The organism is Pseudovibrio sp. Ad37 (assembly GCF_001623075.1).
Lineage (GTDB): Bacteria > Pseudomonadota > Alphaproteobacteria > Rhizobiales > Stappiaceae > Pseudovibrio.
The window spans coordinates 1-107,545 of record NZ_LMCF01000065.1; the positions used below are offsets into that span (position 1 = coordinate 1).

Below are 107,545 nucleotides of genomic sequence, written 5' to 3' on the forward strand. Positions count from 1 at the left end.
CCTTGGTTGGCACAAAGCCAGCAGACGAACCTGCTAGATGAGAGCTGTTCGCCTGCTGGATTTGTGCCAACCAAGGTGGGTCAATTTTAAATGATGATGCCGGATCAATTTTGAACGCTCATTGACACCGTTGGATATGGGGCGGAGGGCAAAGATGAATGAGTTACTGGCAGCGCTCGCTGCAAAAGGAGACCTTGCCCATGTGGCGCTTAGCGCCTGGGCAGGCACCTCCACATCACTGCTCTTGTGGGCACTTAAGCAAGTCATCCGGTTCAATCGCAGGTTCGAGGAGTTCATGAGTGAACTGGAAAAACTCAACCAGCTGCTGCGCATGGATCCATGAAAATCGCACACTCGAACTATTGAGATTATTTGAAAGGTTGAAGGTGAAGCCTTGACCCAAAATCACAAAACACAAGCCGTGCCCGTTGAGCAAAAACAACAGCCAACTCAGCGCGGCAATGAAGCCCCCGCACAGACCTTCGCCAACTTCACCAAGGCACTCGCCGGAGCATTGGTGGAACGACGCGCGGCAAAGTCGGAGGGAGCAAACTCCGGCAGAAAAAACAATTGAAAGCTCGCTAAGGGAGGCAATCAATTTGAACACAGATCACCCCATCGCCATTGAGGGCTACGCCAGCCGGTTTGAACTGAGCGATCAGGGCGGCGATGTGATGCGCAAAGGTGCATTTCAAAACACGCTGCAAAAGCAAAAACTCACGGATGTAAAAATGCTCTGGCAGCACGATCCATCCCACCCCATTGGCAAGTGGCTGCACATTCAGGAGGACAGCATCGGCCTCTTTGTAAAGGGCTTGCTCTATCCGGGCATCACACAAGGCCGACAAGCCATCGCCATGGTGCAAACGGGTATTCTGGATGGACTGTCCATCGGCTTCAAAACCCGCCGCGCCCAGCGCAACAACAAAACCGGCAGACGGGATGTGCTGGCGGTAGATCTCTGGGAGATCTCGCTGGTCACGTTCCCGTTGCTGCCATCAGCACGGCTGACTGTGGTCTCCTGAAGCTCCTGACTATTTGAAAGTACGATCTGTGGTTCCAATCGGCGCCGCAGTTTTTTTATATGCTTTACGAGGAAAATAATCCTATGAAAAACACATGCAATCCAGCATTAGAGACCAAAGACTTCGCAAGGGAAGCTGCAGGAAAATCAGCTCATCCCGCACTTTCTGGCCCGGCAACAGGGCAGTTTGTGTCTGGAATGGAGGCCTCTGGCAGCTTTAACCAGCTGAACCACGCTTATTCTGAGTACACCCAGACCAACGACATGCGTTTGGCTGAGCTGGAGCAAAAGTCCGGCTCGGATGTGCTCCTGGACGAAAAACTGGCCCGTCTGGACGAGATCATCGACGGTCAGCTGCGTCATCTGAACGAACTCCAACTCAAATCCCAGCGCTTGCCGCGCTCTACGCCAGAAACCACCGGCGGCCCATCAGCTGAGGTAGAGCACAAATCTGCGTTTGAGACCTACATGCGTGACGGGCAGGAGAACCGCCTTAAAACACTGGAGCAAAAGGCCATGTCCTCCGGCACTGCTGGCGATGGCGGATATCTGGTGCCGGAGCAGCTGGAAACGGACATCCTGCGTCGCATCACAGCTCTGTCCCCCATCCGCTCCATTGCGTCCAACCGCAAAATCTCAGGCGCATCCTACCGCCGTCCTGTTGTGACGGTGAACCCGGATGCGGACTGGGAAGGCGAAACCGATGCCCGCAGCACGCCCACAAACGCAATGAAATTTGAGATGCGGGAGGTGAAGATCTTCGAGCTTTCTGCTCTGCCAGCTGTCACCCAAACCCTGCTGGACGATGCAGCCGTCAACATCGGTGAAATTCTGGCAGAAGAAGTGGAAACCGTCTTTGCAGAAAAAGAATCCGCTGCCTTCCTCAATAGCAACGGCACCAGTCAGCCGCAAGGGCTGCTCAAAGGCACAATTCACGGCTCGCTGGATGATACGGGCCTTTCCATCGGGTCCATCAAGACAGGACAGGCAGGGGCGTTTCCTTCTTCCAACGGAAGCGATCTGTTGATTTCGCTGATTTACGGGGTCAAAACCGCCATCCGCCGCAACGCCCGCTTCCTCTTCAATCGCAGAACGCAAGCTGCCATCCGCAAGCTGAAGGACGGGCAGGGCTACTACATCTGGCAACCACCCGCAGCCGCAGGCGCAGACCCAAGCCTCATGGGCTTCCCGGTCACAGAAGCTGAACACATGCCGGACATGACCGCTGGCTCTGATCCATACGCCATCGCGTTTGGTGACTTCCACCGTGGCTACATGGTGGTGGACCGCGTCGGCATCTCTGTTCTGCGTGACCCGTACACCAGCAAACCAAACGTGCTGTTTTACATCACCAAACGCGTCGGTGGTGGCATCATGGATTTCGACGCCTACAAACTGCTGAACTTCAGCGCCTAATCATCTTCAACAACAATCGAGGAGGAGCCGCCGTGACGGCTATACTCACAGTGCCACCGGCTCTGGAGCCGGTTTCGCTTGCCCAGGCGCATGCGCAACTTAGGGTCTCCCACACCCACGAGGATGATCTGATCGAGCGTCTGATCAAAGCCGCGCGGGAACAGGTGGAGACCCTCACACGGCGGGCTCTTATAGAACAGGAATGGCGACTGCTTCTGGATGATCTTTCACCAGACCGCCTGATCCGCCTGCCTGTCGCGCCGGTCGCACAAATCCTGCAGGTCTACACCTATGACAGGGAAGGCAACCAACATCTGGTGCCGGCGTCGAACTATCAGGTGGATTTGGCCGGAAATCCCTCCCGCCTGCGCTTCAAGGCAGGTGCGGTTGGGCCATTGCGAGACCTCAACGGCATCGAGGTTGACTTCAAAGCTGGCTACGGCTCAGCAGCAACCTCGGTTCCCGCAGGCCTGCAAACCGCGATCCTGATGCTGGTCGGTTTCTGGTACGAGCGCCGTTCCATGCTGGAAGAAGACCGCCTCACGGGCCTCATGCCCCACGGCTTCGAGGCAGCGCTCTCGCCTTACAAGGTGCTCAGGATATGAGAGCAGCAGGCACACTCAACGAACCCCTGCTGTTACTCAATCCAGAGATCACCAATGGCACGGATGGCTCTGTCACAAGGAGTTACCAGCAAATCGCCATGGTCTGGGGGCTGGTAGAGGCATCCACTGGCTCACAGAGTACCGTGGCAGGCCGTATCGCCAGCACTTACCCGCTCACGCTCACCCTTCGCCGCCGCACAGATGTGGCAGAGGGCTGGCGGGTGGAGCGGGGTGGACAGAGCCTCAGGGTAAAAGCGGTTCTCCCGCACTCAGAGCAAGCGCCCTTCATGCAAATCCTTTGTGAACAGGAGGAGGGCGATGATGGGAGAGCTTGAATTCCGCAAAGCCCTGTTTCAGGCAATCCACGCCAAGGCATCGCTAAAACCCTATCTGGGAGATCCAATGCGGGTGTTTGACGGCGTGCCAAGGGGAGCAACCTTGCCCTATGCAACGCTGGAGGCTGTCACCACACAATTGCTGACAGGCCATCTGGACGACGGCAGCAGGCTCACAGGTTCCATAGGCATCTACTCCCGCCATGCAGACCGGGCTCAAACCCAGGAGATCCTCCAGATCTTCAACGAACTGCTGGAGACGGGTGTCACGTCACCTGCCGGACTTGAAACCTCAGGCCTGACCATGACTGAAACCAGCTGCCGCCGTCTGGGCGATGGTCGCACATGGTACGGACGCATCAAGTTCTCCGTCCTGCTGCAAAAGACGCTTTAATACCAACCTTTGAGAGGAAAACAGATGGTCGCTCAGGCCGGAAAAGACCTGCTGTTGAAACTGGACACAGTGGGAGATGGAACCTTTGAAAGCGTTGCAGGCCTGCGCTCAAGACGCCTCGCCCTCAACGCCACACCCATTGATATCACCGATGCCGAAAGCGCAGGCCGCTGGCGCGAGTTGCTGGCAGGAGCCTCCACACGCCACGCCTCGCTCTCTGGCAGTGGCTTGTTTCGCGACAAAGCCTCCGCAGAAAAAGTCCGCACCGCTTTCTTTGCTGGAGAGGTGCGTACATGGCAGGTCATCCTGCCCGGCTTTGGAACACTGGAAGGCCCGTTTCACCTGTCTGCATTGGAATACTCCGGCGACTACCGATCTGAAGTCACCTTTGAGATCTCGCTGGAATCCGCCGGTGCTCTCACGTTCACCCCGCTAACCTAAGGAGTACGGGATGCCACCTAAAACCTATGGCAGAGGTGTTAATCGCAGGCGCGGTGAAGTCCTCGCAGACCTTGGCGGTCAAAAGCACATTCTTGTGCTCACACTCGGGGCTCTGGCAGAGCTGGAAGACGCGCTCAGCTGCAGCACATTACAGCAGCTGACAGAGCGGTTTTCCTCTGGGAAGCTGAGTGCTGCCGACATCATCAAAGTGCTCGGTGCAGGCCTTCGCGGGGGTGGACTTGTCATTGAGAACGAAGAGGTCGCAGAACTCTCCCATGAAGGCGGCGTTGCAGCCCTTGCCAAGCTGGCAGGGGAACTCCTGGTCGCCACGTTCTCTCCACCTCAGCAGTCAAAATCGTGAAGCCCGGGCAATCTGAAAACCAAGCTGTGCCCTGGCATGACCTGATGCACAAAGCCTGCCGGGAGCTTGGTTGGTCACCGCACACCTTCTGGCATTCAACACTGGTTGAGCTGGAAATGGCTTTCACTCTACCGGGAACCCGCAGTGCCCGCACGATCACACGAGGCGTACTGGAGGACCTGCTGGCCCAGTTCCCAGACAAAGAGGATCAACAAACACCATGACCGATAGTTTTAATGAACCGCTGAACTTAGAAGATGCGCGTGAGTTGGAGACAACAATGCAAGAGGTCAACGCCCTTGCCAAAGAGTTCTCTTCAGAGCTTGGCAAAGGCCTGCAAAGCGCAGTCACCTCTGGCAAAGACCTGCAATCGATCCTCTCACAAGTCGCGCTCAACATGTCCAGCTCTGCACTCAACAGTGCCTTAAAGCCGCTTGAAAACCTGCTTTCTGCCGGAATCTCATCAGCCATTGGCAATGTGGCAGGCGTGACGCCCTTTGCAAAAGGTGGTGTCGTTTCCAGCCCAACCATGTTCGCGGCAGGCAACACGGGCTTGGGGGTGATGGGAGAGGCGGGGGCAGAGGCAATCCTGCCTTTGCAGCGCGGCAACGATGGTCGTTTGGGCGTTGCCATGAATGCGGGCAGCACGCAGCCCAACGTCACAATAAATGTGGCGACACAGGATGTGCGCAGCTTTGAAAGATCTCAGGGGCAGATTGCGATGATAATGGCCCGCGCCACCGGACGGGGGCGACGCGGGCTATGACGTCGGCATTGAAGAGGAGGGACTCAAGGACCGACGTGGCTTTGCTACCGGACGGTGGTAGCAAACTTTTTGGAAAAATCCGTTGCTTTGCAAAGAGGGAGGAGCATCGACAACGGGTCTACGCAAATCACGCAGATAACTTTTCCATGTCAAACCTATTAGATGCTTCGCGGGCACCCAGCCTTGAGCCAAGTCAAACAGGAGGGTGAAATGCAACCATGTTTTGTTGATGAATCATTCCCACTTGGAATTTCCCTAGGGGCTTCTGTCAGAGTAGAAAAACGCAGTCAGGTCACAAGGTTACTCAATGGTGCAGAAACCCGAAACGCCATCTGGAAGGGAACGCGACGGCATTTTGATGTGGGGACCGGATTGCGCAGCTCGGCAGACCTGCAACGGGTGCTCTCATTTTTCGAAAAAGTGGGTGGTCGCCTCTGCGGATTCCGGTTTCGTGACCCCATGGACCATAAATCCTGCGCCTTTGATGCAACTCCATCTGCAACCGATGTGTCGATCGGAACTGGCGACGGGACAACAAAGACGTTCCAGCTCATCAAGCAAGTGGGAGCGGCAAGCGTTGCCTGGCAACGCAAAATTACGAAACCAGTGGCAGGAACGGTCTCGGTTGCGGTCGCCGGTCAATTGAAAACCGTCGGCAGTGATGTGCTTCTCGATCCTCTGACAGGCAATCTTGAATTTCAGGCCGGTCACATTCCCTCAAATGATCAGGTGATCACGGCGGGCTTCCTTTTCGATACGCCCACGCGCTTTGAAAACGACCAGCTGGAAATCAATCTCCTGCACTTCGAGGCAGGGCAGGTGCCGTCCATCCCCCTCGTCGAACTTCTCATCTGAAACCAACTCTGCGAGTAAACCCATGTTCAATGCTGCTTTGAAAGAACACCTGACCGGTGAGGGCACAACTGTGGCCTACTGCTGGCGCTTAACCGCGCCATCCGGCCTCAGCCTCGGTTTTACCACCCACGACCACCCAATCTCACTGCTCGGTAAAACCTATGAACCCGGCATCGGATTGGATGGCACTCAGGCCATGGCTCAATCTGACTTTCAGGCCGGACAGGAAGAAGCGCTGGGCGTCCTCTCTTCCGACAGCTTAAGCGAGAAGGAGTTGAGTGCGGGTCTTTGGGACAATGCCGAAGTCGAGGTCTATCTGGTCAACTGGCAAAACCCGGAGGAGCACCAGTTGCTCCGGTGCGGCTCCCTTGGCGAAGTCACAAGAGATGCCGATGTATTCCGCGCCGAGTTCCGCTCATTGGCCACCAAACTCTCTGAGCCAAAAGGCAGGCAACTCTCCCACCAATGTCATGCTGATCTGGGAGATCCTAACTGCGGGATCAATCTGGACGTCGCTGCCTACTCAAGACAGGTGAGTATCACAGGCAAAGAAGATGGCAATCGGTTGGTCATCGAAGGTAACACCGATATCGGCACTGGCTGGTGGTCCTTCGGCAAGCTCACCTTTCAATCTGGCCCCTACGCCAATCACCCCTCGCGCATTACCAGTCACCTCATTGAGCACGGCAATCACAAACTCACGCTCTGGGCTCCCGTGATCCTGGAGCAAACCTATCCAGTAACCGCATCGGTTTCCGCAGGCTGCGATAAAAGCTGGAGCAGCTGCCAGACTAAGTTCCAGAACACCGAGAACTTCCGAGGCTTTCCTCATATGCCGGGCAATGACTTCATCCTTGCTGGACCTGAAAGCCAATCCGCTGCCAACAACGGCGAAAAGCTGGTGGGGTAATCATGCAGCAGTCTCACCACACCCTCCTGAAGGAAGCGCGCAGCTGGGTCGGAACGCCTTACCAGCATCAGGCCACAACCAAAGGTGCAGGCTGCGATTGTCTTGGCCTTATCCGCGGCCTCTATCGCTTTCTGCACCATACCGAGCCGCCCGTTCCCGCCAGCTACGCACCTGAATGGGCGGAGCTGAAAGGTGAGGACCAGTTGCTGATTGCTGCGCACCAGTATCTGAACGAGGTGCAAGGGTCTTTGCAAAAGCCAAAGCCAGCGGAAATCATTCTGTTTCGCTGGGCGCCGCAAGTTCCCTGCAAACACCTTGGATTTATGACCAGCAAAGACCGCTTCATCCATGCTTACGAGGCGGTGGGAGTGGTTGAAAGCCCGCTGGTGCCCATGTGGCGCAACAAGATTGCAGGGCGTTTTTCATTCTTCTCAAGTCAGTGATCCGGAAAGGACAGGACCATGGCAACAATGGTGCTATCAAGTGTTGGTGCAGCCGTTGGCGGCGCAGTCGGTGGCCCTTTCGGCGCTATCATAGGACAAACACTGGGGGCTATTGGCGGGGCGTGGATCGATCAGCAGATCTTCGGTGAAAACCGGGAACTCTCCGTCGGCAAGTTAGGTGACCTGCAATTACAGACTGCTGCTGAAGGGGTGTCACTGCCCTTTGTCTATGGCCGCGTGCGTGTCACCGGCAACATCATCTGGGCCACACGGCTGGAAGAGGTCGTCTCCGAAGAAAAGCAGGGCGGAAAAGCCACTGGCTCTTCGACCACAATCACCAGCCACAGCTACTTCGCCAACTTCGCTGTCGCCTTGTGCGAAGGTCCCATCACAGCGGTGCGCCGTGTCTGGGCCAACGGTAAGGAGCTTGACTCCAGCGCAATCAATATGAGGGTGTATCTGGGGGCGGAAGATCAACAACCCGACCCACTGATCGAAGCTAAGCAAGGCACCGCGCCAGCCTATAAAGGCACCGCGTATGTGGTGTTCGAACGCCTCCCTCTGGCAGAGTTCGGTAACCGGATCCCCCAGCTCGCCTTCGAAGTGCTCCGCTCCATTGAACCACTGGAACAGCAGATCAAGGCGGTCACGCTTATCCCCGGAGCAGGAGAGTTTGCCTATCACCCGCAGGAAGTCATCGAGGAGCACGCTCCCGGCAACTCCCGGAGCGTCAACCGCCATGGTAAGGGAGAGGAAACCGATCTGGTCCGCTCTTTGGATGAACTTCAGGCCCTCTGCCCAAACCTGAAAAGCGTCGCACTTGTCGTCGCCTGGTTTGGCGATGACTTACGTGCTTCCCAGTGCACCATTCAGCCCAAAGTGACCTACCAGACCACAAAGCATCTACCTGAAAACTGGAGCGTTGCAGGCCTGACCCGCGCTGAAGCGCAAGAGGTCTCCTGCATCAATGACAGACCTGCCTATGGTGGTACGCCCTCAGATGCTTCCGTCACAGAAGCCATCAAGGAACTGAAGCGACGTGGCCTTGCCGTCATGTTCTACCCGTTCGTGATGATGGACATCCTCGATGACAATCAGCTGCCCGACCCCTATGGCGCAACCAAGCAGTCCAGCTTCCCCTGGCGCGGACGCATCACCTCTGACATAGCAGCAGGACAACCCGGAACGCAGCAGGGAACCAGCGTAGTTACGCCTCAGGTAGACGCTTTTGTCGGCTTAGGCAGTGACTGGCGGTTCCGCCGTTTCATCCTGCACTATGCCAATTTGGTAAAAGAGGCCGGTGGTGTGGAAGCGTTTCTCATCGGCTCAGAAATGCGCGGTCTCACCCAATGTTGGGCAGGCGGCAACGCGTTTCCTTTCGTTGATCACCTGAAAACACTGGTCTCAGAGGTCCGTCAGATTGTCGGCAGTCAGACCAAACTTTCTTACGCAGCCGACTGGAGTGAATATGCGGGCCACAGCCCTCAATCCGGTGACCTGCGCTTTCCTCTGGACCCACTCTGGGCGCATGCTGACATCAATTTTGTCGGCATTGATAACTACCTGCCACTATCGGACTTGCGTCAGAACGATGACCCGCAAACAGCCTACAACCTCAAGAACCTTCGGGAGGGAGTAGCCTCCGGTGAATATTACGACTGGTATTATGCCAATGACACAGACCGAGCTGAGAAAACCCGCAGCCCGATTACAGACGGAGCCTACAACAAGCCATGGGTGTTCCGGCAAAAAGACCTTAAGAACTGGTGGCAAAATCTGCATTTCGAACGTGATGCAAGTGCTGAGCAAAACACGCCAACCCCCTGGGTGCCGCAATCCAAACCCATCTGGTTCACCGAACTCGGCTTTCCTGCTGTAGACAAAGGAACGAACCAGCCCAATGTCTTCGTGGACCCCAAGTCTGCTGAAAGCGCATTACCGCACTTCTCCAGCGGGCAACAGGATGACCTTGTCCAGCGTCGCGCGCTGGAAGCAAGCCTTAGTTATTGGGGAACAGACCATCCGGACTGGCCACAGGGCGACAATCCAACCTCAAGCACCTACGCAGGTACGATGGTCTATGCAGATAACTCCTTCCTCTGGACATGGGACGCCCGCCCGTTCCCCGAATTTCCAACATATTCTGATGTCTGGGCAGACGGTCAAAATTGGCAGCTCGGTCACTGGCTGACAGGCCGTCTAGGCGCAACCTCTCTCTCAGGTCTTATCCGTGCCATGCGCGATGATTTCGGACATACGCAAGAGCTAACGGAGATCGCTGAACTGGGTGAAACCCTCGAAGGTCTGATCGTGACAGGCCCAACGTCCTTACGCTCTGCGCTCTCTCCCATCCTGCAACTCGCCGGAGGCATCGCCGTTGATCGCGGAACCCATCTTGCCATCCTCCCCAAATACGCCAAGGCCACCCCCAATGGGAAACTGAGCCTTGCTGACCTGTTGGAAGCTGAAGAGGAGGAAGGCTACATCTCCATCAGCCGCAATGATGGCAGCGACCTGCCAGCTGAACTCCGACTGCGAGGTATGGACCCCAATAACAATTATGAGCCTCTCGTCGTCTCCTCCCGCCGTCTGGAAGGCATGGACAGGCACACCTCCAACATCCAGCTCCCTATCACAGCTTCGCCCCCCTCTGCTAAAAAGCTGGTTCAAAAAATGCACCAGAGTGTGTGGCTGGATCGGGAGACTCTTCAGTTCAAACTTGCTCTGAGTAAAATCGATCTGCGACCGGGGGATGTACTGGAACTTCCTGGCGAGCTGCTGGACGACGACATTGCTTCGTTGCAGTGCCGCATTGATCAGGTTTCATCTGGTGCTCATCTGGACGTTCAAGCAATACGGCTCAACGAATATCCTGTTACAGCCGCAACAGCAGTCTCGGAGGGATCATCACAACGATCTTTCAACGACACCACCTCAGGTCCGCCAATTGTTAGCATCTTGGATTTGCCAAGGTTCCACAGTGAGGGAGCGGATGATGGAAGCCCGGTGGTCGCTATCTACAATGCGAACTGGCCGAGTGCCTATCAGCTGTACAGTTCCAGCTCAGGTGAAGAATTCACATCGCTAGTGCAGGTGACTGAACCAGCCACCATGGGCATTTTGCAAGAACCTCTCACCTCTGGCCCACTTTGGCGCTGGGATCTGGCCTCCCATATCACCGTAAAATTCTACGGAGGCCAGTTACAAAGCCGAATGCTACTCGATGTGCTGTCAGGCGCAAATGCCTGTGCCATTCGCAAAAATGATGAGTGGGAAGTGATACAGTTCTGTAAAGCAGAACTGATCGCCCCCATGACCTACAAACTCACGCAGTTGCTCAGAGGACAATTGGGTACGGAGCATCTGGTTGCTTCGTCGAGCGCTGAGAACGCTGATTTCATCCTGTTAGATCAATCCCTGCTGAAACTGCCATGGACCAGTGACAAAGCCGATGTTGCCCTCTCATATCGTGTCGTTCCAGCTGGCAAGCCTCTGGGCTTTAAATGGGCAGTGAACACAAGCCATGCTGGAAAACAAAGCTCACTTAAACCATTCGCACCTGTTCATCTGAGTGCAAGCCAAACAGATAATGGTGATTTGGAACTTAAATGGATTCGCAGAGCCAGATGGGAGGCGGACAGCTGGGCAACGCCAGATATTCCGCTCCAAGAGGATAAACTTCAGTTTTCGGTCACGCTTTATCGTCAGGATGGGGGCGAAAATGAACGAACTGTTCTGCGTGAATATGAGGTGACACAGGAAAGCCTGACAATCCCACAAACCGAGCTGCAATCGTTATTTGGAGAAGGTCGGCATCTCTTAGCCTGTGAAGTTGCTCAAAAATCAACGAAATTCGGTTTGGGGACAACTTCAGATTGCTTGGCGAGCGTAACACTTTAACAATTGCTTTTACCGGATTATTTGCAAACCAAGCCAAGAAACATCACAGACCCCAGAGAATCTGCTAGGTCTTTGTTTTGAAATATATAACACCTCGTTCATGTGAGGTTCAGCCAGTGCCGGTTAGAAGACGCCCTATGAGACACCAATTCCACAACCTCTTTTTTCGCTCATTGATGGCACTGGCTTTGGCGGTAACGGTTTTTACATGGTCTGCACCTGCGCAGGCCGCGTGTTTGTCCTCCAGTCAGACAAGGCAGGCTGTCGCCAGCGGTCAGGCGCGGCCTCTGGGTTCGCTGCGGGTCAATGGGCAGATACTTTCAGCCAAACTCTGTGAGCGAGGAGGGGGATTGGTCTATGTGCTGTCCGTACTCAACAACGGCAACGTCTCGCAAGTGACGCTGGATGCACGAACAGGGCGCCGGTTGTAACCGAGCTGAGAAGAACTCTGGATAGAGATTTTTTTGCCTGAATTTGAACGAATTTTGAAAGCGATATTAGGCGATACTGCACATTCCTATCTGAAAACCGGTATCCACTTTTCAGATAGGAATGTGCAACTGAAAAATTAGAGCAGTCTGAACTGCTTTATGAGCCTGAGCGCTTGTGTGGGGTAGATCTTATGCGAATGTTGATCGTTGAAGATGATCGGGATTTGAACAGACAACTGTCTGAAGCGTTGGAAGACGCCGGTTACGTTGTCGACAAAGCATATGATGGCGAGGAAGGCCATTTCCTCGGTGACACCGAACCATATGACGCTGTCATTCTGGATCTTGGCCTCCCGCAGATGGATGGTCTCAGTGTGCTGGAACGCTGGCGCAGAGACGGCCATTCCATGCCAGTCCTTATCCTGACGGCTCGTGATCGTTGGAGCGATAAAGTCGCCGGCATTGATGCAGGCGCAGATGATTACGTTGCAAAGCCCTTTCACATGGAAGAAGTGCTGGCACGGGTGCGGGCACTGGTGCGCCGCGCCGCTGGTCTGGCCTCCAACGAGATTTCCATTGGCGACATTGTTCTGGATACCAAAGCAAGCAAAGTGACGAAAAACGGCATGTCCGTAAAACTCACCTCTCACGAGTTCCGCCTGCTGTCTTATCTCATGCACCACAAAGGCCGTGTGATTTCCAGAACCGAATTGGTTGAACATTTGTACGATCAGGACTTTGACCGCGACTCCAACACCATTGAGGTGTTCGTAGGCCGATTGCGCAAGAAGTTTGGTAGTTCACTGATCGAGACCGTACGTGGATTGGGCTACAGGCTACAGGAAGAAAATGCCTGATAAGAACAGCGCAGACACCAACGACTTGCAGGGGCCGCTCAACTGGAATCCCATCAGGTTCATTCGCAAGAAGCAACAGGCGTCATTGGCATGGCGTCTGATTTTTGTTGCGGGCCTATGGGCTGTTGTCAGTCTTGTGGTTGCGGGTGCTATTCTTGTCGCTCTGTTTCGTGAAGCGGGTGAGAAAGCACTGGATGAACGCCTTGAAGTCCACATGACAGCAATTGTCAGTGCGCTTGCTGCGGAAGGCGACCAGCAAAACCCTGCATTACGACGTATCGGTGATCCACGGTTCAACATGCCGCTGTCGGGTTGGTATTGGACCGTGCAACGCGGTGGCAAAGTTCTGTTTGAAAGCGAATCTCTTTTTGGCGACACGCTACGCCTGCAAAACATGAAGGGCGAACTGGAACTCAAGCAAAACGTCACTGGTCCAGCTGGTCGGGATCTGCGTCTGCTGCAAAAACGCATCCAGTTCGGTGGACTTCAGCCGGTGACAATAGCAGTCGCAGGAAGCACCCGCGAGCTGGGCGAGAGTACGGCATCCTTTGCATGGCAAGCGGCGATCACACTTGGTGTTCTTGGGCTTGGCCTTGTCGCGGCCATCTTCTTGCAGGTGCGCTTTGGTTTACGTCCGCTAACTGAACTTCAGGAGAGTCTTGGTCGCGTTCGTCAGGGAAAAGAGGAAGAAGTTCAGGAAGATTTGCCCAAAGAGCTGAAACCGCTTGCTGTTGAACTCAATGCTCTCATCCACTCAAATAGAGAAGTAGTGGAGCATTCCAGAACTCAGGTGGGAAATCTTGCTCATGCCCTGAAAACGCCTCTGTCTGTCATTACCAACGAGGCCAGAAGTTCAGATGAACCGCTCGCTTTGAAGATTTCGGAGCAAGCGGATCTTATGAGAGGGCAAGTTCAGCACTATCTGGAAAAAGCACGAATGGCGGCTCAGCGCCGGGTGATCGGTGTGTCATGTGAGGCTGCTCCTGTCGTGTCGCGCATGGCGCGCGTTATGGAAAAAATCCATCGCGACAAAGAGCCAGAGATCACGGTTGATATGGATGAGACTCTGTTGTTCCGCGGGGAACAACAAGATCTGGAAGAAATCCTTGGGAACTTGTTGGATAACGCCTGCAAATGGTGTGATAAAAAAGTGTCAGTGACGCTGAAAAACAACAATTCCTCTGCGTCACTCATCGCTCTGATCGTAGAAGACGATGGTTCTGGACTGGGTGCTGAAGAGAAAAAACGTGCACTGCGCAGAGGGCAAAGATTGGATGAAACTGTCCCCGGAACGGGTTTAGGTTTATCCATAATTGTTGACATTGCAGGTATTTACGGCGGCTCATTTGAACTTGGCGATAGCGAGTTAGGTGGATTGAAGGCAACGGTGATCTTGCCGTCTCTGACAATCTGATCTGTTTTGGGGCAGAGGTTGCATCTGTTTCAAACAGTACTGATAGTAAGTGTAACTGTGTTTTAAGGGGTTGCTCCACGAAAGCGTTTTCAAGCTAATGGCGCTGCTTTGGTTTGAGGCCTTACTGGAAGACCTTGGAAGGGACAAAGAGCCTTTCCGGAAAACGGATAAGTCGCAAAAGCGACAAAGAGGATGCATGTTGGTGCGAAACTGGAAAAAACTGATGGTCTTACCTGTCGTTGTTGGCGGTTTAGCCAGCTGTGCGACATCTGATCATGCCACCAGAGCTCAAACCGATGCCTCTTCCTCGTCGATTTTTGGTTTCTGGTCTTCTGATAGTGAGCAGAATGCAGCAGCTCAGGCTGCAATCGACAGCGCCACAGAAGGCGAGTTGAAGCAACTGCTCAGAAGCGGTGACCTCGACACCGTCTATAAAGCACAGAGCAAAGCGTTGAATGCGTCTGATGCAGGCAACAAAGTTGTCTGGCGCAATCGATTCTCTGGCGCACAAGGCACAGTTAAGTCTGGTCCTGTCTATTACGTGAATGACCGCCGCTGCCGCGATTTCCAGCATACCATCGCGTATGATGAGAAAACGCAGCTGATCAAAGGTGCGGCTTGTAAGGACGGTGAGCGCTGGGCAGCGCTGAACTAGCCCGAAATCCCTCGCTATAAGCAGTTTTTGCGGAAGGAAACACACCTTTCGCATGCGGAAAAGGCTGCTTATCAAGATTTGATTAAGCAATTCCGCCGATAGTTTTGATCAACAAATACAATTTTAGCAGTTGTCGTCTGCTGCGAGTTGTGAGGGTTGAGCGTGTATAAGCTCAACCAGTGTAAAGCTGAGTACCAGAGAGATTTGGATGCACGAGGTCAACCATAAAGCATTGCAAATGGAGAAGGTGTTAGGAGCCTTGTCTCAATCTGCTTTGCGGATGTTGGAACGCTCTGTCGATGATACCGTGCAAAGCGGAACATCTGTACCAAATGCCGAACTCATGCTGCTCACTATTCGCAGGCTCCTTGGTGAAGCCTCTTACATTCCTGAGAATAAGCTGTCTCTGGATACGCCACTAAAGCGCGCAATTCTAAGCCCCCTTCAGCCATTCCTCATTCAAATGCCGCTTTGCACGCCACAACAAGGTCGGATCGATGCCGCAGTAATGGAGTCGCTCTGGACTTACATGCGCCAGGTGCTTCTTTCTAATGAGTTTACCGAAGCGATAGAGGCCTTGGAAGAGCTGTGTCAGCAACAAGATTTGCCTACAACCCATGAAACCATCCAGAAAGCACTCTTTGCATGCGCTGAGGGTCTCCGCTTGCGTTTGGTCGCTGCTGCACAAAGAGAGCTGGAAGCTGCAGATCAAGACATTCAGATAAAGACAAAGCTTCGCCGCAAGGTTGGAGGCCACGTCAATTTTGATTTCTTCTGTGACGTTCTGGTGATTTTGGAAAGAGCACCTGCATGGGAAAAGGTGATGGCAGACACTCCACCTTTTGCAGAAGACATCCTGTCCATGTCCTCCGGTAACAGTTTGCAAAACATGCGCGCCCATATGGAGCAGCACAGAGCTGAGGCCAATTATCTTGCAGCGCTGTCATTCCTCCGTTTGGACGAAGCGCCTGTTGAACTCATAAAACTGGCTCAAACCCTCGCAGCTGTTCCTGCTTTGAAAGATGTTACGGGCACGCCTTATGCGGCCTTCATAGAGTTTGCTTTGTCTTCTTTGGAGCAAAGTGTGGCTGTTGTTGAAGGCTGGCGTATGGAAGAGGAGGCCATTGTCGGGCTCCCGGAAGCAGCCAACGCCTGCCTGCTACATTTTGAGGAACTGGAAGAACTCGAAGGCTTCAGCGCTTGCGGTCAATGGAACCAGCGCGCTGTACAGCTCAAAAACCGTTTGTGTATTCTGCTACGCGATGAACTGTGTAACCTCCCAGCACAACTGGAGGAGGCAGTTGCTTCAGAAACAAAACCTGACTTTGCAGATTTGCAGGGTGGTTATCGGCTGGAGCAGATTCAGCGCGCCTATCACAAATGTTTGAGGGGATTAAAACTCGCCAAGTTGGCGTCGCAATATGCAGGTGTGCTTGGCTTGAACGAGCTGCAAATCTCAACCAGAGATCATGTCGAACGTTTCATTGATCGCAACTCCGAGAAGCTTTTGACAGCTCCCAAAGATGAGCAAAACAAGACTGAAAACCTTCCGAATTATGGCGAAATTTCGAGAAAATTGAGCCGTTTAATCTCGATGAGTGAGATCTCTCTGGAGCCGGAAGACACTGCGAACCTCATTCGTAGGCAGAAGACTTACCTGAAAGATGCCGCCTAACCCCCTAGTAGTGCCTGCGTCTTTTAGAAAATAAGTGCAACTTCATAGGTATTTTGTGGGTATATGGCTTGTGCGACTGCCCGTCGCAGGGGGGGTACTGTTGCCTTTCACATTTAGAACCTGTCTATTTAAGCCACTATGACATTCTGGTTAGTTCTCGCAATTTTGACGGCGGCGGTCGCATTGGCCGTACTCGTTCCATTGGCTCGCTCTCCCAAGGTTCACCCTGATGAGCGCAATGATGAAGCTGTGTTTCGTGCCCAGCTCGAAGAAATACAAAAAGATCTTGAGCGCGGTGTAATCGCGCCGGACATGGCAGAAGCCGCCAAAATTGAAGTGTCGCGTCGCTTGTTAGCCGCGCACAAGCAAAACCAGGGAGACCACCAGTCAGCTCCCTCTAAAATGCGCATGCGCATTGTGCAGCTGACAGCGGTTGTTTTGGTACCTCTGGCAGCGCTAGGTATGTATTTACAATATGGTTCTCCGGAAATCCCTGACCAGCCACGTGCTGAGCGTTTGGCTGAAACCGCAGGGCAGGCTGATCTTGAAGTGCTGATTGCCAGGACTGAGGATCACCTCAAAGAAAACCCGAACGACGGACAGGGTTGGGCTGTAATCGCGCCTGTTTACATGCGTACCAGCCAATTTGAAAAGGCCCGCCGCGCCTATGCGCAGGCGTTGAGCCAGTTCCCTGAAAACCTCGATTTTATGGTTGGTTGGGCTGAAGCAAGCATTTTCGCAAACAACGGACAAGTGTCCGAAGAAGTTGAAAAAGTTTTGCGCCGGATCAATCTCGCTAAGCCTGAAATGCTGCAACCCTACTACTATCTGGCAATGGCTATGGGCCAGAAGGGCCAGATAAACGAAGCGCTGGCTGCCTGGAATGCTCTGCTGAAGACTGCAGATCAAAATGCTCCTTGGGTGGACGCAGCAAAAGCACAGCGTGACGAACTGATCGCACGAGGCGCTGTTGTATCTGGTGAGGCTGAGGCGATCCCGGCACTTGGACAGCCAGCTGGACCTTCTGCTGAAGAAGTTGAAGCAGCAGCTGAGATGAGTGCAGAAGATCGCAATGAAATGATCAACCAGATGGTTGTGCAGTTGGATGAACGCCTTAATGAACAAGGTGGTTCTGTTTCTGAGTGGGGCCGCCTGATACAGGCCCGCATTATTCTCGGGGAGCAAGTGGAGGCCGCACAAGCAGTCGCCCGCGCCAAGCAAAACCTGAAGGACGATGCGGCAGCACTGGAACAGATCAACCAACTGGCCGCGAGCCTGAATTTGCGCCCTGCCGAATAAGGCAGGGGTTGCATATCTTTGATGAATGCCAAGCGATTTTCGGAAATAAGATATGTCTAGAACAAAGAGATAAAGCTTCCTTTGATGTTCTATTGAGCTGCAGAATACAAACGCCGTAAGGCATTAGTTGGCAACGTATCTACGGAACTGCGAGTATGACACGTAAACAAAAAAGACTCGGGCTTATTGGTCTTGCGGGATTGGTGCTGGGGTCAGCTGTCGGCTTGGTTCTTTATGGACTCTCCAGCAGCGTGACCTATTTCCAGAGCCCAAGCGACATCGCTGAACAGCAAGTTGAAGTTGGACAACGCATCCGTCTTGGCGGTCTGGTTGAAGATGACTCTCTCGATAAGAGCCGAGGCTCAGTGATCCTCTTCCGCGTGACCGATCAGGCAGAAGCTATCCCGGTTTCTTACAAGGGTATTTTGCCAGACCTGTTCCGTGAGGGGCAGGGCATCATCGCTGAAGGCCACATGAACGAGAAGGGTGTCTTTATTGCAGACACAGTTCTGGCCAAGCATGATGAAAGCTATATGCCAAAAGAGGTCTACGAGACCTTGAAGGAAGATGGCCATTGGATGGAAGAGGACCAGGCCGCCTCCGCAGAGCAAAGCATCAAAGTAAACTAAAAAGTAAAATCAATCGGCTCTGCCCAAAAGGGCCGGTTATCCAGCGCCAAATGGATACTAGGATATCGTAATGATAATTGAACTTGGCCACTATGCACTCATTCTGGCATTGGTAGTCGCGGCTGTTCAGTCGGTCTTTCCAGTGTGGGGTGCAGTGAATTCAGATCACCGTCTGATGGGGATGGCACCTGGCCTTGCCGTACTTATGTTCCTTTTGACTTGCGTTGCCTTCGCCGCATTGACCTGGGCATACTTGAACTCAGACTTCTCGCTTCTGAATACCTATCAGAACTCCCATAGTGACAAACCGCTGGTCTATAAGATCTCCGGTGTGTGGGGCAATCACGAAGGCTCTATCCTTCTCTGGGTGCTTATTCTGGTGCTGTTCGGTGCATTGGTTGCAGTGTTTTCACGCAACATTCCGCAGCGCCTCCGGGCTGCTACTCTTGGCGCTCAGGGCTGGGTTTCTTTTGCATTCCTGCTCTTCGTCATTGTTGCATCAAACCCGTTTACCCGTATCAGCCCTGCACCATTGCAAGGCTCGGGCCTCAACCCAATGCTGCAGGATGTCGGCTTGGCGATCCATCCGCCAATTCTTTACATTGGCTACGTTGGCTTCTCCATCGTGTTCGCGTTTGCTGCAGCTGCGCTCATTCTTGGTAAACTGGATGCCGCCTGGGCGCGTTGGGTACGTCCTTGGATCCTCGTAAGCTGGATCTTCCTGACCCTCGGCATCGCAATGGGCTCTTACTGGGCTTACTACGAGCTCGGCTGGGGTGGCTGGTGGTTCTGGGATCCGGTCGAAAACGCATCTTTTATGCCATGGCTCACTGGTACGGCTCTGCTGCACTCTGCAATCGTTATGGAACGTCGGGATGCTCTGAAGGTTTGGACTGTCTTCCTCGCACTGCTGACATTCTCCTTGTCGCTGCTGGGTACCTTCCTCGTCCGTTCTGGTGTTCTCACCTCCGTGCACGCATTCGCAGTTGATCCAGCACGTGGTCTCTTTATCCTTGCGATCCTGCTGATCTTTGTTGGTGGATCACTCACACTGTTTGCTTGGCGCGCACCATTGCTTCGTCAAGGTGGCCTGTTTGCACCAATCAGCCGCGAAGGTTCACTGGTACTGAACAACCTGTTCCTGACAACAGCTTGTGCTGCAGTGTTCGTTGGTACGCTTTACCCACTCGTTCTGGAAGCCTTCTCTGGCGACAAGATCTCCGTGGGTGCGCCATTCTTCAACCTGACATTCGGCCCAATCATGGTGCCAGTGTTGATCCTGATGCCATTTGGCCAGCTTTTGGCATGGAAGCGTGGTGATGCGTGGGGTGTCGCCCAACGATTGACCTCTGCTTTTGTGATCGCAATGCTCGCGACTGTCGGTCTGATCTGGTTCATGGGCGTTAGCACAACAAGCATTATGACAGCGCTCGGCTTCGGCTTGGCATTCTGGGCAATCTTTGGCTCCCTTTGGGAAATCATTGAACGTTCCCAGCTGTTCAAAATTGGCTTTGGTCGTTCCATGGCCCGTATCAAAGGCTTTGCACCAACCGTCTGGTCTACTGTGCTGGGCCATGCTGGTCTTGGGATTACCGTCCTGGGTATTGTGACGACAATGGCGTTTGAATCTGAACGCGTTGAAGTGATGCGTCCAGGCGATACCCTCGAACAGAACGGTTACAATGTGACCTATGAGAAGAGCTGGACTCAAAATGGTCCGAACTATCAGGAGATGGTCTCCCAGTATACTCTTCGCAAAGGTGGCAATGTTGTCGGTATCATGGAGCCATCTAAGCGCGCTTATAATGCCAGCGGAATGCCAATGAGTGAAACATCCATTGCGACCTTTGGCTTTTCGCAGGTGTACTTTGCAACGGGTGATTCTGACGAGAATGGTGGTATTGTTACCCGCATCTACTTCAAACCGCTGATCACACTGATCTGGATTGGTACTCTGCTTATGTCTTTGGGTGGCTGTATTGCACTCTTTGATCGTCGCCTGCGTGTTGGTGCTCCTGTTTCAGCCCGCAAGCGCAAAGGCGTAGCAGGCAGTGTTGCAACAGCAACCCCAACTCCGGCGGAGTAATGGCCATGAAGATGAAGTTCGTACTGGTATTGATCTCTTCTATTCTTCTGGGAGCTCCAGCTGCCTATGCAGTTAACCCGGATGAAGTTTTGAAAGATCCTGTTCTGGAAGAACGTGCACGCGAAATTTCCAAGGAAGTGCGCTGCGTGGTCTGTCAAAACCAGTCCATCGACGACTCCAACGCTAAACTGGCGAAGGATCTACGCCTGTTGGTACGGGAGCGACTGGTAGAAGGGGACAGTAACAAGGAAGTCATGGACTATCTTGTTGACCGCTATGGTGAGTTTGTCCTTCTCAAACCGCGCTTTGCGTTCCACACCCTGTTTTTATGGGGCGGGGGACCTCTTGCATTGCTGCTGGGCGGCTTTTTCCTGTGGCGTACATCGCGAAAGAAAAAGCATGCGCCGCTGAAGAGCAGTACAGCGGGTGTCAAACCGCTCTCGGATGAAGAGCAAGCCGAACTCGACAAGCTCATGTCTTCTAAATAAGACTGATTGTAGAGCCTCGCAGACATGGTTTGCGGGGCTCACGTTTAATCACATCTTCTTGCAACCAATTGAATTGTAAAGGCGCCTGTAAGCGCGCACTAGATACCTGTCTCTTAATATATATTCCGAATGTGCCAGCTGCGCAGGAAATGACAGGAACAGTTCAAATGGCAAACGATCCCATTAAGTTGGAATTTGAAGGCTCTCAGGGAGCGCATCTTGCAGCGCGTCTGGACACACCAGATGGTGAACCAAAGGCCTATGCCCTGTTCGCTCATTGTTTCACTTGTTCCAAGGATCTTTCTGCAGCACGACGCATTGCATCTGCTCTAACCAAAGACGGGATTGCTGTTCTGCGCTTTGATTTTACTGGTCTCGGCAACAGCGGTGGAGATTTTGCATCCACCAACTTTTCATCCAACCTTCAGGACCTTGTTCGCGCCGCTGATTACCTGCGTGAGCATTATGAAGCACCAAAGCTGCTTGTAGGGCATTCTTTGGGTGGCGCAGCGGTGCTTGCAGCAGCCTCAGAGGTCCCCGAGGTAAAAGCAGTTGCCACAATTGGTGCACCAGCCTCAGCGGATCATGTGATTCATAACTTCGGGGCTTCCCTCGATGAGATAAAAGAAAAGGGCGAAGCAACCGTCCAGCTAGGTGAACGACCGTTTAAGATTAAACGTCAGTTTATCGAAGATCTTGAAGCGCAGGACGTTCGGTCGCGCGTTGCTGTGCTGAAAAAGGCGGTGCTGGTTCTTCATTCTCCGATTGATGCCACGGTTGGCATCGAGAATGCTGCTCAAATCTTTGAAGCAGCGAAGCATCCGAAATCATTTGTGTCTTTGGATGATGCCGATCATCTGCTGTTTAAATACAAAGATGCAGATTATGCAGCACGTGTGATTGCAGCATGGGCAAGCCGCTACACGCAGGGCTAACAAAAGCGAGGTGGGAGCAACTACGAAGTTTTCCCATCATTACAGAAGATTAATGTGGCAGATAGGTGTTTGTAAGGTTCGCTCTGGCATAGTCATTCTCAACGAAATGCAAAAGCCCCGTTTCCCCAGTTGGGCTGAGATTGACTAAATGGAGTTGAGCCAAATGAAGTTGACCAAGAACGCAAGTTCCAACGTTGTTTCCCTGTCTGCTGCAAAACCCACTTCCAAACGTCGTTCCCGTCTTCTTAATGGCACCATGGCGCTGGCAATTGCAGGTGCAATGGTTGCTCCGCTGACACTTGTTCCAGCAACTGCTCAAGCCGAGCCTGTTCGCGTAAATGCGCCGGCAATGCCAAGCTTTGTTGGTTTGGTCGAAGCCGTTCAGCCAACAGTTGTTTCCGTTCGTGTTCGCTCTGAGGTTAAAGAGAATGATCGTCTGGCGGGCATTCCTCCAATGTTCCGCGATATGCCGGATGATCACCCACTGCAGAAATTCTTCCGCGAGTTTGGCGGTCCAGGTGGTGAGCAAAAAAAGAAAGCTCCACCACGCAAGCGCTTCGATCAATCTCAGGGGTCCGGCTTCTTCATCTCTGATGATGGCTATGTAGTGACCAACGAACATGTGGTTGAAGGTGGAACTGAGTTCACAATTGTAACCAGTGAAGGCGAAGAACTGGAAGCCTCATTGGTTGGTTCCGACAAGCGTTCTGATCTGGCTCTCCTGAAAGTGGAAAGTGAAGAAAAATTTGAATACGTCGCCTTCACGGATGATGCACCATTGGTTGGTGAATGGGTCGTCGCAGTTGGCAACCCGTTCGGTCTGGGTGGCACTGTAACGGCGGGTATCGTCTCCGCTCGAGGTCGTGACATCGGCGCAGGCATCTATGATGATTTCCTCCAGATTGATGCTTCTGTGAACCGTGGTAACTCCGGTGGTCCTGCATTCAACGTGAAGGGTGAAGTTGTCGGCGTGAACTCCGCAATCGTGTCTCCAAGCGGTGGCAACGTGGGCATCGCATTTGCCATCCCGGCACAGACTGCGAAAAAGATTATCTCTGACCTGAAAGAAGACGGCGCAGTAACCCGCGGCTGGCTTGGCGTTCAAATCCAGCCTGTTACCAAGGACATTGCTGAATCCCTCGGTCTCGAAAACGAAAACGGCACGCTGGTTGCCGAAGTTCAGGGTGATACCCCTGCAAAAGCTGCTGGCTTGCAGGCTGGTGACATCATCCTCAAGGTCGATGGTGAAGAAGTGAATGGCCCGCGTGAACTGGCAAAGGTCATCGCTGGGTACTCACCAAACACCGAAGTGGAAATTGAATATTGGCGCAATGGCGAAATCGACACTGCGACTGTAAAGCTTGGCACTATTCCTGAAGAGAAAAAACAAGCCTCAGCAAGCAAAAGCGAGGATGCGAATACCGCATTGGTAGACAGCCTAGGGCTGGAACTGGCAACTGCTGAACAGGCTGGTGTTGATGAAGAAGGCGTTGTTGTCACCAAAGTAGATCCAGATGGACCTGCTGCTGACAAAGGCCTCGCACCTGGTGCGATCATCACCGAAGTTGCTGGTGTTAAAGTTGAAACACCAACCGATGTTGCAGAACAGGTTGAAACAGCACGTGAACAAGGACGCAAGGCAGTTCTGCTGCGTGTCACCCGTGGTGAGAACACGCTCTTTGTAGCGATCCCGCTGGAAAAGGGTGAGGAATAAGTCACTTACAAGAATGCGGATCACGAGAAACGCCCCTCTCGTGATCCCTCGTCGAAACACCAAGGATACCCTCAAAGGTGTTTCGGTTGTTTGAGGGGCTGATAGCAAGGGTAGCCCTCTACTTGATGTCAGTCCTAAAAACCAATGCTGGAAGAAAAGGCAGGGACCTTATCATCTGCCAACTTCACCTATAAAACTTATGCAAGTGCTGACGGTTACCCCCAACAGCATTTGCTTTTTTTTATCGTTTCCCGTCAATGTGAGGAAACGAATAATGCCTTGCTCTGGGAAATGAAAAAATGAGAATCTTGATTATTGAAGATGATCGGGAAGCGGCAGACTATCTGCTCAAAGCACTGAAGGAAGCAGGGCATTCTCCTGATCACGCAGACAACGGCGAAGACGGACTTGAGCTGGCAATTTCCAACACATGGGATGTGCTCGTCGTTGATCGCATGCTGCCAAAACGAGATGGTCTCTCCATCATCGAAACACTGCGCGCCTCTGGTGATGAAACGCCAGTTCTGATCCTCTCGGCGCTCTCGCAAGTAGACGATCGCGTCACCGGCCTGCGCGCAGGTGGAGATGACTACCTCTCAAAACCCTACGCTTTTTCAGAGCTGCTCGCTCGCGTTGAAGTGCTGAGCCGTCGTAAAGCTGGTCCACAAGTGGAAACCAAGTTGCAGGTTGCTAACCTGGTGTTGGATCGCCTCGCTCACTCCGTTGTCCGAGCAGGGCAGGAGATCGTGTTGCAGCCCCGTGAGTTCCGCCTTCTTGAGTATCTCATGAAACACGCTGGACAAGTAGTGACCCGCACTATGTTGCTGGAAAATGTCTGGGACTATCATTTTGATCCGCAGACCAACGTGATTGACGTTCACATCTCAAGACTTCGGTCAAAGATCGACAAAGGGTTCGACTTCCCGTTGCTTCATACTGTTCGTGGCGCAGGGTATTCCATCCGTGACAGCTCTAACTAGGATCCTCTCAACCACAGCCTTCAAGCTGGCTGCAATCTACTTGACGTCGTTTACGGCGCTCTCTGTGTTTCTGTTCATCTTCATCTCGCAGAACACCGATGACCTGATGAACAAACAGGTGGTGCAGACGGTTGATGCAGAAATTCAGGGCCTTGCCGAACAATATGCCCAAAACGGCATCAACGGGCTTGTTGTCGGTGTAGAGCGTCGGGTCCGAAGTCCAAACTCAAACCTCTACCTCATTCTGGATTACTCCGGAAACGTCATTACAGGCAACATCGCGTACCTGCCTGAGAAAGTCCTGTCAGTCTCCGACGGTCGAATTCAGTTTGTTTCCTACACACCTCTAGGGTTTGCTGAAACAGACCAGAACAAAGCCAAAGCGATCGTCCGCATCTTCGAATTGCCCGGCAACTTCAAGCTGCTGGTCGGACGTGATCTGGAAGATCAGGTCCATCTGAAAAGCTTATTGGGTGACGCTTTGACCCTCTGGCTGGTCGGGATGGTTGTTCTGGCTGGCATCACATGGTTCTTCCTCAATCGCCGTATCCTGAAACGCATCGATAACTTGTCCATGAGCTCACGCCTGATTATGGAAGGTGATCTTGCCGGTCGCCTCGATGTGACTGGTAACGGAGATGAGTTCGATCGTCTGGCCAGCAACCTCAATGTGATGCTGGATCGTATTGAAGAGCTGATGAAGGGCCTCAAGGAAGTCTCCGACAATATTGCCCATGATCTCAAAACACCGCTCACACGTATGCGAGGGCGCGTGGAAGCTGCACTGCGGCAAAACTTGAGTGAAAATGAAGGCCGTGAATGTCTGGAAGAGACACTGGTTGAGACCGATGAGCTGATCAACACCTTCAACGCACTGCTGCGCATTGCACGTGTAGAAGCGGGTTCCACTGGAGCGGAGCTGCAATCAATCAAGCTGGGCAACATCGTCAAGGACGTGTGCGAACTTTATGAGCCCGTTGCCGAAGATGATGGTGTCGAGTTCTCTGTTTTACTGGATGATGAGCCTGTCATCGAAGGCGATCGGGAGTTACTGGCGCAAGCTCTCGCAAACTTGATAGAAAATGCTCTCAAATACGGTCGCCCAACCGAAGAGAATGTCAAACCCACAATCAAAGTCGTACTGTCTGGAAATGATGAGCAGGCTATACTCAGCATAGAAGATAATGGTGCTGGTATTGCTGCTGCTGATCGTGAGCGGGTGTGTAATCGCTTCGTTCGGCTTGATAGCTCTCGCCATGCACCGGGTTCTGGGCTTGGATTGTCACTTATCAAGGCGGTGGTAACTCTCCATCATGGAGAATTGCAGCTAACATCGGCTGGGACAGCAGATGATTCTGAAAGTGATAAGCAATCTGGCCTGCGGGCCCGGATTGTTCTGCCTTTAAACAAAGGGCAAAGAGGTGAGGGAGAGGGCAACGAAGCATGGGACAAGGCTCGGAAGAAGAACGCCACCAGCTAAAAAGCAGCATTCTGAAGCGCGAACATCGTGAAGGAGCTCTTGCTCCTTTATTTGAGCGCTTGGAACGCCAGCCCATCTGTGCAGATGATGATCTGGGTGATCGGCACCTGAAAGATCTTACTGAGAAGCTGGAACGTAAGGACCTCATTTCTGAGTTTGAACAGCTCTGTCAGGGCGCCCCCCATCTGCGCAGCTTTGTAAAAGGCTTCATGGTCAGTGCGCCGTTCCTGCGCGAGACCATGCTGCGCGATGTTCAACGCTTCCTGCGTATCTTGAACACGCCGCCAGAAGAGACCATTGCGATCCTTTTACAGGACTGCCTGAATGCCCGACCTGAAAGCGAAGCTGCACTTATGCAGTCGCTGCGTCTGGCAAAACAGGAAATGGCTCTCACGGTTGCGTTGGCGGATATTGCAGGTGCATGGCCGCTGGAAAATGTAACGGGTGCTCTCACCAAGTTTGCAGATGCATCATTGACCGCCTGCCTACGCTTCTGCCTTCGTGAGCTTGAAGTCAGAGGTAAATTTATTCCGGTTGATCATGATGAACCGGAAAAAGAGGCAGGTTTCTTCATTCTGGCCATGGGCAAGCATGGTGCAGGTGAACTTAACTACTCCTCAGACATCGATCTGATCGTTCTTTATGATCCTGAGCGTAGCCGCCTGATTGGTGGTGCAGAAGCGCCTGTTGAGTTTGTCCGTATCACCCGCCGTCTGGTGAAGCTCATGAATGAGCGTACCGGGGATGGATATGTTTTCAGAACTGACTTGCGCTTACGGCCAGATCCTGGAGCAACGCCACTGGCAATCTCTGTTCCTGCAGCGCTGGTCTATTATGAAAGCCTGGGCCAGAACTGGGAACGTGCAGCGCTCATCAAAGCACGCCCATGTGCAGGTGATATTGAAGCCGGTGAGATCTTCCTTGAAGAAATACGCCCATTCGTCTGGCGCAAATATTTGGATTATGCTGCCATTTCAGATGTGCACTCCATCAAACGCCAGATCCATGCCCACAAAGGCTTCAGCAAAATCACAGTTGCTGGCCACAACGTTAAGCTGGGACGAGGCGGCATTCGTGAAGTCGAATTTTTCGCCCAGACCCAGCAGTTGATCGCAGGTGGTCGCAACCCGCAACTGCGCGACCGACGGACACTGATCACACTGGAAAGACTGGCCGATTGCGGCTGGATCGACCAATCCGCTGCTGAAGATATGGAAGAAGCCTATCGCTATCTGCGTGAGGTTGAACATCGCATTCAGATGATCAACGATGAGCAGACCCACATCCTGCCTAAGGATGAAGAGGCATTGGCACGTGTCTATCACCTTATGGGCATTCGAGGCCGGACTGAGTTTGCTGATATGATCCGCTCTAAGTTTGAGTTGGTGCAAAAGCACTACTCAGGCTTGTTTGAGCATGAGCCAGATTTGGCAACCAATCTTGGCAATCTAGTCTTCACAGGAGATGATGAAGACCCCAATACGCTCGAAACTCTCAGCCAGCTTGGCTTCCAAAGGCCCGTTGATGCAATCCGCACCATCCGTCAGTGGCACTACGGCAGATATCCGGCGGTCCGTGCGCCAAAATCTCGTGAACGGTTGACCGAGTTCACCCCAATTCTGCTGGATGCATTGGCGCGTACTGAAAATGCAGATAAAGCACTGCTCACATTTGACTCCTTCCTCTCCAAACTGCCAATGGGAGTGCAACTCTTCGGATTGCTTAAGTCTAACCCGCACCTGTTCAACTTGCTGACGATGGTGATGGGCAACGCACCACGTATGGCCGAGATCGTCTCCAAACGCGTCCACGTTCTGGATGCACTTCTCGACCCGGCATTCTTTGGTGGGGCGCCGTCTGCAGAGCAGATTGAAACAGCGCTTGCCGTGACGCTCGATCAGGCTGGGTACTATGAAGAAGCGCTTGACCGGGCGCGTATCTTTGTACAGGAGCAACAATTCTTGCTCGGCCTGCGCTTGATCACAGGAACGATCACAGCAGCAGAGTTAGGGCAGGGGCTTTCAACACTTGCAGACGCAGTGCTCTGTCAACTGCTGCCACGTGTTCAGCAGGAACTGGAAGATGCTCACGGCAAAATTCCAGGAGCTGAACTTGCTCTTGTTGCCATGGGCAAACTGGGTGGACAGGAAATCACTTGTGCATCGGACCTTGACCTGATCCTGCTCTACGATTTCCCCGAGGATGTCGTGCAAAGTGACGGCAAACGCCCGTTGGCCCCAAGCCAGTACTACAGTCGCCTCACTCAGCGCCTTGTATCCGCCCTGACTGCGCCGACGGCAGAGGGCGTCCTCTACGAGGTTGACTTCCGTTTGCGGCCCTCAGGCAACTCTGGACCTCTTGCAACGCGTTTTGCATCCTTCAAAGACTATCAGTCCAACGATGCCTGGACGTGGGAGCATATGGCCCTGACACGTGCTCGTGTCATCACCAGCTCAAGCCCTGAGTTTGCTCAACAGATCGACTGTGCGGTCTCCCAGTTGTTGCAGGACAAGCGCGATATTGAAAAACTGGCCCGTGATGTCTGCGATATGCGTGCGCGCATCCAGAAGGAGAAGCCAGCAAAGAGCCCATGGCAGATCAAGGGTATTCCGGGTGGCTTGATCGATATTGAGTTCATCGCCCAGTTCTTGCAGTTGGCTCACGGTGTCGAGCATCCTGAAGTCCTGCAGGCTCGTACCGAAGATGCATTGCTTAAGGCACGTGATTTTGGAGTATTGCGTGAAGAGGATGCTGACACGCTTATTCCAGCCCTTCGAAACTATGAGGACCTGACACAGATCCTGAAGCTCGCTCAAACCGGACACTTTGATCCGAAAACAGCTCCGGGGGGCTTGCTCGATCTTCTTGTAAATGCAGGAGGTGAGCCAGACTTTGAACGTCTGACCATCTACATGCAGGAACAACAGATCATGGTCCGCAGAACCTTTGAACACCTCATTGGCAAAGTGGAAGAAGCTGAAAAGACCAGCTAAGACACTATACATCTAAGAAAACAAGAAAAGGCCGCTGATGAAGCGGCCTTTTCTTTTAAGATTGTCTTCTTGCTCTTAAGCTGCGTTCAAATTGCTGATGCCTGTCAGACGGCCTTTGTCGCGTCCCTTGGCTTTCAAGGGCAGCTTGATCGTAACCTCGGTGCCTGTACCAACTTCAGAAGCGATTTCCATGTAACCGCCGTGCAGCTCGCTGAGAGACCGTGCAATTGCCAGACCAAGGCCTGACCCTTTGTGCGTCTTGGTGAATTGGTTCTCCACCTGCACAAACGGCTTGGCAAGACGGTCGATATCCTTCTTGGAGATGCCGATACCATTGTCAGAGATCTTGAGTTCAGCAAAGGCACCAACCTTGCGGGCAGAGACCCGAACCTCACCATTGTCTGGTGTAAACTTGATGGAGTTTGCAAGCAGGTTGAGTAGGATCTGCTTAACAGCGCGGCGGTCAGCCTGCAGATGCATGTGAGGCAGATTTTCGCTAATAACCTTGATGTTCTTCTCAGCTGCTGTTGCAGAGATAATCCGGGCAGCATCCTGAACGATCTGCTGGATCTGAACATCCTCAACAGATAACTCAATCCGGCCAGCTTCAATCTTAGACATATCCAGAATGTCGTTGATCACATTCAGCAGATAGTTACCGGAGGAATGAATGTCCTTGCAGTATTCTTTGTACTTGTCGGAACCAAGGTCGCCAAACATGCCTTGATCCATGATCTCAGAGAAACCGATGATCGCGTTCAGCGGTGTTCTCAACTCGTGGGAGATGTTTGCAAGGAATTCGGACTTCGCTTGGTTTGCATCTTCCGCGCGGGTCTTCTCATCCGCATATTTCTCGGTCAGTTCCACCAGCTGTTGAGCCTGTAGTTCAAGTTTCTGGCGGGACTGGCGCAAGTCGGCAATGGTCGCCATATGACCGCGCTCAGACTCAAGCAATTTCTCTTCTTTACGCTTCAGCTCTGTAATGTCGGTGCCAACGGAAACGAAGCCACCATCTTTGGTCCGGCGCTCTGAGACCTGTAACCAACGACCACCTTCCATCTCAACCTTGTAGGAACTGCCCATATCGCTGTCGATGTGGTCGCCTTCCTCAGGCTCAGAAATAATCGGTTGGCTTGCCGAGGACATGACAGTCGCATAAGGCGTGCCCGACTGCACAACATGGTCTGGCAGCTGATGCAGCTTGCGGTAGTTGGAGTTACACATCACCAGATGGTTGTCAGCATCCCACAAGACAAAGGCCTCGGAGATGTTCTCAATCGCATCACGCAGGCGTAGATCAGCAGTACGGCTCTGTTCTGCCAAGCGCTTCTGCTCGGTCACATCCATACAGATGCCGATCAGGTGAGGCTCATTGGTGCCCGCATCAGTTTGAACTTCAGCACGAACCCGAAGCCAGACCCAGGAACCATCACTGTGACGCATGCGCCATTGACGATCCACGTTGCTCTTGCCGGTATCCAGCAGGCTCTTTGCAAGATCATAAAGATCAACGTCATCGGCATGGGTCAGGGATTGGATCTCAGCAAAGCCCATAATATCATTACGCGGATCCATGCCCAGCATCTCATAGAGCGAAGCGGACCAGAACACGCGGCCACGGGAAAGGTCCCAGTCAAACAGACCACAACGACCACGGTTGAGGGCAGCGTCTATGCGAGAGCGCGTCGCCGAGTAAATGCCATCTGCCTGTTGCGCTCGGGTTGCCTGCGCAAAATAGGCATAGATGATGACCAGCAGCACCATGGAGGTTGCAACAAAGATCGTGACATTGGCGGAAAGTTCAGCACGCCAGGAAGAGAAAATCGCGTCTTCTGGCTGCATGATAGCAACCATGCCGATTTTGTTTGGTAAATGATGAACTGTTGCTCGGGTCGCGTCTTTGGTGCCCTCATTGAGCGTCAGCACACCTGCGCGCTTTCCAAAGAACGTCATTGGCTGAGTGTCACCAAGGAAACTAGTAATTTTCAACCCTTCCATATCAGGGCGGGTCGGAGCACTGGCAACAATGGTACCGTTCGGGTCAGTCAACAGAATTTGGCGGCTTTGGCTGGTGGCCCGGGGGGGCAGGGCCTCAGAAAGTGCACGCTGCAAAGCAGAAGTCAGGCCGGCGGAGCCTTTTTCTTGCTCGGAAATTTCAATGCTGGCGGTCAGGGCAGTTGCAATAAGTGTGAGATCGTCCTGAGCCTTCTGGCTGACATTCTCATAATTGTAAGCAATCTCAAGTCCGCGGAAGATAGCGGTACACGCAATGAACACGATGCAAAGAGCAGGGATAATTCTGCGCATCATTGGTTCCGTTGTTAAGAGGCGTTGGTAGGCTGGTTGAGCGAGCAACTTGATATGTCCGGTCAGAGCGTCTTTTTTGCCTGTCCGTTTGGTCGAGTTCAAGAGTCGTCGAGCGGTCGCGCCCCCTGCAAAGGCTCGTGCCATGAATGCCCCCATGTGTCAGATTCCGCCGCAAATAACTCGGGTTGCAATTCACCCGAATCACATTCATTTGAATCTATCCGAATCAACTTGTCCAGAGTCTCGACACAAAAAAATGGTTAACGGCAGCGCTTTTTGCTGCCGTTAATTTTCATAGGACTCTCAGAGACTTCGCTGGGTGCAAAGTAGACTGTCTTAGTCTAGACACAGCTCAACTATTTCTTTGACATCAGTAGAGAGTTGCTGATCAGCTGCAAGAATTCGCCTCAAAGCGGCCTCTGCCTTTACTCTGCGTTCCGCATTCATATTCTTCCAAGAGCCAAAGCTTTTGACCATTCTGGAAGCAACCTGAGGGTTAATCTTGTCCAATTGCAACGTGATTTCAGCAAGATAATCATATCCTGAACCATCAGCCGCATGGAAACCTCTTGTATTGCCACCTAGGAAGCCACCAATGAGCGCGTAGATACGATTTGGATTATCCCAAGAAAATGCCGGATGTTCTGTAAGAGTACGTAGGGCGCCAATCGTGTCTTTGCTCGGCGCGCTTGCCGCGACACCCAGCCATTTATCCATGGCAAGAGCAGTGTCCTTGTGGCGTTCCTCAAAGGAAGCCATTGCTTCTTGCGCCCCTGCCAACTTGAACTTGACCAGGCAGTTCAAGGCGCTGATCCGGTCCGTCATGTTATCGGCAGCATCAAAATGTGCCTTAGCCAGAGTAGCGCTGCCTTCACTATTACTTGCCGCTAAGTAGGACAAACAACGCAGCTTCAGCGCACGTTTGCCAGCTGAAAGAGCATCCGGGCTAAACGTTGCTCGCATCTCCAAAGCATCATAGATACGCTTGAAGGTGTCATCGAGTGCAACGCCGATCTCTTTGGAGAACGCATCACGGGCATCACCGATCGCATCAGTATCGACGTCTTTGCCGATTTCAAGTGCGATTGCCTGCTCGCTAGGCAGCATCAGGCCAAAACCACGGAACGCATGGTCAAGGTTCTCATCCTCTGCCATGTGACCGAGCGCCTCAATGAAGGCGTCCTTGCCTGTCGGCTCTGCACCATTGGTCAGCTCAATAAGCAGATCGGTCATCAACGTCTGAGCAGCCTGCCAGCGATTGAACGGGTCGATGTCGTGGCGCATCAGGAAGATTTGATCTTCACGGGACAGACCTGTTTCCAACTTAACTGGAGCCGAGAATTCACGCAGAAGGGAAGGAACTGGCCTACTGCCAATACCATGGAAGACAACGGTTTGTTTGTTGTCGCTCAGACACAGCAAGTCGCCATCGACTTGAGCACCTTCGGCACTGGAATAGGCGAGATCATCTCCATTCGGGCCAACCAGGCCAAAGCGAATTGGAATGAAGAATGGTTTCTTTTGATCTTGTCCAGGTGTTGGAGCATTAATCTGTTCCAGCTCCAGAGTGAAAGTCTTTGCAGCTTCGTCGTAAGAACCTTTTGCTTTCACAACTGGTGTGCCGGACTGGTGGTACCACAGGCTGAAGTGAGACAAATCGATCTTGGTCGCATCTTCAAAGCACTTGATGAAGTCCTCAATGGTTGAGGCATCACCATCATGTCGCTCGAAGTAAAGATCCATCCCTTTTCTGAAGTTGTCTGCACCAAGAATAGTCTTGATCATGCGAACCAGCTCAGCGCCTTTGTCATAGACAGTCGCCGTATAGAAGTTGTTGATCTCTTTGTATTCTGTCGGGCGAACTGGATGCGAAAGAGGTCCCTGATCCTCAGAGAACTGACGGGATTTCAGGCGGATCACATCAGCAATACGCTTCACAGGGCGGGAACGTTCATCAGAAGAAAATTCCTGATCACGGAATACAGTAAGTCCCTCCTTCAGGCAAAGTTGGAACCATTCGCGGCAGGTGATACGGTTGCCAGTCCAGTTGTGGAAGTATTCATGGGCAACAACGGTCTCAATACCCTCGTAGTCTGTGTCTGTCGCTGTGTCACTATCCGCCAGAATGAACTTGTCATTGAAAATGTTGAGGCCCTTGTTCTCCATCGCACCCATGTTGAACGCAGAAACAGCAACAATATTGAACACTTCGAGGTCGTACTCGCGGCCAAATACTTTCTCGTCCCACTGCATGGACCGGACCAGACTGTCCATGGACCAGTCTGCGCGGTCCTCATTGCCTTTCTCGACAAAGATGTTCAGATCGACTGGTGCGCCGGAAGCTGTCGTATACTTTTCTGAAATGCAGGCAAGATCGCCAGCAACAAGCGCAAACAGATAAGCTGGCTTCGGGTGCGGATCATGCCACACTGCAAAGTGACGGTCAGTGCCTTCAATGTCACCTGCGTCCTGCGGATTACCATTACCAAGCAAAATCGGATTGGTCGCTTTGTCAGCCTCAATGCGTGTCGTGAATACTGAAAGCACATCCGGGCGGTCATAGTAGTAAGTGATCCGGCGGAAGCCCTCTGCCTCACACTGAGTGCAGTAGATGCCCTGAGAAAGGTAAAGCCCCTCCAGCTTGGTGTTGGTGGTTGGGTTCACCTTGGTGATAACTTCCAACTGGAAACGCTCAGCAGGTGGTGCATGAACTGTCAGCTTGTCTGCAGAGGCTTCGAAAACGTCTTCTGCCAATAGCACGCCATCAATAGCAGCTGAAATAAGTGTAAGCTCGTCACCATCCAACTCAAGTGGAGCGCCGTCTTCGGTGCCATCATGCTTGGAAATGGTAAGGGTGGAGATAACTTCGGTTGCTTCTGGTTGAAGTTTGAAGATAAGAGAAACACTCTCAATGACGTAGGGTGTCTCTGTGTAGTCTTGCAGTCTAATGAGCTGAGCTGTTTCAGATCGCATACCTGTTCTCCCAAGAAGTGTTAAAGCAGCTTGATCACCCCTTGGCGCAGCGCTTCCAAATTTTTATGTAGATGGCGGTACCGTTGAAAACGGTTCCGGTCAAATGCAGGGAATGAAAACCTCATCACTTTTGCACCCAAAAATCAAATTATCAAGCAAGGGAAGGACTGGAAGGAGATCATGACAGATCCTCGTAAGCACTATCCCGAAAAAACAGGTAGCACTGAGCTCCTGAAACAGATCGATACAAGAAGGTTGAGGTTGCTTCCGTGACGGCTCCCCTGGAAAACATAAAAGTATTGGAACTGGCGCGCATTTTGGCTGGACCATGGATCGGGCAAACTCTTGCCGATCTGGGGGCGGATGTCATCAAGGTGGAAAGCCCGCGCGGTGACGATACCCGGACCTGGGGACCTCCGTTTGTCGAGGAAGAGGGCGGAAGCAAAAGCGCAGCCTACTTCCATGCCTGCAATCGCGGCAAGCGCTCCATAATTGCTGACTTCTCAAAGCAGGAAGATCTTGAGTTGATTTATGATCTGGTACGTCAAAGTGATGTGCTGATCGAAAACTTCAAAGTTGGCGGGCTAGCCAAGTTTGGCCTCGACTATGATAGTCTCAAAAAGATCAATCCAAAGCTGATCTATTGTTCCGTGACTGGTTTTGGTCAGGATGGTCCCTATGCCCACCGCGCCGGATACGATTTCATGATCCAGGGCATGGGTGGCATTATGGATCTGACTGGCTCACAAGGCGGCGAGCCACAAAAGGTAGGCGTTGCTTTTGCTGATATCTTCACGGGTCTTTACGGTGTCATTGGTATTCAGGCAGCTCTGCGCCGCCGTGATCTGACCGGTGAAGGCGAATGGATCGATATGGCTTTGTTAGATGCTCAGGTCGGTGTTTTGGCCAATCAGGCGATGAATTACCTGAGCAGCGGCAGTGTCCCTAGCCGTATGGGCAATGCTCATCCAAACATCGTTCCATATCAGGTTTTTGAAGTGAAAGATGGTCATCTCATTGTGGCGGTTGGCAACGACACCCAATTTGCGAACTTCTGCAAGATTCTCGGGCAGGAAGAACTGTTTGAAGACGAGCGTTATGCCACCAACCCGTCTCGCGTGAAGCACCGCGAAGAATTAACAGAAAAGCTTCAGGCTCTCGTGCTGAACTTCAATCGGGATGAACTCCTGACAAAAATGGAAGAACGCGGCGTTCCGGCAGGTCCGATCAATACAGTTGCTGATGTTTTGCAGGATCCGCAAATTGAACACCGGCAAATGAAGGTCAAATTGCCAACAACTTCTAAGCATCAAGGTGAGCAAACCTATGTCCGTACGCCAATTCGGTTTACTAATTCTAAGCTGAAACTGGAGAAGGGTGCACCAGCTCTCGATGAGCATAGAAATGAGATATTGAGAGAATTAGGCAAATAAGCAGTAGAATAAAGACTAGCGACGCCATGTGCAGGAAGGCAGTTTGACCCTCGGTCCGGAGAGTGGTTTAACGGGCTGGCATTCCTCACACAGGTGGGTCACGGTTTGAAGTTTTGGAATAGGATCAGGCGTAAAGCAATCGGTATACGGCGATGCTATTACAAACTGTCACTCACGTGGCTGGTAAGTCTTACTTTTGTGACTGTGGTGACCTTGTGCGGCGGCATTGTGCTGTACATGTCTGTTCATACTAACCTGAAAAACACCCGAAGCTTGATCGAAAAAGCCTCGATCAAGTCCACGGAAGCAATCAACAACGCGCTGGGGGCTTACATGACGCCAGCGTTTTCTTCTGTCTATGCAATTAAGATATATGCAGAAGAGCAACCGAATACACAAAGTGCTATATTTCGGGCGCGCCAAACCTTTCGTGGCGTATTGTTTGGTGTAAAGAGCATTGACGGATTGGTACTCTCCCTTCCCAATGAAACGTCCTGGGGATTGCGCCATGGAGAAGATCGTGAGGATCTGGTCTCTTTTCACCCTGATCAGGCCCTTTTCAACTTCTCCCGGATGCAAAGCATCGACGAGCAAACTAATCAAGATCCTTTTTGGGGAGATTTTTACGCCTCTGGTGAAAATCCTTTTGCGACAGTCACAAGCGCTATTGAGTTTGACGGCAAGACGATTGGTTATGTCTCTGCAATCATCACGATGAAAGGGGTCGGCTCGATCCTAGTCCCAATGCATGAAGATGGTGTTGGCAATCAGATCGAAGATGAAGAAGATGTTACACGTTTCATATTGACCAGCGAAAATCGGGTGCTTGCCTATTCTTCGCCAACAAATGATTTGCAACAGCACAATCTCTTGGAACGAGTGACAGAGTTTGGTGACCCTGTCCTTGCAAAGTTCGAGGGAAGTAAAGCACAACCTTTTAGTCAGCGAGCGAGGAAGAAGGGCGTGGAGCTTCATCTAATTTTTGATGGAGAAGACATGTACGTCCTCGTTTTACAAAAACTCATCTCCCCGGATGGTGAAGTGTATTACGTAGGTGAATACCAACTTGCCAACTCGCGCTACGACGAATTTACCCGCTTAATCAACTCGGTCTTTGCAGGTGTAGCTGTTGTGTTTCTGTCCGCACTTGTTGCAATTTTCTTTGCTCGCCGCTTGGCGTCTCCACTAAAAGGTATCGCTGCACGTGCACAAAAGTTCGGTGCATTAGAGTTTGAGCACCTTGAGCCATTGCCACGTAGCCACATCCGCGAAGTAGATCAGATCACGTCTGCTATGAATGCAAGTACCAGTGGCCTTCTGGCCATGAGCAAGTACATTCCAAAGTCACTCTATTCCAAGTTGATGGCTATGGGGATCGACCGGGCGGCCAAAGCGAAAGAAGCTGAACTGACGATCCTGTTTACGGACATTGAAGGTTTCACGTCGATCTCTGAACATAGAAGCGCTGGCGAAGTGGCTGGTCTGCTCAATGATCACTTTAAACTGCTTGTGTCTGCTGTCGAAGCTCATCAGGGTACAGTCGATAAGTTCGTCGGTGACGGCATGCTCGCATTCTGGGGTGCGCCAAACGAGATGGAAGACCATGCCCGCCGCGCAATCGCCGCTGCAGAAGATATGGTCAGCGCTATCCAGCAAGCCAATGCAGTTACACCCGAAAATGCTTTGAATGTACGGATTGCCATTCACACAGGCCCGGTAATTGTTGGCAATGTGGGGGCGGTCGAACGTTGGAATTACACCATTGTCGGCGATGCCGTGAATGTGTGCAGTCGCCTGCAAAGCCTGGGTGGCACCATCTCCTCCGTTAAAGGAGCATGTGTGGTGTTGAGCGGTGAAACTGTTGAGAAAGCGGGCCGACCCGATAATGTAACCCATCGCGGTAGCCATGACATTCGTGGCCGGAAGGGCAAAGTCGAGGTTTGGCAGCTCAACTCGACCATATGCGACGACTAATAATCCCGGCATTGTCTTCTAGTTTAATTTAAGTGTGCCACGTAACCCAACCTCATTGAAAGAAAGCCCTGTTCTAGTGTGAAAGCCGCGAAAGGTTTTCTCGCGTGCGCTAGCAACAGACCAGTGAGGAAGGGACGCGCGTGAACCTGCTTGACGTCAAAGGGTTGTCGGTAGAGTTTCATGGAGACGAAGGGCATCACCAAGTTGTCCGCGATGTGTCTTTTAGTGTCCCAGAAAACAAATGCGTCGCTTTGGTTGGTGAGTCAGGGTCTGGCAAGACCGTGATCTCCAGGGCGATTATGGGGATCCTTCCTGCAAAATCTCGTATCACATCAGGACAAATTTTATTTCGGGACAATCGCAAAACCGGTGAGAAAGTAGACATTGCAAAACTGCCTCCGGCTGGTCCTGCCATGCGCGCCATTCGCGGCGATCAGATTGCAATGATTTTTCAAGAACCCATGGTCTCGCTCTCACCACTGCACACCATTGGAGATCAGATCAGCGAAGCAGCAAAGCTGCACCGCTTTGTTGGCACTAAAGAAGCCCAGGAATTGACCAAGGATATGCTGCGTCTGGTTCATTTCCCAGAGCCTGAGCGTGCAATCCGTGCCTATCCTTTTGAGCTCTCTGGCGGCTTACGGCAACGCGCACTCATAGCTATGGCGATGATCTGCCGCCCCACGCTTCTTATTGCAGATGAGCCGACAACCGCGCTGGATGTCACCATTCAGGCCGAAATTCTGAAGTTGATTAAGGAAGTACAAGCTGAACTGAACATGACACTACTCATGATTACGCATGATTTTGGTGTAGTCACAAACATGGCTGATGAGGTTGTCGTGGTCTACAACGGTGAGATCATGGAAAAAGGCAGTGTTGAAGACCTGTTCCTGACCCCGCAACACCCTTATCTGAAAGCTCTGCTCCATGCGGTTCCATCGCTTTCTATGGAGCCGGATGAGCGCCTTGTTCCAATCCGCCCAATCAAACCTCGCGCGCATCATTCTGATTTGCAGCCAAGCCCGGTTGGTAAAGCTTACGCATTTCGTGGAACGCCGCTCATCGAACTAGAGGGCGTTTGTAAGAGCTTTACATTCAAGAACCTGCGCGGCAAAAAACGCAGAGGCATGACAACTGCCCTCGACAATGTATCTTTGACGGTCCGTAGAGGCGAATGCCTTGGTATCGTTGGAGAGTCTGGTTCTGGAAAAACCACAGCCGCCCTTGCTATGCTGCGTGCTTTTCCTTTGACGCGAGGCAAAATCTCCTACACCACTGAGGACGGTCCACGCGATATTCAGGGCTTCTCTGAAAAAGAGCTCTTCCAATACCGAAAGCGTGCTCAGATTATCTTTCAGGATCCGTTTTCTTCGTTAAACCCACGCCGAACACTCAACGAGATCCTACAGGAACCGCTCGTCATACACCGCATAGGTGACAGTCTCAGTCAAGGAGCGCGTATCCGGGAACTGATTGATCTTGTTGGCTTGTCGCCAAGGTATCTGCGTCGTTACCCGCATTCCTTCTCCGGAGGCCAAAGGCAACGTATTGGGATCGCGAGAGCCCTGGCGCTAAACCCGGAGTTCTTGATTTGCGATGAGCCAACATCAGCGCTTGATGTCTCCGTTCAGGCACAGATCTTGAACCTGCTCAAAGACCTCAAAGATGAGTTGGGCCTGACCTATGTTTTCGTCAGCCACAACCTTGCTGTGGTTGACTACATTTCCGATCGTGTGGCGGTCATGTGCAAGGGCAAGGTTGTGGAAGTCGGGCCAACGCGGCAGATCATAGATAATCCGATCCATCCCTATACGCGCGCACTCCTCAAAGCGGTGCCAGAACCTTCTTTGGAACACAAACTGGATTTTTCATCTCTGTCAGGAACCTCAAGCTCGGACCCGACACAATGGCCTTCGCCCTACCGGATGCGCTACACGACCGTCCCATATCTGGTTGAGATTGAGACAGACCATTGGGTATGTGCTCCAGGAATGGAAAGCATGCGCGATATTGTCGGATTGGGAGGCAGCCATATATGAGAAAACTTGGCCTCCTCACGATGGTTGTTATGTTTATCAGCCTCACAGTGCCTGCGGTCTCAGGGGCTCTGGTCCTGAAGGAAACTCCGGGGATTCCACCGGGCCTGCCATCTGTCGTAGATCGTGTTCCCAAAGAACCGCTAGTGACCTACCCCGATGATATTGGCCGTGTAATCGGAGTGCAGGGTGGTGCACTACATACGCTTATTTCGCGGCCTAAAGACGTGCGCCTGATCAATGTGTGGGGTTATGCAAGGCTGGTTGGGTACAATGAAAACCTCGAGTTAAATCCAGACATTTTGGAGAGCGTAGATAATCATTATGACAAGGTCTTTACTCTAAATCTGCGTGAAGGTCATAAATGGTCTGATGGTAGTTCCTTTAATGCAGAAGATTTTCGGTTTTGGTTTGAAGATGTTGCCCTAAACGAGGAGCTGAACCCCATCGGTCTGCCGGGGTTCATGTTGGTGGATGGTGAAGGTCCCGAGTTTTCAGTTATTGATGAGACGACGGTCCGTTTTGAGTGGCATGAGCCAAATCCCCTGTTCCTGCAGGAGCTTGCAAAAGCACGCCCGCCGTTCATTTACCGGCCAGCTGCTTATATGAAGCAATTCCATGAAGAATATGGAAATCCGGAATTTATCCGGCAGATTGCCCGTATTGAGAAAGTACGTGGGTGGGCACCTCTGTTCAATCGCATGGATGACATGTACGGCGCATCCAATCCACATATCCCTACATTGCAGCCATGGGTGCCACGTAACACCTCGGGTGACCGCCGGGCAGTCATGGAGCGTAATCCGTTCTTTCACCGGGTGGACAGTGCAGGCCAGCAACTTCCTTACATCGACCGCATCATTATGGATGTGGTCGATGGAAAACTCATTCCAGCAAAAACGCTGGCAGGCGAGAGTGATCTGCAAGCGCGTGGACTAGGGTTCTCTGACATTTCCGTGCTTAAACGTGGTGAGCAAACACAGGATTATGACACGCGCCTTTGGCTCAACTCAAAAGGCTCTGAGATTTCGATCCTGCCTAACCTCAGCGTTAAAGACGCGGTGTGGCGTAAACTCATGCAAGATCGTAGATTTCGCCATGCGCTCTCGTTGGGCATTGATCGTGAACTCATAAACAAAGTGCTCTATTTTGGTTTAGGTAGAGCTGGCAACGATACGGTTCTCAACATTTCTCCGCTGTATCAGCCAGATTTTCAAACGGCTTGGGCAGAGTTTAATCCAGAGCTTGCCAACCAGTTGCTGGATGATATTGGACTGACAGATAGGCGAGGAGACGGCGTACGCTTGCTGGAAGACGGACGCCCGCTGCAACTCATTATTGAGACCACAGGCGAGAGTGCTGAACAGGATGATGCGCTGGAGCTTGTTGCAGAAACGTGGAAGGAGATCGGCGTTTCTGCTTTCATCCGCCCAAGCCAGCGCGACACGATCCGGGCCCGTGCGCTCTCTGGCGCTTTGATGATGTCTGTCTGGTCCGGTTTTGAAAACGGCGTACCAACAGCAGATATGCCGCCGATAGACTATGCTCCCACGCGCGAAGATTTTCTCTCATGGGCTCCATGGGGCAACTACTATGAGAGTGATGGACACGCAGGTGTTAAACCTGACTGGCCCCCAGCAATCCGTTTGATTGAGCTCTTTGATCAATGGCTGGTGAGCAGCAGTTTCGAAGAACGGGACATGATCTGGGAGCAAATCCTGCAGATCCACGCGGATGAAACAATCCATATTGGTTTGGTCAATGCCGTCCGGCAGCCGGTGGTTGTTATGGGGCTTTTGAATGTACCTGAAATGGGTATTTATGGGTGGGATCCAGGAGCTCAGTTCGGCATTCATCGCATGGATCTCTTCTTTTTTGAAGACCTCTTACCGGATGAAGACGATCTTCCTCATTGATTTTTTCACTTGCCTTAAGCGCGGGCTAATAGGGCTTCTCAAACCTGATTAGATTTTCTCAGAGAAAGCCAAGAGAGCTCCTTTAGACTTCTCCCACGAGTGGTGTGAGAAAAGAAAGGGAAGCGGGTGCTCAATTACATCCTGCGGCGGCTGTTGGTGATGATACCAACGCTTGCTGCCATCAGTTTCCTGATTTTCTTCATCATTGAATTGCCAGAAGGGGACTACATCTCCAACCAGATCTCCATGCTCCGCTCAACTGGAGAAAGCGCATCTATTGGCAGACTGGAATTTTTGCGCAAAGAGTTCGCTCTCGATAGGCCGTTTGTGGAGCGTTACGGCATATGGGTGGGGTTCTGGCCCGGACCCAATGGGTTTGATGGATTAATTCAGGGTAATTGGGGCTGGTCCTTTGAGTATGACCAGCCAGTCGGTGAAGTGGTTGGCCCAACATTGCCGCTTACAGTTGCGCTCAACCTTGCCACGATCCTCTTTATTTACTGCGTTGCTTTTCCCATCGGCATTTACTCTGCGACACATCAGTATTCGGTGGGGGATTACACCTTCACACTTATTGGATATCTCGGTCTCGCGACCCCTAACTTCTTGTTGGCATTGGTTTTAATGTATTTGGCCAACAGCTTGTTCGGACTGACGGTAGGGGGCATTATGGAGGAGCATTATATTGGAGAACCCATGAGCGGCGGTAAAGCCCTGTCTATTGTGGCACATCTGATTGTTCCGGTGATTGTCATCGGAACATCCGGCACAGCTGCCATGATCCGCCGATTACGTGCTAATCTGCTGGATGAAATCTATAAGCAATACGTCACAACCGCCCGTTCAAAGGGAATGCGAGAAAGCAAACTCCTCGTCAAGTATCCTCTTCGTGTTGCTCTCAACCCATTCATCGCAGATATCGGCAACCTAATTCCTTCGCTTGTATCAGGCTCAGTTATTGTCTCTGTTGTTCTCAACCTGCCTACTGTCGGTCCCGTCCTTCTTGGAGCGCTTCAATCGCAGGACCAGTTCCTTGCAGGGTTTATTCTCCTCTTCGTCTCCATCCTCACATTGATTGGCATGTTGGTCTCTGATGTCTTGCTTGGTTATCTGGATCCACGAATTCGCCTTGGAAAAGAAGGGGCGAGACAATGAGCCCGGGCGAACGTGGAGAGGACAAAGCAGAGCACTACGTCAACCCTAAGGGCTTTGATCCTAAAGATGTTGAGATTCTAACCCGAGAGCAGGAGAGGTATTATCAGGCTCCTCAATGGAAGATCATCTGGTGGAAATTCCGCAAGCACAAACTGGCAGTTCTCTCCGCGATCATCCTCTTCTTTTTCTACTTGTGCGTCCCTTTTGCCGAAATCATTGCTCCGTATCCGGTGGCAAAACGAAACGTAGACTTCCTCTTTGCCCCACCACAAGCCATCCACCTGTTCCATGAAGGCAAACTGGTAGGACCCTTTGTGTATGGCCTAAATCCTTCAGTTGATCTGGAAAATCTGAAGTGGGTCTACGAGACAGATACTACAAAAGTCCAAAAAATTCGGTTCTTCTGTAAAGGAGAACCCTACAAGTTCTGGGGGCTGTTTCCCGCGAGCTTTCACGTCATTTGCCCCGCGAAAGACGGCACGCTTTTCATCGCAGGAACGGACAGATTGGGGCGAGATCAGTACTCTGGGCTTGTCTATGGAGCACGGCTGTCTCTTACAATTGGCCTCGTTGGAGTAAGCATATCCATGGTGCTTGGCGTCTTGCTGGGCGGACTTGCTGGCTTCTTCGGTGGGTGGATCGATAGCTCAATTCAACGCGTTATAGAAATTATGCGCTCGCTGCCAGAACTCCCGCTCTGGATGGCTCTGTCTGCAGCCTTGCCGATAACATGGTCGCCGGTCTGGATTTACTTTGGCCTGACCGTCATTCTGGGTCTGCTGGACTGGCCGGGTTTGGCGCGTGCCGTCAGATCAAAATTGCTCTCGCTGCGAGAAGAAGAATATGCCAAGGCCGCGGCGCTCATGGGTGCAAGCCCTAGTCGCATTATTGTTAAACACCTGCTCCCCGGTTTTACAAGCCATCTGGTCGCTTCCGCAACTCTTTCCGTACCAGCGATGATACTTGGTGAAACGGCACTTTCTTTCTTGAATCTTGGACTGAGGAGGCCTGCTGTCTCATGGGGTGTTCTTCTCAATGAAGCTCAGAATATTTCTGTCGTTACCATTTATCCGTGGTTGATGGCGCCGGTTATTCCGATCATCATTGTCGTGCTTGCCTTCAACTTCATGGGCGACGGGCTGCGCGATGCAGCTGATCCGTATAAGTAGCTGGAGCCTCAATATAATGGAAGATCTCTCAGGTGATTGGGATCGCCAGTACGAAGCAGGTCGCTGGCATTTTCTTAATGATATCAAAGAGGCTGCGCGCTACGGAATTCTCTCCGCATGGCTAGGGCAGACTGGAACCACGCGGGCAGTACTTGATGTAGGCTGTGGTGAAGCAATTCTGTATCACTATCTCAAGTCATCAGGCCTGCAACGATACTGTGGTGTAGACCTCTCAGAAATTGCTCTAGGCAATGCTAACGTCGCCGAGGAATGTGTCCAGCTTGTGCAGTCAGATCTTGAAAGTTTCAACGCCAAGTCGGAGGATACATTTTCAGCAATTGTCTTCAATGAAGTGCTCTATTTTTGCGAGGAACCAGAGTTGCAGCTCAACCGTTACGCAAAATTTCTTGATGACGATGGCGTTATCGCAATTTCCATGTACACACCTGCACGAGAAAAATCGGGAGCAAACAGATCTATCCAGAAGGTTTGGGGTGAAACAGACAAATCTAACCACTGGAAGGTACTCGATGATCTGGAGCTGAAGTCATATTCAAAGAATGTTGGTTGGAAACTCCGGCTCGTCAGACCTGCCCGGTAGCCAAAGTAAAATCGCGTTTTGCTTCATCCAGAAGGTCTTGAGAACTAAGCCACTTAACTGCAGGGTGAGCAGAGGTGAGCTTGAAAAATACCTCCAAAAATTCGGAGCATCCTTCACCATGGTCAAGGTGATGTGTCAGTAATCCAATCGGCTCACTTGTATTGGTTCGCCGTCGGCAAAGCTGCAGGTCTAGCCGTCTACGAGCTGCATCCCAACCGATAAAGCGCTTATTTTTCTTCCATTTAATGATGTCGATATGGCTTTGGAGACGTGGAAGGCGAAAATGATTGATCCAGGTGAATGCGGATAATCCGTAGTCTCCCTGTTGCTTGAGAAGTTGCACTGCGCGCGGTGCAATCCGGTTCCACGGAGGCACAAATAAAGGCACAAAGTCCTTTCCAAATAAACTTTGTAGGATCACCCGACCTTCTGCTAATTCTTTTGCCATCTCTTTTGATGTTCGTCGCCACCCAAACTCACTGGCCTTCTCGCCGTACGATTTCATCTGATAATTCTTATGTTGCCAACCATGATGAACGATATGAACCTCTTGTGCCGTGACAAGACGTTGGGCGAGCGCTTCTGTCGCAAATTTTGGAATAACTGCAAGCGAAAGCGGAATGCCGAACCGGCCAGAGAACGCAAGTAGCTCTTCAAGTGCAGGTGTTGGCGAAACAGCATCATCATCCCGCCACCAGAACTTAACAGTAAGGCCGCGCTCTTCGAACCAATTGAAGTGCTGGTTGAGGTGCTGTTCAAACGCCCCTTGGTCGTTGCCGACAAAATATCCAGCCTCCGGAACGGGTTCAATGACAGGGGCAGAACTAGAGATCACGAGAAACGTTCCTTTCCCAGATAATTCCGAGCGCGTGATCCATCGGCGTTTCCATGCCAAGATCTGCGGCAAGCACTTGAGCTGAAATCTCCGCTCCATTGAGCGCCACGTGTAAGTCTGGTGCTGGAAGGGAGAGTGCTTTTTGTGCTGCTTGTGCAAGCGTATTAGCGCTGAGTACTTTTTCGGGAACTGCCACTGCTCGATGATGTTTCATAAGGCTGAGTGCGCGTTGAGTTTGCTCAGTTTCAGCTTCTTGCGCAAAAGGAACCAGAACGGATGGAATGCCTGCACGCAGTATATCGACAACTGTGTTGTAACCAGCTTGAGAAATAGAAAGTTTGGCGTTCTTCAAAAGCGCGGGGAAGTCTTTGCGAGCCCGCTCAATAATGAGCTGTGATGAGGAGTGTTTGGAAAGCTGTCGGAATTCAGCGTCGGGAACGTCCTGTCCAACGAGCACGCGCCACCGGTGACTGATGTTGGGCGACATATGGTTGGGAGCAGAAAGCGCGGCCCGCAACAAAGCAGAGCCGACAGCCCCACCTCCACAAGAAACGATAATCTCGTCCACCCCGTCAGTTGACGTTGCAGATGTTGTACGGTCGTCACTGATGTAACCCGTGTAGCGGATATGTGAGTTCACCTTGTTTGAGAATGGAAAACTCTCGTCAAACGTAATGAGTTGCGGGTCTGAATGGACAAGGATCCGATTATAAAAGGCAGAGGCTTGTGAGGCCATCCATTCTTCTTTCCATAACTCGTCCTTGCGCACCAGAATATCACGCACGGAGCAAACGACCCACGGTGGGGAGAGCTTGCTGCCGGCACATTCAAGAAGACGCGTCATCTCAGCTGCAAACATTCTGCGCCCAAAGGGGTAAGTTTCCGTGATCAGCAAGTCAAAATGCTCAGAGGAAAAGGCAGAAAGCGTTGCTGTGATGCGCTTCTCCCACCACGCCTCATCAATCGGGACGTTATGTTCATCCAGCAGAACATCAAATTTTGCGCTGGCAGCACGCACAGCAGGCAACCGGACAACAGATAGCCCATCGCAGTTCAACGTGTCAGGAATACGGTTCCCAGTTGCAAGGGTCACTGCAATGCCTTGACGAACCAACGCCTTGGCAAGCGCCACCGCCCGGACGATATGGCCCGAGCCAAGCAAGTGCTGAACATGAATGAAGGCTTTCATCATCGGCCTCCGTGAACTCTCCGCTTAAACTGGTGATGTTCAAGAGCAGCATTGAGCACCTTGTCCAGCCCTCTCGCCCCAGCTTCAAGACTATGGTTTTTGTGAATGTTTTCTATAGCTGCGAGCCCCATATTCTCCCGCTTGTGTGTGTTTTTTATGAGAGACATCAGATTCTGAGCCAAAGCAGAGGCGTCACCTTCATCTGAAAGCAAACCACTGGTACCTTCCTCCACGATGTCTGGAACACCAAACACCCGCCCACCAACCACGGGCAAACCACAGGATTGAGCCTCCAGAAACACAAAGCCAAAGGCTTCACGAATGGCAGGCCAAACAAAAATGTCGTGAGATCGATAGAGACGCGGCATTTCCTGCCAGGGAATAAGCCCGACAAACTCGGTGCGATACCGATCAAACAGCGGTTCAATTTCGCCTCGTGCCGGTCCGTCTCCGGCAATGGTCAGTCGCCATGGCAGATCAGCAATTTGCTTGAGAGCAGCAGCAAGCACCATGTACGAAAACTGCTTGTCTCCTTCACGCATCATGCCTGCGCAAAGCAGTCGGATTTTTCCATCAGCCGAGCCTTTGGTGACACTGTGACTAACTTCAAATTTTGCCGTCTCCAAAAACGGAGGCAAAACCGTCAGAACGTCTTCATTCAAGACTTCCTTCAGGCATTGAGCATCAGATTTCGTCAGAGCGACGACTTGGCTGGCCTGAGCAAGAGCTGCGTCCGCTGCATTAAACCCGAGAGCCCAATTGCCTGCCTGTCGTTTGGGCGCACGGCTGGCTTCCACGACCACATAAGGAATGTTGAACTTGGCGCAAAGGTAGGGCCCAATCCAGTCAGGTGCCTTGTGATAGAGATGATACGTGAGAAACACATCAGGCACTGCACTGTGTTCAATCCAACGCTCTGCGATAGCTTTTGCCTCTGTAAGCGCCAGCTCTTTCACGTCGCGTGTCACGTCCTCACCACCCTCAGCGCGCCAGCTGCGAAAAGTGGAGGCAATCTCAACCTCGTGCCCCGCCAAATGCAATGCTCGTACGATCAATCGCCCCATGGTTCGGTCTCCCGAAGGCACAGGGTGGTCAATAGGCTTCATGGGCGCTGTAAAGGCGACTTTCATCAGCAGGGCTCCAAACTTCTCGAGAATTTCTCCTCCAGAAAATCCAAACCGGGCGAGGCACTGAACCGGCGATGAACGCTTTCAAACGCATTGGTTCCAATGCGCTCTCGCTCAGAAGGGTGTGTGATCAGAAGCTGCAGTGCCTCTGATAAGGCTGAGATGTCTTCAGCAGGGCAGAGCAGGCCAGTTTCATTACTTTCAATGATTTCAGGAAGAGCGGATACCTCTGTTGAAACACACGGCAACGCCATAGCTTGTGCTTCCATCACCACGTTCGGTAGACCGTCCCGGTCACCTGACTTTGAGACACGGCAGGCAAGAGCGAAAATATCAGCGTTTTCCATCTCTTCCAACACATGTTTCCTCGGTTGGGCTCCCAGCCACGATATACGGTCATCCAGACCAAGTTGCACACCCAGGTCCTTGAGTGAACATGACAGCTCACCTCCACCAATGTGGGTGAAGTGCCAGTTCAGGTCCTTTGGGAGGTTGCTGAAAGCGCGCAGCAAGTTGTCATAACCCTTCTTGTCTACCAGTCGCCCGACGGAGATAATCCGAACGTCGTCTGCTCCTGTTCCATCCCGTAACGTGGCAGGACGGGGAGCCTCAGGAAATCCGCAAAAATCGAGACCATGATAAACAAGACTGATTTTGTTAGGTTCCTTGCAAAGTGAACGCAGATAAACAAGGTTTGCTTTGGTACAGGTCACTCCCCAGGCAGCATCAGTAAGTTTTGTCTCAAGCTCCCATCGCTCCGTGGTCCATATGTCTTTGGCATGGGCGGAAAACGACCAGTGACGACCAGAAAGCAAAGCTGCATAGCGTGCAACAGTGCAAGGACTGTGGAGGTAGTGCGTGTGTATCCAGATCACATCCTCAGGCAACTCATGAGCCATCACACAAGCTTGCCCCCATCGACGGAAGCGTTCAGCATTTTTCTTGTGTTTCAGATCGTTCTCAAAGCATGCTCTGGCAGTTGCGTATGTTGGTTGTTTTTTCGCCCATGCCATAGCTTTCTGGACACGAGGAGGATCATCCCTGAGATACTCGGTAAGGTAAAGCACATCGGAAGTGATCTTTTCGTGTACGTCATGCACATAGGGATCATAGGGGTGACGCAGCGCAACGATGAGCTGACCTATCCCACGCTCCTGTAGGCCATAAATCTCTTGGGCAATAAAGGTCTCAGAAAGACGCGGATACCCTTTCACAACCACAGCAATGCGTCCAGCTTCCATCACTACCCCGCATTATATGTCAGTTTGACATCGTCTCGTGGACCAAGACGTTGTGATAAATGCTGTTCACGCATGCCAAGAATTTCGGCAGTCCGCAGATTGATAATATCCAAACCGCCCAGATAGTTTTCTGAATGAGCATGAGACGGCGGCGCAATAAATGGTAGGTTTGCCAATGCTTTCACCATTAATTCAACACTTGGATATGAGTCAATCGGAAGCATCTGCGCAAGACCCAGTCGCTGGGCTTGCTCTGCTCGAATAGCCTGCTCTCTGCGTGGCACCACACGTGGAACCAGAAGGGCTGGATTATCAAAGGAGAGGATCTCGCAGAACGTGTTGTATCCCCCCATGCCGATCACTGCAGTCGCATTGGCCATGTAGGGCTCAATTTCGGGGGTAAATCGAAGGATCTCAACATCGCGCAAATGAGATGCACGCGTTGTAAACGCTTCCACATCTGCCTTGCTCATGAAGGGGCCAAGGACAATGAGAGCAGGGAACAAGGGGCGCAAACGTGCCTCATAGGCCCGTATGACCCAATCGACAAGCTCAACACCGTCACCGCCGCCACCTGGGGTCACCAACACATAGGGGGCTCCATCAAAGGGTGCTGTGAAATCCTGAGCTGAACTTGGCATTGACCGGCGCAGGTAGCCAGTAAAGAGCGTCTTTTCCATCACCGACTGGTCAAAGCCAAGCCCATTCAATGGATTGTTCATCACTGAGGGGCCGTAAACCCAGATCTCATCATAAAGGTCATTAAGGGCAGGGTAGGCGCGTTTGCGAAGCCACTCCTCCTTCAGAACGTGCGGGTCATCCATCACGTCACGAAGACCCAGCACCAACCGTGTTTTTTGCCCTTTGAGGTACTGAAGCGAAGGCAAAACTTCACCGCGCAACCCAAGCGGCTCCTTATCGACGATGAAGATGTCAGGCTTAAACACCTTGGCTGTGTGTTCAATGATCGAAGATCGGATGGCGATCGTCTCGTTGATATCAAGCTGTAAGGAGAGCGAAGTATATTCACCACTGCGCAGTTTGATCACGCCCGGAATGCGGACAAAATCGACCCGGGAACGAAACTCGAAACTACCGATGATGGGAGATCCGGAAAGGATGAGAACGGACATTTCCTGGAAGGAGCCAACCAAAGATTGTGCGATTGTGCGGCATCGCCGCAGATGGCCCAATCCAAAGGTGTCATGGCTATAAATCAGAATTTTTGGCGTCATTACCGTCATGCGCTTCTTATTCCATCTTCTGCGCATAAACCTCAGCATCAGATCAGTTTGGCGGAGGAGGGTCGCCAATCAACGGTCAAACCTGCTTTGTCGCGTTTAAACGCGAAAGCAATACCCCATAAATCCAAGGTATCTGGCGGGTTTATGCCGTTTTTTAAGATCTTGAAGCGTAAAGTTCCCTTGCGTCAGTTAGAGCGTAAATCGCATCGCCTCAGTTTGGGTTAGCCTGATCTGAGCTTAATCGGAGTGGACATGGAAAAATCGCTTTTCCAATTCATCTGGAAGAACTCATCCCGCTATCAAGTGGCGATTCTTCTAGTCACCATATTGTCCTATCCGGTGAGTTACATCCTGCTGGATCTACCTAAGACAATTACCAATGAAGCAATTCAGGGTAGCAATTTCCCAGTAGAACTTTTCGGAATGCAGCTCGGTCAGATTCAGTATCTGGCGGTGCTGTGTATTTTGTTTTTGGTTCTTGTTGTTGTTAGCAACTGCATCAAGCTCTACCTCAACGTCTACAAGGGTAGGCTGGGTGAGAGGATGCTACGCCAGTTGCGGTTTGAGCTGTTTCAGCGCGTACTCCGCTTCCGCCTGCCTCACTTTAAGAAGGTCAGCTCCGGCGAGATCATACCAATGATTACCGCCGAGGTCGAGGATGTTGGTGGTTTTGTTGGAGAGGCCTTCGCTTTGCCAGCCTATCAAGGCGGAATGCTGGTCGTTCAGGTCGGCTTTATTTTCATGCAGGACCCATTGCTCGGGCTGGCCGCCATCTCACTTTATCCGGTGCAGGGATATATCATTCCCAAGCTCCAGCAGAAGGTCGTGCGCCTGTCTCGTCAACGTGTGAAGAATGTGCGCGTGATCGCCGATAAGGTGGGGGAGAGCATCTCAGGTATCTCCGAGATTCATAGCAACGACACGTCAGCGTGGCATTCTGCAGACCTTTCAGACAGACTATATCGAAATTTCCGCATTCGTTTCGATATTTATAATCGCAAGTACTTCATTAAGTTCGTCAATAATTTCATGAACCAGCTGACGCCGTTTTTCTTCTACTTTATCGGCGGCTATCTGGTCATTAAAGGGCAGCTCAGCATCGGTGCGTTGATTGCGGTGATTGCAGCCTACAAGGATCTGGCTGGTCCATGGAAAGAGTTGCTGGCCTACTACCAGATGACAGCAGACGTCTCAGTTAAATATCAGACGGTGGTTGAGAACTTTGATCCACCTGATCTCTACGACAAACAACGCCTGCTGGATGATGAATCTCTGGTGTTCACAGGCCCACTCATCCTAGATAAACTAGGGCTATCAGGAGTAGGGACCGGGCAGGAAGTGCATAATGTTTCACTTAATGTCGAGCCGGGTAAACCACTAGCTGTTTCTGGTGTGGATGGTTCTGGCCGCTCTGAACTGTTGCAGATGGCAGCCGGATTGCTGAGCCCCACGTCAGGATCAGTCACCATCAACAACACCAATTTTGAAAGCATGCCAGAAGCGACCTTGGGGCGGCAGATTGCCTATGTCGGAGGACACTTACATGTCTGGACGGGGACAATTCGCGATAATCTCTTCTACGGGCTGCGTCATAGGCCTCAGGAAAAAGTCGAGTACGAAGGCAGTGATCTGAGAAAGCGGCAGCGTCAGTTGAAGGAAGCTGCCATGACGCTTAACCCATACTTTGATTTGAAAGCGCGCTGGGAAGATTACGAGTTGGCCGATGCTGGGTCCATGCAGCAACTGGAAGACAAAGCCCTTGAGCTATGTAAAGTGGCAGGTTTCTCGCGTGATCTGTATCTTCTGGGTGTCGAGACAGTCATCAATCCAGGCGAGACTGAAGAGCTCAATGGCGGCCTCATGCCCAAACTGGTTGAGGCGCGGAAAGCCTTGCGCGAGAAAATCCAGAATGACACGAAACTTCAAAATCTCGTCGAGTTCTGGGACCCTGAAAAATTCAATATGTCTGCCAATCTGGCGCAGAACCTGTTTTTCGCCAGCCCCAAAGAACACTTCATGACCATTGAGCATGTCCCGAATGACCCGCAGATTTCAGCTTTCCTCAAAGAGACCGGCTTTGATGTGCTTCTGACGGACATCGGACTGCAAATCGCAAAGACCATGGTCGAACTGTTTGCTGATGTGAGCGCAGACAGTGAGTTGTTGAACAGGTACTCCTTCATTAGCCGTGAGGATCTGCCGGAATTCGCCCGCATAGTGAATGAACAAAAAGGCGAACAGCGGCGCAAACGGCTCAAAGATGTAGATCGGGCACGTTTGATTGCGCTGGCGCTCAAGCTCATTCCAGCAAAGCACCGCCTTGGCGTTCTGGATGATGATATGCGGGAGAAAATCCTCGCTGCTCGGAAACAGTTTATGGAAACAGTGGGCAAAGACAATGAGCGTTTCGAGTTCTTTGATCCAGACTCTTATCTCACAACTTTGAGCATCGAGGACAATCTGGTCTTCGGACACGCAAGGTTAGACCGCCGCGATGCCCGCCAGAAAATACAACAAGTTCTGCAAGAACTCGTGCGTGAAAGAGACCTGATCGCCCCAATTCGCCGCGCTGCCTTCGATTATCAGGTAGGCATTGCTGGCGCGAAGTTATCCTCCCATCAGCGCAGGTTGATCTGTCTGGTTCGTGCCCTGTTGAAGAATGCACACATCTACGTTCTGGATGAGACAGCAAACAGTGTGAGTGCAACAGATAAGACCCTGCGCGAAGACCTCAGGAAGCTCATGAGTGATAAAATTCTCATGTTCGGAGTAAGTAATGAAAGTGTTGCTGAGGAGTTTTCTACGACGCTTCACCTAGAAAATGGGAGGGTTATCGAAAGATAGTCTTGGGAACTATGGTGAAACAAAGGCGAGATGATGTGAGCTGGAACACAGTTTGCTGGGAGAACTTCAGCTATGCTCATCAAGTTATTGGGAGTGAAATGTGACTATTGATGCAGAAGTCCAAGCTTTAAGCCGTGTCCCTCTCTTTCAGGGATTGGAACCAAGCAAACTGCGTCTTCTTGCGTTCATCAGTGATCGCATGGAGTTTCAGGATGGGGAGCATTTGTGCCATCAGGGAGATGATGGTGACAGTGCATTTGTTGTCCTTTCCGGTGAAGTTGCTGTGTTTGTTGATGAAAATGAGGTTGCGAAGGTTGGACAATATGCCATCATTGGTGAGATTGCGATCCTGTGTGATGTGCCAAGAACAGCGACCTTACAGTCAGTGGGCACAACTCACATTCTGGCAATATCCAAAGACGATTTTTTGAAGCTCATCGCGGAGTTTCCGAAAGTTTCGCTCGAGATTATGCGTGTATTGGCGTTGCGATTGGAAAAAACGACCAGAGAACTTGCGCAGGCACGCCCTGCGTCCACTTGAAAGGCCAGATTACTTGAACGAGTTTTCTCTTAAAATTTGGGGTGTTCGCGGTTCAACAGCTGCTGCTGGTCCCGAAACACTTAGATACGGCGGAGAAACAGCCTGCTTTGAAATTCGGGCGGGGGACGTTCTGTTGATGGTCGACTGTGGGTCTGGTGCACGCAATCTGGGTAAAGAGTTGATGAAAGGCCCACACCGCGACATCGATCTTCTCTTCACGCATACACATCTTGACCACATCTGTGGTTTGCCTTTCTTTGAGCCTGCGTACGATCCTAATTTCAGTATTCGCCTAACCGCAGGCCATTTTAATGACCCGTGTGATTTGAAGGACATTATCTGTCGGATCATGTCACCCCCTATTTTCCCGGTAGGAGCGAACACGCTAAGTGCCGTTTCCTTTAAAAGTTTCAAGGCAGGGGACACCCTGAAGAAAGACAATGGGCTGATAATCAAAACCGTTGCGCTAAACCATCCTGGCGGTGCCTGTGGCTACCGGATGGAGTACAATGGTAAGTCCATGTGCATCATCACAGATCACGAAATGGGGAGCGCATCTCACGATGCTGCTGTCCTAGAGTTTATCCGTGATGCAGATGTTGTGATCCAGGATGGGATGTACACCTGTGCCGAATACCCTAAGTATAAGGGTTGGGGACATTCCACATGGGAGCATGTGGTCGGAATATGCCAGCGCGCCAACGTGAAAACGCCCGTGATCTTTCATCACGATCCGCGTCGCACGGATGATGAATTGGACGAGATAGGTTTGGCTGCCCAGCAGATGCATCCACGAGCAATCGTGGCCTCTGAAGGGATGGTCTTCAAACCTTAAGTTCATTCACCCGTCGCTCGCAACAGATCGGATGAAACTGCGAGCAAACCAGCAACACCTGTTGAATGGTGTGACGGGAGACAAGTGTGGCAGTTGGAAGTGGTCCAGAAAATTCCGATCCTTCAAAAAAACGTGGATCTGAGAAAAAGCCGGATGTGGACTTGAGCGAAAAGTTCCATGGCATCTCTTACCAGAAGAAAGCTGAACCTAACTTCTACCAGCAGCTGAAGCGCGGTGTTTTAGGGCCAAAAGCTCCGGAAGGGGACTTGCCTTTACGTGTGCGTAGTGAAGTAGCGCGTCAGGAAGCGGCCTCCGAACGTCTGATCGGTATCGTCCAGCTTGGCGTCATTATCTTTTTTGCTGTTCTGTACGCCCTTGCTCCGAGGGCCGAAGGCACAATGGGCTTCAACTTCGTTCCCATCGCCTTTTCCTGTTATCTCGTCTTTACGCTTATTCGTATTTACGTCTCTTTCAGAACCACCCTGCCGGTCTGGTATCTGGTCCTGTCTATTATGGCAGACGTGGCGCTTCTGGTCGGATTGATTTTCTCCTTCCACATTCAGTATGCCCAGCATCCCACTTTTTACCTCAAGGCCCCGACCTTGATGTACCTGTTCCTGTTCATCGCTCTGAGAGCCCTCCGCTTTGATCCAAGATACGTGATCCTCACTGGCGTCTTCGGGGCTCTGGGTTGGTTAGGGTTGGTGTTCTATGCTCTGACCTATCAAGGTGGCTCAACACTTATCACTCGAAACTACATCGAATATCTGACCGGCGAGGCAGTTCTCATCGGGGCAGAGCTGGACAAGTTGATAATCATCCTGTCAGTGACAGCGCTTCTTGCCCTTTCTATCTTCAGAGCTCGCCGCACTTTCTTCTCAGCCATTCGCCAGAAGAATGCAGTAAAAGACTTGAGCCGCTTTTTCACGCCAGAAGTTGCAAATTCCATTGTGGAATCTGAAAGCAGGCTCATGGCTGGAACTGGTGAAATCCGGGATGTTGCCATCCTTCTTGTAGACATCCGGTCCTTTACAAAAACTGCCGCCAAACTGCCGCCAGAAACCACCATGCGTGTTTTGAGCCTCTACCAAAAGAAAGCTGCAAAGGTGATTTTGGGAGAGGGGGGCAAAATTGATAAGTTCCTTGGTGATGGAATCCTTGCAACCTTCGGCGCTGTATCAGACAGCGAAACGTATGCAGCTGACGCGTTGCGAGCAGGTGTCGAACTGACTCACATTCTGGAGGAAGAGTGCGCCGATCTGGAAGCTGCAGGTTGGCCCATGAAATTTGAAGTTGGTGTAGGGGTCGCAGCAGGTCCGGTCAGTGTTGGAGTTGTTGGTGTGCGGGACCGGTTGGAGTTCACCGTGATCGGTGATGCTGTCAACCGCGCTGCAAAGCTGGAAGCCGCCAACAAGGTCCAGGGCACGCGGTTCCTGACAGATGGTGCAAGTTATTCCATGGCTCTACGACAAGGGTATAAGGGAAACATGATAGATTTAAAGTCCGAGTGTGTTGCGGGAATCAATGGAAAAGTAGACCTTGTGGCTTTGGCGTGAGAATGATTTTCTCATGCCGACCCGCAATCCAGCATTTTGCTGCTTTCAAAGAATTTTGGCGGGAGCTTTGAAAGACAGCGGGGCAAACAAAATGAATCGGGATGGGATTCCATGCAACTTAATAAAGAAATTGCAGCCGTTGTAACCGGCGGCTCATCAGGTCTTGGCGCGGCAACCGCACGGAAATTGGCTGGCCATGGCGTTAAAGTAACTCTTTTCGACGTGAATGAAGAAGCTGGTAAAGCACTGGCACAAGAGATTGGTGGTCAGTTCGTAAAAGTTGACGTTACCAGCGATGACAGCGTGAAAGCAGGTCTGGATGCAGCTGAAGCAGCGCACGGCCCAACACGTATTCTCGTCAACTGTGCAGGTATCGCGCCTGTTGCAAAAACCACCTCTCGTGGTGAGCCGCACCCAATGGATATGTTCCAGACGGTGATCAACGTAAACCTTGTTGGCACATTCCGTTGTACGTCGTTTGCTGGAACACGCATGGCAAATCTTGAGCCACTGACAGAAGATGGTGAGCGCGGCGTGATCATCTCCACTGCATCTGTGGCAGCATTTGACGGTCAGATCGGCCAGGCAGCTTATGCAGCGTCTAAAGGTGGCATCGCCGCTCTGACATTGCCTGTTGCACGAGACCTGTCCAAGTCCGGCATCCGCGTGATGACTGTTGCACCCGGAATCTTCGAAACTCCAATGCTTCGTGGTCTCTCTCAGGAAGTGCAGGACTCACTCGGTCAGCAAGTGCCGTTCCCGTCCCGTTTGGGCCGCGGCGACGAATACGCTCAGCTGGTAGAAGCAATCTGCACCAACCCAATGCTGAACGGTGAAACCATCCGCCTGGATGGCGCAATCCGTATGGCACCGCGCTAAGCAATTCTCTGGTCTGAGAGCGTTGAGTTCTCAGGCCAGCTTCTGGTTGCGAAACAACCAGACCTACCAATATGGTCTAATCCAAAGGTCGACTAAGTGCTTAGGCACACCCTCGTGCAGTGGTATCTTAGTCCTGCTAAGTTCATCGGATCGTAATTTATAGATCCGATTCCTAGAGGCCTTCATGGCGACCTATACCAGCTCCACTCCCCAACAGTTCTTCGGCGACCTCCCAGAACAGACTGATGTTCTGATTATTGGCGGTGGCGTGATTGGCACCTGCACAGCCTACTGGCTGGCACAAAAGGGTGTGAACGTGACACTCTGCGAAAAGGGCCGCGTTGCCGGAGAACAGTCGAGCCGCAACTGGGGCTGGGTCCGCCAGCAAGGTAGGGATGCCGCAGAACTCCCCATATCCATGGAAAGCAGCCGGCTCTGGCAGCAGCTGATGAAAGAAACCGGAGAGGATCTCGGGTTTCGCCAGGAGGGCGTTTATTATCTGGCAGAAAAACAAGAGGACCTCAAAAACTATGAGGACTTTCTTGAGCTCGCCAAACAGCATCAACTCGATACCAAGCTCCTCAGTAAAGACGAGGTCTACGCCAAAATTCCGGGGCGTGATGGCAAATGGGTTGGCGGAATGGTCACACCAAGTGATGGCCGTGCTGAGCCATGGATAGCTGTGCCCGCGATTGGCAGAGCAGCGGAACGCAACGGTGCTGTGATCGTTGAAGACTGTGCAGTGCGTACGCTCGAGATTGAAGGTGGTAAACTCACAGGTGCTGTGACCGAAAAGGGGACGATCAAAGCAAACCGTGTCCTGATCGCTGCTGGTGCATGGTCCTCACTCTTTGCACAAAATCTCGGCGTGTCCATGCCTCAGCTATGTGTGCGAGCAACTGTGGCTGCAACCAAGGCTGTGCCTGATCTTTTCAACGGCAACGCTGCAGACGGCACATTCGCGTTCCGCAAAAGAGTAGATGGTGGCTACACACTTGCGGTCAGTGATATTCATGATCACTACATCGGTAAGGACTCGTTTCGTCACCTCTTCAAGTGGCTTCCTGCTGTGAAAGCGTCCTTCAAAGGCATTTCCTTTGGCATGAACCCACCAAAGAACTATCCAGATTCATCGGCGCATAAGCGGCATTGGTCTGGAGATGAAGTCACACCGTTTGAAACATGTCGTGTGCTAAACCCTGATCCAAGCCCGAAAGCCCTCAAACGCATTCAGGATCGTCTGGTTGACCGCTTCCCTCAGCTCAAAGGGCTGCAAATGGAAGAAAGTTGGGCTGGAATGATTGATGCAATGCCGGACTTTGTCCCGATCATGGATGAAGTCCCGACACAAAAGGGCGTGTTTATCGCGACGGGTTTTTCCGGGCATGGGTTTGGCATTGGTCCTGCAGCAGGACGCATAATGGCAGATTTGCTCATGGACAAACCAGCTGGCTACGACCTGACGCGCTTCCGCTATTCGCGGTTTTCCGATGGCTCCAAAATCAAGCTCGGACCCTTTATCTAACCTCCTTGAGTAAGTGACGTGATTTATTCAGAAAATACACCGCAGCAGTTCCATGGAGAACAGCCGCAGGAAACAGACGTGCTCATAATCGGCGGGGGCATCATTGGTGTGTGTACCGCCTATTACCTCGCCAAGAAGGGCGTAAGCGTCACTCTTTGCGAAAAGGGGAGAGTTGCAGGAGAGCAGTCCAGTCGCAATTGGGGTTGGATTCGCCAGCAAGGACGTGATGAGCCGGAAATCCCGCTCTCTATCGAAGCTCGTCGTTTGTGGGAGGAGCTCAGCGAAGAGACAGGGGAAGACCTCGGTTACAGCGCGACTGGCGTCTACTACCTTGCTGCAAAGCATGAAGACTTGGAAAATTTCGAAAAGTTCGTCGAGCTTGGCCGGAAATATGATCTTGATACCTGCATGATCTCAAGAGCGCAGGTTCATGAAGATATCAAAGGTAAAGAAGGCCGCTGGATCGGTGGAATGCATACTGCCAGTGATGGTCGTGCTGAACCCGGGCAGGCGACGCTTGGCATCGCAAAAGCTGCAGAGCGACTTGGAGCTGTCATTTGCGAAAACAACGCTGTTCGTACATTGGTAAAATCCGGTGGCGAGGTTGTGGGCGCTGTCACAGAGCAAGGCGAGATCAAAGCAGGACAGGTAATGCTGGCAGGTGGGGCATGGTCTTCTTTGTTCGCCGCCAATGCAGGCATTAAACTGCCTCAACTTTCTGTAGAGTTGACCGTTGCAGCAACGCAAGCTGTACCGGATGTCCTACCGGCAAATGCCTCAGACAACACCTTTGCTATGCGCCGTCGTCAGGATGGTGGCTACACGCTGGCACTCAAGAACAACCAGACCCATCATATCGGTCTGGATTCTTTTAAGTTCTTGAAAGAATGGCTACCCAACATGGCCGAAAACTTAAAAGGCACCAGCATCAAGCCGTGGTCTCCAAAAAACTACCCTGACCACTGGATGCAAAAACGGCGCTGGACCGGAGCGGACATAACACCATTTGAAGCCATGCGCGTTCTTAACTCCAAACCTGATCAGAAAGAGCTGGGAGCTTTAACCGAGGCTCTTGTCGATCGCTTCCCTCAGCTCAAAGGAACGAAACTGCAATCCGCCTGGGGCGGACTCATTGATGCCATGCCAGACTTTCTGCCCGTAATCGATAGAGCACCAAATCAGAACAACCTGCATATCGTGACGGGATTCTCAGGCCACGGGTTTGGCATTGGACCATCCATCGGACGCTTTATGGCAGACGTGCTTTCAGGCAAAAGTGCAGGTCATGATCTCTCCAGTTTTGCCTTTAACCGGTTTTAAAAGCAGCAAGACTTGAGCCTCTGGCAGGTGACACTCGAGAAATGCTCAAGCGATCAGAAGGGGAGAGCCGTACCCGCGGGTACTCTTTTTCTCATTGGTGGTGTAAGCTGAAGAAAAGTTGCCAAATTAGTCCGATAAAACTAACTATACCGCAACGCGTAAATAACATATTCGCCAGATTGGGGTTTTCGATGCCAAACTATCGTTCGCGCACTTCCACACACGGCCGCAACATGGCAGGCGCCAGAGGCCTGTGGCGGGCAACCGGTGTTAAAGAAAATGACTTCGGCAAGCCAATTATTGCTGTCGTCAACTCCTTCACTCAGTTCGTGCCAGGCCACGTGCATTTGAAAGACCTCGGCCAGCTCGTCGCTCGCGAAATTGAGCAGGCCGGTGGCATCGCAAAAGAGTTCAACACCATCGCAGTCGATGACGGTATCGCAATGGGTCACGACGGCATGCTCTACTCGTTGCCCTCTCGTGAGTTGATCGCCGACTCCGTGGAGTACATGGTCAACGCCCACTGCGCAGATGCCATGGTCTGTATTTCCAACTGTGACAAGATCACTCCAGGCATGTTGATGGCATCTTTGCGCCTGAACATTCCAACCGTGTTCGTGTCCGGTGGACCGATGGAAGCTGGCAAAGTAACGCTCGCAAACGGTGAAAAACGCAAAGTTGACCTTGTCGACGCAATGATCGCCGCAGCTGATGACAACGTTTCTGACAGCGACGTTGAAAGCATCGAGCGCAGCGCATGCCCGACATGTGGCTCCTGTTCTGGCATGTTCACCGCAAACTCCATGAACTGTCTGACAGAAGCTCTGGGCCTGTCTCTTCCGGGCAATGGCTCAACTCTGGCAACGCATTCAGACCGTAAACGCCTGTTCATCGAAGCTGGTCACCTGATCGTAGATCTGGCAAAACGCTATTACGAACAGGAAGATGAGAGCGCACTGCCGCGTAACATTGCAAACTTCAAAGCCTTTGAAAACGCAATGATTATGGACATCGCAATGGGTGGTTCCACCAACACCGTTTTGCATTTGCTGGCTGCAGCGCAGGAAGGTGAAGTGGACTTCACCATGGAAGACATTGACCGTCTGTCTCGCATAGTACCAGTGCTGTGTAAGGTGGCTCCATCGGTCGCCAACGTCCACATGGAAGACATTCACCGCGCAGGTGGCATCCTCGGCATTCTGGGCGAGCTGGACCGTGCAGGTCTCATAGATACCTCAGTAAAATCAGTGCATGCCAAAGACTTAGCCGATGCTCTTGAACGCTGGGATCTCAAACGGACAGACAGCACAAGCGTGCGCGAGTTCTTTTCAGCCGCACCAGGTGGTGTGCCGACACAGATCGCCTTCTCTCAGAGCTCCCGCTATGCGGAAGGCGTTGATGAAGATCGTGAAAACGGCGTTATCCGTTCCAAAGAACATGCCTTCTCGCAGGATGGCGGACTGGCAGTGCTCTACGGCAATCTGGCAGAAGATGGTTGTATCGTTAAGACAGCTGGCGTGGATGAGAGCATTCTAACCTTCTCTGGCCCTGCACGCATCTTTGAATCTCAGGACACAGCCGTCAGTGCGATCCTGACCGGCAAGGTGAAAGAGGGCGACATCGTCCTCATCCGCTACGAAGGCCCACGCGGTGGTCCAGGCATGCAGGAAATGCTGTATCCAACCAGCTACCTCAAGTCCAAAGGCCTTGGCAAAGCCTGCGCGCTCATCACAGATGGCCGCTTCTCTGGTGGGTCTTCCGGCTTGTCCATTGGTCATGTCTCCCCGGAAGCAGCTGAAGGCGGCAATATCGGTCTATTGGAAGAAGGCGATATGATTGATATCGACATTCCAAACCGCAAAATCGAGATGCGTGTTTCTGATGAAGAGCTTGCCTCCCGCCGCGCTGCGATGGAAGCAAAAGGGAATGCTGCATGGAAGCCTGTTGAGGTGCGTAAGCGCAAGGTTACCACCGCGCTGAAAGCCTATGCTGCCATGACCACTAGCGCATCCAAAGGCGCAGTTCGCAAAGTTGACTAAGCCTTAGGTTCAATAAGACATTTAAAAGCCCCGTGGAGATCATCTCTGCGGGGCTTTCTATTGCAGGAGCGTGTTTTGAGCTTTTAGCTTGGCGCACTCACATATCGCAGATAGGGTAGGACCGTTTTCACAGAGCCAAACTTGACTTCCGCGTCTTCGGTACTGACAGCTGGGGGCACGATCACATCCTCTCCAACAGTCCAGTCAGCAGGCGTTGCAACGCCCTTGGCAGACATCTGTAGCCCATCCAAAGCGCGCAAGATTTCTGCAAAATTTCGCCCAACGGTCATAGGGTAGGTCATCATCAGTTTTACTTGCTTGTCCGGCCCAATGATGAAGACGGAACGAACTGTTGCTGAGTCAGCAGGCGTGCGGCCGTCAGGAAGCACATATTCAGCAGGCAGCATGTCGAAGGCTTTGGCCATTTCAAGACCAGCATCGGCTACAATCGCAAAGTCTGGCTTTGCTCCGCCAACAGATTCAATGTCGACTTTCCACTTCTTGTGGTCTTCTACACCATCAACTGAAACGCCAAGGACTTTGGTGTTACGCTTTGCCCATTCTTCACTGAGCTTTGCCACAGCTCCAAATTCGGTAGTGCAAACCGGAGTAAAGTCTTTCGGATGCGAGAAGATAATTGCCCAGCTATCGCCAATCCAATCGTGCAGGGTGATTTCGCCCTGATCAGTTTCTACAGAAAGGTTAGGGATAGTATCGTTAATGCGTAAAACCATGAGTAATCCTCTTCTTATCCAGTACTGCGCATCGCTCAAAAGGCCTTGGACCTCCCACAGCACCAATAACATTTAAGTACCGAATTTCTGCATTCAATGGGAGCGGCTTTCAGTTCTTGATACAATTTTGTGAAGTATTAGCGTGGAGAGTTTCAACCTGATCTCTCAATAGAATTTGTTAATGCAATCAAACATATTAATCAATTGACTTTGCGTTAGCCAAAGCTTACCGTAAGTTATGACTTACCAAGATATCCTTCATGCGCTGGCAGATGATACTCGTCGCAAGATATTTGAAGATCTTCGGGCAGGGCCTAAGAATGTCAAAGCACTCTCACAGGCAAAAGGCGTCACTCGGCCAGCTGTCTCTCAGCATCTGAAAGTGCTGGAACGGGCTGGGCTGGTGGAGGCCGATCAACGCGGAACGTCGAGATTCTACGCAGTAAGGCGTGAGGGCATCTCACCTTTGCGTGACTACCTTGATCAGTTCTGGGAGGACGTCCTGAACGCTTTTGCAACTGAAGTCACCGAACAACAGGAGATGGGGCATGATCACACCAGTGGTGAAAACGATTAGGGTGGACTGTAGCCCAGAAAGAGCCTTCGAGGTTTTTACAGGTGATTTCAGTAAATGGTGGCCAATTCAAACTCATTCTGTAACAGCAATGAATGGCAGCGAACTACCTGAGGTCTTTTGTGAGCGGCAGGAAGGCGGCAAGCTATATGAAGTCGCAAAGGATGGCACGCGGCATGACTGGGGAACGCTCAAAATCTATCAGCCCTCAAAAGCCCTCTCGTTTCTCTGGCACATTAACAACCCGGAGAGCATGGCAACCTGTGTGGATGTGACGTTTGAGAAGGACGGCGAGGGTACCAAAGTGGTTCTAAGTCATCATGATTGGGAGAAGATGGGCGAAATCGGCTCCACAATGCGCGAAAGCTACAATAATGGCTGGGTCAGCGTTTTTGAGGTGCATTTCAAAAACGCGTGTAATTCCAGTCCTGCTTAGGAAGCAAAGCCTCGCTGTTTGTTATCCGCGCCAGTTCAGCAGGGCTTTTTCCGCCTTCCCGATTAACCAACTGACGCACAGTCCCAAAATGGAAAGCATCGCAACGCCGACGATCAGCTGATCTGTTGCGAACAAGGAACCAGCCATCAACACATAAGCGCCGATGCCATATTCTGCGCCAATCATCTCTGCGGCGACCAGCAGAATAATTGCTATGCTCGCGGAGATACGTGCACCAGAAAGGATCGCTGGTAGAGCACCTGGCAAAATGATCTTCCGCACAATGGAAAGCCAGCTCATACCGAACGACTGTCCCATGCGGATCAACCCACGCTCCACATTATCAACGCCGCCATAAGTGGCGATGACTGTAGGAAAAAACGTACCAAACAGGATTGTCGCAACTTTAGAGCCTTCCCCGATTCCGAACCAGATGATGAAGAGCGGCAGCAAGGCAATCTTTGGAATTGGAAAAAACGCCGAGGTGAGTGGAAGAAGGCTGGATCGTGCCAGTGAGAACAGCCCAATCAGCAATCCCACCAAAATGCCGAGTGCTGTTCCAATGCTCCAGCCAAAGACAAGCCGATAAAGACTTGTGCTCACGTGCTTCCAGAATAAACCCGAATTATAGAGATCTAAGAAGGCCTGAAACGCTTCAGATGGCGCTGGTAAAACCAGATTGCTGATGATGCCTGTACGGGAACCAAACTCCCAAAACAGCACCAATGCCAAAAATACAAATGGAGCAACAAAACGGATTGGGCGGGGCTTAAACCCACCTCCACGAAACGGAACTTTGTTGCGGTTTACCGGTTCAGACATCGGCAAGCTCCCTGTCAGCAGCAAGAGCTTCTTCGCGCATCATTTGCCATAACTGCTGCTGCACCTCCTCAAGCTCCACAGCACGCTCCCGGCGCTCTTCAAGAGGGATCGAGATCTCAACAACATCGCGAACTTTGCCCGGGCGGCGAGACAACACAATGACCTTGTGGCCAAGGCGAACAGCTTCTGCGAGATTATGCGTCACATAGCAAGCAGAGAATGCCTCACGGGCCCAAAGAGCCACCAGATCATCCATCAGAAGTTCTCGTGTCTGGCTGTCCAAAGCTGACAAAGGCTCATCCATGAGCAGAAAGGCTGGACGCACAGCCAACGCGCGCGCAATTGCCACACGCTGCTTCATCCCACCAGATAACTGACGTGGAAGTGCATCATGAAACTCTGAGAGGTTGGTGCGTGCAAGCACATCATCAATGATCGCCTTGCTCTGCTGTTTGGAAAGCTTGTGGTCTTCAAGCACCAAAGAGATATTCCCGGCCACAGAGCGCCATGGCAGCAACGCAAAATCCTGAAAGATGTAGGTGAGGGGATTGAGAGACCCTTCTGGCGCTTGACCTGCGATATAAGCGGCGCCCTTGCTCGGCTCTTCAAGTCCGCCTATCAGACGCAGCAGCGTAGATTTTCCGCAACCGGACGGACCGATGATCACGGCAATCTCGCCGGGCTCAAAGGTCAGATTGATATCATTCAGAACCTCGACAGAGCCGTAGGCATGCGAGAGATTTTCAATGGAAATTTGCATGTAATCCAACCGGATTAAGGGAAAAGGCATTGCCCACCCGCAGCGGGCAATGCGTGTGTTGGATTAGAAGGTTTCGACGAACTTCACATCAACCAGCTTGTCGAGTGTTACACCCGCTGGCACTAGCTTTTCGCTTTTGAACCAGTTGAGCTGATCTTCCACACTCGCCATGTTTAGCGCAGCACCTTCGTTAAGACGCATCGCTCCATTGCGAATGGATGGGGCAGCTTTCTCATATGGACGATCAGCATAGACGTACTTATGAATGAGCTTCACCATGTCTTCAGCCGCCGCATCTCCTGCGGATTTGTCCACCAGAGCCGCGTTAAAGTCAGCCGCGCCTTTGGAGTCGGCACCAAGGAAGGTCTTCACTAGCTCAGGATTGCTATTAATGTTCTTCGCGGAGGTAAAGACAGTGGTCACCTGATAATTTGGCACGTAATCAGAGACTTTGCCGATCATTTCCACTTGTGGGGACTTGGCAAGGCCTTTTGCGATGTGGGGAACAATAGACCACGCATCAATCTGACCACTCTTCAGCGCCCCAATCACTGCACCAACCTTCTGAAAGGGACGGATCTTGATGCCTTTGCGGTCAAAGCCCTCTTTATCCGCAATCTTATGTGCCATGTGATGGAAAGACGAGCCTGCCGTCGTCACACCAAAGCTCTTGCCTTTCAGATCAGCAGGAGTTTTCAGGCCTGCATCAAACGCAGCTTTAGAGGCAAGGATCATCTGGCCGTCAATGCCAGCTTCTTCCTGTAGCGCGCCACCAATCACTTTCACAGCGCCCTTATCGGCAAGACTGATCAAGCCACCGGAAATTGCGGTAAGGCCGAAGTCCACATCGCCGGAGGCGATAGCAAGCGCCATTGGTTGTGCTGCCTGAAAGAACTTGAACTCAACTTCCAGACCAGCCTCGTCGAAATAACCCTTTTCAAACGCAACAAAATTCGCCGCATGAGAAGTGAAGCGCAAGGCGCCGACAGTGATCTTCTCTGCTGCAGTTGCTGTAGTCGCAAACGTTCCTGTTAGAACCGCTGCGCCCATCAAAACGCCGCTTAAAATACCGCGTACCTTCATCTTTATCCTCTTAAGTGAACCTTGAGAGCAAACTCTCGTCAATCAAAGCGTAATCCCGAAAAGTGGCAACTGTTTTCCGGTAGGATACGCAGTAAAAATCTTTTGCAGTCTATAAATCCCTATGGAAAATGACTGCGTCAATCACTTCAATCGTGCATAGATTAGTCATATAACGCAACCCGGCGCACATGAGACTTGCAATATTCTCAATCTGAATAGGTTCACTTTCACTATCCAGCGCATTTATATGCTGCAATTCCACAACAATGCGACCAAAGATGCTTCTAGGTTTTGTGCAGATAAACCATCTATACAAAATTCTAGGAGAAAGGCCGGAAGTGATCGCTCAATCCCGGCCTTTAATTTAGTCCAATTGATGAATTCAATTTGGTCAGAGAGTCGATCTAGCCACCGGTAAGAAGTTTGGTCATCACATTTTCAATAATCTTGTGACCACCGTCTTGATCGAGGGACATGATAGACTCTGGATGGAACTGAACAGCGCCAATAGGCTCATTCTTGTGTTCAATTGCCATGATCACACCGTCTTTGGTCTCTGAGGTTACCTCAAAGCAATCTGGCAACACATCCCGTTTAGCAAACAAGGAGTGATAACGGCCAACACTGACAGGTGAACTCAGCCCATCAAACAGCTTGGAACCGTGACTGAAGGAAACAAGAGATGGCTTGCCATGCACAGGCACATCAAGCTGGTCAAGTTCACCGCCAAACGCTTCAGTCAGCGCCTGCAGACCAAGACACACACCAAAAATTGGCAGCTTGCGTGCACGGGCCCGTTCGATGGTAGCCCGGCAGTCAAAGTCCTTTGGAGAGCCTGGGCCAGGAGACAACACGACCAGATCCGGACGAACCTGATCAAAGACATCATCCAGCACTGGACTACGGTAAGTCACAACCTCAGCGCCTGTCTGACGGAAGTAATTTGCCAGTGTGTGCACGAAACTGTCTTCGTGGTCGACGAGTAGAATCTTCTTGCCTTTGCCCGGTTTAGCCTTAACCACTTCCTCTTCAGAAGTAAGCGCAAGTCCAGCTTCGCGAACCGCAGCAATCATCGCAGATGCTTTCAGCTCAGTCTCAGCTTCTTCATCCTCTGGGATGCTGTCATAAAGCAGCGTGGCACCTGCACGGATCTGAGCTACACCATCCTTGATGCGAACCGTGCGCAGGGTCAGACCTGTGTTCATATCGCCATTAAACAGCACAGCACCGATCGCACCGCCATACCATGCACGAGAACTCCTTTCGTGATCCTCGATAAACTGCATAGCCCAACGCTTCGGCGCACCAGTAACAGTTACAGCCCATGTATGAGAAAGGAACGCATCCAGCGCATCCTTGCCATCAAGCAGAGTGCCTTCGATGTGATCCACGGTATGAATCAGACGAGAATACATCTCGATCTGACGACGACCAATCACGCGGACAGACTCTGGAACACAGATGCGGCTCTTATCATTCCGGTCCACGTCAGAACACATGGTCAGTTCTGCTTCGTCTTTGGCGGAGTTCAGCAGCTTGCGGATTTGTGCTTCATCTTCAATCGCGTTCTTGCCGCGGCGGATCGTGCCGGAAATTGGGCATGTCTCCACACGGCGACCACCAGTCACCCGCACATACATCTCAGGAGAGGCACCAACCAGATATTCGGCGTTGCCTAGGTTGATGAAAAAGGAATAAGGCGAAGGGTTGATCTGCTGCAAACGTCGGGAAACAGCGGATGGTGGGTTTTTGCAAGGCTCATAGAACACTTGACCCGGTACGGTCTCAAAGAGATCACCGCGCTTGAAGTAGTCGACTGCAGAGCGCACCAGATCAGCGTACTCACCCGGCTCATGGTCACCACGCGCTGGAGTTTCAGTCGCAGCCTTATAGGGCGTCTCTTCACCATCACGCGGCAGACCGTCTGTCGTCTTGGCGTTGAACTCAAAATCGTATTCCAGCACATGGGCTTTACGGCCATAGTGGTCAACAATCAGGATTTCATCGGGCAGAAACAACACCATGTCCCGCTGGTCGTCAGGACGTTGCAGCTTCTGATTAATCGGCTCAAATTGGAACGTCAGATCATATCCGAATGCGCCATACAGCCCGAGTTGATCGTCATCACAGGAAAACAGATCAACAAGTGTACGCACTACGGAGAAGGTTGAAGGCTGGCGGGAGCGCTCTTCCTCTGAAAAAGCTCTGTCCGGCGTCTTGATGGTTAGATCAATGCGGTACTCGTCTGCATTGAAATCTGCGATATCCTCGTGACCATCCAATGCGCCATGAACGGCAGGCATCAGCACGCGCCCGCGCTCATTCAGCGCCTGAATGGTAATCTTGCGATCGTTGGATTCAATCAGCAGCGGTGGGTTGGCCAGTGCCATATCCCAGCGCGTGTAGCGGCCCGGATATTCGTAGGAAGAGGAAAGCACAGCACCGCGTTGACGGTCCAGCCTGTCCATCCATTCGCTTGTACCAGCGGCATAATCAGCATTTCGGCTTTTACGGCGGATGATAACGCCGCCTTTGCTCTTATAAGTCCGTTCTGCCGTAATCGGCATGGTCAATCCTCCGGGTCGTGCACACCTGTTTCCGATGTTTGCGAGGCGGTAGATACAACAAAGCCGCCTGCAGAAAATGCGGCGGCTTGGAAATTACAGGTCAACAAGACATGCGTGTTCAGCCACCGTCACCGGCGCCACCACCACAGCATGTTTTGTGCTTGCATCGTCATCATGCGATTTTCATAACCTAAGGAGCTCATAGGTGCAACTCCTGAAACAAAATTGCACCCAGCAATGAAAAGAAGAGCCCTTCAACCCATCGTGAAGAGCTCCCCATCATCAACTTAAGCACACGCGTGCTGGATAAGGCGGTCTAGGAAACCGTCGCACTTGTCGAGTTCGGACTGCTTGATGTACTCGTCCGGTTTATGAGCTTGCTCGATGCTACCTGGGCCACACACCACGGTTGGGACTTTCAAAATGGTCTGGATCAGGCCAGCTTCTGTGCCATAAGCAACTTTTGCGTGGTCGTTGCGACCAGCCAGCTTCTTCGCCAGAACAGTCACATCCGCTTCCACTTCCGTATCCAGTCCTGGGATCTCAGAGTAAGGAATGAGCTCGATATCTGCCTTTTCAGAAACTTTGCGCATTTCAGGAAGAAGCTCCTCCGTGGCATAACGCCTGATCTCATTCATGCAAGCCTGAAGGTTTTCAGTTGGCAGCACGCGGAACTCAAATATGACTTCGCAGTGTTCAGGTACAATGTTGAGTGCAGTGCCGCCCTTCATGACACCTGTGTGAGCCGTGGAGTACGGCAAATCAAACAGATCATCGCTGGGACCCGATGCCAGTTCCCGCGCCATCTCTTCCAGCTTTGCAACAAGACGAGCGCCATAATGCACGGCGTTTACGCCCTGTGGTGCAAGGGAGGAGTGGCAGGAAAGGCCGGTAAACACAGCGCGGTAGGAGGCTTTGGATTTATGTGCCACCACAACCTGCATTTCAGTCGGCTCACCAACGAAACATGCTTCCGCCTGGAACCCTTCACCAGCAAGCTTGTAAAGTACAGGCTGAATGCCGGTACAACCAGTTTCTTCGTCATATGAGAACATCAGGTGAAACGGCTTGTTCAGGGGCGCCTTAAGCATCTCTGGCACTTTGGCAAGAGAGCAAGCAACAAAGCCCTTCATGTCGCAGGAACCGCGACCGTAAAGCAGTCCATCTTCTTCGCGAAGGGAGAACGGGTTGCTTGTCCAGTCTTGTCCTTCAACCGGCACCACATCTGTGTGACCTGAAAGAATGTAACCATCGGTCCCATCTCCACCGATCGTCGCAAACAGGCTCGCCTTCTCACCTGTCTCGTCTGGCAGTATGGAAGAGGAGACCCTCAGATCATTAAGATACTCTTCGATCCACTTGATCAGGGGGAGATTGGTTTTTGCGCTGACCGTGTCAAAGCTAACCAGCTTTGCAAGGATTTCTTGGCTTGTCATTGTCATGGAAATTTCTCTCAGGAAATCGGAATCGTGAGTTCTGACTATAGAAAGAGAAATCCATAAGGAAAAGTACGTTTACGAGCTTTCGTTGACATGCCGTAGCGTTGTTTCGCCCTTACCCCACAGCCAGGCAGCACCACGCACACCAGAACTATCGCCGTGTTTGGCCTTGCGGATATCAAAATCATAACCATCAGAGAAAATGTAAGGACGCATTGCAGCAGGAAGATCCTTGTAAATCTCTTCCACGTTGGACATGCCACCAGCCAGTACAAAACAGTCTGGATCTAAAATGTTGGCTGCCATCGCCAAGGCACGGCCCAGACGGCTTACATAACGTTGATACGTGCCCATGGCAGCTTCATCACCAGAGCGCATCAGCTCAATGATCTCACTGCCCTTAATAGCCTTTCCAGTGGCATTCTCATAATCCCACTGGAAGCCTGTGCCAGAGCACAAAAGGTCAATCGTACCGTGGTGTCCGGTCCAATTGAGCGGCCCCGGGAACTCGCCTTCTTGCATCCATGGCACTGTGACGTTTCCCCATTCGCCGCCAATGCCATTCGCACCTTTATGAGGACGTCCATTAATCGCTATGCCTGAACCACAGCCAGTGCCAATGATGACACCGTGAACAACACCGCATCCTGCTCCGGCGCCATCAATGGCCTCAGATACTGCCATACAATTGGCGTCGTTCTGAATGCGCACTTCACGTCCAAGGGTATCGCACAGATCTTTGTCGAGAGGTTTGCCGTTCATCCACGTGGAATTTGCGTTCTTAACCAGTCCGGTACTTGGAGAGATGGACCCAGGAATGCCAATGCCTACTGTTCCGACTTCGCCAGTCGCCGCTTCAGTTGCTGCAACAAGTTCGATAACAGCTTCTACGCAGCCCTGATAATCGTTCTTGGGAGTTGGAACACGCTTGCGAAACAGTTCTTCACCTTCGTTAGAAAGTGCCAGCGCTTCAATTTTGGTACCACCCCAGTCAAGTCCAATTCGCATGTTCCAATCATTCCCCCGTTACATGCATAAAAGGCCTAAGCCTCTGCATTTTTTGTTGTCTTCTGTCTTAGTCGCGTCGCTGGGGCATTTCAAAAGCACCTGCGTCGTCTCCATTCAATGTATCCAGCTCTTTACCGTAGCTTTTGAATTTTCTCAAAATCTCTTTCATCTCAGCAGGACAAAGAGGTGCAGGTTCTCCCAGAACCAGCGCAGATAAATACTGATCTGCCAATGCTTCCACTTCACCGGCAAGACCAAGCGCCTTGTGCAGCGAAGGGCCAAAAGCAATCTGACCATGATGCGCCAAAAGACAGGCAGTCCGGTCTTCAAGCGCATCGATCATTGCTTTAGAAAGGGCTTTGGTCCCGAACGTTGCGTAGTCTGCACATTTGATCTGATCTCCGCCAGCGACCGCCACCATATAGTGAAAGGCCGGAATGCCTTTGTTATGAGTTGAAAGCGCAGTTGCTCTGGCTGAATGGCAGTGAACAACAGCCTCTGCATCTTTGTAGTTGCGATAAATGTCCATATGCATACGCCACTCGGAAGAGGGCAGAAAATCTCCAAAATATCCGCCCTCAAGATCGATGAAGACAATCTTTTTCATCTCCAGGTCTTCGTAAGGAATGCCAGAAGGCGTAATCAACATGCCATTGTTATATCGGGCGCTTACATTGCCAGAGGTTCCATGTGTCAAACCAGTGCTTTGTAAAGCACGCGCCGTTCTTATTACTTCCCGGCGAAGCTGGTTCTCAGCTGTTGTCATAACATGTCTCCGCTTGCTGTAGCCTAGGCAAATGTAAGGCTAGCCGCACTGGTTTGCTTCAGGCAATAGCGCTCAATGCGTATGCTTGTTCTCTTCTTCTCTGCGTTTGCGCAAGGCTTCATTGAGGTCTGGCGCAGCAGAGACAAGGATACGTGTGTAAGGGTGTTTGGGATTGGAAAAGACTTCTCCGGTTGGACCTTCTTCCACAATCCGGCCAGCGTTCATCACAATCACTCGATCAGTAATGGCCTGCACGGCAGACAGATCGTGTGAAATGAACAGATAAGCCATACCCAGTCGATCGCGAAGGTCCGCGAATAAATCGAGGATCTGAGCTCTGATGGAAACATCAAGTGCAGAAACGGGTTCATCCGCGACGATCAGGCTTGGATTGGTGACCAGCGCGCGCGCAATCGCGATACGCTGCCTTTGGCCACCAGAAAATTCGTGCGGATACTTGTTGGCATCTGCGGAAGAAAGCCCCACGCTTTCCAAAACCTCATGAACGCGTTTTTTACGTTGAGAACGAGACAGTTCGTTACGCATCAGGTGCAACGGTTCTCCAACGGTACGTTCAACCGTATGCCGCGGATCAAAGCTTCCATAAGGGTCCTGAAACACAGCCTGAATGCCCAGTTGCAAATCTTGACGGTCTTTTCGTGAAACCGAGTAGGGGTCTTTGCCAAGAAACTGGATATGGCCTGCATTCGGCGGTGTCAGTCCCAAAATAGTGCGCGCAAGGGTGGACTTGCCACATCCACTTTCACCCACCAGTCCCATGCTCTGACGCGGCGCAACGTGGAAGGAAACGTGTTGTACGGCCCTGTGCCATTGTCTGCGTGTGAAGATGCTGGCGCGAGGGAGAGGATATTCCCGCAGTACATTGCTCACCTTCAAGAGCGGCTGCGTGATCTTGTCAACCGGCTCTTGTCGTGGAACAGGTACGTGGTTGGAGGTTTCAAACAGCTTTTTGGAATAGGGATGAGAAAGATTGTCGAACAGTTCGCAAGTTGGGCCACGCTCAACAATCACTCCATCCTTCATAATGGCAACAGTGTCTGCCATGTCTGCAACAACTGCCAAATCATGCGAAATGAGCAGCATGGCCATTTGTTCTTTGCGCACGATGTCTTTCAGCAATGTCAGGATCTGCGCCTGAACCGTCACATCAAGTGCGGTGGTCGGCTCATCAGCAATCAACACCTTGGGCTTACAGGCGATAGCAATGGCAATGACAACGCGCTGCCTCTGTCCGCCGGAAAGCTGGTGAGGGAAACGATCAATCAAACCATATTCAAGACCAAGACCAAGACCAACCCGTTCCAGAACATCAATGGTCTGGTCCATCGCTTCCTTGCGTGTAAGACCCTGATGCCAGCGAAGGCCTTCAGCAACTTGCTCGCCAATGGTGCGGGTTGGGTTGAGAGCGGTCAGCGGCTCCTGAAAGACCATAGAGATGTCTTTGCCACGTACATGGGTCATCTCTGTATCAGTAGCGCGCGTGAGGTTCTTGCCCTCAAACATCAGATCACCAATCTGATGAGCACCCTCTGGTAAAAGCTGCATGGCTGAGAGCGCACTCATGGATTTACCAGAGCCACTTTCGCCGACGAGGCCAAGGATTTTACCCTGCTCAAGGTCAAAACTCACATTGCGCAGGATCGGCTTGCCAGAAATGGAAACGCAAAGGTCAGTGGCGGAAAAAACAGAGGTCACGCAACTCTCCTCCGCATCTTAGGATCCAGCAAATCCCTAAGTCCATCGCCAAGCAGGTTAAAGCCGAGAACGGAAAATATAATCGCAAATCCCGGATAAAGCGCCAGCTGCGGTGCAAAGGCAACCATGGTCTGGGCCTCATACAACATGCGACCCCAACTCGCCATGGGTGGTTGCGTCCCCAAACCAAGATAGGAGAGACCTGCCTCTGAAAGGATTGCAAGAGAGAGCTGAATGGTTGCCTGTACAATCAGCAGGTTGGCAATGTTCGGAATAATGTGTTCCAAAGTGATCAAAAACGAGCTCTTGCCGGAAAGACGGGCGGCAAGCAAAAACTCGCGTCCTGAAAGAGACAAGGCGCCACCGCGAGCAACGCGGGCAAAAACCGGAATATTGAAGATGCCAATCGCAATTACAGCGTTGATTGTTCCTGGTCCAAAAATGGACGTGATGAGCACGGCGGAGAGCAGAGACGGAAATGCGAAAATCAGATCATTGGTGCGCATCACCAGTTCTTCCAGAAACCCCTTTTGGGCTGCTGCCAGAAGTCCCAATGGCACGCCAATCAGCATACCGATGCCAACTGCAATCAATGCCACAATAATAGAGGTGCGCGCACCAACCATCAGCATGGAGAAGATATCGCGACCATACTGATCCGTCCCAAACCAGAATTCAGAACTCATCGGCTTAAGGCGCTTGGAAACATCCAGAACATCGATGGCATAGGGTGTCCAGAAGACGGAAGTAACCCCGGCAATGAGAATAACGAGAGCAAGCGTTGCCCCGATCACGAAAGAACGACTGTGAAAGGCTTTCTTCCAGATGGAGATTTCGTCAAAACTGGCAAGCGGCGGATAACTTGGGAGTTCCTGATTCATGCACGTCGCCTCAGTCTCGGATCAATAGCTGCGTAGGCGATGTCGACAAGGAATGTCACAAAGATTGTAAGAGCAACGAGCAGCATGACACTGCTCTTCACTACGATCAGATCGCGCTGAGTAATACCCTGGAAAATCAGACGCCCTAGGCCAGGTAGGTAAAAGAGGTTCTCAATAATCACCGTACCTGCGATCAGGAAAGAGAACTGAAGACCCAGAATAGTCAGGACCGGAATAAGAGCATTGCGTACGCCGTGTCTCCAAAGCGTGGCTTTGTTGGAGAGCCCTTTGGCGCGTGCTGTGCGGATATAATCTTCATGCAAAACATCCAGCAAGGCTGAACGCATCACGCGGGCCAGAATACTCGCTTGGGGGAGAGCCAGCGCGATAACGGGCAACAAGAGCGCCTGCAATGAGCCAAAGAAGCTCACATCCCAGCCCGGGAAACCACCAGATGGCAATACCCTCAGTACAATCGCAAACACGTAAACCAGCAAAATGGCAATCCAGAAGTTTGGGATAGCAATGCCGATCTGGGCAATGGACATAATACCTGTGTCGATGACCTTGCCGTGATAGCGGGCAGAGTAAACGCCGATTGGTATAGCGATGACTGTCGAGAGGATCAGTGCGCCAGTTGCAAGCGGAAGGCTGACCTGAATGCGTTCGCCGATCAGTTCAGAAACCGGAACTGAATATGTGTAGCTCACACCAAACTCACCCTGCAACATGCCCAGCAACCAGTTCACATAGCGGGTGGATAAAGGAGCGTTGAGGCCAAGTTCAGCGCGCAGAGCTGCGAGTGTGTCAGGCTGCGCATTCAGCCCAAGCATCACTTCAGCCGGATCACCGGGTATAACCTCAAGCACAACGAAGATGACGAGGCTTGCGGCCAGGAGAGTTGTCAGTAAGCCTATGAGACGAAGGAACGCAAACCAGAGCATCGGACAAATCCGCTAAACCAATCAAACTTGCGTTGCACAAGCAAATTGCACAATGAGAGAAAAGGGTTACCCCTAAAGTAACTGTCAGTTTGGCAACCGCTTAAACCATATAATTTGGAATAGCAATTGAGAAGGACTGCGATTGCGGTTGCAACCGCAGTCCTGTGCAAATATCTACGTGTATTTGCTAGGTGTTTTTAGTTATTCGCCCAATAGACCTGCGACAGATCGTTACCCGGTGTAGGGGAGTTTCGCCAAAGCCCCTTCACATTGGCATTCCACACAGCAGATTTCGCCAACTGGAACAGGTAGACGTTCACAGCATCCTCGGAGATGACTTGCTGTGCCTGCTTCAAAAGCTCATACCGCTTCTCTTCGTCAACAGTCACATTCAGCTCTTCAATCAGTTTCTTGAAAGCATCACTGTTGTAGTTGAAGTAGTACTTATCGCGCGCATAGATACCAATATCCATCGGCTCAACATGAGAGACGATCGTGAAATCGTAATTGGTCTCCTTAAAGACCTCTGAAAGCCACTGCGCCCATTCAACAGGCACGATCTTCAAATCAATGCCGATCTTCTTCAGATCGGAGGCAATCAGCTCACCACCACGACGGGCATAGGTCGGTGGTGGCAGTTTCAGCGTTGCGCTGAAGCCATCTGGATACCCAGCTTTGGCAAGAAGCTCTTTCGCTTTCGCCGGATCGTAAGGGTAAAGCCCTGTCAGATCATTATAAGCGGGATGGTGCGGAGCAAAGTGCGTTCCAATTGGCGTACCAAGTCCAAACATAGCACCATCAATCAGCGCTTGCTTATTGACCGCATGCGAGATTGCCTGACGCACGAGCTTGTTCTTAAGCGGGCCGCGGGTGTTGTTCATCGCAAGGATGGTTTCACCCTCAGTCGTGCCAATAGCAACTTCAAAGCGTGGGTCCGCTTGAAACTGAATAATGGTTTCTGGAGCGGAAAATGTCGGGAACGCATCCAGATCGCCAGAGATCATTGCAGCAAAGGCGGCATTAGGATCAGAGATGAAACGGAAAGAGGCTTTTTCCAGCTTTGGTTGGTCTCCCCAATACTGGTCGAAACGGGAAATCCGAATTTCCTGCCCCTTCATCCAACGGTCAAACTTGAACGGTCCGGTGCCCACAGGCTGCGTCTTGTTCGTCTCAGCCGTTTTAGGAGATACAATTACCGCATCGCCCCAAGCCAGATTGTAAGCAAGATTTCCGCTTGGCGTAGTGAGCTTGATGTTAACGGTTTGCGGATCTACGACAACCACATCAGAGATCGCTGCAAAGAGCGGCTTTTGTGCATTTACGCTGCCTTCAGCGCGAGCACGATCCAAGGAAAACTTTACGTCATCGGCAGAAAACGGCGTTCCATCATGAAAGAGGACACCCGTCTGCAAATGGAAGCGATAGGTCATGCCGTCTTCACTCACATCCCACGATTTGGCGAGAGAGGGCAGAACACTTCCGTCTGGCCCGATACGTGTCAGGCCTTGAAAAACGTTTTGATAGACCACTTCATCGATAGCAGCTGCAGCCCCTGCAGTTGCATCAAGATGCGGTGGTTCGAGTACCATTCCCAAAGACAGGGAAGATTTGGCTTCAGCAGAACCGTGCGCACCTGTTAGTGCAGCAAGGACGAGGGCCGCGCCTCCGGCAAGGCAAAGCAGCCGGCTTTTTAATGACTTTGCATGCATTCCATTCCGTCCCCTATACTTTAAGAGTGCACGTGATCAGACAGTGTTCTTGTTATTGGTCTTGCATCAGGCTCCGTCAAAAGAGAGTACGCGGCCAATGCCATCACTTTGGCACTGTCAACGAGATCCTCAATTCCAACAAATTCGTCCGGCCTGTGCGCCATCTCAAGTTTGCCTGGACCATACGCAATACAATCGTGCAAGTGGCCCAATCGTGTTATGTGCTTCTGATCATAAGTCCCCGGAGAGACAACATATGATGCATCTTTTTGAAGCACGTCTTTAATTCCGCCTGCAACAGCGCGAGCGACTGGAGAGTCTTTCTCTGCCATCACGGGGAGAACTTCAAGGAGATCCTTAAGTTCATATTCGAAATTTCTACGTGTTTTACGCAGATTTTCTAATATTTCAACTATCTCTTGTTTCACATCCTCCAGCGGCTCCTCAATCAGGAATCTACGATCCAGTATGATGCGGCAACTATCTGCAACGCAAGGGGAAGGAAGACCATCGTGTCCTTCATCCTGTCCGCCATGTAAGGAGTTGATATTTAACGTGGATGATCGGGCGCCCGGAGGAATAACTGGCATTTGTGTTTGTTTTTTGCTGAGCGAAGGGTAAAGCTCGGTTTCCAGCACATTCAGGAAAGCACTCATGTGACGAATTGCGCTGTCACCCAAAAACGGCATAGAGCCGTGAGCAATCGAACCACGCGTCTCAATTTCACTCCACCATACCCCTCGGTGCCCAAGACAAACCTGATCCTTGTGCAAAGGTTCGGGGATGATCACATGGTCAACACGCGGCTTGGAAAAGTAGCCATGTCTGGCAAGATAAGCCACACCGCCAAGGCCGCCGGATTCCTCATCAACCGTTCCTGATATCTCGATAGCACCACAAAACTCTGGGAAACATTCAATCAGACTCTCTGCCGCGATTATGGAAGATGCCAGACCGCCTTTCATATCGCAGGCACCGCGCCCAAAGACCTTTCCGTCCTTTACCACGCCAGCAAAGGGATCAACCGTCCAGCCATACCCCACCTCGACAACATCAATATGGGAGTTGAAGTGGACACAAGGACCGGGACCGCGACCTTCATAGCGACAAATAACATTGATACGCGGGTAGCGGTCAGAGTCTCCGGGGGTGCTCTCTCCTCTGACATACTCGACAGTAAAGCCTTTACGCTTCAAGCGCTCGCCGATGAACTCTGCACAGGGACGATAAGCTTCTCCGGGAGGGTTGATTGTCGGAAAAGCTATCAGGTCACGAGTGAGCGCAACAAGCTCATCCACTTTCCGCTCAACGGATTGGCTTAATTCCTCCCGCATCTTCCCCCCAGAACAAATGCTTAAATGAATTAAGTGATATCGTGACCGTTCCCAAATCGACTGAATACCCCTGAAAAATAATGGAGTATCTCGGAGCACGCAGACTGGTAAAAAGCCTTAATTATTTTCGAGAGAATGTGTGGAACACTGAAACTCCACGTGTTTTGAGGGTTTTGGGCTACAGCATCTAAGTTTACGAATAGTCTATTCGTTTGTTTGAAAGTGATCCTGAAAATATGACTGGCAATAGCATGAGCAAAATCACACCTGTGATTCTGTCGGGTGGGTTTGGATCTCGCCTTTGGCCCCTTTCCCGTAGAGAAAGGCCAAAACAATTCTTGCCAATCTTTTCAGGTCAAAGTCTCTTTCAAAAGACATGTGAGCGTGTCAGCTCCCAGCAGTTCCGTGCACCGCTGGTTATCTCAAATCAAGACCATCGCTTCCTGATCGGTGAGCAAATGGCCGAACTTGGGATAGAGCCACAAGCTATAGTATTAGAGCCATGCGGACGAAACACGGCTGCTCCCGCTGCTCTTGCTGCACTCATGGCGCTTGAAACAGATAAAAACGCAATTGTCCTCCTGTTACCATCGGACCATCTGGTCGCTGATGACAAGGAGTTCTTGTGTGCTGTCGATGCAGCTCACGCAGCTGCTGAAGCTGGTCAGATCGTCACATTTGGTATTGAGCCAAGCGAACCCAACACCGGATACGGTTATATCAAACTCTGCGAGGGGGCAGCATCTGTCCGCAAAGTTGATGCCTTTGTCGAGAAACCAGATCAGGCAACAGCTGAAGAGTTCCTCAAAGACGGCAACTACCTTTGGAATGCTGGCATCTTCATGTACTCCGCAGTTGCCATGCGCGACGCCTTCTTAAAACACGCACCTGATATCTGGGAGCAAGTTGCTAAGGCCTCCAATAACGCACGACGCGATCTGGACTTCCTGCGGCTTGAAGAAGAAGCCTTCGCTCAGGTGCGCAACATCTCCTTCGACTATGCGATTATGGAAAATGAAGAGAACGTCGCCTGTGTTCCAACTGATCCGGGGTGGAGCGATCTTGGCTCATGGCCTGCCATTTGGGAGTCTATGGCGAAGAATGATGAGGGTAACTCGGCTTTGGGCGAAGCGATCTTCGAACAGTCCAAAAATTGCCTCGTTTATTCTGAAGATGCCCTTGTCAGTGTTGTCGGGCTTGAAGACGTTGTGGTCGTCAACACCAAGGATGCGCTTCTGGTTGCCGCAAAAGATAAGGCACAGGACGTGAAGAAGGTGGTGGAACAGCTGGACAAGGCCAATAGGCCGGAAACCGTACAGCACCGCCGCGTGTACCGTCCATGGGGCTGGAGCGAGCGCATTTCAGAAGGCGAGCGCTTCCGCGTGCAGTCCATGATGATTGAGCCCGGCAAGGGCTTGACCTTGCAGCGCCACATCCACCGTGCAGAGCACTGGGTTGTTGTAAGTGGCACGCTGGAGGTGACCATTGATGGAAAAGATGAGCTGATTTCAGAAAATCAGTCCGTGTTTGTCCCGCTTGGCGCAAGGCACAAACTACAAAACCCGGGAAAAATCCGGGTTCGCATGATCGAAGTCCAGTCCGGCGCATACATTGCCGAGGATGATATCCTGCGAGTATAACGTGAATTTGAAAACCGTTGGGTGAGAAACGTCTCACAACCAAACGGAGTTTGATAAAAGCGTCACGTCTCTGCATTACCAGTGACCTGAAGCTTGTCTAGGAGAAATTATGTCAGTTAAGCCGGTTTCACAGCTAACGCCAAACACCTTGGCCTATGAAACGACACCGTTGGTCAAGCCGACCGGTTTTCGCGAGTACGATGCACGCTGGCTCTTTGAAAAAGAGATCAACCTGAAGGGCATTCAGGCGCTGGGCGAGGGACTTGGAACCCTCATTCATGAACTTGGCGTACGTCCTGAGATCGTCACCGGTCACGACTTCCGCGGCTACTCCGCATCCATCAAGATGGCACTGGTCACCGGCCTGATGTCGGCAGGCATCAAAGTGCATGACATCGGCCTCGCCATGTCTCCAATGGCTTATTACGCGCAGTTTGATCTGGATGTCCCATGCGTTGCCATGGTCACCGCCTCCCACAACGACAACGGCTGGACTGGTGTGAAGATGGGCGCAAACCGTCCACTGACGTTTGGCCCGGAAGAAATGGGCCGTCTGAAAGAGATCGTGCTGGAAGGGGCCAGTGACCTACGCGGTGGCGGAGCTTACGAATACCATCCTGATTTGACCGATCGCTATATCGCAGACCTCACAGAGCGTGAAAAGTTCAAGCGTCCAATCAAAGCTGTCGTCGCATGTGGCAATGGCACCGCAGGTGCGTTCGCACCGCGTATTCTCGAAGCGCTAGGTGTTGACGTCATTCCGCTGGACTGCGAGCTGGATCACACTTTCCCGAACTACAACCCGAACCCGGAAGACATGAAGATGCTTCATGCGATCCGTGACAAAGTGCTGGAAACCGGTGCTGAAGTCGGTTTGGGTTTTGATGGTGATGGTGACCGCTGTGGTGTGGTCGACAACGAAGGCGAAGAGATCTTCGCTGATAAAGTCGGCGTCATGCTGGCTCGCGATATCTCCGCTCTTCATCCGGAAAGCCAATTTGTGGTTGATGTAAAATCAACCGGTCTGTACCACACCGATCCGGTCCTCAAGGCCAATGGTGCAAAGACTGATTACTTCAAAACAGGCCACTCCTACATCAAACGCCGTGTAACTGAACTAGGTGCTGTTGCTGGTTTTGAAAAGTCAGGCCACTACTTCTTCAATCCGCCAATCGGTCGTGGATATGATGACGGTGTTGTCTCTGCAATTGCCATTCTGGATATGATGGACCGCAATCCGGATAAGAGCATGGCTGACCTGCGCCGTGATCTGCCAAAGACCTGGGGCTCCCCAACCATGGCCGCCAAATGCGCGGACGAGATCAAGTACGATGTAGTTGATCGTGTGGTTGCGCGCTTCAAATCCATGCATGCTGACGGCGCGAAGGTATCTGGTCAGGATATAGCTGATCTGATCACCGTGAATGGTGTCCGTGTTGTGTGTGAAGATGGAACATGGGGCCTTGTCCGTGCATCCTCCAACAAACCAGAACTGGTTGTTGTTGTTGAAAGCCCGGTCTCAGAAGTGCGCCTGCACGAGATGTTCAAAGCAATGGATGCAGTTCTTCGCGAGAACCCAGAGGTTGGTGACTACAACCAGACACTGGCAGAACTCGCTTAAGATACCACCTTAAAAAACAGACTAAAAAACGCCGGTCCAAAAAGGCCGGCGTTTTTTGTTTTAGGCGCTCTGCTTACCTTGGGCAGGTTAGTAGCCAGCGAAGTAGAGCAGGTCCACGATGTATTTGCGCATTGCAGGGCCATGTGGTGCGGGCAGGCCAACAAGAGCATCGTAAAGGCGGACCTCACTGTCACACAGTTGCTTGTCGGTTGGATCTGCAGCGAAAATACGGCTTAGGGAATCCATTGGATATACCTTCATCTGCGCATCAAATGCCGGGTTCGCAGGCAGATACAAATCTGCATCAGTCGGCTTATCCGCAGGCTTGCCAATAACACGTACTTTCTTCTGCGCAGGCTCAGCGGTGTAATGGATCACGAGCCCATCGTCCTTGGCTTTAACCTGAGCATCCGCGAGCAACTGGAACAGCGCGAGCCCTTCCTGCGTACTTTCGCTCTCCACTACGGTGTAGCTGTCCAGAAACGCACCAGTGGAACCGGAAAAAACCTGAGCACAAACCAGTTCACCTTTGCTTTTCTTCAGTTTTAAGGTGAGAGCACGTTTGGCCTTGAGGACCGTGATGATCTTATCGTCATCAGCATATTTTAGCAGTGGGCGATAAACCTGAAGTGCGCGGTAAAGCAAGTCATGCAGACGTTTAGCCAGCCCGCGCTCATCTGCCCCTGATTGAATCTCTTTCTCAATCTGGCTCTGCAGGTCCTTGTAAAGATTCGGAAATTCAATCTTGATCACAGGCAGGGAAGGGATATCCGGTGCAAGGGTATCCAGGAGAGCCTGCTGATCTTTGCCATCAGCTGCATGGCTTTCCTGTGTGAGGGATCCGCCAAAATCAAAGTAAAGCAGGGTCGCGACAATCGCGACAACAACCATAGGAACGCCAACGAACTCCGCAAGCTTACCAATCATCTCATTTTGCCTTCAAGTTACAGTCGGGAAGTGATCCGCACTGTATATTATAAATTATCAAAAATGACAATTTATAATTTTAAAGGCTTAATTCGGATTCTAAATCAAAGCGTTACAGATGATTTCTAAAGAGATCTTTCTCCTGCTTTACCAAGTCGCCAATGAAATCAGAAACTGCTTTAATGCGGCGCAGGTGCCGTGCGCTTTCATGGGTGACAAGGTAATAGCTGCGCGAAATACGCCGTTTGGGAAGCACTGGCACGAAGTCGTCATTGCCATCTGCAATGAATCCATGAAGGATTCCGATCCCGCTGCCTGCCCGCACTGCCTCAGTCTGGCCGAGTGCGCTGGCACATTCCAGGCGAGACTGCCAGTCCTTGGAAAATTCTGCGGAGTAGTTGAGCGAAGAGGCAAAGATCAGATCGTCCACATAGCCAATCAGGCGATGCTCTTTCAGCTCTTCTTCGTTCTCCGGCAGCCCGTAGCGTTCAGCATAAGCGCGAGAGGCATAAAGACCCAATGAGTAGTCAGTCAACTTGCGGCTCACCAGACGTCCATGTTCGGGCTGTCCAACCGTAACTGCCAGATCAGCTTCGCGCTTGGAAAGAGAGAAAGCCCGGTGCAGCGGCACCAGCTGAAGCGTGAGATCAGGATAACGCTCATTCAGTGCACCCAGACGCGGCGCTAGAAAAGCCACCCCGAAGCCATCGGGTGCACCAATGCGCACAGCACCGGAAAGCTCCACATCCGTCCCGCCGATCTCGGCGCGGGCGGAAAGCATCTCCGTTTCCATCGATTCAGCAAACTCAAAGAACCGCTCGCCTTCGCTGGTCAGCGCACACCCCGTGGTGCGCCGATCAATGAGCTTGGCCTGCAGAGCAGTTTCAAGCGCGGAAAGGCGGCGGGCAACAGTTGCATGGTTGAGGCCAAGCCGCTGTGCAGCGCCCAAAATCTGTCCGGAGCGCGCCACAGCCAGAAACACTCTTGCATCATCCCAGTTCATGATTTTTGATAGCTCCCAGTCCACATGCCGCACGGATCGTGCTTTAATTTTTGCACAACGGTTTCGGATATTATCTCATTGATATGCGAAAAATATAGTTCATGCTAGGGGCATAAAGAAATTCGCTCGCAGACCTGTAAAACGCATGTGTTTGCGGGCCGCAAGAATAGACCTGGAGAGGGAGGACCTCATGGAAGAGATCGGTCATTTTATCAATGGTAAGCGCGTTGCTGGCAAGTCCGGCCGCACTGCAGACGTTTTCAACCCTGCAACCGGTGAAGTAACTGCAAAGGTTGCTTTGGCAACTGCAGCAGAAATGCAGGAGGCTGTCGCCGTCGCTGAAAAAGCGCAGCCAGCATGGGCAGCAACCAACCCACAGCGCCGCGCTCGCGTAATGATGAAGTTCGTAACTTTGCTTCACCGCGACATGGACAAGCTGGCATCCAAGCTGTCTGCTGAGCATGGTAAAACACACCCGGACGCAAAAGGCGACGTGATCCGTGGTCTGGAAGTTGCAGAATTCTGCATCGGCGCACCACACATGATGAAGGGTGAATTCACCGAGGGCGCAGGCCCTGGCATCGACATGTACTCCATGCGTCAGCCACTGGGCGTTGTTGCTGGCATCACGCCATTCAACTTCCCTGCAATGATCCCGATGTGGAAGTTCTGTGTTGCGATCGCAGCTGGTAACTCCTTCATCCTCAAGCCATCTGAGCGCAACCCGTCTGTGCCAATGATGCTGGCTGAGCTGATGCAGGAAGCTGGTCTGCCAGACGGCGTTCTGAACGTTGTGAATGGCGACAAAGAATCCGTAGACGCAATCCTTGATGATCCAATCATTCAGGCTGTTGGCTTCGTTGGTTCCACCGCGATTGCTGAGTACGTTTACACCCGCGGTACAGCTTCCGGTAAGCGCGTTCAGTGCTTCGGCGGTGCGAAAAACCACATGCTCATCATGCCAGATGCTGATCTGGATCAGGCTGCTGACGCTCTGGTTGGTGCAGGCTTTGGTGCTGCTGGCGAACGCTGCATGGCGATCTCCGTTGCTGTTCCTGTTGGTCAGGAAACTGCAGACCGCCTCATCGAGAAGCTCATCCCACGCGTTGAAGCTCTCAAAGTTGGCCCTTACACTGCAGGCGACGACGTTGACTTCGGTCCGGTCATCACCCCACAGGCACGCGAGCGTATCCTCGGTCTGGTGAACTCCGGTGTTGAGCAGGGTGCAAAGCTTGTTGTTGACGGACGTGACTTCAAACTGCAGGGCTATGAAAACGGTAACTTCGTTGGTCCTTGCCTGTTCGACAACGCAACCAAAGACATGGACATCTACAAAGAAGAAATCTTTGGTCCGGTTCTGACTGTTGTACGCGCAGAAACCTATGAAGAAGCTCTGAGCCTGCCAATGGATCATGAGTACGGCAACGGCACTGCAATCTACACCCGTGATGGTGACACTGCACGTGACTTTGCAAGCCGCATCAACATCGGCATGGTCGGCATCAACGTTCCAATCCCTGTGCCGCTCGCATACCACACCTTTGGTGGCTGGAAGCGTTCTGGCTTCGGCGATCTGAACCAGCACGGCCCAGATGGCTTCAAGTTCTACACCCGCACCAAGACAGTGACATCCCGCTGGCCTTCAGGTGTGAAGGAAGGTGCAGAATTCTCTATCCCAACAATGGGCTAAGCCTGCGGGTTAACAGTTTGAAAGGCGCTCTTTTGAGCGCCTTTTTTATTCGTTGCTACCAAGAGGATAGGCGCAAGGCGCGGCACCAACCGCGCGGCAGGCTTCATAATAGACAGTGTTGCTGGTGCTTCCGTCATCCCACGTCAGTTGCACTGCAAGGGCTTGCACTGTCCCACCAGGGAACTCCATGACGTACGGCTTATGAATGCTCTGCGCTTCGACACGGAAGGGGTATTCAGGATCGCAATCAGGAATAGGAAAGCTCTTATCCAGATCCTTGGAGTCAATCGAATACTTAATTTCTTTCAGCCTGCAGCGCAGTGACATGATGGGGGCAAAGTTGATGATCTGCTTGTTGTCCAGAGTCTGGAAGGTGATCCAGCCCTCAGGCTCCAGATCACTTGCCATCGTCTTGAAAATGTCCAATGGCGGAATCACATCATCCCGTTCTGCAGTAAATCCAGCTTTTTCAGAGGCAAAAGATGAGGAGGCAAGGCCCAGGCCCCAAATTGCCGCCAGACACAGACGGCGAAAAGAGCAAAACATGGCAGGTTCTCTCCTTTTTGTTGTTATTCAGCAATATCAACTCGTTAGTTCGATGTAGGCTGAGAGCTATAAGAGAACTCGGGGACCCTAGCGGAAAGCAGTTAATATTCCCGAAAACTCGGGGATCCATGAGCCATTTTGATTTTTATCGTGGCAGCTCTTCGGTAAAATCCCGTAAACCTCGGCAAAGCAACGCTCTGCGGGGCACCTATGATCTCTCAATATGCGCACCTGTGCGCTTATGTCCCATACAAATTGGGGGGTCTTCGCCTCTGAGTTTGTTGCGATTTATTAAAAAACTGGAGTAATTCTAACGAGCGTGTTGCAATCACAGACCGGACGGGTCGATTCCATTGTGCAAGCAAGTCTAGGCAATTGAAGAGTTTTTTCGGAAATTGTCTTTATGAATTACAGGCAGATGCCCCGGCGAAGAGGGAACCGGACAAGCGGAATGACTGAAAACCTAGCAAACGTAACAGAGCTATCTGATGCAGACGTCGCGGAGGCAAATGCCCCCGCCAAGAAACGTGGACGCAAAAAGTCCGCGGGTCAGGTTTGGCTGCAGGATGCGGTTCGCCCGGAAATGAAACTGGTGAAACGCGGTGCAATGTTACAAGGCCTCTCGGAACTCCTCTGGATTCCGCAGGCAGCATTATTGGCATTGGCAATCGCTGGCCTGATCGATCCACACGGACCGGGCCTTGATCCATTCTATGCAACAGCTTCCATACTTATCTTAGCCGTGATCCGCCATTTTCTGCGCATCAGGGGCGGTGAGATCGCAGTTCGCGCAGCCTCAAAGGCGCGCCACAGACTGGAAACCAGTCTGCTGAGCAATCTGACCAACCTGTCACCGGCAACCGAACTGCCTGCAAGCGGTAAAATCGCGTCCATCGCGGTGGAACACATTCAGGCAATCGGCCCTTATCTTGGCCGTTTTCTCCCAATTCAGGCGCGTCTTTCACTCGTCCCTCTCATCTTGATTGCGTCTGTCGCCTATGTCAGCTGGTTTGCAGCTCTGTGCTTGCTGATCTTTGGCCCGCTGGTGCCTGTCTTCATGGCAATCGTTGGTATACGCGCCAAAAAGGCCAGTGACCGCCAGCTTGGTGTCCTTGCCGATATGGGTGGGCTGCTGCTGGACCGCCTCAGAGGCATGGAAACCCTGCGCTTGTTCGGCGCGGTTAAACGCTCGGAAGACGACATCCGCAAGCTGGGTGGCGACTTCCGCACATCCACCATGCGCGTTCTTCGTATTGCTTTCCTCTCCAGCACTGCACTGGAACTGTTCAGCGCCGCCGCAATTGCAATCACCGCAATCTACGTCGGTTTTTCCCTGCTTGGAGAATGGAGCTTCGGCGCATATGGTTCTCCGCTCACGCTGGCCGGTGGCCTGTTCGTGCTGATGATCGTTCCCGAATATTTCGCACCACTTCGCGCCTTTGCAGCAGCCTACCATGATCGTGCAGCAGGCATTGCAGCAGCAGATCATATCGTTGAACTGCAAAAGCAGCTGGAGGACGATGGTCAGGAAGATATCATCGGGACTGGGCGTGATGTTGTGCCGCTGCCAGCAACAGGTGCACTGACGATCCGAAACCTGAGTGTTTCCCGCGGTCACCGCAAGATCCTCGCTGACGTCAACCTGTCTCTGGGCGAACCGGAGCTGGTGGTTGTCAAAGGCCCGAGTGGTACCGGTAAATCAACCTTGATGGATTGCATTCTCGGCTTCTTACCAGCCGATCAGGGCCAGATTGCTTATGGCGGGCTTCCTCTGACCTCTTATGGTCTGACCAACTGGCAGCAGTCTATCTCTGTCCTTTCTCAAAATCCTGAACTGTTCCACGGCACGCTACGCGCCAACCTGCGCCGCGCTGATCAAGCAGCAGACGATGCAACACTTACACAAGCCTTGAAGCTTGCTGCAGTTGATGAGTTGCTCGCCAAGATCCCGGGAGGCCTCTCAGGCCAGATCGGCGAAGACGGCAAAGGCTTGTCTTTGGGAGAGCGTCGCCGCTTTGCATTGGCACGTGCGGCCCTGCGTGAGGATGCTCGGCTGATCATTGCAGATGAACCAACTGCCGATCTCGACGGTGCAACCGCACAAAAGGTTGTTGCGGCTCTTAAAAAGCTGGCACACAACAAGCCAGTTCTGGTCGCAACTCACGATCCGCGCGTTGTCGGCTCAGCCGACCGCGTGTTGACGCTGAAAGAAGGTGTGCTGGTTGATCTGAATGAACGTGAAGGAGAAGAACAATGAGATCGTCCCTTCGCATCATCTGGCTTTTGCAAAAAGAAGAACCGCTCGCATTCTGGGGTGGTCTGTTCCTAGCATTCCTCCCAGCCGCAGCAGGCATCGCATTGCTGGCAGTCTCTGGTTACTTCATCACCGCAACGGCCCTTGCTGGCCTCTCCGCAGGTGCAGTTGCTTTCAATACCTCATCTGCGGCAAGCTGTATCCGCCTTTACGCCTCCATGCGCATCTTCGGTCGCTATATTGAGCGGGTGATAACGCATGACGCGACCTTCCGTTTTCTCGCGAACCTGCGTTCTGGCGTTTTTCGCGGCCTTGTTGCCCGGGAAAGCAATGGCACACTGAGCCAACGCTCCGCGACGGCGCTCTCCCGCGTGGTGAGTGATGTGGATCAGCTTGATGGCCTGTTCCTGCGTCTTGTGGTGCCTCTCGCCTCTGCAACTATCATCACTGGTCTGACACTGGTTATCCTGTGGCAGTACTCACCAATGGCGTCGATCGCTCTGGGGGCAGTTCAGGCAGCAGGCCTTACTATTTTGGCAAAATCAGGCGGTCATCGCCAAAAGGCGCAGGCGCGCAAACTCAATGCAGCGCGTGATGCTTTGCGCGTTCGCGTGTCTGATCTGGTGCGTGGTCGCCGCGACCTCTCCGTCTTCGGCGGTCTGGAGCAACAGCGTGTTGCCGCACTCAAAGCAGTCAACCAACTGGACGATGTGCAAGAGCAGAACGAACTGACAGACATGCGCAATCAGGCTGTGGTGAGCACCATGAGCCAGGTGATGGTGGCTGTCACCTTCCTGTTTGCGGCCTATTCCTATCAGCAAGGTCAGATGGAGCTAAAGCACATTGCTTTGTTCGCCTTCGTTGCTTTGGCTCTGCCAGAGCTGCTCATCTCCCTTGCCAACAGCGCAGGCAGCTGGAGCAAGATGTCAGGCGCAGCTGACCGCGTCCGGTCCCTGCTCACAGTAGGGCAAGACAGCGAAGCACTTCAGAACGCCCGTAGCAATTCTGAAACACCTTCATTTGAAGTTGGCAAAGATGCTTTGAACCTGAAGGATATCCACTTCGCCTACACACCAAAGGCAGCTGCCATTCTGGATGGTGTAGACCTCGCGCTGCCAACTGGCAGTCGCACCGTTGTGATCGGCCCAAGTGGTGCCGGTAAATCCACGCTCGCAGCTATCGTGGCACGTCTGCAAACGCCGCAATCTGGTGCAATCCAGATTGGCGGTGTCGAGCTTGGCGGTATGGCAGAAGACAAACTGCGGGCTGCTCTGACTGTTGTCGGTCAGCGTACGCAGATCTTCCACAGTACTATCGCAGAGAACCTGCGCGTTGCCCGTGAAGAAGCAACCGATGCCGAGCTTTGGGAAGCGCTGTCTCATGCTGGCCTGAAGGAGCTTGTTGAAGGCAGACAGGAAAAGCTGGAAACCCATCTGGGTGAAGGTGGTCTGGGTCTGTCCGGCGGTGAAGGTCGCCGTCTGGCATTGGCTCGTGCGTACCTGCGTAATCCGGAAATCTGGGTGGCGGATGAGCTGACAGAAGGTCTCGACCATGCCACTGCAGACAAGGTGCTCGCATCTTTCCGCGCCATGACCAGAGGCAAAACCGTCCTCATGGTCTCTCACCGCGCCAGTGAGTTGGAAGGTGCAGACCGCGTTCTGGTCCTTGAAGATGGCAAGTTGGGCGAAGTCACCCTGCCACTATCCGACGAGATCAAAGGCCGTCTCCGCGACGATTGATCCGGGAAACTAAGTCTAAAAGAAAAGCGCAGCCTCAGAGATGAAGCTGCGCTTTTTTGTTGTCTCAGTGATCGCAAAAGGGATCAGGTGAACAGCTTTAAGCTGCGATCTGACGCCCCGGTTTTTCGTGATCAGACCCACCGTTGTTGTAAAGGCCGCCGAAGCGATTGGAGAGGAAGTCATCTAGGTTGATGCTCTCCTGCTTCACAAAGCCTTTGGCGTTCAAGCTGCCATCCATCAGTAGATCCAGCGTGGCACAGATGCTAGCTGCTGTGGTGATCTGAATACCACTCCAGTGCTTGCCCATGATCTCACGGTCATTGACCACATGAGAATAAGATTTCTGCTGGAACCGACCATCTTTCATACCTGTGGCGGTGATAAAGATGAGCACGCGGTCCTGCATGGTGACCGGAATGGAATCTTCCATCACCTCTTTCAGCAAATCACGCTTGTTGATGAAGCCCAGATCCTTCAGCAGCAGCTCCATGATGTCCCGGTGACCCGGATACCGGATGGAGAGGTAACGCAGGCTCTGCACCTTGTCCTTCAGCGTCTCAGAAAGAGAACCCAGACCACCGGACGTGTTGAATGCTTCATAATCAACGCCATCCAGAGAGAAATGCTGCAGACCGGCCAAAGCTGGCACCTTGGTCAGCTCGCCGTTCTCAATGGCAAGACATGGGTTGCAGTACTCGTTGATCAGGCCGTCAGTGGACCAAGTCAGATTGTACTTCAGCTTGTTGGTCGGGTAGCGGGGCAGGGCGCCCACACGCAGATGCAGGTCTTCAAGACTGTCAAACTGCTTTGCAAGATCATAACCTGCGATGGACACAAAACCAGGTGCGAGGCCGCATTGTGGAGCAAAGGCCTTGTTGGCGCCTTCTGCAATCTTCTCCACTTCAGCAGTACTGGCCACATCTTCGGTCAGGTCAAGATAGTGACAGTCTGCATCTTTTGCGGCCTGCGCGATCACTGGCGTCAGGAAAAACGGTGCAGCTGAAATGACAGCGTCGCATCCTTTAAGAGCTCCTGTGAGTTTTCCCAGGTCACTCACATCCAGTGCTTCTGTTGTCACATGCGGCACGTCCAGCGCACTCAGCGCTTCCACACTCTGGTCCAGTACCTTGATCTGATAATCACCTGAACCTTGTAGCAGTGCAGCGATCATCCCACCGATCTTACCTGCACCCACAACAGCAACATGATGTCGGCTCATAAGCCCCTCCAAGCTTGTTTCTATTGACTAAGAGTCTACGTGAAAACACTGCCGGAGTTTACGGGGCAACTTGCCGAAATGACGTTTTATTTCGTGTAAATGACGGTAACTATGTTATATTGACATTAAAATTGTAAATATGACGAATTTTACGTGTATTGCTCACACGATTCGAGACAAGGAAAGCAGGCAAAAAGTGCCACTTAAATTGAATGGGCAAAATAAACGAATGCTCAGGATCTGTTACTTCTCAAGGCTATAGGTATTTTGAGGCATGAATGGTCGTTGTCGCTCAAACTTCTTCGTCAGCACGATAGAGGACCGCGTGCGCTCAACACCTGGAATAGCAGCAATCTCGTCCAGCACAGCATCCAGCTCTTCCAGACGGTCAGGCTCAACAATCAGGCAGAGATCAAATTCACCGGAGATGGTCAGACAGCTGCGGATTTCAGGGTAGGACTCCAACTGAGCAATCAGTTCGCGAGAGCGTTGCTGGGCAACGGAGAGCATGACAAGAGCCTGAACCCGCTTCTGATCCTCTTGGTCTCCCAAAATAGCTGTATAGCCGATAATGATGCCTTTGCGTTCAAGCCGGGCAATGCGCTCTTGAACTGTTGAGCGGGCAACATCCAGACGTCGTGCAATAGAAGACACCGGCTCCCGAGCGTTTCCCTGCAAGATGGCAATTAGCTTGCGGTCCAGCTCATCCTTAATCTCGGCCATAGAAAATCCTTTAAATTTTGCGGCAATATAACAGATATCTCGTTAATTTGGCAGTAGGATCAGGCAAAACTAACAGTTTACTGGCAAAAAGCAGAACGAACCCGCTGAGATCAATAGGGTATTTACCCCGTCATTTTGAGTTTTGCCCAGTCTTGAATAAATCACAAAAAGGCCGTTGCACTCCAAAATATGTGACGTTATAAAGTAACAAATCGAATGTAATATTATAACAAAGTGGTTGTGAGGCGTATGAAGCATCTCTTAGGTTCACTAAGCATTCTCGGTCTTCTTGCCGGAAGCGTATCTTTTCCTGCTTTGGCTCAGGCCGAGGTTAATGTAGTGGCATCCATCAAGCCAATTCACTCTCTTGTGGCGAGCGTGATGGAAGGCGTAGGTACGCCTGATCTGGTGGTGGAAGGCGCTGGCTCTCCGCACACTTACAGCCTGCGCCCATCAACAGCACGCAAAATTGCTAATGCGGATGTGGTGTTCTGGGTTGGTCCTCAGATGGAGAGCTTCCTTGATACTCCACTGGAAAACCTTGCAGATAACGCAACCATTGTGACGCTGAAAGATGCCCATGGTCTGACGCTTCTGAATTTCCGTGAAGGTGGCAACTTTGAAGGCCATGACCACGGCACCCATGCAGGTGAAAGTGCCGCTGAACATGCCGAGCATGCTGACGAGGCGCATGAGGATCATGACCACGAGAAACACGAAGACCATGAGGAACACGCTGAGCATGCAGGTCACGATGAACATGGTGATGAAGCCGTAGACATGCACATTTGGCTGTCGCCACAAAACGCGATCGCCATGCTGCATGAGATTGAAGAAACCCTCTCAAAAGCTGATCCTGCAAACGCGACCAAGTACGCTGCCAATGCAAAAGCAGAAGCCGCTGAGATTACTGAGGTCTCTGAAGCACTGAAAGCAGACCTGAAGAATCTCCAGACCAAGCCGTTCGTGGTGTTCCACGATGCTTACCGCTATTTTGAAGAGGCTTACAACCTCAATGCAGTCGGCTCAGTTACAGTCAGCCCGGAAGTGCTGCCGGGAGCAAAGCGCCTGTCTGAAGTGCGTCAGAAGCTGGAAGGTTTGGGCGTCAGCTGCGTCTTCTCTGAAGTACAGTTCAATCCGCGCATGGTTGCAGTGCTTAAAGAGGGGACAGGAGTTAACTCCGCTGAACTTGATCCACTCGGATCAACGCTGGACTCAGGCCCGCAGCTTTACACCGAGTTGCTCAAGGAAATGGGCGGTGCCTTCAACACTTGCCTTTCTGGCAACTCCTAGTTCTAAGAGATAACAAAAACAAAAGTCAGACAGGCTGTGCGAAGTCAACGAGCACTGCCTGATCTGCTCACCCCCAAACTGAGCCACGGGTAATCACCACGCACCTTTGAAGATCATCTAACAGTTTTCATGGATGAGCGGGTGTGAAGGATATAGGGGGAAGTAGCTTGCATTGCCCAAGTTAAAAGCAGGCTACATCGTTCCGTTTTCTTCCAGCCTGTGGCTCCATCTTTCCAAGATGCCCTCGAGCGCGTCCCGGTCTTCTGGATCCAGAATCTTGAGCATCTCCGCTTCCATCTCAAAGTGCGCTGCTGCTGCTTCCTCCACCAGGGAGCGGCCTTTGTCCGTTAAATGGATCATCAGAGCCCGGCGATCTTCCGGATTGGGATTACGGCACACCAGCCCCAGCTTTTCCAGCTTGTCGAGGCGGCTGGTCATGGTGCCGGAGGTCAGCATGCTGGATTTGGTCAGCTCGGTCGGGCGCAGTGCATAGGGCTCACCGCTTCGGCGTAGCGTTGCCAGAACATCAAAATCACCCGTTGCCAGACCAAATTTCGCAAAGTTTGCAGAAAGATCCTTGTTGATCTGCATGTTGAGGCGCATCATCCGCGCCAGCACATACATCGGGCTGGCATCAACTTCAGGATATTCGCTCTTCCACTGGCGCACTACGCGTGCAACGTGATCACTCATTGTCATTCTCAATAATCTGGCTTGCAGCAATACAAAGCTATATTGCAGAGGAATTACTTGATATCAAGATACTTGACGCTTCTGCGTATATATCCTAAGCATCATATCGAATTAATTTGAGATCAAGATAATTGAGGTCGAAGTACATGCTTGTTCAGCTGCGCACGGCGCTTACGCCCGCAATTTGGGGCACCACCTACGCCGTTACAACGTTGCTCTTGCCCGCAGAAGACCCTGTCTGGATGGTGGTCTATCGCCTGTTACCCGCAGGCTTGTTGCTGTTGGCTTTTGCTCCGGGTTTGCTCAAAGGCCCTTGGGTGAAGAGAGCGATGACCATCGGCCTGACCAATCTTTCCATGATCTTCTTTGTGTTCATTGCCGCTTTCCGCCTCCCAAGCGGAATGGCCGGAACGCTCATGGCGACATTGCCCTTGCAGATCATCTTTTACATCTGGATTCTGGATGGCAAAACACCCGTCGCCCGCCAGCTCATTGCGTCCCTCATCGGCCTGTTCGGTGTCGGCTTGCTGCTACTTGGCGCTGTTGAGTTGGATTGGATCGGTATCGGCGCTGCAATGGCCGCCTGTCTGAGCACCTTCACAGGCGTTTACCTCAGTGGCAAATGGGGCCGGCCAGATGTCAGCATGGTCACGTACACAGGCTGGCACGTCACATTAGGCGGTCTTTACGCCGTACCAATTGCGCTTGTGTTGGAAGGGGCCGCTCCGGTGCCGGACCTGAACATGGTACTGGCCTTCTTCTGGATCGGTATATTGGGAATGGGTCTGGCATCGGTCAACTGGCTGAAGGGGATCGTACAGCTCAACCCAACAACCATAGGCTTTCTATCTCTGGTCAATCCGGTATCCGCTGTCTTATGCGGTCAGTTGCTGGTGGGGGAGCAGTTTGGTGTGCGCCAGTGGGTCGGCATTCTCATCGTGCTGGGAAGTATCGTCTTTGCACTAAAAACCCCTGGCACAAGAAAAGCCACAACACAAACCAAGGATGTGGCTGCAACCAGTTAGGCGCATTTTCAAAAAGTGCGCCCGATTGTGAGGTAAAGGCACGCGCCTTAAATTGAAAAACTAAGGATTAGCGCAGGTAAGCGATATAAGCATCCTGCGCTTTTTGCATGGCCTCAACCTTGTTGTTGACGTCACCTTTGCACACAACACCATTGTGATGCAGTTCCCACCGCCATGGCTTACGCGCTTCATCATCACCTTCGCGATGAACCCGCATGCTCATCTCAGTATTGAGAACGCCTGTCCCTACAGTGTGATCTGGAACATTTCTCCAAAGCTGTCGCCACTGAAACTTCTTGGACATAGTTATCTAACACCCGATGTTCTTCCTATGTTCTCATTGTGAAATGATTCCATTAAAATTCTCCTAACGGATGTTAAGGATTAAATCTGAGAGTGCATGAAAACAGCCCAAACACGGGGCTGGGCTGCTCATTTTTTGATGAAATTTTCTGTTCTCAAACACCATTTCTCAAGCGATGTCTCGTGAGAAAACCAGACTATCTGCTCGGTTTTGGTGGTGTCTTAACCTTACCCTCTGGGGAGACCGTGCCTTTGGAACCGCCTTCCAGATCGAAGCGGTAGGCGTCTCTGTTCACGGCATCCTCTTCGGCTGTTTCCAGCTTGGTCTCAAGCTGATCAACGACTGTCTCACTGGAGATCTCAAAACCCTTGCCCTTGATCGGCTCGGAGAACGGTTCGGTATAAAGATCAGAACCCCATTGAGGCTTCAGACCGTGGTTGGCAGCACCCAGATTCACCTCAACGGCAGAGTGGTGCTCATCACCAACCAGATATCCGGTCGCCAGCCATCTGCCCAGTTCCTTCACCTGGTTCTCGGCATTGTCACCTTCCAGCCCCAGTTCCTTCATCACCCCTTTACCCAGCAAGCGAATGCCGGTGAGGAAGCGGTCTGTGGTGCCGGACGGGCCTGCAACGGTTGGTTTGTTGTGCAGGTCTGCATCCTTGGCAAAGCCTGTGCCGTCTTTGACATCCCAAACAGAAAAACCTGGCTGGTGTTCAACAATAACCTTGTCCTTCGGCATCTCACCGGCTTTGACAGGTTTGTTTTCTTTGAACTGGTGGTCTTCTCTGTCGTGCCGGTTACGCGGGTTGGTCTTTGCAAAATTGATCTCGCGTTCTGTTAGACGTTTGTTCGCTTCCAGATCAGCAGCCGTAGCCCACGCACCATCGCCGCCTTTCTTGCTGCGGTCGCGATACTTCCGCTGATTTGCCGTCAGGCTCTGACCTGCCAGCGCATCATTCTGCGGAACGGGTCCGTCAACCTGATCACTGCCCGGCACTTCGCCATAGAGCTCTGGGTTTTCTGATGCGTTTTGCTTGTTCTCGTTCCGATAAGTGTAAAGCTTCAACTCATCTGGAGCAGTGCTGTCCGGTCCGGCGCCACGAGGGCGGCCAAACTTGAAACTGCGCAGGTAATCGATATCGATAATGTCTTTCATCTTTTCCTGAAGTTCAGGGGAGTGATAGATCTTCTCCATGGCCTTTCGGAAAGCAGGGGAGTTGGACAAATCGAAATAGGCCGTGCCTTTTTCGCGGATTGTCACATCGCTATCTTCTTTGCCCTTCTTGGCACCGTCGACAATCTTGGTAAAACCGCCAGCACCCAGCTGACCGACAACACCGTATTTCGGATTGTCGCCCGTATAAGCCTGCATGGCATCCATCATGCCCTTGAGCTCGTCGTCACCTTCAAGCCGCGTGAACACGGTCACAATGCTCTTGATCAGGCTGTCAGCTGTCTTGTGTGCGGCTGGACTATCAGAAGCAATCTGCGCCATCGATGCTTCAACGGCTTTGTTGTCAGCAACGCTCAGCACATCAGCCTTGGGCATGCTGGCTTCTATCTGCTCAGCCTGCTGCACACTATCAGGAAAATCGATACCAAGATGCTGACATACGCGTTTCGCCCAGCTCAGCTCGTCTTGATTTCCTGAACTCTCAGGTTGTTGTTGTGCACCACCCAGCATAGACACACTCCTTAGACAGATGACCATTTATTCTCATCTCTCGACAATGTCGGGGGCGTGTTGCGTAGGTTTTAAAATAATCGATAAAATATCGTGAGAAGCATTCACAAAGATCACGATGGTTATATCGGCATTGTTATGTTGCAAGTGGTTTGATTAAAACGCCGCTGATCACCGTTTAAAGGTGGTTCTCCAGCACCTTCAGCAAAACCGAAGGCGCTGGAGAGACATTTAGAGATTATACGTGAGAAACAATCATTTAGCGCTATAGGCTTAACAGATGACGGCGTCTCACGATGTTGTTATTGCGCAAGATACTGCGGAGCTGACTTCAGGTAACTCCCATAGGCCTGCGCATTCGGATAGGAGAACTGCTCTGCAACAGGATTACTGCGCTTGCGTTTGGCCGCTCCAATATCTTCCAGCAGTTCATCAAAATGCTTGAAGTGGAATGGAGCTGAGCACAATCCGCCATAAACCTGAGCTGCTGGCCGGTCATCACGCCGCCAATCCAGCATCTCATCAATGTTCTGACGCATCTGTCCATCCGTTGGTTGCTTCTCCAGCTGCCCATCCGCATAGCGCACCAACCAGTTGGCAATCATCTCTGCAGAAAGCACCGTGCAGAAGCTGGAATTGAAGCCCACAAACCCCATTTCTGGCAGGTCAGGGTTTACAGAAAGACGGTAGGTCCGATACTGCCCGTCCTCTTCAATCAGCTTGTCACGATACTCTTTTGCCAGATACGGAATGCCCAGCTTCCACCCCACTGCAAGCACCGAAACATCACAGCCCACTTTATCGCCGCTCGTTAGCACTGCCTGACCATCTTCATAATGATCAATCGTGCCTTGAACCGGCTTGATAACGCCGCTCTTGAACCCCTCAAACAGTCCTGGGGTGACAATGGGAATTGAGCAGGAAATGTCCTTCTCAATCGGCACCTTCGGCACCATATCCCACTTATTCAGCCCCAACTGAAGCTTCAGCAACATTTCAAGACCTCGGAAATTCGCCCAGATCAGCGGCTTTGCAATTGCAGCCATCGCCTTTTGCAGCGGATTTCTGCCCCAGCTGTTGAATTGCAACTCCTGCGCCCGCATGTAAAGCAGTCGCTTAAAGTTGATGCCGCCCACAAAGTAGGGTACTCGCCACACAGGCTCACGATACACCAGTGTCACTTGAGAGGCCCCATTCTTCGCCGCATTAACCGCTACATCGGTTGCCGACTTGGAACCACCCAGCACCACCACCTGTTTGCCCTTGGCAAGGGAAGGATCGGTATAGTCGGAAGAGTGCATGACATGCCCGCCCTGCGCCTCAAAACTGTCCTGTCCCGGATGGCTGATAATGTTCTTTTAAGAAAACTGACCCGTTGAGATGACAACAAAGTCGAAGTCTTCTTTACGAACCTGACCCGCAGCATCCAGTGTTAGAGACCATTCCGGCTGGCCATCCGTTCGTCGTTCCATGGAAAGCACTGAGGTATTCAATTGGAACAGCCGGTGCAGCTTGTGTTTATGAGCATAGGAATGCAGATAAGCATGCACTTGCGGCCCTTTGGGCCATTCCGGATATGCCTTGGGCATAGGATGATCCGTATAACAATACAGATCTTTTGGAGACTGGGTCTGTACCCCCGGGTAGGATCTGGAAAGTTCCCAGACCCCGCCGAAATCGTGGGTGCGCTCGTACCCGAACACCCGGTGCCCTCGCTCGTCAAAGGCTTTGGCAGCCGCAAGACCGCTCACGCCGCCGCCAATGACAGCAACTTTCTTCTTCTTCACCATGTCAGCCACCCTTATTCTGCTGGTGGCGGTAGGAAGTCGACTTCATGAAGTGCAGAGATGCGCACAAGCTCTTCCGGATCTGTCACGCCGTCCAAAGCCTCAAACAGATCATAGAGCTTGCGGGAAGGGGCCACACCAAACACACAGGTTGCATCATCGCCAGAGCGGTTGAAGATTCCATGTGCGATGCCGCGCGGCATTCTGATCGTGTCTCCCGGTCCGGCTTTATGGCAGGCTTCCCCAAACTCCACCTCAAGCGCACCAGTCAACACGGTGATCCACTCATCCTGCGTTGGGTGAATATGCGGTGGCACAAAGGTTCCGTCCGGAATAGTTGCATGCCAAATAAACACGTTCTCGGTCAGTACTTTCGGTGTGTATGTATGGCCAACAACATTCCAGCTGGTGTTGTCATTAAGGCCTTCCCCCACAAGCGTCACACCTTGCAAAGCACCTTCCGGTATCAAGACTTGATCAGACATAATTTTCCTCCTCATCAATAGAATAAAGTGGCTGCTTAGCTCTGATTATTTAATTTTAAAATTTATCAATCTATCTCTGTAATATCTCCGCCATGAATACATAGAAATAATAGTAATTTAGGCGGCGTTGATAAATATTTATCTGGTCTGGATAGATTCTTTTTTAAACTTAAAACAATGATATTTGCGAAGGGAGATAGTTCAAGCTTAAAATGTTATGGGCTCTACAAACTATCGATTTTGGAAGGTGAAATGAAAAATGCAGAACGCATAGAGAGGGAGGTAACCAGCGGGATTCGCTGGGATTAGTCTGAGGATATTTCAGTTTTTACAATGCACGATAAAATTATGCAGAGCCCTCACAACACTGGAAAGACTCTGCAAAATACTCGTAGCAGCTGTTAGATGCGTGTCATCTCGTTCACAGTAAACTCGTCAACAGCACCCTCTGTTGCCACCATGTAAGCAGCCAGATGAGGGGCGCTCATGTGCTCCTGCCACAGCTCACGTGTTTCCCAGTTCTCATAAAACATGAAGTGAGCGGGATTTTCATTGTCCACGTGCAGATCATATTGCAGGCAACCAGCTTCAGCGCGGGTCACATCAATCAGCTTCTCCAGCTCTGCTTGCACAAGATCTTCCTTGCCTTTGGCTGCATGGATATTGGCGACGATGGTCAAGGTCATAGGAGCAATCCTCTCTTTTGTTTTGCTGGCAGAGAACCTATATAGACGCTATATCAATAACAAGTACGCACAATTTTGACCTGTAGGTACAAGAAGTATACTAAGGCGTGCTCCCGAAAAGTGGTTCTGGTTTTCGGATAAGAGTACGTGCAAAAAAAGGCTTAGAGCCTGTTGTTTGAATGCATATGAAAGCAACCTGCTCTCAGGAGATAATATGAGTGATAAAAACCAGCGCTTCGAGCAATACAATTGCAGTCAGGGATGTCCCGTAGAAGCTGCACTGGAGCTGATTGGCGGCAAATGGAAGGGCGTTATTCTCTACCATCTGATGGAAGGGACACAGCGCTTTGGCGAGTTGAAAAAACAAGTCGGAACAGTCACTCAGCGTATGTTGACCAAACAATTGAGAGAGCTGGAAACCGACGGTCTGGTCTCCCGCAAAGTCTTCGCTGTGGTTCCGCCTCACGTAGAATACTCACTCACACCAAAGGGCGAAACTCTCCGCCCCATTATCACCGCACTGCGCGATTGGGGCATCTATCATGCTGTACGGGAAAAGGAAGAGGCCTGAACGACGAAGAAAGAGCGTATCAACCAGAATGAACATAGCGTTCAAGCCGGGATACGCTCAAAAGATAAGACATAATATGGCGTAGGGGTAATCTGGCTTCTTTAATGGCCCTCACCAAACGGCCATGAAAATGGCCAGAAAAACGGCCCAAGCCCAACCGTGCAGAAAAACAGGAAGTAAGCACCAATCATGCGCACCAGATCCAGTTTATAAAGCGCCAGCGCCGCCTCATAAAACACGTAGGCACTAAACACCATAAACCCAACCCCAAGCAGCACCTGCACGCCCAGGATCACCAACTCCTGAAAAGACCGCGAAGCCTCCGGTTGTGTCACACCACCACCCATATCTCAGCCTCTCTCTATCCAAAACACACCCAAAACCCTACCAGATCCCACAATCATTCACACCCCACAATGTTGTGTGTGGGGAGGGATGCAGTCCGAATGCCGCTAGTTCGTACACACTAACTGGTGCTCATAAGACCTCTCATCGCGGTTCTCATGCAAAAATAATATCAACCAGAAATCTGGAAAAAAATAAGATGAAAACAACTCACTCAATAGGAGTAAAAACTAGTTTTTAAATCTATAATTGCATAGTGCATATAATTAAATCTGTGGTTGATTTATGAGGGTTAGCTAGTTTCATCGATTGAACGTAGTTGGAATTTTTTGAATCAATTGAGAGTAAAATCATATTTGAAATCAAATATTTTTAGCGACAACGTCATGGCGTGATTTTTATTTTCAGAGGTTGTCATGTCTGATTCTGTTTCTTCAACTCCTCCCAGCAATACGCTTGATTTCGGCCTTGTTGAGACGGTGCTCTCAACACAAACTGCTCCGGAACCGACATTTTCGGATGAGCGGGAGAACACTTACGTCTACGAATATGGCAGCAGCCATGACACGATCATCGACGTGCAAGCAGACAGTTCCGAGATCAACGAGCTGGTTATCGGGTCCGGCTACTACCCACATGAAGTACAGTTCAGCCGCCCGTCCGGAACGGACAATGACGATCTTCTTCTGACGTTCCGCAATGGTGGCACACTGCTGATCAAGAACCAGTTCGCAGATGAACAAGGTATCCAGACAATCCGCTTTGCTGACGCCGACTATTTGGTGCTGTCAGGCTACCGGGTTATGGAGGTCACGTTTAACACCACCTCGGGCGATGATGCCATCCATGGCGGTGATCAGGGCGATATGCTTTACGGCGGCTCAGGCAACGACACTCTCCATGGTCATGAAGGTGATGACACACTGATCGGTGGGTATGACGACGACACGTTGTTCGGAGGGTCTGGCAACGATACTTTGAACGGTGAGCATGGCGATGACACTTTGGTCGGTGGGACCGGCAACGACACCTATAAATATGAATATGGCAGCGGCCATGACACGATCATCGACGTGCATGCGGATAGTTCCGAGATCAACGAGTTGGTTATTAGTGATTACCACCCATATGAAGTGGAGTTCAGCCGTCCGTCTGGCACGGACAGTGATGATCTTCTTCTGACGTTCCGCAATGGTGGCACGCTGCTGATCAAGAACCAGTTTGCCGATGGTCAGAGCCTCCAGACCATCCGCTTTGTTGAGGCTGACTATTTTGTCCTGTCCGGCTACCAGATCATGGAAGCCACGTTTCACACCACAGAGGGTGATGACGTGGTGCACGGCAACAATCAGGGCGACACGCTTTACGGCCTTGGCGGCAACGACACTCTCCATGGTCATGAAGGTGATGACACACTGATCGGTGGGTATGACGACGACACGTTGTTCGGAGGATCTGGCAACGATACTTTGAACGGTGAGCATGGCGATGACACTTTGGTCGGTGGGACCGGCAACGACACCTATAAATATGAATATGGCAGCGGCCATGACACGATCATCGACGTGCATGCGGACAGTTCCGAGATCAACGAGCTGATTATCGGATCCAGTTACTACCCATATGAGGTACAGTTCACTCGTCCTTCGGGAACAGACAATGACGACCTTCTTCTAACGTTCCATGATGGCGGCACGTTGCTGATCAAGAACCAGTTCAGCGAGGGTGAGGGTATCCAGACGATCCGTTTTGCTGATGATGAGTATGTTGTGCTGTCAGGCTACGAGATCATGGAAGCCACGTTTAACCCGACCCCAGGCGATGATGTCATCCATGGCGGCGATCAGGGCGATATGCTTTACGGCGGTTCAGGCAACGACACACTTCATGGTTATGAGGGCGATGACTCCCTGATCGGTGGGGATGGTGATGACACGCTCATCGGTGGTGCAGGCAATGACACCTTCAGGTTTGAGTACAGGCATTCCGGCAATGACACTATCATTGACTTTAATGTTGATACTGAAGTTATTCAGTTTGAGTTTGGATTTCTGACGAGCTTCGGTGAACTGCTGGAAGCAGTAAGCGATGTGGGAACAGATGTTGTCATTCACCTTGATGGTGAGACGTCGATTACTCTGAATGGTGTCCAGACAGGCAGCCTCCAAGAGAGCAATTTTGAGTTTCTGATCTAAACGGCCATAAGCAGTTATAGAAGGTTGATACTTGGGGTGTTCGGTTTGTAATCGGCTGCCCTAAGTGCTTTTCCAGCAAATACTTCGACGCACCATCATCAGATGTGCCCGAACCAATATCCTCATTCGTCTTCACCATTCATTCCGTCATAGCAGTCCATTCGTACGTTTCTGGTGGGTCTGACTTGCCAATTTGGTGCAGAAAGGTCAAAAGACTGCGACTTGAGGTAGTTTGAGACCGTAGTGAATGACTGAAGCAACAAAAAAACTCTATAATATCAATCAATCAGTCTGTCTTCGCAGTCGCGCCGATGCTTGATGGGATCGATACTTAAAGTTTATTTATATACTACACGTGTTGTCAGGTGATGGCGTTGTAAGTCGTACTGATATTCGTACTAATATCTGAATTTGAGATAGATATTGGTGAGGCCTGAAAATAAAATTACGTTATAGACAGCGGGTGTTTCAGGTCTAAGTCTAACAAACACAGCCGTGAGCTGTCGATCAATCAACTCATCAGTGGTTGGATCAACGTCCCCTTGGATGCCGTAGCTGTTTCTTTTTGGGTCCTCTATCAGATCTTGATGCAAGACGCGGAACAGGGTGGCTGGTCCACGTTTGGTTCCTCTATGAGAATACAGCCATTCGCGCATTCTATAGAAAATCTAGCTAATTTACGCTTATTGCTTGCGTCTTAAGCTTGTCCTAGCCAACAGCTAATTTACTGCAATCATGAGTATACTTAATTAATGTTTACAATCATAAATATGTATGCATAGATGTATGATGCAATTATGCATGATGAATCTATGGTATCTCAAATGACAAATTTTGTACCCTCAGCCTATCCTGTTGTAACAGGAGGGGACGAAAGCTCTTCTCATAAGATCACACCTAGTTTTTACGATAGCGATTCCGCCGATACTCACACTTTCACCGTAGATACCACCAACACGCTTGGCTCGGTCACAATCAATGATGATGGTACGTTCTCTTACAATCCAGCAGGGCAGTTTGAGTATCTGGCTTTGGGCGAGAAAACGACAGATACGTTTACATATACAGTGATCGATAGCTCTGGAGCCAGTTCGTCAGCGACAGTCACTATAGAGCTCTTTGGTTCTAACGATGGTCCTGTAGCTTTTGCTTCGAGTGAAACCACAGGTGAAGGCAGTGCAGTTACTATAACGCCGTCTTATTCTGATGCAGACACCACAGACGCCCATAGTTTCACCGTAGATACCACCAGCACGCTTGGCTCGGTTACCGTGAATGATGACGGTACATTCTCCTATCATCCGCAGGGCCAGTTTGATGGTCTTACAGCTGATGAAACTGCCACGGATACCTTTACTTATACCGTTACCGACAGTTCCGGTGCGAGTTCGACTGAAACTGTTACGATTAAGATCAGCGGTGTGAACGATGCACCTGTTGTTGATGATATTGCAGCAACAACATCTGAGGATGAAAGCGTCTTTATTGAACCAGCTTTCTCAGATGCTGAGGTCTCAGACACTCATACCGTCACCGTAGATGCCAGTGAAACAACTGGGCAGGTCTCTCTGGTCGATGGCAGCTTCCAGTACAATCCAAATGGTCAGTTTGAGCATCTTGCTGTTGGTGAGAGTACGACTGACACCTTCACCTACACGGTGGATGACGGCAACGGCGGCGTCGTTACAAAGACAGTGACTGTTACCATTACCGGAACTAATGATGCTCCCGTAGCTTCTGAAACTACAGCAAGCACAGGCGAAGATAATAGCATTACCATCAATCCAACTTACTCCGACGTCGATATCTCTGACACTCACAGCTTCAGTGTGGATACCACCAACACACTAGGTTCGGTCACTGTGAATGATGATGGCACATTCGCTTATGACCCGAATGGGCAGTTCGAGGATTTAGCCGTTGGTGAGACTACAAGTGACAGTTTCAGCTATAGTGTAACGGATAGCTCGGGAGAGACCTCAATAAATACGGTCACAGTCACAATTATTGGCCAAAACGACGCTCCTAAGGCAAGTGCTATAACAGCAAGCACTGGTGAGGGGAGTTCTGTCACCATCGCGCCTTCTTATTCGGATGTCGATACGTCAGATATACATAGCTTCAGTGCGGACACTGCAAACACGATTGGCTCGGTCACAATCAATGATGATGGGTCATTCTCCTACGATCCAGCTAATCTCGTTGGTTCTCTCGGGCTTGGTGAAACGACAACTGATACCTTTAACTACACGGTTACGGATAGCGCTGGAGAAAGCTCAATAGCAACTGCAAGTGTGACTGTCGTGGGAGATAGTGAAATATTGAGCGGGAGTACGGACAAGGATACCTATTCGACTTGGGCAGATAGTGGGTCAACTATGATTGACTACACCACTGAAGTCGATGGCGGTGGGTTTGATACGATTGTCTTTGAAGATTTGTCTCTTGCTGATGTTAAAATTTCGATAGTCGAACACGATGGAGAAAACGGCACTGCTCTCAAGATTTCCTGGGAGGCAGATGGAGATCGCCCAGCTGGTCAGATCCAGATTGCGAACATGGGGGCTCACATAGAGCGTTATGAGTTTGCAGATGGTACAAACTTGTCCAAGATCTCAGTGTTTAGCGATGGGAAGCCTAGGCTTTTTGGTACCGATGAGGCTGATGTTTTCATCGGATCCGATGCCAATGAAGAGGTATATGGAAGTGACGGCGCTGATGTAATTGATGGAGGTGGTGGAGACGATACCCTTAATTATAGCGCTTCGACTGCAGCGGTTAACGTCAATATGAGCACAGCGGAGTTATCTGGTGGTTATGCCGAAGGTGACCAGATTACCAACATTAAGAGCATTTACGGCTCCAATTTTGACGATGTCATAATTGGGGATGACAACGATAACGGCTTATATGCATCCGATGGTATCGACCACCTAGAAGGTAAAGGTGGTGACGATGTTCTCAATGCTTTTGGTTCGGGAGCTGACTATCTTGATGGCGGTGAAGGGCAGGACACAGTGCGTTACCGCTGGTCGAGTGCTTCTGTGGTGGTGAACCTACTTGATCAGTCTCAAAACGCAGGAGATGCCGAAGGTGACGCCTATATTTCGATAGAGAATATTGTTGGCAGCGATCTATATAGTGACCATCTCACAGGGGATGATGCTGATAACTCAATCTGGAGTCACGGCGGAGACGATAAGCTATTTGGTGAGGCTGGCTCAGATCACCTGAATGGAGGCGATGGCCACGATACACTTTATGGTGGAGCCGACAATGATGTGCTTATTGGTGAAGCTGGTGATGACAATTTGTTTGGAGGGGAAGGGGACGACTTCTTAAGAGGCGGCTCAGGTTCTGATTATCTTGACGGTGGGATTGGAACCGATTGGATTAGCTACACAGAGTACGGCGATCTTGGGCAAATTTCAGTTATTGACCTTTTAACAGGCACAGGTAGTGGAGGAGTCGCCGCTGGAGACACTTATGTCTCAATCGAAAATGCCAATGGTAGTGATGGGGATGATCATATTATCGGCACGGCAGGAGATAACATTTTAGGTGGTCGAAAAGGCGATGATACCCTTGTTGGGCAAGCAGGGAACGATACGTTGCATGGGGGCAAAGGTAGTGACAACTTTGTGTTTGAGGGCTCGTCATTCGGTAATGACGTAATTACTGACTTTAAAGCTGGAGCTGAGTCAGACGACATTATTTCCTTTGATGCAGATCTATTTGCGAATCTGGAGGCGGTTTTGATGGCTGCAACGGATGATGGGGTCAACACGGTAATCGTGCTTGATGAAGATAACTCTGTGACCCTGACAGGTGTTCTGACCTCTGATCTTCATTCAGACGACTTCCAATTTATCTGATCTTCATTGATTGTGTAACATGGGCCCTCGGTGATATGCGTTACCGAGGGCATTTTGCCTGAGAACAAGTATATTGGGGTGCTTGAGGTTACCCAGTTGAACCTTGTGTGTTTTCCGGCTTTGGATGGTTTTATCTGCCGAACATGGCATTGTTTTCTTTCATAGCTTCCTCCCTCTTTTTGTCCAGGTAATGCGCCAGATCCACGAGGTGGACGCCTCTGGCGCATTTTTGGCTGTCTTCGATCCGGACAATTGGAAGGTCAATCTCGCCGCTATTGTGCTTGCGAAGGAATTTTTGCAGCGTCAGGTGCCCGAAGAAGTCTTTGCATACTTCCTGTACGGGTATGATTGTTTTTCCAGAATACTGAGCCAGCAAGAGAAACTGGGTGTTCATAGGATTGCCTTCCAGAGTTCGAATTTCAACTTCAGTCATGCTGCGCAGGGCTGCTTCAATGAGTGTGAATCGGCATGCAAAATTGACCCGGTTAGGTGGGTTATGAGCGTTTAAGATTGACCCACCTGTTTGTTAGGATCCGTGCATTTAGCGCGGGGCATGAACGGGTGATATTGATGGAAAGTGCAGCCAAGATCCGCCGTCTTGTTTTACGGGATGGTCGAAGTGTCCGGTCGGTCAGT

General features: G+C 51.5%; 87 protein-coding genes and 2 pseudogenes. 56 read left to right on the forward strand and 33 right to left on the reverse strand.

All coding sequences use genetic code 11. From position 1 onward, the window contains the following. The first annotated feature begins 154 nt into the window (after positions 1 to 154). The 29 genes and pseudogenes from PsAD37_RS11590 to PsAD37_RS11725 all read left to right on the forward strand — a co-directional run bounded on the left by PsAD37_RS11590 (position 155) and on the right by PsAD37_RS11725 (position 29,086). Entirely contained in the window at positions 155 to 343 is a 189-nt protein-coding gene (locus PsAD37_RS11590) for a hypothetical protein (protein WP_057465884.1), read from the forward strand. Between the two features lie 51 nt (positions 344 to 394). Then, a complete protein-coding gene (locus tag PsAD37_RS11595) occupies positions 395 to 574 on the forward strand; it encodes a hypothetical protein (RefSeq protein ID WP_057465885.1) in 180 nt (59 codons plus the stop codon). Between the two features lie 25 nt (positions 575 to 599). Then, complete coding sequence (locus PsAD37_RS11600; RefSeq protein WP_063296280.1) at positions 600 to 1,025, forward strand: HK97 family phage prohead protease; 426 nt, start codon at positions 600 to 602, stop codon at positions 1,023 to 1,025. Between the two features lie 83 nt (positions 1,026 to 1,108). Beyond that, positions 1,109 to 2,440, forward strand: a complete 1,332-nt coding sequence (locus PsAD37_RS11605) for a phage major capsid protein (protein ID WP_084407731.1) — start codon at positions 1,109 to 1,111, stop codon at positions 2,438 to 2,440. Positions 2,441 to 2,472: 32 nt separating this feature from the next. Then, positions 2,473 to 3,045, forward strand: coding sequence for a head-tail connector protein (locus PsAD37_RS11610; RefSeq protein WP_193778255.1), 573 nt, complete (start codon positions 2,473 to 2,475; stop codon positions 3,043 to 3,045). Continuing rightward, positions 3,042 to 3,380 carry a phage head closure protein gene (locus PsAD37_RS11615; protein ID WP_063296282.1) on the forward strand — a complete coding sequence of 113 codons (339 nt, stop codon included), beginning with the start codon at positions 3,042 to 3,044 and terminating at the stop codon, positions 3,378 to 3,380. Before PsAD37_RS11610 ends, PsAD37_RS11615 begins: the two co-directional genes overlap by 4 nt. Then, positions 3,364 to 3,774 carry a DUF3168 domain-containing protein gene (locus PsAD37_RS11620; RefSeq protein ID WP_063296283.1) on the forward strand — a complete coding sequence of 137 codons (411 nt, stop codon included), beginning with the start codon at positions 3,364 to 3,366 and terminating at the stop codon, positions 3,772 to 3,774. The genes PsAD37_RS11615 and PsAD37_RS11620 overlap by 17 nt, the downstream gene beginning before the upstream one ends. A gap of 24 nt (positions 3,775 to 3,798) precedes the next feature. Beyond that, a complete protein-coding gene (locus tag PsAD37_RS11625) occupies positions 3,799 to 4,215 on the forward strand; it encodes a phage major tail protein, TP901-1 family (protein WP_063296284.1) in 417 nt (138 codons plus the stop codon). Positions 4,216 to 4,225: 10 nt separating this feature from the next. After that, on the forward strand, positions 4,226 to 4,576 hold the full coding sequence (locus PsAD37_RS11630) for a gene transfer agent family protein (RefSeq protein ID WP_057465890.1): 351 nt from the start codon (positions 4,226 to 4,228) through the stop codon (positions 4,574 to 4,576). After that, on the forward strand, positions 4,573 to 4,800 hold the full coding sequence (locus PsAD37_RS11635; protein WP_063296285.1) for a phage tail assembly chaperone: 228 nt from the start codon (positions 4,573 to 4,575) through the stop codon (positions 4,798 to 4,800). The genes PsAD37_RS11630 and PsAD37_RS11635 overlap by 4 nt, the downstream gene beginning before the upstream one ends. Continuing rightward, positions 4,797 to 5,342 carry a phage tail tape measure protein gene (locus PsAD37_RS11640; protein ID WP_063296286.1) on the forward strand — a complete coding sequence of 182 codons (546 nt, stop codon included), beginning with the start codon at positions 4,797 to 4,799 and terminating at the stop codon, positions 5,340 to 5,342. Before PsAD37_RS11635 ends, PsAD37_RS11640 begins: the two co-directional genes overlap by 4 nt. 210 nt (positions 5,343 to 5,552) lie before the next feature. Then, the gene (locus PsAD37_RS11645; RefSeq protein WP_193778256.1) at positions 5,553 to 6,197 is read left to right on the forward strand and encodes a DUF2460 domain-containing protein; all 645 of its coding nucleotides are present in this window, start codon (positions 5,553 to 5,555) and stop codon (positions 6,195 to 6,197) included. Positions 6,198 to 6,219: 22 nt separating this feature from the next. Beyond that, complete coding sequence (locus PsAD37_RS11650; protein ID WP_057465893.1) at positions 6,220 to 7,107, forward strand: DUF2163 domain-containing protein; 888 nt, start codon at positions 6,220 to 6,222, stop codon at positions 7,105 to 7,107. Between the two features lie 2 nt (positions 7,108 to 7,109). After that, the gene (locus PsAD37_RS11655) at positions 7,110 to 7,550 is read left to right on the forward strand and encodes a peptidase P60 (protein ID WP_057465894.1); all 441 of its coding nucleotides are present in this window, start codon (positions 7,110 to 7,112) and stop codon (positions 7,548 to 7,550) included. A gap of 18 nt (positions 7,551 to 7,568) precedes the next feature. Further along, positions 7,569 to 11,450, forward strand: coding sequence for a glycoside hydrolase TIM-barrel-like domain-containing protein (locus PsAD37_RS11660; protein WP_063296287.1), 3,882 nt, complete (start codon positions 7,569 to 7,571; stop codon positions 11,448 to 11,450). Positions 11,451 to 11,587: 137 nt separating this feature from the next. Beyond that, positions 11,588 to 11,881 (forward strand): PepSY domain-containing protein, encoded by a 294-nt coding sequence (locus tag PsAD37_RS27505; RefSeq protein ID WP_208991837.1) that lies wholly within the window; start codon positions 11,588 to 11,590, stop codon positions 11,879 to 11,881. A gap of 191 nt (positions 11,882 to 12,072) precedes the next feature. Next, entirely contained in the window at positions 12,073 to 12,738 is a 666-nt protein-coding gene (locus PsAD37_RS11665) for a response regulator transcription factor (RefSeq protein WP_063296288.1), read from the forward strand. Continuing rightward, entirely contained in the window at positions 12,731 to 14,152 is a 1,422-nt protein-coding gene (locus PsAD37_RS11670) for an ATP-binding protein (protein ID WP_063296289.1), read from the forward strand. Before PsAD37_RS11665 ends, PsAD37_RS11670 begins: the two co-directional genes overlap by 8 nt. A 223-nt stretch (positions 14,153 to 14,375) precedes the next feature. Beyond that, positions 14,376 to 14,807 (forward strand): RT0821/Lpp0805 family surface protein, encoded by a 432-nt coding sequence (locus PsAD37_RS11675; RefSeq protein ID WP_208991838.1) that lies wholly within the window; start codon positions 14,376 to 14,378, stop codon positions 14,805 to 14,807. Positions 14,808 to 15,015: 208 nt separating this feature from the next. Then, the gene (locus PsAD37_RS11680; protein WP_063296290.1) at positions 15,016 to 16,482 is read left to right on the forward strand and encodes a hypothetical protein; all 1,467 of its coding nucleotides are present in this window, start codon (positions 15,016 to 15,018) and stop codon (positions 16,480 to 16,482) included. A 138-nt stretch (positions 16,483 to 16,620) separates the two neighbouring features. After that, positions 16,621 to 17,781: a c-type cytochrome biogenesis protein CcmI gene (ccmI, locus tag PsAD37_RS11685; RefSeq protein WP_063296291.1), complete on the forward strand. Its 1,161-nt coding sequence runs from the start codon at positions 16,621 to 16,623 to the stop codon at positions 17,779 to 17,781. A 155-nt stretch (positions 17,782 to 17,936) separates the two neighbouring features. Further along, entirely contained in the window at positions 17,937 to 18,410 is a 474-nt protein-coding gene (ccmE, locus tag PsAD37_RS11690) for a cytochrome c maturation protein CcmE (protein ID WP_082827132.1), read from the forward strand. 70 nt (positions 18,411 to 18,480) lie between these two features. Next, complete coding sequence (locus tag PsAD37_RS11695) at positions 18,481 to 20,496, forward strand: heme lyase CcmF/NrfE family subunit (RefSeq protein WP_063296292.1); 2,016 nt, start codon at positions 18,481 to 18,483, stop codon at positions 20,494 to 20,496. A 5-nt stretch (positions 20,497 to 20,501) separates the two neighbouring features. Then, positions 20,502 to 20,984: a cytochrome c-type biogenesis protein gene (locus tag PsAD37_RS11700; protein WP_206599030.1), complete on the forward strand. Its 483-nt coding sequence runs from the start codon at positions 20,502 to 20,504 to the stop codon at positions 20,982 to 20,984. A gap of 167 nt (positions 20,985 to 21,151) precedes the next feature. Continuing rightward, positions 21,152 to 21,907: pseudogene (locus PsAD37_RS11705) on the forward strand (alpha/beta hydrolase family protein); the annotation flags it as partial. Positions 21,908 to 22,082: 175 nt separating this feature from the next. Next, positions 22,083 to 23,633 carry a Do family serine endopeptidase gene (locus PsAD37_RS11710; protein ID WP_063296349.1) on the forward strand — a complete coding sequence of 517 codons (1,551 nt, stop codon included), beginning with the start codon at positions 22,083 to 22,085 and terminating at the stop codon, positions 23,631 to 23,633. Positions 23,634 to 23,932: 299 nt separating this feature from the next. Beyond that, positions 23,933 to 24,613, forward strand: a complete 681-nt coding sequence (locus PsAD37_RS11715) for a response regulator transcription factor (RefSeq protein WP_063296295.1) — start codon at positions 23,933 to 23,935, stop codon at positions 24,611 to 24,613. After that, positions 24,597 to 26,093: a HAMP domain-containing sensor histidine kinase gene (locus tag PsAD37_RS11720; RefSeq protein WP_063296296.1), complete on the forward strand. Its 1,497-nt coding sequence runs from the start codon at positions 24,597 to 24,599 to the stop codon at positions 26,091 to 26,093. The genes PsAD37_RS11715 and PsAD37_RS11720 overlap by 17 nt, the downstream gene beginning before the upstream one ends. After that, positions 26,057 to 29,086: a bifunctional [glutamine synthetase] adenylyltransferase/[glutamine synthetase]-adenylyl-L-tyrosine phosphorylase gene (locus PsAD37_RS11725; protein WP_063296297.1), complete on the forward strand. Its 3,030-nt coding sequence runs from the start codon at positions 26,057 to 26,059 to the stop codon at positions 29,084 to 29,086. Before PsAD37_RS11720 ends, PsAD37_RS11725 begins: the two co-directional genes overlap by 37 nt. 75 nt (positions 29,087 to 29,161) lie before the next feature. Here the strand turns inward: PsAD37_RS11725 and PsAD37_RS11730 are convergent, their stop codons facing one another. Beyond that, positions 29,162 to 31,537, reverse strand: a complete 2,376-nt coding sequence (locus PsAD37_RS11730; RefSeq protein WP_063296298.1) for a PAS domain-containing sensor histidine kinase — start codon at positions 31,535 to 31,537, stop codon at positions 29,162 to 29,164. 192 nt (positions 31,538 to 31,729) lie between these two features. Beyond that, entirely contained in the window at positions 31,730 to 34,366 is a 2,637-nt protein-coding gene (pepN, locus tag PsAD37_RS11735) for an aminopeptidase N (protein WP_063296299.1), read from the reverse strand. Positions 34,367 to 34,635: 269 nt separating this feature from the next. On the opposite strand from pepN, the gene PsAD37_RS11740 reads away from it, so the two are divergent. The 7 genes from PsAD37_RS11740 to PsAD37_RS11770 all read left to right on the forward strand — a co-directional run bounded on the left by PsAD37_RS11740 (position 34,636) and on the right by PsAD37_RS11770 (position 44,653). Further along, the gene (locus PsAD37_RS11740; protein ID WP_063296300.1) at positions 34,636 to 35,799 is read left to right on the forward strand and encodes a CaiB/BaiF CoA-transferase family protein; all 1,164 of its coding nucleotides are present in this window, start codon (positions 34,636 to 34,638) and stop codon (positions 35,797 to 35,799) included. 237 nt (positions 35,800 to 36,036) lie between these two features. Continuing rightward, on the forward strand, positions 36,037 to 37,773 hold the full coding sequence (locus PsAD37_RS11745; protein ID WP_208991839.1) for an adenylate/guanylate cyclase domain-containing protein: 1,737 nt from the start codon (positions 36,037 to 36,039) through the stop codon (positions 37,771 to 37,773). A gap of 140 nt (positions 37,774 to 37,913) precedes the next feature. Further along, a complete protein-coding gene (locus PsAD37_RS11750) occupies positions 37,914 to 39,815 on the forward strand; it encodes an ABC transporter ATP-binding protein (RefSeq protein WP_063296302.1) in 1,902 nt (633 codons plus the stop codon). Continuing rightward, positions 39,812 to 41,728 carry an ABC transporter substrate-binding protein gene (locus tag PsAD37_RS11755; RefSeq protein WP_063296303.1) on the forward strand — a complete coding sequence of 639 codons (1,917 nt, stop codon included), beginning with the start codon at positions 39,812 to 39,814 and terminating at the stop codon, positions 41,726 to 41,728. The genes PsAD37_RS11750 and PsAD37_RS11755 overlap by 4 nt, the downstream gene beginning before the upstream one ends. Positions 41,729 to 41,854: 126 nt before the next feature. After that, positions 41,855 to 42,883 carry an ABC transporter permease gene (locus PsAD37_RS11760; RefSeq protein ID WP_063296304.1) on the forward strand — a complete coding sequence of 343 codons (1,029 nt, stop codon included), beginning with the start codon at positions 41,855 to 41,857 and terminating at the stop codon, positions 42,881 to 42,883. Continuing rightward, the gene (locus tag PsAD37_RS11765) at positions 42,880 to 44,052 is read left to right on the forward strand and encodes an ABC transporter permease (protein ID WP_063296305.1); all 1,173 of its coding nucleotides are present in this window, start codon (positions 42,880 to 42,882) and stop codon (positions 44,050 to 44,052) included. Before PsAD37_RS11760 ends, PsAD37_RS11765 begins: the two co-directional genes overlap by 4 nt. A gap of 16 nt (positions 44,053 to 44,068) precedes the next feature. Then, complete coding sequence (locus PsAD37_RS11770; RefSeq protein WP_063296306.1) at positions 44,069 to 44,653, forward strand: bifunctional 2-polyprenyl-6-hydroxyphenol methylase/3-demethylubiquinol 3-O-methyltransferase UbiG; 585 nt, start codon at positions 44,069 to 44,071, stop codon at positions 44,651 to 44,653. Here PsAD37_RS11770 and PsAD37_RS11775 read toward each other — a convergent pair. Genes PsAD37_RS11775 through PsAD37_RS11795 form a run of 5 tightly spaced genes read right to left on the reverse strand, consistent with a single transcriptional unit; the run spans position 44,637 to position 50,289 of the window. After that, complete coding sequence (locus PsAD37_RS11775) at positions 44,637 to 45,488, reverse strand: polysaccharide deacetylase family protein (RefSeq protein ID WP_208991840.1); 852 nt, start codon at positions 45,486 to 45,488, stop codon at positions 44,637 to 44,639. The genes PsAD37_RS11770 and PsAD37_RS11775 overlap by 17 nt on opposite strands. Beyond that, positions 45,478 to 46,677, reverse strand: a complete 1,200-nt coding sequence (locus PsAD37_RS11780; RefSeq protein WP_063296351.1) for a glycosyltransferase family protein — start codon at positions 46,675 to 46,677, stop codon at positions 45,478 to 45,480. The genes PsAD37_RS11775 and PsAD37_RS11780 overlap by 11 nt, the downstream gene beginning before the upstream one ends. Next, positions 46,677 to 47,807 carry a glycosyltransferase family 4 protein gene (locus PsAD37_RS11785; RefSeq protein WP_063296307.1) on the reverse strand — a complete coding sequence of 377 codons (1,131 nt, stop codon included), beginning with the start codon at positions 47,805 to 47,807 and terminating at the stop codon, positions 46,677 to 46,679. Before PsAD37_RS11785 ends, PsAD37_RS11780 begins: the two co-directional genes overlap by 1 nt. Further along, on the reverse strand, positions 47,807 to 49,045 hold the full coding sequence (locus PsAD37_RS11790; protein WP_063296308.1) for a glycosyltransferase family 4 protein: 1,239 nt from the start codon (positions 49,043 to 49,045) through the stop codon (positions 47,807 to 47,809). Before PsAD37_RS11790 ends, PsAD37_RS11785 begins: the two co-directional genes overlap by 1 nt. Positions 49,046 to 49,047: 2 nt before the next feature. After that, complete coding sequence (locus PsAD37_RS11795) at positions 49,048 to 50,289, reverse strand: glycosyltransferase family protein (RefSeq protein WP_063296309.1); 1,242 nt, start codon at positions 50,287 to 50,289, stop codon at positions 49,048 to 49,050. 252 nt (positions 50,290 to 50,541) lie between these two features. Between PsAD37_RS11795 and PsAD37_RS11800 the strand changes: the two genes are divergently transcribed. The 8 genes from PsAD37_RS11800 (at position 50,542) to ilvD (ending at position 61,828) form a co-directional block, all read left to right on the forward strand. Continuing rightward, positions 50,542 to 53,133, forward strand: a complete 2,592-nt coding sequence (locus PsAD37_RS11800) for an ABC transporter ATP-binding protein/permease (protein WP_063296310.1) — start codon at positions 50,542 to 50,544, stop codon at positions 53,131 to 53,133. A gap of 100 nt (positions 53,134 to 53,233) precedes the next feature. Then, positions 53,234 to 53,674 (forward strand): cyclic nucleotide-binding domain-containing protein, encoded by a 441-nt coding sequence (locus PsAD37_RS11805; protein ID WP_193757786.1) that lies wholly within the window; start codon positions 53,234 to 53,236, stop codon positions 53,672 to 53,674. Positions 53,675 to 53,687: 13 nt separating this feature from the next. Next, the gene (locus PsAD37_RS11810; RefSeq protein ID WP_063293205.1) at positions 53,688 to 54,509 is read left to right on the forward strand and encodes an MBL fold metallo-hydrolase; all 822 of its coding nucleotides are present in this window, start codon (positions 53,688 to 53,690) and stop codon (positions 54,507 to 54,509) included. Between the two features lie 86 nt (positions 54,510 to 54,595). Continuing rightward, positions 54,596 to 56,065: an adenylate/guanylate cyclase domain-containing protein gene (locus tag PsAD37_RS11815; RefSeq protein WP_057465918.1), complete on the forward strand. Its 1,470-nt coding sequence runs from the start codon at positions 54,596 to 54,598 to the stop codon at positions 56,063 to 56,065. 111 nt (positions 56,066 to 56,176) lie between these two features. Further along, complete coding sequence (locus PsAD37_RS11820) at positions 56,177 to 56,944, forward strand: SDR family NAD(P)-dependent oxidoreductase (RefSeq protein ID WP_057465964.1); 768 nt, start codon at positions 56,177 to 56,179, stop codon at positions 56,942 to 56,944. Positions 56,945 to 57,128: 184 nt separating this feature from the next. Continuing rightward, positions 57,129 to 58,469, forward strand: a complete 1,341-nt coding sequence (locus PsAD37_RS11825; protein WP_063296311.1) for an FAD-binding oxidoreductase — start codon at positions 57,129 to 57,131, stop codon at positions 58,467 to 58,469. An 18-nt stretch (positions 58,470 to 58,487) separates the two neighbouring features. Next, complete coding sequence (locus PsAD37_RS11830; protein ID WP_063296312.1) at positions 58,488 to 59,789, forward strand: FAD-binding oxidoreductase; 1,302 nt, start codon at positions 58,488 to 58,490, stop codon at positions 59,787 to 59,789. Positions 59,790 to 59,980: 191 nt separating this feature from the next. Beyond that, entirely contained in the window at positions 59,981 to 61,828 is a 1,848-nt protein-coding gene (ilvD, locus tag PsAD37_RS11835; protein ID WP_063296313.1) for a dihydroxy-acid dehydratase, read from the forward strand. Between the two features lie 83 nt (positions 61,829 to 61,911). Here the strand turns inward: ilvD and PsAD37_RS11840 are convergent, their stop codons facing one another. After that, the gene (locus PsAD37_RS11840) at positions 61,912 to 62,562 is read right to left on the reverse strand and encodes a peroxiredoxin (RefSeq protein WP_063296314.1); all 651 of its coding nucleotides are present in this window, start codon (positions 62,560 to 62,562) and stop codon (positions 61,912 to 61,914) included. A gap of 238 nt (positions 62,563 to 62,800) precedes the next feature. On the opposite strand from PsAD37_RS11840, the gene PsAD37_RS11845 reads away from it, so the two are divergent. Next, positions 62,801 to 63,139, forward strand: coding sequence for a helix-turn-helix transcriptional regulator (locus tag PsAD37_RS11845; protein WP_063296315.1), 339 nt, complete (start codon positions 62,801 to 62,803; stop codon positions 63,137 to 63,139). Then, complete coding sequence (locus PsAD37_RS11850; protein ID WP_063296316.1) at positions 63,111 to 63,572, forward strand: SRPBCC family protein; 462 nt, start codon at positions 63,111 to 63,113, stop codon at positions 63,570 to 63,572. The genes PsAD37_RS11845 and PsAD37_RS11850 overlap by 29 nt, the downstream gene beginning before the upstream one ends. A 21-nt stretch (positions 63,573 to 63,593) precedes the next feature. On the opposite strand, the gene PsAD37_RS11855 is transcribed toward PsAD37_RS11850, so the two are convergent. The 12 genes from PsAD37_RS11855 to PsAD37_RS11910 all read right to left on the reverse strand — a co-directional run bounded on the left by PsAD37_RS11855 (position 63,594) and on the right by PsAD37_RS11910 (position 78,601). After that, positions 63,594 to 64,394, reverse strand: coding sequence for an ABC transporter permease (locus tag PsAD37_RS11855; protein ID WP_063296317.1), 801 nt, complete (start codon positions 64,392 to 64,394; stop codon positions 63,594 to 63,596). Beyond that, a complete protein-coding gene (locus tag PsAD37_RS11860) occupies positions 64,387 to 65,154 on the reverse strand; it encodes an ABC transporter ATP-binding protein (RefSeq protein ID WP_063296352.1) in 768 nt (255 codons plus the stop codon). Before PsAD37_RS11860 ends, PsAD37_RS11855 begins: the two co-directional genes overlap by 8 nt. A 63-nt stretch (positions 65,155 to 65,217) precedes the next feature. After that, positions 65,218 to 66,237 (reverse strand): ABC transporter substrate-binding protein, encoded by a 1,020-nt coding sequence (locus tag PsAD37_RS11865; RefSeq protein WP_063296318.1) that lies wholly within the window; start codon positions 66,235 to 66,237, stop codon positions 65,218 to 65,220. A gap of 404 nt (positions 66,238 to 66,641) precedes the next feature. Next, positions 66,642 to 68,804: an anthranilate synthase gene (locus PsAD37_RS11870; RefSeq protein WP_063296319.1), complete on the reverse strand. Its 2,163-nt coding sequence runs from the start codon at positions 68,802 to 68,804 to the stop codon at positions 66,642 to 66,644. Positions 68,805 to 69,091: 287 nt separating this feature from the next. Continuing rightward, positions 69,092 to 70,246 carry an acetylornithine deacetylase gene (gene argE, locus PsAD37_RS11875; RefSeq protein ID WP_063296320.1) on the reverse strand — a complete coding sequence of 385 codons (1,155 nt, stop codon included), beginning with the start codon at positions 70,244 to 70,246 and terminating at the stop codon, positions 69,092 to 69,094. Positions 70,247 to 70,318: 72 nt separating this feature from the next. After that, on the reverse strand, positions 70,319 to 71,251 hold the full coding sequence (locus PsAD37_RS11880; RefSeq protein ID WP_063296321.1) for an ROK family protein: 933 nt from the start codon (positions 71,249 to 71,251) through the stop codon (positions 70,319 to 70,321). A gap of 67 nt (positions 71,252 to 71,318) precedes the next feature. Continuing rightward, complete coding sequence (locus tag PsAD37_RS11885; RefSeq protein ID WP_063296322.1) at positions 71,319 to 72,017, reverse strand: class II aldolase/adducin family protein; 699 nt, start codon at positions 72,015 to 72,017, stop codon at positions 71,319 to 71,321. Positions 72,018 to 72,089: 72 nt separating this feature from the next. Then, positions 72,090 to 73,733, reverse strand: coding sequence for an ABC transporter ATP-binding protein (locus PsAD37_RS11890; protein WP_063296323.1), 1,644 nt, complete (start codon positions 73,731 to 73,733; stop codon positions 72,090 to 72,092). Then, entirely contained in the window at positions 73,730 to 74,614 is an 885-nt protein-coding gene (locus tag PsAD37_RS11895) for an ABC transporter permease (protein ID WP_063296324.1), read from the reverse strand. Before PsAD37_RS11895 ends, PsAD37_RS11890 begins: the two co-directional genes overlap by 4 nt. After that, positions 74,611 to 75,558: an ABC transporter permease gene (locus PsAD37_RS11900; RefSeq protein ID WP_063296325.1), complete on the reverse strand. Its 948-nt coding sequence runs from the start codon at positions 75,556 to 75,558 to the stop codon at positions 74,611 to 74,613. Before PsAD37_RS11900 ends, PsAD37_RS11895 begins: the two co-directional genes overlap by 4 nt. A gap of 197 nt (positions 75,559 to 75,755) precedes the next feature. Continuing rightward, positions 75,756 to 77,267 (reverse strand): ABC transporter substrate-binding protein, encoded by a 1,512-nt coding sequence (locus tag PsAD37_RS11905; protein WP_063296326.1) that lies wholly within the window; start codon positions 77,265 to 77,267, stop codon positions 75,756 to 75,758. Between the two features lie 20 nt (positions 77,268 to 77,287). Then, a complete protein-coding gene (locus PsAD37_RS11910) occupies positions 77,288 to 78,601 on the reverse strand; it encodes an acetylornithine deacetylase/succinyl-diaminopimelate desuccinylase family protein (RefSeq protein ID WP_063296327.1) in 1,314 nt (437 codons plus the stop codon). Between the two features lie 251 nt (positions 78,602 to 78,852). On the opposite strand from PsAD37_RS11910, the gene PsAD37_RS11915 reads away from it, so the two are divergent. Both PsAD37_RS11915 and PsAD37_RS11920 read left to right on the forward strand, forming a co-directional pair. After that, positions 78,853 to 80,241, forward strand: a complete 1,389-nt coding sequence (locus PsAD37_RS11915) for a mannose-1-phosphate guanylyltransferase/mannose-6-phosphate isomerase (RefSeq protein WP_063296353.1) — start codon at positions 78,853 to 78,855, stop codon at positions 80,239 to 80,241. 109 nt (positions 80,242 to 80,350) lie between these two features. Then, entirely contained in the window at positions 80,351 to 81,862 is a 1,512-nt protein-coding gene (locus PsAD37_RS11920) for a phosphomannomutase/phosphoglucomutase (protein ID WP_063296328.1), read from the forward strand. 87 nt (positions 81,863 to 81,949) lie between these two features. On the opposite strand, the gene PsAD37_RS11925 is transcribed toward PsAD37_RS11920, so the two are convergent. Both PsAD37_RS11925 and PsAD37_RS11930 read right to left on the reverse strand, forming a co-directional pair. Further along, a complete protein-coding gene (locus PsAD37_RS11925; protein ID WP_063296329.1) occupies positions 81,950 to 82,789 on the reverse strand; it encodes a hypothetical protein in 840 nt (279 codons plus the stop codon). Between the two features lie 112 nt (positions 82,790 to 82,901). Beyond that, entirely contained in the window at positions 82,902 to 83,792 is an 891-nt protein-coding gene (locus tag PsAD37_RS11930; protein WP_063288218.1) for a LysR family transcriptional regulator, read from the reverse strand. A 190-nt stretch (positions 83,793 to 83,982) separates the two neighbouring features. Between PsAD37_RS11930 and PsAD37_RS11935 the strand changes: the two genes are divergently transcribed. After that, on the forward strand, positions 83,983 to 85,482 hold the full coding sequence (locus PsAD37_RS11935) for a CoA-acylating methylmalonate-semialdehyde dehydrogenase (protein ID WP_057465938.1): 1,500 nt from the start codon (positions 83,983 to 83,985) through the stop codon (positions 85,480 to 85,482). Positions 85,483 to 85,527: 45 nt separating this feature from the next. Here PsAD37_RS11935 and PsAD37_RS11940 read toward each other — a convergent pair whose 3' ends face one another. After that, positions 85,528 to 86,028: a hypothetical protein gene (locus PsAD37_RS11940; protein ID WP_208991841.1), complete on the reverse strand. Its 501-nt coding sequence runs from the start codon at positions 86,026 to 86,028 to the stop codon at positions 85,528 to 85,530. 451 nt (positions 86,029 to 86,479) lie between these two features. Between PsAD37_RS11940 and cydD the strand changes: the two genes are divergently transcribed. Together cydD and cydC are read left to right on the forward strand one after the other, a co-directional pair. Continuing rightward, entirely contained in the window at positions 86,480 to 88,285 is a 1,806-nt protein-coding gene (cydD, locus tag PsAD37_RS11945) for a thiol reductant ABC exporter subunit CydD (protein WP_063296330.1), read from the forward strand. Further along, complete coding sequence (gene cydC / locus PsAD37_RS11950; RefSeq protein ID WP_063296331.1) at positions 88,282 to 90,021, forward strand: thiol reductant ABC exporter subunit CydC; 1,740 nt, start codon at positions 88,282 to 88,284, stop codon at positions 90,019 to 90,021. Before cydD ends, cydC begins: the two co-directional genes overlap by 4 nt. A gap of 97 nt (positions 90,022 to 90,118) precedes the next feature. Here the strand turns inward: cydC and PsAD37_RS11955 are convergent, their stop codons facing one another. Then, positions 90,119 to 91,240: a saccharopine dehydrogenase family protein gene (locus PsAD37_RS11955; protein WP_063296332.1), complete on the reverse strand. Its 1,122-nt coding sequence runs from the start codon at positions 91,238 to 91,240 to the stop codon at positions 90,119 to 90,121. Between the two features lie 243 nt (positions 91,241 to 91,483). Beyond that, positions 91,484 to 91,963: an Lrp/AsnC family transcriptional regulator gene (locus PsAD37_RS11960; protein ID WP_057465942.1), complete on the reverse strand. Its 480-nt coding sequence runs from the start codon at positions 91,961 to 91,963 to the stop codon at positions 91,484 to 91,486. Positions 91,964 to 92,212: 249 nt separating this feature from the next. On the opposite strand from PsAD37_RS11960, the gene znuA reads away from it, so the two are divergent. Further along, positions 92,213 to 93,256, forward strand: coding sequence for a zinc ABC transporter substrate-binding protein ZnuA (gene znuA, locus PsAD37_RS11965; protein WP_063296333.1), 1,044 nt, complete (start codon positions 92,213 to 92,215; stop codon positions 93,254 to 93,256). 192 nt (positions 93,257 to 93,448) lie between these two features. Here the strand turns inward: znuA and PsAD37_RS11970 are convergent, their stop codons facing one another. Then, entirely contained in the window at positions 93,449 to 93,955 is a 507-nt protein-coding gene (locus PsAD37_RS11970) for a MarR family transcriptional regulator (RefSeq protein ID WP_063296334.1), read from the reverse strand. 140 nt (positions 93,956 to 94,095) lie between these two features. Between PsAD37_RS11970 and PsAD37_RS11975 the strand changes: the two genes are divergently transcribed. Continuing rightward, entirely contained in the window at positions 94,096 to 94,974 is an 879-nt protein-coding gene (locus PsAD37_RS11975) for a DMT family transporter (protein ID WP_063296335.1), read from the forward strand. Between the two features lie 67 nt (positions 94,975 to 95,041). Here PsAD37_RS11975 and PsAD37_RS11980 read toward each other — a convergent pair whose 3' ends face one another. From PsAD37_RS11980 to PsAD37_RS12000, 5 genes and pseudogenes are all read right to left on the reverse strand, one after another. Next, a complete protein-coding gene (locus PsAD37_RS11980; RefSeq protein ID WP_063296336.1) occupies positions 95,042 to 95,278 on the reverse strand; it encodes a hypothetical protein in 237 nt (78 codons plus the stop codon). 196 nt (positions 95,279 to 95,474) lie between these two features. Further along, entirely contained in the window at positions 95,475 to 96,965 is a 1,491-nt protein-coding gene (locus PsAD37_RS11985; RefSeq protein WP_063296337.1) for a hypothetical protein, read from the reverse strand. A gap of 302 nt (positions 96,966 to 97,267) precedes the next feature. Beyond that, positions 97,268 to 98,755 (reverse strand): annotated as a pseudogene (locus tag PsAD37_RS11990) (flavin-containing monooxygenase). A gap of 11 nt (positions 98,756 to 98,766) precedes the next feature. After that, the gene (locus PsAD37_RS11995; protein WP_063296338.1) at positions 98,767 to 99,237 is read right to left on the reverse strand and encodes a cupin domain-containing protein; all 471 of its coding nucleotides are present in this window, start codon (positions 99,235 to 99,237) and stop codon (positions 98,767 to 98,769) included. Between the two features lie 401 nt (positions 99,238 to 99,638). Next, positions 99,639 to 99,923 carry a putative quinol monooxygenase gene (locus PsAD37_RS12000; protein WP_063296339.1) on the reverse strand — a complete coding sequence of 95 codons (285 nt, stop codon included), beginning with the start codon at positions 99,921 to 99,923 and terminating at the stop codon, positions 99,639 to 99,641. A 214-nt stretch (positions 99,924 to 100,137) separates the two neighbouring features. Between PsAD37_RS12000 and PsAD37_RS12005 the strand changes: the two genes are divergently transcribed. Next, complete coding sequence (locus PsAD37_RS12005; RefSeq protein WP_063296340.1) at positions 100,138 to 100,494, forward strand: helix-turn-helix domain-containing protein; 357 nt, start codon at positions 100,138 to 100,140, stop codon at positions 100,492 to 100,494. 101 nt (positions 100,495 to 100,595) lie between these two features. Here PsAD37_RS12005 and PsAD37_RS12010 read toward each other — a convergent pair whose 3' ends face one another. After that, positions 100,596 to 100,841 carry a hypothetical protein gene (locus PsAD37_RS12010; RefSeq protein WP_063296341.1) on the reverse strand — a complete coding sequence of 82 codons (246 nt, stop codon included), beginning with the start codon at positions 100,839 to 100,841 and terminating at the stop codon, positions 100,596 to 100,598. 414 nt (positions 100,842 to 101,255) lie between these two features. Here PsAD37_RS12010 and PsAD37_RS12015 point away from each other — a divergent pair, with 414 nt between their 5' ends. Both PsAD37_RS12015 and PsAD37_RS12025 read left to right on the forward strand, forming a co-directional pair. Further along, entirely contained in the window at positions 101,256 to 103,034 is a 1,779-nt protein-coding gene (locus PsAD37_RS12015) for a calcium-binding protein (RefSeq protein WP_063296342.1), read from the forward strand. Between the two features lie 824 nt (positions 103,035 to 103,858). Continuing rightward, a complete protein-coding gene (locus tag PsAD37_RS12025; RefSeq protein WP_193778257.1) occupies positions 103,859 to 106,909 on the forward strand; it encodes an Ig-like domain-containing protein in 3,051 nt (1,016 codons plus the stop codon). Positions 106,910 to 107,039: 130 nt separating this feature from the next. Here PsAD37_RS12025 and PsAD37_RS12030 read toward each other — a convergent pair whose 3' ends face one another. Continuing rightward, positions 107,040 to 107,342: a pyocin activator PrtN family protein gene (locus PsAD37_RS12030; protein ID WP_244272517.1), complete on the reverse strand. Its 303-nt coding sequence runs from the start codon at positions 107,340 to 107,342 to the stop codon at positions 107,040 to 107,042. Positions 107,343 to 107,545: the final 203 nt, after the last annotated feature.

What these genes read in the sequence shown, in the direction of transcription:
- PsAD37_RS11675 (WP_208991838.1), top strand. Translation starts at nt 14,376, where the DNA reads ATGGTCTTACCTGTCGTTGTTGGCGGTTTAGCCAGCTGTGCGACATCT.
- ccmE (WP_082827132.1), top strand. Translation starts at nt 17,937, where the DNA reads ATGACACGTAAACAAAAAAGACTCGGGCTTATTGGTCTTGCGGGATTG.
- PsAD37_RS11765 (WP_063296305.1), top strand. Translation starts at nt 42,880, where the DNA reads ATGAGCCCGGGCGAACGTGGAGAGGACAAAGCAGAGCACTACGTCAAC.
- PsAD37_RS11785 (WP_063296307.1), bottom strand. Translation starts at nt 47,807, where the DNA reads ATGAAAGTCGCCTTTACAGCGCCCATGAAGCCTATTGACCACCCTGTG.
- PsAD37_RS27505 (WP_208991837.1), top strand. Translation starts at nt 11,588, where the DNA reads ATGAGACACCAATTCCACAACCTCTTTTTTCGCTCATTGATGGCACTG.
- cydD (WP_063296330.1), top strand. Translation starts at nt 86,480, where the DNA reads ATGACTGAAAACCTAGCAAACGTAACAGAGCTATCTGATGCAGACGTC.
- PsAD37_RS11935 (WP_057465938.1), top strand. Translation starts at nt 83,983, where the DNA reads ATGGAAGAGATCGGTCATTTTATCAATGGTAAGCGCGTTGCTGGCAAG.
- PsAD37_RS11880 (WP_063296321.1), bottom strand. Translation starts at nt 71,251, where the DNA reads ATGCGAATTGGACTTGACTGGGGTGGTACCAAAATTGAAGCGCTGGCA.
- PsAD37_RS11865 (WP_063296318.1), bottom strand. Translation starts at nt 66,237, where the DNA reads ATGAAGGTACGCGGTATTTTAAGCGGCGTTTTGATGGGCGCAGCGGTT.
- PsAD37_RS11995 (WP_063296338.1), bottom strand. Translation starts at nt 99,237, where the DNA reads ATGTCTGATCAAGTCTTGATACCGGAAGGTGCTTTGCAAGGTGTGACG.
- PsAD37_RS11590 (WP_057465884.1), top strand. Translation starts at nt 155, where the DNA reads ATGAATGAGTTACTGGCAGCGCTCGCTGCAAAAGGAGACCTTGCCCAT.
- PsAD37_RS11900 (WP_063296325.1), bottom strand. Translation starts at nt 75,558, where the DNA reads ATGCTCTGGTTTGCGTTCCTTCGTCTCATAGGCTTACTGACAACTCTC.
- PsAD37_RS11715 (WP_063296295.1), top strand. Translation starts at nt 23,933, where the DNA reads ATGAGAATCTTGATTATTGAAGATGATCGGGAAGCGGCAGACTATCTG.
- PsAD37_RS11920 (WP_063296328.1), top strand. Translation starts at nt 80,351, where the DNA reads ATGTCAGTTAAGCCGGTTTCACAGCTAACGCCAAACACCTTGGCCTAT.
- PsAD37_RS11660 (WP_063296287.1), top strand. Translation starts at nt 7,569, where the DNA reads ATGGCAACAATGGTGCTATCAAGTGTTGGTGCAGCCGTTGGCGGCGCA.
- PsAD37_RS11790 (WP_063296308.1), bottom strand. Translation starts at nt 49,045, where the DNA reads ATGGAAGCTGGACGCATTGCTGTGGTTGTGAAAGGGTATCCGCGTCTT.
- PsAD37_RS11845 (WP_063296315.1), top strand. Translation starts at nt 62,801, where the DNA reads ATGACTTACCAAGATATCCTTCATGCGCTGGCAGATGATACTCGTCGC.
- PsAD37_RS11915 (WP_063296353.1), top strand. Translation starts at nt 78,853, where the DNA reads ATGAGCAAAATCACACCTGTGATTCTGTCGGGTGGGTTTGGATCTCGC.
- PsAD37_RS11780 (WP_063296351.1), bottom strand. Translation starts at nt 46,677, where the DNA reads ATGAAAGCCTTCATTCATGTTCAGCACTTGCTTGGCTCGGGCCATATC.
- PsAD37_RS11820 (WP_057465964.1), top strand. Translation starts at nt 56,177, where the DNA reads ATGCAACTTAATAAAGAAATTGCAGCCGTTGTAACCGGCGGCTCATCA.
- PsAD37_RS11985 (WP_063296337.1), bottom strand. Translation starts at nt 96,965, where the DNA reads ATGCTGGGTGGTGCACAACAACAACCTGAGAGTTCAGGAAATCAAGAC.
- PsAD37_RS12030 (WP_244272517.1), bottom strand. Translation starts at nt 107,342, where the DNA reads ATGACTGAAGTTGAAATTCGAACTCTGGAAGGCAATCCTATGAACACC.
- PsAD37_RS11655 (WP_057465894.1), top strand. Translation starts at nt 7,110, where the DNA reads ATGCAGCAGTCTCACCACACCCTCCTGAAGGAAGCGCGCAGCTGGGTC.
- PsAD37_RS11755 (WP_063296303.1), top strand. Translation starts at nt 39,812, where the DNA reads ATGAGAAAACTTGGCCTCCTCACGATGGTTGTTATGTTTATCAGCCTC.
- PsAD37_RS11605 (WP_084407731.1), top strand. Translation starts at nt 1,109, where the DNA reads ATGAAAAACACATGCAATCCAGCATTAGAGACCAAAGACTTCGCAAGG.
- PsAD37_RS11980 (WP_063296336.1), bottom strand. Translation starts at nt 95,278, where the DNA reads ATGTCCAAGAAGTTTCAGTGGCGACAGCTTTGGAGAAATGTTCCAGAT.
- PsAD37_RS11910 (WP_063296327.1), bottom strand. Translation starts at nt 78,601, where the DNA reads ATGCGGGAGGAATTAAGCCAATCCGTTGAGCGGAAAGTGGATGAGCTT.
- PsAD37_RS11825 (WP_063296311.1), top strand. Translation starts at nt 57,129, where the DNA reads ATGGCGACCTATACCAGCTCCACTCCCCAACAGTTCTTCGGCGACCTC.
- PsAD37_RS11625 (WP_063296284.1), top strand. Translation starts at nt 3,799, where the DNA reads ATGGTCGCTCAGGCCGGAAAAGACCTGCTGTTGAAACTGGACACAGTG.
- PsAD37_RS11700 (WP_206599030.1), top strand. Translation starts at nt 20,502, where the DNA reads ATGAAGATGAAGTTCGTACTGGTATTGATCTCTTCTATTCTTCTGGGA.
- PsAD37_RS11930 (WP_063288218.1), bottom strand. Translation starts at nt 83,792, where the DNA reads ATGAACTGGGATGATGCAAGAGTGTTTCTGGCTGTGGCGCGCTCCGGA.
- cydC (WP_063296331.1), top strand. Translation starts at nt 88,282, where the DNA reads ATGAGATCGTCCCTTCGCATCATCTGGCTTTTGCAAAAAGAAGAACCG.
- argE (WP_063296320.1), bottom strand. Translation starts at nt 70,246, where the DNA reads ATGACAATGACAAGCCAAGAAATCCTTGCAAAGCTGGTTAGCTTTGAC.
- PsAD37_RS11650 (WP_057465893.1), top strand. Translation starts at nt 6,220, where the DNA reads ATGTTCAATGCTGCTTTGAAAGAACACCTGACCGGTGAGGGCACAACT.
- PsAD37_RS11670 (WP_063296289.1), top strand. Translation starts at nt 12,731, where the DNA reads ATGCCTGATAAGAACAGCGCAGACACCAACGACTTGCAGGGGCCGCTC.
- PsAD37_RS11855 (WP_063296317.1), bottom strand. Translation starts at nt 64,394, where the DNA reads ATGTCTGAACCGGTAAACCGCAACAAAGTTCCGTTTCGTGGAGGTGGG.
- PsAD37_RS11745 (WP_208991839.1), top strand. Translation starts at nt 36,037, where the DNA reads ATGTCTGTTCATACTAACCTGAAAAACACCCGAAGCTTGATCGAAAAA.
- PsAD37_RS11860 (WP_063296352.1), bottom strand. Translation starts at nt 65,154, where the DNA reads ATGCAAATTTCCATTGAAAATCTCTCGCATGCCTACGGCTCTGTCGAG.
- PsAD37_RS11975 (WP_063296335.1), top strand. Translation starts at nt 94,096, where the DNA reads ATGCTTGTTCAGCTGCGCACGGCGCTTACGCCCGCAATTTGGGGCACC.
- PsAD37_RS12025 (WP_193778257.1), top strand. Translation starts at nt 103,859, where the DNA reads ATGACAAATTTTGTACCCTCAGCCTATCCTGTTGTAACAGGAGGGGAC.
- PsAD37_RS12000 (WP_063296339.1), bottom strand. Translation starts at nt 99,923, where the DNA reads ATGACCTTGACCATCGTCGCCAATATCCATGCAGCCAAAGGCAAGGAA.
- PsAD37_RS11795 (WP_063296309.1), bottom strand. Translation starts at nt 50,289, where the DNA reads ATGACGGTAATGACGCCAAAAATTCTGATTTATAGCCATGACACCTTT.
- znuA (WP_063296333.1), top strand. Translation starts at nt 92,213, where the DNA reads ATGAAGCATCTCTTAGGTTCACTAAGCATTCTCGGTCTTCTTGCCGGA.
- PsAD37_RS11960 (WP_057465942.1), bottom strand. Translation starts at nt 91,963, where the DNA reads ATGGCCGAGATTAAGGATGAGCTGGACCGCAAGCTAATTGCCATCTTG.
- PsAD37_RS11710 (WP_063296349.1), top strand. Translation starts at nt 22,083, where the DNA reads ATGAAGTTGACCAAGAACGCAAGTTCCAACGTTGTTTCCCTGTCTGCT.
- PsAD37_RS11870 (WP_063296319.1), bottom strand. Translation starts at nt 68,804, where the DNA reads ATGCCGATTACGGCAGAACGGACTTATAAGAGCAAAGGCGGCGTTATC.
- PsAD37_RS12005 (WP_063296340.1), top strand. Translation starts at nt 100,138, where the DNA reads ATGAGTGATAAAAACCAGCGCTTCGAGCAATACAATTGCAGTCAGGGA.
- PsAD37_RS11640 (WP_063296286.1), top strand. Translation starts at nt 4,797, where the DNA reads ATGACCGATAGTTTTAATGAACCGCTGAACTTAGAAGATGCGCGTGAG.
- PsAD37_RS11895 (WP_063296324.1), bottom strand. Translation starts at nt 74,614, where the DNA reads ATGAATCAGGAACTCCCAAGTTATCCGCCGCTTGCCAGTTTTGACGAA.
- PsAD37_RS11770 (WP_063296306.1), top strand. Translation starts at nt 44,069, where the DNA reads ATGGAAGATCTCTCAGGTGATTGGGATCGCCAGTACGAAGCAGGTCGC.
- PsAD37_RS11850 (WP_063296316.1), top strand. Translation starts at nt 63,111, where the DNA reads ATGATCACACCAGTGGTGAAAACGATTAGGGTGGACTGTAGCCCAGAA.
- PsAD37_RS11925 (WP_063296329.1), bottom strand. Translation starts at nt 82,789, where the DNA reads ATGATTGGTAAGCTTGCGGAGTTCGTTGGCGTTCCTATGGTTGTTGTC.
- PsAD37_RS11885 (WP_063296322.1), bottom strand. Translation starts at nt 72,017, where the DNA reads ATGACAACAGCTGAGAACCAGCTTCGCCGGGAAGTAATAAGAACGGCG.
- PsAD37_RS11905 (WP_063296326.1), bottom strand. Translation starts at nt 77,267, where the DNA reads ATGCATGCAAAGTCATTAAAAAGCCGGCTGCTTTGCCTTGCCGGAGGC.
- ilvD (WP_063296313.1), top strand. Translation starts at nt 59,981, where the DNA reads ATGCCAAACTATCGTTCGCGCACTTCCACACACGGCCGCAACATGGCA.
- PsAD37_RS11695 (WP_063296292.1), top strand. Translation starts at nt 18,481, where the DNA reads ATGATAATTGAACTTGGCCACTATGCACTCATTCTGGCATTGGTAGTC.
- PsAD37_RS11665 (WP_063296288.1), top strand. Translation starts at nt 12,073, where the DNA reads ATGCGAATGTTGATCGTTGAAGATGATCGGGATTTGAACAGACAACTG.
- PsAD37_RS11970 (WP_063296334.1), bottom strand. Translation starts at nt 93,955, where the DNA reads ATGACAATGAGTGATCACGTTGCACGCGTAGTGCGCCAGTGGAAGAGC.
- PsAD37_RS11620 (WP_063296283.1), top strand. Translation starts at nt 3,364, where the DNA reads ATGATGGGAGAGCTTGAATTCCGCAAAGCCCTGTTTCAGGCAATCCAC.
- PsAD37_RS12010 (WP_063296341.1), bottom strand. Translation starts at nt 100,841, where the DNA reads ATGGGTGGTGGTGTGACACAACCGGAGGCTTCGCGGTCTTTTCAGGAG.
- PsAD37_RS12015 (WP_063296342.1), top strand. Translation starts at nt 101,256, where the DNA reads ATGTCTGATTCTGTTTCTTCAACTCCTCCCAGCAATACGCTTGATTTC.
- PsAD37_RS11730 (WP_063296298.1), bottom strand. Translation starts at nt 31,537, where the DNA reads ATGGCACGAGCCTTTGCAGGGGGCGCGACCGCTCGACGACTCTTGAAC.
- pepN (WP_063296299.1), bottom strand. Translation starts at nt 34,366, where the DNA reads ATGCGATCTGAAACAGCTCAGCTCATTAGACTGCAAGACTACACAGAG.
- PsAD37_RS11800 (WP_063296310.1), top strand. Translation starts at nt 50,542, where the DNA reads ATGGAAAAATCGCTTTTCCAATTCATCTGGAAGAACTCATCCCGCTAT.
- PsAD37_RS11630 (WP_057465890.1), top strand. Translation starts at nt 4,226, where the DNA reads ATGCCACCTAAAACCTATGGCAGAGGTGTTAATCGCAGGCGCGGTGAA.
- PsAD37_RS11955 (WP_063296332.1), bottom strand. Translation starts at nt 91,240, where the DNA reads ATGAGCCGACATCATGTTGCTGTTGTGGGTGCAGGTAAGATCGGTGGG.
- PsAD37_RS11840 (WP_063296314.1), bottom strand. Translation starts at nt 62,562, where the DNA reads ATGGTTTTACGCATTAACGATACTATCCCTAACCTTTCTGTAGAAACT.
- PsAD37_RS11725 (WP_063296297.1), top strand. Translation starts at nt 26,057, where the DNA reads ATGGGACAAGGCTCGGAAGAAGAACGCCACCAGCTAAAAAGCAGCATT.
- ccmI (WP_063296291.1), top strand. Translation starts at nt 16,621, where the DNA reads ATGACATTCTGGTTAGTTCTCGCAATTTTGACGGCGGCGGTCGCATTG.
- PsAD37_RS11680 (WP_063296290.1), top strand. Translation starts at nt 15,016, where the DNA reads ATGCACGAGGTCAACCATAAAGCATTGCAAATGGAGAAGGTGTTAGGA.
- PsAD37_RS11645 (WP_193778256.1), top strand. Translation starts at nt 5,553, where the DNA reads ATGCAACCATGTTTTGTTGATGAATCATTCCCACTTGGAATTTCCCTA.
- PsAD37_RS11615 (WP_063296282.1), top strand. Translation starts at nt 3,042, where the DNA reads ATGAGAGCAGCAGGCACACTCAACGAACCCCTGCTGTTACTCAATCCA.
- PsAD37_RS11940 (WP_208991841.1), bottom strand. Translation starts at nt 86,028, where the DNA reads ATGTTTTGCTCTTTTCGCCGTCTGTGTCTGGCGGCAATTTGGGGCCTG.